At 73.5% G+C, this 98,447-nt stretch carries 84 protein-coding genes and 3 pseudogenes (1 of these 87 running past the window's edge); 37 read left to right on the forward strand and 50 right to left on the reverse strand.

Translation table 11 applies throughout. From position 1 onward, the window contains the following. Positions 1-345: the 5' end (the start) of a glutathione S-transferase family protein gene (locus IE244_RS30365; protein ID WP_191876759.1), read on the reverse strand. The gene continues 675 nt to the left of window position 1, outside the view; 345 of the gene's 1,020 nt are visible here — the first part of the coding sequence; its start codon is at positions 343-345; its stop codon lies beyond the left edge, outside the window. A 253-nt stretch (positions 346-598) separates the two neighbouring features. Between IE244_RS30365 and IE244_RS30370 the strand changes: the two genes are divergently transcribed. Continuing rightward, positions 599-1,513 carry a cation diffusion facilitator family transporter gene (locus IE244_RS30370; RefSeq protein ID WP_229854434.1) on the forward strand — a complete coding sequence of 305 codons (915 nt, stop codon included), beginning with the start codon at positions 599-601 and terminating at the stop codon, positions 1,511-1,513. Between the two features lie 103 nt (positions 1,514-1,616). On the opposite strand, the gene IE244_RS30375 is transcribed toward IE244_RS30370, so the two are convergent. Further along, complete coding sequence (locus tag IE244_RS30375; RefSeq protein ID WP_191876761.1) at positions 1,617-2,066, reverse strand: nitroreductase family deazaflavin-dependent oxidoreductase; 450 nt, start codon at positions 2,064-2,066, stop codon at positions 1,617-1,619. A gap of 270 nt (positions 2,067-2,336) precedes the next feature. On the opposite strand from IE244_RS30375, the gene IE244_RS30380 reads away from it, so the two are divergent. After that, a complete protein-coding gene (locus tag IE244_RS30380; RefSeq protein ID WP_191876762.1) occupies positions 2,337-3,566 on the forward strand; it encodes a cytochrome P450 in 1,230 nt (409 codons plus the stop codon). A 12-nt stretch (positions 3,567-3,578) separates the two neighbouring features. Further along, positions 3,579-3,779, forward strand: a complete 201-nt coding sequence (locus IE244_RS30385) for a ferredoxin (RefSeq protein WP_191876763.1) — start codon at positions 3,579-3,581, stop codon at positions 3,777-3,779. Here IE244_RS30385 and IE244_RS30390 read toward each other — a convergent pair. Next, positions 3,754-4,341, reverse strand: a complete 588-nt coding sequence (locus IE244_RS30390) for a TetR/AcrR family transcriptional regulator (RefSeq protein ID WP_191876764.1) — start codon at positions 4,339-4,341, stop codon at positions 3,754-3,756. The two genes, IE244_RS30385 and IE244_RS30390, sit on opposite strands and share 26 nt — an antisense overlap. Before the next feature lie 142 nt (positions 4,342-4,483). Between IE244_RS30390 and IE244_RS30395 the strand changes: the two genes are divergently transcribed. Next, the gene (locus IE244_RS30395) at positions 4,484-4,942 is read left to right on the forward strand and encodes a nuclear transport factor 2 family protein (protein ID WP_191876765.1); all 459 of its coding nucleotides are present in this window, start codon (positions 4,484-4,486) and stop codon (positions 4,940-4,942) included. Between the two features lie 9 nt (positions 4,943-4,951). Then, positions 4,952-5,485 carry a flavoprotein gene (locus IE244_RS30400; protein ID WP_191876766.1) on the forward strand — a complete coding sequence of 178 codons (534 nt, stop codon included), beginning with the start codon at positions 4,952-4,954 and terminating at the stop codon, positions 5,483-5,485. On the opposite strand, the gene IE244_RS30405 is transcribed toward IE244_RS30400, so the two are convergent. Both IE244_RS30405 and IE244_RS30410 read right to left on the reverse strand, forming a co-directional pair. Then, positions 5,482-6,339 (reverse strand): hypothetical protein, encoded by an 858-nt coding sequence (locus tag IE244_RS30405; protein WP_051927127.1) that lies wholly within the window; start codon positions 6,337-6,339, stop codon positions 5,482-5,484. The genes IE244_RS30400 and IE244_RS30405 overlap by 4 nt on opposite strands. Before the next feature lie 143 nt (positions 6,340-6,482). Next, a complete protein-coding gene (locus IE244_RS30410) occupies positions 6,483-7,316 on the reverse strand; it encodes an endo alpha-1,4 polygalactosaminidase (RefSeq protein ID WP_191876833.1) in 834 nt (277 codons plus the stop codon). A gap of 235 nt (positions 7,317-7,551) precedes the next feature. Here IE244_RS30410 and IE244_RS30415 point away from each other — a divergent pair, with 235 nt between their 5' ends. Next, complete coding sequence (locus IE244_RS30415) at positions 7,552-8,520, forward strand: aldo/keto reductase (RefSeq protein ID WP_191876767.1); 969 nt, start codon at positions 7,552-7,554, stop codon at positions 8,518-8,520. 17 nt (positions 8,521-8,537) lie between these two features. Here the strand turns inward: IE244_RS30415 and IE244_RS42365 are convergent. Next, positions 8,538-8,661: pseudogene (locus tag IE244_RS42365) on the reverse strand (phytanoyl-CoA dioxygenase family protein); the annotation flags it as partial. 432 nt (positions 8,662-9,093) lie between these two features. Here IE244_RS42365 and IE244_RS30420 point away from each other — a divergent pair. Beyond that, entirely contained in the window at positions 9,094-11,340 is a 2,247-nt protein-coding gene (locus tag IE244_RS30420) for an RICIN domain-containing protein (protein ID WP_229854421.1), read from the forward strand. Positions 11,341-11,537: 197 nt separating this feature from the next. On the opposite strand, the gene IE244_RS30425 is transcribed toward IE244_RS30420, so the two are convergent. From IE244_RS30425 to IE244_RS30435, 3 genes are all read right to left on the reverse strand, one after another. Beyond that, entirely contained in the window at positions 11,538-12,782 is a 1,245-nt protein-coding gene (locus tag IE244_RS30425) for a polysaccharide deacetylase family protein (protein ID WP_191876768.1), read from the reverse strand. Between the two features lie 195 nt (positions 12,783-12,977). Beyond that, positions 12,978-13,673, reverse strand: a complete 696-nt coding sequence (locus IE244_RS30430; protein WP_191876769.1) for a DUF4232 domain-containing protein — start codon at positions 13,671-13,673, stop codon at positions 12,978-12,980. 152 nt (positions 13,674-13,825) lie between these two features. Then, a complete protein-coding gene (locus tag IE244_RS30435; RefSeq protein WP_191876770.1) occupies positions 13,826-15,217 on the reverse strand; it encodes a serine/threonine-protein kinase in 1,392 nt (463 codons plus the stop codon). Between the two features lie 47 nt (positions 15,218-15,264). On the opposite strand from IE244_RS30435, the gene IE244_RS30440 reads away from it, so the two are divergent. Beyond that, positions 15,265-15,813, forward strand: coding sequence for an RNA polymerase sigma factor (locus IE244_RS30440; RefSeq protein WP_191876771.1), 549 nt, complete (start codon positions 15,265-15,267; stop codon positions 15,811-15,813). Positions 15,814-15,846: 33 nt separating this feature from the next. Here IE244_RS30440 and IE244_RS30445 read toward each other — a convergent pair whose 3' ends face one another. Next, the gene (locus tag IE244_RS30445) at positions 15,847-18,228 is read right to left on the reverse strand and encodes a SpoIIE family protein phosphatase (protein ID WP_191876772.1); all 2,382 of its coding nucleotides are present in this window, start codon (positions 18,226-18,228) and stop codon (positions 15,847-15,849) included. A 266-nt stretch (positions 18,229-18,494) separates the two neighbouring features. Here IE244_RS30445 and IE244_RS30450 point away from each other — a divergent pair, with 266 nt between their 5' ends. Beyond that, the gene (locus IE244_RS30450; RefSeq protein ID WP_191876773.1) at positions 18,495-21,602 is read left to right on the forward strand and encodes a glycoside hydrolase family 2 TIM barrel-domain containing protein; all 3,108 of its coding nucleotides are present in this window, start codon (positions 18,495-18,497) and stop codon (positions 21,600-21,602) included. 27 nt (positions 21,603-21,629) lie between these two features. Here the strand turns inward: IE244_RS30450 and IE244_RS30455 are convergent, their stop codons facing one another. Then, a complete protein-coding gene (locus tag IE244_RS30455) occupies positions 21,630-22,139 on the reverse strand; it encodes a methylated-DNA--[protein]-cysteine S-methyltransferase (RefSeq protein ID WP_191876774.1) in 510 nt (169 codons plus the stop codon). A 176-nt stretch (positions 22,140-22,315) separates the two neighbouring features. On the opposite strand from IE244_RS30455, the gene IE244_RS30460 reads away from it, so the two are divergent. The 3 genes from IE244_RS30460 (at position 22,316) to IE244_RS30470 (ending at position 25,116) form a co-directional block, all read left to right on the forward strand. After that, a complete protein-coding gene (locus IE244_RS30460; RefSeq protein WP_191876775.1) occupies positions 22,316-22,555 on the forward strand; it encodes a hypothetical protein in 240 nt (79 codons plus the stop codon). A gap of 3 nt (positions 22,556-22,558) precedes the next feature. Next, a complete protein-coding gene (locus IE244_RS30465; RefSeq protein WP_191876776.1) occupies positions 22,559-22,936 on the forward strand; it encodes a toxin Doc in 378 nt (125 codons plus the stop codon). Positions 22,937-23,391: 455 nt separating this feature from the next. Continuing rightward, complete coding sequence (locus IE244_RS30470; RefSeq protein ID WP_191876777.1) at positions 23,392-25,116, forward strand: RICIN domain-containing protein; 1,725 nt, start codon at positions 23,392-23,394, stop codon at positions 25,114-25,116. 42 nt (positions 25,117-25,158) lie between these two features. On the opposite strand, the gene IE244_RS30475 is transcribed toward IE244_RS30470, so the two are convergent. From IE244_RS30475 to abmR, 4 genes are all read right to left on the reverse strand, one after another. Further along, positions 25,159-25,854 (reverse strand): alpha/beta fold hydrolase, encoded by a 696-nt coding sequence (locus IE244_RS30475; RefSeq protein WP_191876778.1) that lies wholly within the window; start codon positions 25,852-25,854, stop codon positions 25,159-25,161. A gap of 120 nt (positions 25,855-25,974) precedes the next feature. Further along, positions 25,975-26,646: a cyclase family protein gene (locus IE244_RS30480; protein WP_191876779.1), complete on the reverse strand. Its 672-nt coding sequence runs from the start codon at positions 26,644-26,646 to the stop codon at positions 25,975-25,977. Then, the gene (locus IE244_RS30485; protein ID WP_191876780.1) at positions 26,643-28,238 is read right to left on the reverse strand and encodes a purine-cytosine permease family protein; all 1,596 of its coding nucleotides are present in this window, start codon (positions 28,236-28,238) and stop codon (positions 26,643-26,645) included. The genes IE244_RS30480 and IE244_RS30485 overlap by 4 nt, the downstream gene beginning before the upstream one ends. Before the next feature lie 153 nt (positions 28,239-28,391). After that, positions 28,392-28,955 (reverse strand): ATP-binding transcription factor AbmR, encoded by a 564-nt coding sequence (abmR, locus tag IE244_RS30490; RefSeq protein WP_191876781.1) that lies wholly within the window; start codon positions 28,953-28,955, stop codon positions 28,392-28,394. Between the two features lie 326 nt (positions 28,956-29,281). Here abmR and IE244_RS30495 point away from each other — a divergent pair, with 326 nt between their 5' ends. Continuing rightward, on the forward strand, positions 29,282-29,713 hold the full coding sequence (locus tag IE244_RS30495; RefSeq protein WP_191876782.1) for a subtilase-type protease inhibitor: 432 nt from the start codon (positions 29,282-29,284) through the stop codon (positions 29,711-29,713). A 200-nt stretch (positions 29,714-29,913) separates the two neighbouring features. Here the strand turns inward: IE244_RS30495 and IE244_RS30500 are convergent, their stop codons facing one another. From IE244_RS30500 to IE244_RS30520, 5 genes are all read right to left on the reverse strand, one after another. Continuing rightward, complete coding sequence (locus tag IE244_RS30500; protein ID WP_191876783.1) at positions 29,914-30,123, reverse strand: CDGSH iron-sulfur domain-containing protein; 210 nt, start codon at positions 30,121-30,123, stop codon at positions 29,914-29,916. Further along, a complete protein-coding gene (locus tag IE244_RS30505) occupies positions 30,104-30,733 on the reverse strand; it encodes a HemK2/MTQ2 family protein methyltransferase (protein ID WP_191876835.1) in 630 nt (209 codons plus the stop codon). The genes IE244_RS30500 and IE244_RS30505 overlap by 20 nt, the downstream gene beginning before the upstream one ends. A 45-nt stretch (positions 30,734-30,778) precedes the next feature. Beyond that, on the reverse strand, positions 30,779-31,792 hold the full coding sequence (locus IE244_RS30510) for an iron-containing redox enzyme family protein (RefSeq protein WP_191876784.1): 1,014 nt from the start codon (positions 31,790-31,792) through the stop codon (positions 30,779-30,781). Positions 31,793-31,882: 90 nt separating this feature from the next. Then, entirely contained in the window at positions 31,883-32,047 is a 165-nt protein-coding gene (locus tag IE244_RS30515; RefSeq protein WP_191876785.1) for a hypothetical protein, read from the reverse strand. 368 nt (positions 32,048-32,415) lie between these two features. Next, positions 32,416-33,921 (reverse strand): MFS transporter, encoded by a 1,506-nt coding sequence (locus tag IE244_RS30520; protein WP_191876786.1) that lies wholly within the window; start codon positions 33,919-33,921, stop codon positions 32,416-32,418. Between the two features lie 169 nt (positions 33,922-34,090). Between IE244_RS30520 and IE244_RS30525 the strand changes: the two genes are divergently transcribed. The 5 genes from IE244_RS30525 (at position 34,091) to IE244_RS30545 (ending at position 38,519) form a co-directional block, all read left to right on the forward strand. Further along, complete coding sequence (locus IE244_RS30525; protein ID WP_191876787.1) at positions 34,091-34,435, forward strand: ArsR/SmtB family transcription factor; 345 nt, start codon at positions 34,091-34,093, stop codon at positions 34,433-34,435. A 6-nt stretch (positions 34,436-34,441) separates the two neighbouring features. After that, positions 34,442-34,969 (forward strand): SRPBCC family protein, encoded by a 528-nt coding sequence (locus IE244_RS30530; protein ID WP_191876788.1) that lies wholly within the window; start codon positions 34,442-34,444, stop codon positions 34,967-34,969. 966 nt (positions 34,970-35,935) lie between these two features. Continuing rightward, positions 35,936-36,787, forward strand: a complete 852-nt coding sequence (locus IE244_RS30535; RefSeq protein WP_191876789.1) for an SDR family NAD(P)-dependent oxidoreductase — start codon at positions 35,936-35,938, stop codon at positions 36,785-36,787. A gap of 6 nt (positions 36,788-36,793) precedes the next feature. Continuing rightward, positions 36,794-37,741, forward strand: a complete 948-nt coding sequence (locus IE244_RS30540) for a DMT family transporter (RefSeq protein WP_191876790.1) — start codon at positions 36,794-36,796, stop codon at positions 37,739-37,741. 34 nt (positions 37,742-37,775) lie between these two features. After that, positions 37,776-38,519 (forward strand): polysaccharide deacetylase family protein, encoded by a 744-nt coding sequence (locus IE244_RS30545; RefSeq protein ID WP_191876791.1) that lies wholly within the window; start codon positions 37,776-37,778, stop codon positions 38,517-38,519. A 208-nt stretch (positions 38,520-38,727) separates the two neighbouring features. On the opposite strand, the gene IE244_RS30550 is transcribed toward IE244_RS30545, so the two are convergent. Beyond that, positions 38,728-39,837, reverse strand: coding sequence for an MGDG synthase family glycosyltransferase (locus IE244_RS30550; protein ID WP_444545079.1), 1,110 nt, complete (start codon positions 39,835-39,837; stop codon positions 38,728-38,730). Between the two features lie 182 nt (positions 39,838-40,019). Here IE244_RS30550 and IE244_RS30555 point away from each other — a divergent pair, with 182 nt between their 5' ends. Beyond that, positions 40,020-40,835: a YhjD/YihY/BrkB family envelope integrity protein gene (locus IE244_RS30555; protein ID WP_191876837.1), complete on the forward strand. Its 816-nt coding sequence runs from the start codon at positions 40,020-40,022 to the stop codon at positions 40,833-40,835. On the opposite strand, the gene IE244_RS30560 is transcribed toward IE244_RS30555, so the two are convergent. The 5 genes from IE244_RS30560 to IE244_RS30580 all read right to left on the reverse strand — a co-directional run bounded on the left by IE244_RS30560 (position 40,832) and on the right by IE244_RS30580 (position 47,865). Next, on the reverse strand, positions 40,832-43,657 hold the full coding sequence (locus IE244_RS30560) for an NHLP bacteriocin export ABC transporter permease/ATPase subunit (RefSeq protein WP_191876792.1): 2,826 nt from the start codon (positions 43,655-43,657) through the stop codon (positions 40,832-40,834). The two genes, IE244_RS30555 and IE244_RS30560, sit on opposite strands and share 4 nt — an antisense overlap. Position 43,658: 1 nt before the next feature. Next, the gene (locus tag IE244_RS30565) at positions 43,659-45,878 is read right to left on the reverse strand and encodes an NHLP family bacteriocin export ABC transporter peptidase/permease/ATPase subunit (protein WP_191876793.1); all 2,220 of its coding nucleotides are present in this window, start codon (positions 45,876-45,878) and stop codon (positions 43,659-43,661) included. Next, a complete protein-coding gene (locus IE244_RS30570; protein ID WP_191876794.1) occupies positions 45,875-46,681 on the reverse strand; it encodes an HlyD family efflux transporter periplasmic adaptor subunit in 807 nt (268 codons plus the stop codon). The genes IE244_RS30565 and IE244_RS30570 overlap by 4 nt, the downstream gene beginning before the upstream one ends. A 99-nt stretch (positions 46,682-46,780) precedes the next feature. Further along, positions 46,781-46,996, reverse strand: a complete 216-nt coding sequence (locus IE244_RS30575; RefSeq protein WP_191876795.1) for a type A2 lantipeptide — start codon at positions 46,994-46,996, stop codon at positions 46,781-46,783. Positions 46,997-47,451: 455 nt separating this feature from the next. Next, positions 47,452-47,865 carry a PaaI family thioesterase gene (locus IE244_RS30580; RefSeq protein ID WP_191876796.1) on the reverse strand — a complete coding sequence of 138 codons (414 nt, stop codon included), beginning with the start codon at positions 47,863-47,865 and terminating at the stop codon, positions 47,452-47,454. A gap of 184 nt (positions 47,866-48,049) precedes the next feature. Here IE244_RS30580 and IE244_RS30585 point away from each other — a divergent pair, with 184 nt between their 5' ends. Continuing rightward, on the forward strand, positions 48,050-49,525 hold the full coding sequence (locus tag IE244_RS30585) for a S1 family peptidase (protein WP_229854424.1): 1,476 nt from the start codon (positions 48,050-48,052) through the stop codon (positions 49,523-49,525). 258 nt (positions 49,526-49,783) lie between these two features. On the opposite strand, the gene IE244_RS30590 is transcribed toward IE244_RS30585, so the two are convergent. Next, the gene (locus IE244_RS30590) at positions 49,784-51,934 is read right to left on the reverse strand and encodes a SpoIIE family protein phosphatase (protein WP_373305795.1); all 2,151 of its coding nucleotides are present in this window, start codon (positions 51,932-51,934) and stop codon (positions 49,784-49,786) included. Positions 51,935-52,257: 323 nt separating this feature from the next. On the opposite strand from IE244_RS30590, the gene IE244_RS30595 reads away from it, so the two are divergent. Next, on the forward strand, positions 52,258-52,866 hold the full coding sequence (locus tag IE244_RS30595) for a response regulator transcription factor (protein ID WP_229854425.1): 609 nt from the start codon (positions 52,258-52,260) through the stop codon (positions 52,864-52,866). Here the strand turns inward: IE244_RS30595 and IE244_RS30600 are convergent, their stop codons facing one another. From IE244_RS30600 to lanKC, 4 genes are all read right to left on the reverse strand, one after another. After that, positions 52,867-54,558: an ATP-binding cassette domain-containing protein gene (locus tag IE244_RS30600; protein ID WP_229854426.1), complete on the reverse strand. Its 1,692-nt coding sequence runs from the start codon at positions 54,556-54,558 to the stop codon at positions 52,867-52,869. It lies immediately after the preceding gene. Between the two features lie 601 nt (positions 54,559-55,159). Then, positions 55,160-56,953: an ABC transporter transmembrane domain-containing protein gene (locus IE244_RS30605; RefSeq protein WP_191876799.1), complete on the reverse strand. Its 1,794-nt coding sequence runs from the start codon at positions 56,951-56,953 to the stop codon at positions 55,160-55,162. 100 nt (positions 56,954-57,053) lie between these two features. After that, positions 57,054-57,167, reverse strand: coding sequence for a SapB/AmfS family lanthipeptide (locus IE244_RS30610; protein ID WP_031172271.1), 114 nt, complete (start codon positions 57,165-57,167; stop codon positions 57,054-57,056). Positions 57,168-57,205: 38 nt separating this feature from the next. After that, on the reverse strand, positions 57,206-59,818 hold the full coding sequence (gene lanKC / locus IE244_RS30615) for a class III lanthionine synthetase LanKC (protein WP_191876800.1): 2,613 nt from the start codon (positions 59,816-59,818) through the stop codon (positions 57,206-57,208). Positions 59,819-60,016: 198 nt separating this feature from the next. On the opposite strand from lanKC, the gene IE244_RS30620 reads away from it, so the two are divergent. The 3 genes from IE244_RS30620 (at position 60,017) to qcrB (ending at position 65,048) form a co-directional block, all read left to right on the forward strand. Next, entirely contained in the window at positions 60,017-62,479 is a 2,463-nt protein-coding gene (locus tag IE244_RS30620; RefSeq protein ID WP_191876801.1) for a SpoIIE family protein phosphatase, read from the forward strand. Positions 62,480-63,282: 803 nt separating this feature from the next. Next, positions 63,283-63,558 (forward strand): hypothetical protein, encoded by a 276-nt coding sequence (locus tag IE244_RS30625; RefSeq protein WP_031172265.1) that lies wholly within the window; start codon positions 63,283-63,285, stop codon positions 63,556-63,558. Further along, complete coding sequence (gene qcrB, locus IE244_RS30630) at positions 63,555-65,048, forward strand: cytochrome bc1 complex cytochrome b subunit (protein ID WP_191876802.1); 1,494 nt, start codon at positions 63,555-63,557, stop codon at positions 65,046-65,048. Before IE244_RS30625 ends, qcrB begins: the two co-directional genes overlap by 4 nt. On the opposite strand, the gene ctaF is transcribed toward qcrB, so the two are convergent. Both ctaF and ctaD read right to left on the reverse strand, forming a co-directional pair. After that, positions 64,984-65,367 carry an aa3-type cytochrome oxidase subunit IV gene (ctaF, locus tag IE244_RS30635; protein WP_191876803.1) on the reverse strand — a complete coding sequence of 128 codons (384 nt, stop codon included), beginning with the start codon at positions 65,365-65,367 and terminating at the stop codon, positions 64,984-64,986. The genes qcrB and ctaF overlap by 65 nt on opposite strands. Next, positions 65,364-67,028, reverse strand: a complete 1,665-nt coding sequence (ctaD, locus tag IE244_RS30640) for an aa3-type cytochrome oxidase subunit I (protein WP_191876804.1) — start codon at positions 67,026-67,028, stop codon at positions 65,364-65,366. Before ctaD ends, ctaF begins: the two co-directional genes overlap by 4 nt. Positions 67,029-67,154: 126 nt before the next feature. On the opposite strand from ctaD, the gene IE244_RS30645 reads away from it, so the two are divergent. Further along, positions 67,155-67,511: a DUF6479 family protein gene (locus IE244_RS30645; protein WP_191876805.1), complete on the forward strand. Its 357-nt coding sequence runs from the start codon at positions 67,155-67,157 to the stop codon at positions 67,509-67,511. 128 nt (positions 67,512-67,639) lie between these two features. After that, complete coding sequence (locus IE244_RS30650; RefSeq protein WP_191876806.1) at positions 67,640-67,825, forward strand: hypothetical protein; 186 nt, start codon at positions 67,640-67,642, stop codon at positions 67,823-67,825. A 179-nt stretch (positions 67,826-68,004) separates the two neighbouring features. Here the strand turns inward: IE244_RS30650 and rfbC are convergent, their stop codons facing one another. From rfbC to IE244_RS30670, 5 genes and pseudogenes are all read right to left on the reverse strand, one after another. Continuing rightward, on the reverse strand, positions 68,005-68,613 hold the full coding sequence (gene rfbC / locus IE244_RS30655) for a dTDP-4-dehydrorhamnose 3,5-epimerase (protein WP_191876807.1): 609 nt from the start codon (positions 68,611-68,613) through the stop codon (positions 68,005-68,007). After that, positions 68,595-69,125 carry a hypothetical protein gene (locus IE244_RS43250; protein WP_373305793.1) on the reverse strand — a complete coding sequence of 177 codons (531 nt, stop codon included), beginning with the start codon at positions 69,123-69,125 and terminating at the stop codon, positions 68,595-68,597. Before IE244_RS43250 ends, rfbC begins: the two co-directional genes overlap by 19 nt. An 85-nt stretch (positions 69,126-69,210) precedes the next feature. Next, a pseudogene (locus IE244_RS43255) lies at positions 69,211-69,501 on the reverse strand (glycosyltransferase family 2 protein); the annotation flags it as partial. Between the two features lie 60 nt (positions 69,502-69,561). Further along, positions 69,562-70,146 (reverse strand): hydrolase, encoded by a 585-nt coding sequence (locus IE244_RS30665; protein WP_191876808.1) that lies wholly within the window; start codon positions 70,144-70,146, stop codon positions 69,562-69,564. 250 nt (positions 70,147-70,396) lie between these two features. Then, positions 70,397-70,834: a MarR family winged helix-turn-helix transcriptional regulator gene (locus IE244_RS30670; protein WP_191876809.1), complete on the reverse strand. Its 438-nt coding sequence runs from the start codon at positions 70,832-70,834 to the stop codon at positions 70,397-70,399. 126 nt (positions 70,835-70,960) lie between these two features. Here IE244_RS30670 and IE244_RS30675 point away from each other — a divergent pair, with 126 nt between their 5' ends. From IE244_RS30675 to IE244_RS30705, 7 genes are all read left to right on the forward strand, one after another. Then, positions 70,961-74,002 (forward strand): FAD-binding and (Fe-S)-binding domain-containing protein, encoded by a 3,042-nt coding sequence (locus tag IE244_RS30675; RefSeq protein WP_191876810.1) that lies wholly within the window; start codon positions 70,961-70,963, stop codon positions 74,000-74,002. 9 nt (positions 74,003-74,011) lie between these two features. Then, positions 74,012-75,121 carry an enolase C-terminal domain-like protein gene (locus tag IE244_RS30680; protein WP_191876811.1) on the forward strand — a complete coding sequence of 370 codons (1,110 nt, stop codon included), beginning with the start codon at positions 74,012-74,014 and terminating at the stop codon, positions 75,119-75,121. Positions 75,122-75,135: 14 nt separating this feature from the next. Beyond that, the gene (locus tag IE244_RS30685; RefSeq protein ID WP_191876812.1) at positions 75,136-76,146 is read left to right on the forward strand and encodes an SDR family oxidoreductase; all 1,011 of its coding nucleotides are present in this window, start codon (positions 75,136-75,138) and stop codon (positions 76,144-76,146) included. Between the two features lie 9 nt (positions 76,147-76,155). Continuing rightward, entirely contained in the window at positions 76,156-76,656 is a 501-nt protein-coding gene (locus IE244_RS30690) for a metallophosphoesterase family protein (RefSeq protein ID WP_191876813.1), read from the forward strand. Positions 76,657-76,678: 22 nt separating this feature from the next. Beyond that, on the forward strand, positions 76,679-77,275 hold the full coding sequence (locus IE244_RS30695) for a GNAT family N-acetyltransferase (RefSeq protein ID WP_191876814.1): 597 nt from the start codon (positions 76,679-76,681) through the stop codon (positions 77,273-77,275). A 373-nt stretch (positions 77,276-77,648) separates the two neighbouring features. Continuing rightward, complete coding sequence (locus IE244_RS30700; protein WP_229854427.1) at positions 77,649-77,906, forward strand: MFS transporter; 258 nt, start codon at positions 77,649-77,651, stop codon at positions 77,904-77,906. A 511-nt stretch (positions 77,907-78,417) separates the two neighbouring features. Then, positions 78,418-78,906, forward strand: a complete 489-nt coding sequence (locus IE244_RS30705) for an SRPBCC family protein (RefSeq protein ID WP_191876815.1) — start codon at positions 78,418-78,420, stop codon at positions 78,904-78,906. 15 nt (positions 78,907-78,921) lie between these two features. On the opposite strand, the pseudogene IE244_RS42370 reads toward IE244_RS30705, so the two are convergent. The 8 genes and pseudogenes from IE244_RS42370 to IE244_RS30745 form a co-directional block, all read right to left on the reverse strand. Continuing rightward, positions 78,922-79,310: pseudogene (locus IE244_RS42370) on the reverse strand (transposase); the annotation flags it as partial. Between the two features lie 161 nt (positions 79,311-79,471). Continuing rightward, positions 79,472-80,116 carry an SRPBCC family protein gene (locus IE244_RS30715; protein ID WP_191876817.1) on the reverse strand — a complete coding sequence of 215 codons (645 nt, stop codon included), beginning with the start codon at positions 80,114-80,116 and terminating at the stop codon, positions 79,472-79,474. A 35-nt stretch (positions 80,117-80,151) separates the two neighbouring features. Next, positions 80,152-81,255 carry an XdhC family protein gene (locus IE244_RS30720; protein ID WP_191876840.1) on the reverse strand — a complete coding sequence of 368 codons (1,104 nt, stop codon included), beginning with the start codon at positions 81,253-81,255 and terminating at the stop codon, positions 80,152-80,154. Beyond that, complete coding sequence (locus IE244_RS30725; RefSeq protein WP_229854428.1) at positions 81,248-82,375, reverse strand: vWA domain-containing protein; 1,128 nt, start codon at positions 82,373-82,375, stop codon at positions 81,248-81,250. Before IE244_RS30725 ends, IE244_RS30720 begins: the two co-directional genes overlap by 8 nt. A 764-nt stretch (positions 82,376-83,139) precedes the next feature. Beyond that, the gene (locus tag IE244_RS30730; RefSeq protein WP_051927123.1) at positions 83,140-84,015 is read right to left on the reverse strand and encodes an AAA family ATPase; all 876 of its coding nucleotides are present in this window, start codon (positions 84,013-84,015) and stop codon (positions 83,140-83,142) included. A 15-nt stretch (positions 84,016-84,030) separates the two neighbouring features. Continuing rightward, entirely contained in the window at positions 84,031-84,885 is an 855-nt protein-coding gene (locus IE244_RS30735; RefSeq protein ID WP_191876818.1) for an FAD binding domain-containing protein, read from the reverse strand. Beyond that, positions 84,882-87,368: a xanthine dehydrogenase family protein molybdopterin-binding subunit gene (locus IE244_RS30740; protein WP_191876819.1), complete on the reverse strand. Its 2,487-nt coding sequence runs from the start codon at positions 87,366-87,368 to the stop codon at positions 84,882-84,884. Before IE244_RS30740 ends, IE244_RS30735 begins: the two co-directional genes overlap by 4 nt. After that, complete coding sequence (locus IE244_RS30745) at positions 87,365-87,865, reverse strand: (2Fe-2S)-binding protein (RefSeq protein WP_191876820.1); 501 nt, start codon at positions 87,863-87,865, stop codon at positions 87,365-87,367. Before IE244_RS30745 ends, IE244_RS30740 begins: the two co-directional genes overlap by 4 nt. A gap of 248 nt (positions 87,866-88,113) precedes the next feature. Between IE244_RS30745 and IE244_RS42375 the strand changes: the two genes are divergently transcribed. Next, positions 88,114-90,336 carry an elongation factor G gene (locus IE244_RS42375; protein WP_229854430.1) on the forward strand — a complete coding sequence of 741 codons (2,223 nt, stop codon included), beginning with the start codon at positions 88,114-88,116 and terminating at the stop codon, positions 90,334-90,336. 83 nt (positions 90,337-90,419) lie between these two features. Continuing rightward, a complete protein-coding gene (locus tag IE244_RS30760; RefSeq protein WP_191876821.1) occupies positions 90,420-92,285 on the forward strand; it encodes a cellulase family glycosylhydrolase in 1,866 nt (621 codons plus the stop codon). Between the two features lie 56 nt (positions 92,286-92,341). Here IE244_RS30760 and IE244_RS30765 read toward each other — a convergent pair whose 3' ends face one another. Next, on the reverse strand, positions 92,342-93,595 hold the full coding sequence (locus tag IE244_RS30765) for a YncE family protein (RefSeq protein WP_191876822.1): 1,254 nt from the start codon (positions 93,593-93,595) through the stop codon (positions 92,342-92,344). Between the two features lie 148 nt (positions 93,596-93,743). Between IE244_RS30765 and IE244_RS30770 the strand changes: the two genes are divergently transcribed. Both IE244_RS30770 and IE244_RS30775 read left to right on the forward strand, forming a co-directional pair. Further along, positions 93,744-94,406, forward strand: a complete 663-nt coding sequence (locus IE244_RS30770; protein ID WP_191876823.1) for a TetR/AcrR family transcriptional regulator — start codon at positions 93,744-93,746, stop codon at positions 94,404-94,406. Between the two features lie 144 nt (positions 94,407-94,550). Then, the gene (locus IE244_RS30775; RefSeq protein WP_191876824.1) at positions 94,551-95,573 is read left to right on the forward strand and encodes an alcohol dehydrogenase; all 1,023 of its coding nucleotides are present in this window, start codon (positions 94,551-94,553) and stop codon (positions 95,571-95,573) included. A 116-nt stretch (positions 95,574-95,689) separates the two neighbouring features. Here the strand turns inward: IE244_RS30775 and IE244_RS30780 are convergent, their stop codons facing one another. From IE244_RS30780 to IE244_RS30790, 3 genes are all read right to left on the reverse strand, one after another. Then, positions 95,690-96,919, reverse strand: coding sequence for a glycosyltransferase (locus IE244_RS30780; RefSeq protein WP_191876842.1), 1,230 nt, complete (start codon positions 96,917-96,919; stop codon positions 95,690-95,692). Positions 96,920-97,159: 240 nt separating this feature from the next. Then, positions 97,160-97,495 (reverse strand): hypothetical protein, encoded by a 336-nt coding sequence (locus tag IE244_RS30785; protein WP_191876825.1) that lies wholly within the window; start codon positions 97,493-97,495, stop codon positions 97,160-97,162. After that, positions 97,492-98,447: cytochrome c oxidase subunit I (locus IE244_RS30790; protein ID WP_191876826.1), on the reverse strand; the 956-nt coding region annotated here is incomplete at its 5' end. The genes IE244_RS30790 and IE244_RS30785, both read right to left, overlap by 4 nt.

Consider the following 98,447-nt stretch of genomic DNA (forward strand, 5'->3'; position numbering starts at 1 on the left):
GACCCCGCCGGGGTACCCGGTTTCACGCCGGTCGTAGGCCTCGCTCAGGAACCTGATGCCGAGCACCGGGTCCCGGCCGCCCGGGTCCAGGGTGAACCGCCAGCTGCGGTCGTCCTGGATCGGGTCCGCGACGGCCATCGGCAGCGCGTCCTCCAGTCCGAGCAGCCGCCGCGAGATCACCGCCCGGCTGGCCCACGGACAGGCACGGGAGACCACCAGCCGGTAGCGGCCCGCCCGCACCGGCCAGCCGTCCCGGCCGTCGGCGGTGATCCGGTCCGTGAAGTAGCTCCTGGACCGGCTGAACGTCTTGTGGCCGTAGCCACGGTTGCCGTCGCCGTCCTCCATGTCTCCTCCTCGCCGCCGGGTGCTTCTCGCATCCGCATTCCCCGTTTTCCGCCGCCCGCACGGTGTGATCCGCCCGCTCGGGGGCAGTCGTCGTCAGGTGAGCGGGACATCCTCGGAACGGGAGCGGGCCGTGCGGACGGCGCAGGACGACGCCAGGGCCGCCGCGCCCGCCGCCGTCCGGAACGACGAGCCGGGCCGCGGGGCCCGGGATGCGAAGGCCACGTCCGACCGGCACACCAGGGTCACCGTCCTCGTGGCGCTCGCCGCCAACCTGGTGATCGCCGTCGCCAAGGCCGTGGGCGGTGTCCTCGCGGGCTCGCCCGCGCTGCTGTCCGAGGCCGCGCACTCCGTCGCCGACAGCCTCAACGAGGTGTTCCTGCTGGCCGCGCTGCGCCGCAGTCGCCGCCCCGCGGACACCCGCCACCCCTTCGGCTACGGCAAGGAACGCTTCTTCTGGTCCCTCCTCGCCGCCGTCGGCATCTTCGTCATGGGCGGCTGCTTCTCCTTCTTCCAGGGCGCCGAGGCGCTGAGCCAGGGCACCGACGAGACGTTCAGCGGCTACGTGGCGGGCCTGATCGTGCTCGGTGTGGCCCTCGTCGCCGAGGGTGTCTCGCTGCTCCGGGCCCTGCACCAGGTGCGCCGGCAGGGCGGCGGGCTCCGCGCACTCAGCGATCCGGCGCTGCGCACCGTGGTCGCCGAGGACGGCACGGCGGTGCTGGGCGTGACGCTCGCCATCGCCGGGATGGCCCTGCACATGGTCACCGGACAGGTCGCCTGGGAGGCGTCCGCCTCGCTGGCGATCGGTGTCCTGCTGGTGTACGTCGCCTACCGGCTGGGCCGCGACGCCCGCGACCAGCTCATCGGCGAGGCCGCCGACCCGGAGCTGAGCGGCCGTATCTGCGCGCTGCTGCGGGCGCAGCCGGAGATCGACAGCGTGGAGGCGCTGTTCACGATGAAGATGGGCCTGGACTCCACTCTGGTGGCCGCGCGCATCGACCTGGTGCCGGGCCTGGACAGCGAGCGGGTCGAGGAGGTCGCCGTACGCATCAAGCGGTCCCTGGCCACGACGTTCCCGGAGGCGGACCAGATCTTCCTGGACGTGACCGACCGGCCGTCGGACGAGGCAGCGGAGAGCCCCGCCGCGACGGGGGAGCGCGGCGGGGCCTGACGCACGAGTGCCCGCCCCGGGGCGTGTTCACACCTGCGCGGCACAGATTTTTCCGAAACCGGCCGGTGCCCGGCGCGAATCCGCATCCGCCGGCGCGCCGCGGTCAGCTCTCCTCGGCGGCCTCCAGCACGAAGACGGGGATCTCACGCGAGGTCTTCTGCTGGTAGTCGGCGTACGGCGGGTACGCGGCGACGGCCCGCTCCCACCACCGGGCCTTCTCCTCGCCGGTGACCTCACGGGCCCTCATGTCCCGCTTGACCGGCCCGTCCTGCAGCTCCACATGCGGATCGGACATGATGTTGAAGTACCAGACCGGGTGCTTGGGCGCGCCGCCCTGCGAGGCGACCACCGCGTACGTCCCCGCGTGCTCCACCCGCATCAGCGGCGTCTTGCGGATCTTTCCGCTCTTCGCACCCCGGGAGGTCAGCACGACGACGGGAAGCCCGGTGTCCATCAGCGTCGTGCCCTTCGTCCCGCCCGAGCTCTCGTACAGCTCGACCTGCTCACGCACCCACCGCGTCGGGCTGGGCTCGTACTCGCCCTCAAGAGGCATGGGATCCGTCCCCTTCGTCGGTCCAACAGCTGTCTGCCACGGGCATTCAACACCGGCGACCCCACGATTCATCCGCGCCGCGGACCAGTTGGGCCGGCGGGGTGACGACCTCACTCCACCCGGCCCGGCCGGATTCCGCCCCTGCCGTCGCTGTTCTTCGGCCAGATCACGGACATCACCGAAGTGGCCGAACTTGCCGTCGACCTATAGGTGCCTGAGGCATCTAATGAAGATCGGCACGACGCACTTCTTCGTCTGCGAGGTCTTTCCATGACGGAACTGACGGACATCACCGGCCCGGCGACCCCGGCCGACCCCGTCGCCTTCCCGCAGGACCGCACCTGCCCCTACCACCCGCCCACCGGATACGCCCCGCTGCGCGACGGGCACGACCTGTCCCGCGTCACCCTGTTCGACGGCCGCGAGGTGTGGGCCGTCACCGCACACGCCACCGCCCGCGCCCTGCTCGCCGACCCCCGCCTGTCCAGCGACCGCCGCCATCCCGACTTCCCCGTCCCCACCGAGCGTTTCGCGGGCGTCCGCGACCGCCGGGTGGCCCTGCTCGGGGTGGACGATCCCGAACACCAGCGGCAGCGCCGGATGATGATCCCGTCGTTCACCCTCAAACGCGCGGCCGAGCTGCGGCCCTGGATCCAGCGGACCGTGGACGGGCTGCTGGACGCGATGATCGCCCAGGGGCCGCCCGCCGAGCTGGTCTCCGCCTTCGCGCTGCCCGTGCCCTCGATGGTGATCTGCCGCCTGCTCGGAGTGCCGTACGCCGACCACGAGTTCTTCGAGGAGCAGTCCCGCCGGCTGCTGCGCGGCCCCGCGGCGGCCGACACCCTGGACGCCCGCGCCCGCCTGGAGAACTACCTGGGACGACTGATCGACGACAAGGCGAAGCAGTCCGAACCCGGCGAGGGCGTCCTCGACGACATCGTCCACGGCCGGCTGCGCGAGGGCGCCCTCAGCCGCGACGAACTCGTCTCGCTGGCCCTCATCCTGCTGGTCGCGGGCCACGAGACGACCGCCAACATGATCTCCCTCGGCACCTACACCCTGCTCCGGCACCCCGCGCGGCTGGCCGAGCTGCGCGCCGACCCGGCGCTGCTGCCCGCCGCGGTGGAGGAGCTGATGCGGATGCTGTCCATCGCGGACGGGCTGTTCCGAGTGGCGCTGGAGGACGTCGAGGTCGCCGGTGCCACCATCCGGGCCGGCGAGGGTGTGCTTTTCTCGACCTCGGTGATCAACCGTGACCCGTCCCAGTACGAGGACCCCGACACCCTGGACTTCCATCGCCCCGCCCGCCACCACGTGGCGTTCGGCTTCGGGATCCACCAGTGCCTGGGCCAGAACCTGGCGCGGGCGGAACTGGAGATCGCCCTGGGCGGCCTGCTGACCCGGCTGCCCGGGCTGCGGCTGGCCGTCCCGGCCGAGGACGTCCGCTTCAAACCCGGCGACACGATCCAGGGGATGCTGGAACTCCCCGTGACCTGGTAAGAGGCTCTGCTCATGCGCATCGACATCGACAAGGACGTCTGTATCGGAGCCGGCCAGTGCGCGCTGACCGCGCCGGGCGTCTTCAGCCAGGACGACGACGGCTACAGCACCCTGCTGCCCGGACGCGAGGACGGCGCGGGTGACCCGATGGTCCGGGAGGCGGCCCGCGCCTGCCCGGTGGGTGCCATCACGGTGCCGGAGACGGCCGGCTGAGTCCGTCCCGGCCGGCGGCCGTCACCAGCGCCCGCGCCGCCTCGCGGGCCTCGGCCGCCGGTTCGGTGCTCCCGGTGATGCCCGCCGTCACCATGGCTCCCTCGGCCAGCAGGAACAGCGGCCCGGCCAGCGCGGCGGGCAGCCCGGCGTCGTCCACGAGAGAGGTGAGGTAGCTCCGGAACGCCTCCTTGTGGGCGCGCACCTGGTCGGCCACCAGGGCCGATGCGGCGCCCAGTTCGCCGTGGACGTTGATCCAGGCGCACCCCCGGAAGCCCGCCTCGCCGAACCACCCCTCCAGCCAGTCGAACACGGCCGGGATCCGCTCCCGCGGCTCCCGCTGCCGTGCCACGTGCGCGGCGAGCCGCCCGCGCCAGCGCTCGTCCCGCCGTGCCAGGTAGGCCGCGACGAGCTGCTCCTTGGCCGGGAAGAGCTGGTAGAGGCGCTTGAGGGAGACGCCAGACGCGCCGCGCAGCTCGTCCATGCCCACGGCCTGGACCCCGCGGGCGTAGAACAGCTCCTCGGCGGCGTCCAGCGCCCTCTCCCGGGCGACCGCGCTGTCCATCGGCGACACCATCACTCCTCGGCGACATGGGGTTCCTCGACGGGCCGCTGCGTTCCTTGACGTGAGAACGAGCGTTCTCCTACGGTAGCAGCCATCCGGAGAACGCTCGTTCTCCGATGTTGTCCGAACCCAGGAGGAGACCATGGCCGACCGCCCGCCCCTGCCGCCGTTCACCCGCGAGACCGCCGCGCAGAAGGTCCAGGCCGCCGAGGACGCCTGGAACACCCGCGATCCGCGCAAGGTGGCGCTCGCCTACTCCGAGGACTCCGTCTGGCGCAACCGCGACACCTTCGTCACCGGCCGCGCCGAGATCGTCGCGTTCCTCACCGCCAAGTGGCAGCGCGAGCTCGACTACGCGCTGCGCAAGGACCTGTGGGCCTTCGACGGCAACCGCATCGCCGTCCGCTTCCAGTACGAGTCCCACGACGCCGACGGCCAGTGGTGGCGCTCCTACGGCAACGAACTGTGGGAGTTCGACGAGCACGGCCTGATGACCAGGCGGGAGGCGAGCATCAACGACGTACGCATCGAGGAGGGCCGGCGCCGCATCCACGGACCCCGCCCCGACGCCGAGCGAGGCGTGTCCTTCCCGCTTCAGTAGGGTGCCCGGATGACCGAACAGGCCGACAAGCCCTTCCTCTACGTCGTCGTGTGCGCGGCCGGCATCGCCGCCGGCGTCAGCGAGCTGATCACCTCCGCCCAGGAACGGGGCTGGGAGGTCGGGGTCATCGCCACCCCGGTCGCGATGGGCGGCTTCTTCGACAGCGGGGCCGTGCAGGCACAGACGGGCCGCCCGGTCAGATCCGCCTGGCGTTCACCGGCCGACCCCCGCCCCTTCCCGCCGCCGGACGCCGTCGTGGTGGCACCCGCCACCTTCAACACCGTCAACAAGTGGGCGGCCGGCATCGCCGACACGCTCGCGCTCGGCACCCTGAACGAGGCCGCCGGCCTGGGCATACCGATCGCCGTCCTGCCCTGCGTCGCCGACGCGCTGGCCGCCCACCCCGCCTACCAGGACAGCCTGCGGCGGCTGCGCGGGATGGGCGTCCGCTTCGGCGACGCGTACGACGGCGCGCCCCGGCCGGACGGCGGCCGGGCGGACTTCGCCTGGGAGCGGGCCCTGGACCTGCTCCCGCCCCGCTAACGGCAGGTCAGCAGCGGTCCCGCCAGCATGCCCCCGGTCTCCAGGGCCTGGCCCTGCGGCAGCCAGTAGCCGAGCTTCGACACCACCGTGGAGCACTTCGCCCCGACGGTGACGCGGACCGTCACCTTCTCCGGGTGGCCGGGCTGCAGTTCGGTCAGCGAGCAGTCCAGGGAGTGCGCCAGCCGGGTCTGCGCCGGGTACCGGCCGACCAGCGGGTTGACACAGCGCCGGTCGGCCGTGGCGATCCGCACGCCGGTGCCCTCCTCGCCGATCAGCCCCAGCCGGGCGTTGCCGTCGCCCTGGTCGCTGTCCCGGCGGACGGTGAAGGTCAGCGTCGTCGTGGCGTTGCGGCGCAGCGTGGCCCGGTCGGCGGTGACGGAGTGCGTGGCCTTCGCCTTGGGCGTGGTCAGCGAGAGCGTGGTCTGCACCGTGCCCTTGAGGTCGACACCGGAGGGCGTCGACCGCACCCGTACGGTGGCGGTGATGTCGTAGGTGCCCGGACCCGGGTAGAGGCGCGAGCCGGGCAGCGTGCCGGTGTCGAGCGTCTTGCCGGCGTGGCGGACCGTCCAGGTGCCCTCGCTGCGGCAGGCGTAGCGCACCCGGACCCCGGCGCGCCGGCAGCTGGCCGGGGCCGAGATGGTCAGGCGCGGGGAGCCGGTGTCCGCGCACAGGCTGATCTGCGCCTGCTCACCGTGCGCGCCGCGCAGGGTGCCGGCGGCGGCGCACAGCGTGGCCGGACTCTCGGGCGCCGGCGCCGGTGCGGGGGCGGGCCGCCCCCAGGCCGGGGTGACGAGAGCCAGGGGCAGCAGGGCCGCTCCGGCCAGGGTTCTCAGGGTGGTGGGACGAGTCGGCACCGTGTTTCCTCCCGGCAGCCGAGACCGGCCGGATGCCGGTCGTCTGGGCCGAGGATGAGCCGACGGTACGACGATCCCCGGCTCCCACGCCGCACGGTCACCTGGGGGTACCAACGCGGCGCCCCGCGGGAAGCACCGGGCACTCACGGCCGGCGCACGCCGCCCCCGGCCGAGCGCCGGACGTACCCCTTGCTCCCCGGCGTGGACACGTCCCGGTCCCGGCGCACGATGCTCAGCCGGCCACCCCAGCGGGCGAGTGCCGCGCGCAGACCGGAGTCGGTGTACTCGACGTCCACGACCCGGTCGTCGAACGCCTTCGCGTACACCCCGCACTCGTCGTACTGCCCGCACTCCTCCGCCACCGCGAAGTCCAGCCCGGCGCGCCCGCGTACCCCGGCCAGCTCGGCGGTGTTCTTCTGCGCGACGGCCAGGCGCCGGGAGTGCGCGTGCCGGGACAGCAGGGTCATGAAGGCGGTCGCGTCGGCCGCGGTGAGCAGGTGGCGGGAGCGGGTGTAGCTGTCGTAGTTGTCCGGCTCGACGGCGTCGTAGCCCTTCTTCGCGCAGCCGTCGATCCACCGGTCCACGCGCCGCGCCACCCGCTCCCGCTTGGCCGCGGTGCGGAGGTCGAGCAGCACCTCGTTCCAGTCCTCGTCGATGACGGCCCTGCCGTGCCGGTCGCGCAGCAGCAGGTCGGCCGGCCAGGAGGAGCGCTCGTCGGGCTGGGCCTGGAAGGCGTTGACGTAGCAGATGTTGTACAGGCCGGGCGCGGGGGAGTCGGAGCGGTCCCGGCTGACGATCCGCACGCCCTTCGGCGGGGGATAGGCGCCGCCGATCTGGTAGTCGAACTCCGCACCCCGCGGGGGCAGCCGCACCACGGCACGCTGGGAAGGCGCGCCCCTGTCACCGGAACCGCCGGCCCCGTCAGAAGCGCCGGAACCGCAGCCGGCCAGCACCGCCAGGGTGACGGTCAGGACCACGGCCGAGGCGCCCGCGGCCCGCCGGGAGCCCGCGGCCCGCCGGGAATCCGCAATGCGCCGGGAGCCAGCGGTGCGCACCACACCCGTGGGGGCCACGTCCGCTCCGTCCTGCCCACGCCGGGCGGCGCGGTACCGGCCATGATCCAATCGTCCGCGCGCTTCGGTCGTCAAGCCGGGGCCGGGCCGCGCCGTACGCTCGTCGGTGACCATCGTCCCGAAGGCAGGAGCAGCAACGATGCAGTACGTGAAGCTCGGTTCGACGGGCCTGGACGTGTCGCGGATCTGTCTGGGCTGCATGACCTACGGCCTGCCCGACCGCGGCGTCCACGAGTGGACCCTCGACGAGGAGGCCTCCCGCCCGCTCATCCGGCAGGCGCTGGAGGCGGGCGTCAACTTCTTCGACACCGCCAACATCTACTCGGACGGCACCAGCGAGGAGATCGTCGGCAAGGCCCTGCGCGACTTCGCCCACCGCGACGAGATCGTGCTGGCCACCAAGGTGAACGGCCGGATGCGGCCGGGCCCCAACGGGGCCGGACTGTCCCGCAAGGCCATCATGGCCGAGATCGACCACAGCCTGCGCCGCCTCGGCACCGACTACGTCGATCTCTACCAGATCCACCGCTACGACCACGCCACCCCCGTCGAGGAGACGATGGAGGCGCTGCACGACCTGGTCAGGGCGGGCAAGGTCCGCTACATCGGGGCGAGTTCGATGTACGCCTGGGAGTTCGCCAAGCTGCAGTACACCGCCGAACGGCACGGCTGGACGAAGTTCGTGTCCATGCAGAACCACTACAACCTGCTCTACCGCGAGGAGGAGCGGGAGATGCTGCCGCTCTGCGCGGACCAGGGCGTCGGCGTGCTGCCGTGGAGCCCGCTCGCCCGCGGCCGGCTCACCCGCGACTGGGGCACGGTCACCGAGCGCAGCGCGAACGACAACTTCGGCAGCCGGCTGTACCTGGAGAGCGACCGCTCGATCGTGGAGGCGGTCACCCGCATAGCGGACGACCGGGGCGTGCCGCGCGCCCGGGTGGCTCTCGCCTGGCTGCTGCACCAGGACACGGTGGCCGCCCCGATCGTCGGCGCCGCCAGGCCCCAGCACATCGAGGACGCGGTGGGGGCCGTGGAGCTGGAGCTGACCGAGAAGGAGACCGAGGAACTGGAACGGCCCTACACCCCCAGGGCGATCAGCGGCCACTGAGAGGCGCCGCGAGGTACTCAGTGCGGTCCGTGCGGCGTGAACTCCGTGCCGCACGGACCAGCCCGTTCACCTGACATCGTGAGTGTCCGGTAGTACGAACAGGACGTCCCCGGGACCCAGGTCCACCGGGACCGGCGTCAACCGTCCCCAGGGCTCCGACAGTTGGCTGTTCACCTTCACCCTGGGCGGAGCCGGGCTGCCGAGGCAGGGCGCCGTCTCGCCCCGTACGCCGTGTCCGACGGGCTGTACGCCGTGCCGGCCGTACCGGCGCTGCGGCACGAACGGCGGTAAGGACGGGAAAAGGGATTCATTTGACCGCGCGTCAATAAGGAACGGCTCTCGAATTATTGTCGATAGTCGTAAGATCCCTTGTTCGTGCCTGTGCGACTGTGTAAAAGTGTGCACCGTCGGCGCGCAGGTACATCGCAATTCCGCGGTAAGCGCCAGGTCGCTCCCCGTACACCCCCCACGCTTCAAAAGAGCCGCCTCAGGTGCACGTTCGAGCAGCCCACCGCCTTCCCATACCGATTGGTATGGACTAATTTCCGTATCACGTCTGGGAGGAATGCAGTCGTGAATGAGGCCGGCCTGTCGGACGAGCAACTGAGTGCCGAGCTGAAGAAGTGGACGGGAGGGACGCCCGCGCTCCATCCCGTCGGTGAACTCCTCGACCGGCACTGGGAAGCGGCGTTCGCCTACGCCCGGTTGTGCACGGACGGGACGCGTGCCGCCGGCATGCTCACCACCGCCGCCTTCACCCGGCTGTTCGGGGAGTCGCTCCGGCAGGTGGGCCCGACCGCCGCCTGGCGGCCCCACGTGCTGGTCGCCGTCCGCAGGATCGCCGCCGAGTGGGACGCCGACGGCCGTCAGGAACTCCTCCACCCGGCACTGCGGTCCGGTGCCGCGGGTGAGCGTGCCGCCGCCCGGCTGCTGCCGCCGCCCGGCCGGCGGCAGCTGTCCCGCGCGTTCCAGCGGGTACCCCAGATCTCCCGGGCGGTGCTGTGGCACACGGAGGTCGAGTCCGAACCGCTCGCCGTCCCCGCGGCCCTGCTCGGCCTGGACGAGGAGGACGCCCGCGTCGAACTGCGCCGGGCCCGGGAACGACTGCGCGAGGAGTGTCTCCAGGTCCACCGTGAACTCGCTGCCGAGGACGACTGCCAGCGGTATCTGCGCATGCTCGACGTGACGTTCCGGCGCGGCGGCGTCGACATCGACCCGGATCTTCGCGAGCACCTGGGGCGGTGCGGCCACTGCCGCCGGACCGCCGACCAACTCGCCGCGTTCAACTCCGGACTCGGGCTCGCCCTCGCCGAGGCGGTCCTCGGCTGGGGCGCCGACGCCTACCTGGAGTCCCGGGCCGACCGCCCCGAGACCCCGACCGAACCGGCCCCACCGCCGTCGACGGTCGCACCCCCACCGGGAGAGGCCTTCTGGCCCCCCACCCCGCCCGAGGGGACCGGCTCCGCCGAGTCGCCGGGCGGGGCCGGTCCCGCCGGGGCCGGGGTCTGGGACGGCTTTGCGGAGCCCTCGCGCGGAGGTGGTCCAGGGGAGTCCCCGCGTCGGGACGCTTCTCCCGGCTCCTCCGTTTCCGCCGAGGCAGCGGGCTGGGAGGCCGTCGCCGGGTTCATGCGCCGTGGCGGTACGTCGGAGTCGGCGGGCCCGGGTGGTTCAGCCGAGGGGACTGGCGGAGCGGGTTCCGCCGCGTCGCAGGACGGGGACTGGGACGGCTTTGCGGAGCCGCCGCGCCGGGGTGGTCCGGGAGAGCCCCCGCGGCGGGACGTCTCTGCCGGGTCCCGTCGGCGTGGGTCCGCTGAGGCGGCGGGTGGGGCGGGTGAGCGGGTGCGCCTCGGCGTCGAGGGCCTGCGGCGTCGCGGGTCCGGTGACCGTGCAGAAGCGTCGGCCGGGGCCGGGAAGGGCGTCGTCTCCGGGCGTTCGGCGCAGCGAGCGGCCCGGGTGCGCCGTGCCCGGCGCCGCAATCTGGCCGTGGCCGTCGGCACCGTGAGCGGTCTGGTCGTGCTTCCCCTGGTGCTGTGGTCGGTGCTCGGTTCCGGCGACGGCCCGGCACCGGCTGGCGAGGGCGCCGCCTCCAAGACGCCGGGCAGGCACACCGCCAGTCCCGGCGTGTCCTGGACCGGGGCCCACGCGGCCGGTCAGGGCGCCCTGCACGGCCGGCTGCGCAACCTCGCCTCCGGCCTGTGCGTCGGCGTCGTGGGGAAGAAGGCCGTCAAGGGCGCCGAGGCCGAGCTCGCCACCTGCTCCGGGACAGCGAGCCAGCAGTGGACGTACGAGACCGACGGACGGCTGCGCAGCTCCGCGGCTCCCGATCTGTGCCTGGACTCCCACCTCGGCTACTCGGTCCGCCTCGCCCCCTGCGCGGCCACCGGCGCCGCCGGCCGGAACATCCGCTACGACTTCACCCTCCAGGGCGCCCTGATCCCCCGCTGGAACCAGGACCTGGCCCTCACCCCCGCCGCCACCGACGGCTCCGGCGCCCTGGTCCTCAAGACCCGTGCCGCCGGCACCGCCCAGCGCTGGGTCGTCGACACCGCCAAGCCGGATCTGCAGATGCAGAACGTCAACTGGGACAGTGAGAGCAGCCCGTCGCCCGCCGCCACCTCGCACCGGTCCGTTCCCCGGGCGACACCCACGCCCAAGACCTCCGGGGCCACCTCAGCGCCTCCGAGCCCGAGCGCCACGGCGACCGGTTCCCCCTCGTCGCCCACGCCGTCCGCCACGGTGGATCCCTGCTCCGCGTACCCGTACCCCTACTACTGCGGTGGGGGCCACGGGGGTTACGGCGGCGGGCACCACCACCGCTGACTCAGGGTGGTGCGGCGGTGGCGGCGGGAGCCGGCGGGTACGGCCATGACCGCCTCCGGCCACCCGAAGGGCCGTACGACGGCCCAGGCGAGGACGGCCAGGAGCAGCACGCCGGACAGCGCTTCGGCGAGCAGGGCGGGTCCTTCCGGAGGCGATCACGAGGTGCCCGCCCAGGAGAACAGACGATGCCGAACGAGCTACGAGGACGTGCTGCCCACCGGCCCCAGGAACTCCGCCCAGCCGCCCGCCGGAGCCTGCCCGGGCACCAGTGTGCGCAGCTTGCGCAGCACCGCCGGGTCCTGCGCCTCCAGCCATGCCACGAGCTGCTTGAAGGACACGAAGCGCACGTCGTCGCCGTGCGCGGCCATCTTCCCGATCGCCTCCTCGACGGCGTCCATGTAGATGCCGCCGTTCCAGCGCTCGAAGTGGTTGCCGATGAAGAAGGGGGCGCGGTTCGTCGTGCAGGCCCGCTGGAAACCGGCGACATAGGCGTCGCGGGCCTGGGCGCGCCAGGCGTCGTACTGGGCGCGGTCGCCGTTCGGGTTGCCGCCGGACTGGTTGAACATCATGTTGTAGTCCATCGAGAGCACCTGGAAGTTGTGCCCGGGGAAGGGTATGGACTGCAGCGGGAAGTCCCAGATCTTCCCGCCCTGCACCTTGCCCGGCCAGATCTGGAGTCCGCCGGGGGAGCTGGCGTCGTACTTCCAGCCGAGGGCCGCGGCCGTGGGCAGCAGGCTGGACTGTCCCTCCAGGCACGGGGTGCGGCCGCCGACCAGTTCCTTGCGGTAGTCGAAGGGCAGCGGTTCCAGGTCGGTGAAGCCGGTGTTGGTCCTCCACTTGGTCACGAAGTCGACCGCTTGGTCTATCTCGCTGCGCCATTCGGCCGGCGACCAGTTGCGCACGCCGCTCGTGCCGCAGAAGTGCCCGTTGAAGTGGGTGCCGATCTCGTGGCCGTCCAGCCAGGCCGCGCGGACCTGCTGGAGGGTGGCGTGGATGTGCCGGTCGGCGAGGTAGCCGATGGCGGAGGCGCCGACCGGGTGCTGCGGAGGGCGGTACAGGTGCTTCTTGGACTCGGGCAGCGTGTAGATGCCGCTGAGGAAGAACGTCATCTTGGCGCCGTGGTCGGTGGCCACCTTGCGGAACCGGGAGAACAGGTTGTTGCTCAGCTCGCCCGCGCCGTCCCAGGAGAACACCACGAACTGCGGCGGCTTCTGGCCCGGCTTCAGCCGCTCGGGCTTCGGCTGGTGCGGCTGGGCGCCGGTGTCGGCGGTGGAGCCGTCCCCGATCGGCTTAGCCGGCCGGGCCTGGGCGGTGCCCCTGCCGTCCGCCGGGTCGGAGCCGTCGACCGAGAGGCCGGTGCCGGAGGAGCACGCGGCCAGCGTGCCCAGGGCGCCCGCCGCCGCGCCCGCCGTCAGCACCTGCCTGCGTGAGATCCCGCTCATCTTCTCCCCGATTTCCTCGTCATGGCCCATGGGGCCTGCTCGCCGTTGTGGGTCGAGGGGTTCGATGACGGGGCTCTGCGGAAAGATCGCGGCCCGCGGCGCCTGTTGCCGTCCTGTGACAGTTGTGGCGCGCTCATGACGAACCCCGCTGCCGGGGGTGGGCAGCGGGGTTCGTCCCGGGGGTGTCGGTGCGGGTCAGGGAGCGGTGCCGGGGCTGAGCACCGACAGGAAGACCGACGAGGAGGAGCCGGAGACGGGCACCGCCCCGTCCGTCCACGCGGCCTTCAGCGCGTCACGCTCGTCCGGCGGCGTGATCAGCAGCGCGGCCGGGGTGGCCGTCCTGGCGCCGCTGATACCGGGGTTGGAGAAGGTCAGCCCGGCCCAGGCGCTCTGCCCGGGCCTGAGGGTGATCGTGGTCGGGGAGCCCGGCTCGCGCCTGGGGTCCGGGCCGATCTGCGTGCCGGAGGCGTTCACGAACGCGGCGCCCGGATAGCCGTGCAGGGTGCAGGTGCGGCCGGACCTGTTGGTGAGGACGACCGGGAAGTTCTCCTGGCCGGCGCCCGGGTCGTTGCGGCCGACGGCGGCGCGCAGCTCGGAGGTGTGGCAGCGGGTGCTCGCCGCGGCCGTGGCCGTCGTACCGCCGCCGCCCGCCGAGCCGGTCGTCCTCGGGGCGGAGGCCGAGGCGGAGTCGGAGGGCGTGGCGGCCGGGGCGGACGGCGGGGACGCCGGGCTCTTGGAGTCGCCGGTCGCCGGGGCGGCCGTACCGGAGGCCGTGATCGGTGGGTTGCCATGGACGTCCTGGCCGTTGCCGCAGGCGGTCAGGAGGCCCAGCACGGCGACCGTGCCCACGAGCAGGGCCCCGTGCCGGGCGGACCGGGAGGTGTACACCATGTCGCTCAACACTCCTGGATGGTCACGGCACGCGACGGATCGCGTGCCTGACGGCGCCGAGTGCGCCGTCCCGCACACTCCGATGCGCCGAACGCCGGAAAAGTTCGGCACGCAGGGATCTCTTCCCCGCAGCGACCGCCGCCAGCCGCGCGTCAGGTCACGCTCAGCGAACGGAGTACCGCGTCGGTCGCGTCCTTGTCGCCCCGCTCACGCACCTGCACGTACACCTGGGGCTGGGCGGCGCCGCCCGCCGGGCGCAGCGCGGACTCCGTGACCGAGCCGCCGTCCGGGCAGCCGCTCCAGGCCCGCACCAGGCCGCGCCAGTCCCCGTCGGCGAAGGTGCGGCTGCCGGAGTACCGGCAGCCGGCGTGGGCGAGGGCCTTCACCTTCGCGGTCACGTCGCCGTGCTCGCTCATCCCGACGAACACGCCGTTCACCGGCTCCCCCAGATCGGGCCACCGGTTCAGGTCGTCGGCGACCACCAGCCCGGGTTCATGCCCCGTGCCGAGCCCCAGCGCGCCCGGGTTCCAGCCGGAATCGCGCAGCTCGCGGCTCCAGCCCGCCGGGACCTCGGCGACCACCCGTCCGGTCGCGTCCGTGACCCGCACCGCGTCCGAGGAGCCGCCGCGGTGGATCAGCACGGTCACCGCGGCCGCGGCCGCCGCCGCGGTGAGCACCGCGGCGATGGACAGCGTCACCGTGTTCAGCCGGCCGCGGACGCCGTCCAGCCGCCGGGCCGCCCGGAGGGCCGGCGCGGCCGCCGCCAGCCGGTCCAGCTCGTGCGCGAACGCCTGCGCGCTCGGCCAGCGCCGCGCCCGGTCCGGCTCCAGGGCACGCAGCAGCGCCCGCGCCACGTCCTCTCCGAGGTCCGGCCGCAGCCGCCGGGGCGGGACGACCCGCCCCGGCGGCCCCGGAACGCTCCCGGTGACCAGCTCGTAGCCGACCGCGCCCAGGCTGTAGACGTCGGCACGCTCGTCTATGCCCTCGCCGGGCTCGGCCTGCTCCGGCGGCTGGTAGCCCGCCGAGCCCGCGGCCAGCGTGAGCACGGAGGCCTGTGCGAGGCTCTTGGCGAGTCCCAGGTCGGCCAGCAGCACCCGCCGGGTGCCGTCCGGGGCGGTGTGCAGCAGCACGTTCGTCGGCTTGATGTCGCGGTGCACGATGCCCGCCTCGTGCAGCGCGGCGGCGGCCCGGGCGGCCTCCGCCGTCAGCGCGAGCCCGTGGCCCACCGGGAGCGGGCCGCCCGTCAGCAGGTCGGCGAGCGTGCCGCCGGCGGCGTACTCCATCACGAAGTACGGCCGGCCGTCTGGGAGTTCACCGATGTCGTAGACCTGGACCACGCGGCTGGAGCCGGCCCGGCGCAGCAGCCGCGCCTCGGACAGGAAGCGGTCCCTGATGTCGAGCCGGTGGGCCCAGTTCTCGGCGAGGACCTTCACCGCGACCGGCGCCTGAAGCTCGTCGTCGTGGGCGAGCCACACCGTGGCGAAGGCGCCGGTGCCCAGCGGCCGTTCGAGGCGGTAGCGGCCGATCCGCTCCAGGGAGTGCATACGACTATCATGCCTGGCCTGAGATCGACTTGGAGGAGGGCCCGTCCGTGCCGGACCAGGTGCCTGTGGAAGACCTCGCCCGGCGGGCCGCCGCCGGCGACAGTGCGGCCCTGGACCGGCTGCTCACCGAGATCCGGCCGGAGGTCCTGCGCCGCTGCGGGCGCTTCCTGCCGTGCCGGGAGGACGCCGAGGAGGCCGCGCAGGACGTGCTGCTCCAGGTGGCCCGGTACCTCTCCCGCTTCGAGGGCCGCAGCCGCTTCAGCACCTGGCTGTACACCGTGGTCGCCAACTGCTGCCGCCAGAAGTACCGCGAGCTGAAGCGGCGCGCCGCCGAGCAGCCGGCCGCGATCGAGCCCTCGTACGCCGTCGACCCGCGGACCACCAGCGTCATCGCCGGCTCCCGGGTGGACCTGCTGGAGGCGCTGGACCGGCTGGAGCGGACGCATCCGCACCTGGTCGCGCCGCTGGTGTACCGGGACATCTGCCAGCTGGACTACGCCGAGGTCGCCGAGCGCGTCGGCATCCCGCTCGGCACCCTCAAGTCCCGCCTGCACGAGGCCCGCAAACAGGTACGGCCCTGGCTGGCGGGCGGCTGAGGCCGTCCGCGGACCTACTGGTCCTCCTCGAAACTACTGGTCCTCCTCGAAAAGGGACAGCTCCGCCCAGATGGTCTTGCCCTCCGGGGTGTGCCGGCTGCCCCAGCGCTGGGTGAGCTGGGCGACCAGCAGCAGGCCCCGGCCGCCCTCGTCGAAGGTCTTGGCCCGGCGCAGGTGCGGGGCGGTGTGGCTGGTGTCGGACACCTCGACGATCAGCGTGGTCGCGTCGTGGATCAGGCGCAGCCGGATGGGATGGGAGCCGTACCGGATGGCGTTGGTGACCAGCTCGCTGACCACCAGTTCCGCCGTGAACGCCGCCTCGCTCAGCGCCCAGGCGTCCAGCTGCTCCACGACCTGCTTGCGGATCGGCGCGACCAGCGCCGGGTCGGCCGGGGTGTCCCAGGTCGCCACCTGTGCGGCGGGCAGGCCCTGGGTGCGGGCGAGCAGCAGCGCCACGTCGTCGGGGGCGCCGCCCGGCGGCAGCAGGGCGTGCAGCACGCGGTCGCAGGTCGTGTCGAGGGAGTCCGTGTGCCCCGCGAGTGCCTCGTACAGCAGCTCACGGCCGGCGTCCCCGTCCCGTTCCCGGGACGTCACGAGCCCGTCGGTGTACAGCGCGAGGACGGTGCCCTCGGGCAGGGCCACCTCGGCGGACTCGAACGGCAGCCCGCCCAGGCCCAGCGGGGGACCGGCGGGCAGGTCCAGCAGGCGCGGCCGGCCGCCCGGCCGCAGCAGGACGGGCGGCGGGTGCCCGGCGCGCGCCAGGGTGCAGCGCCGGGACACCGGGTCGTAGACGGCGTACAGGCAGGTCGCGCCGACCTCGCCGGGGCTGCCGTCGCCGCCGGATTCCTCCGACAGCCGGACCACCAGGTCGTCCAGATGGGTGAGCAGCTCGTCCGGGGCCAGGTCGATGTCGGCGAGGGTGCGCACGGCGGTCCGCAGCCGGCCCATGGTGGCCGAGGCCTCGACGCCGTGGCCGACCACGTCCCCGACGACCATCGCGACCCGCATCCCGGACAGCGGGATCACATCGAACCAGTCCCCGCCCACGCCGGCCCGCGCGGCCGGCAGGTAGCGGGAGGATGCCTCCAGCGCGGCCGTGCGCGGCAGGGTGCGGGGCAGCAGGCTGCGCTGGAGCGCGAGCGCGGTCTCGCGTTCCCGGGAGTAGCGACGGGCGTTGTCGATGCAGACGGCGGCCCGGGTGGTGATCTCCTCGGCGAGCAGCCGGTCGTCCGCGGTGAACGGGTCCGGACGCCGGTGACGTGCGAGGACCGCGACGCCGAGGGTGAGCCCGCGGGCCTGGATGGGCACCGACATCGACGAGTGCATGCCGAATCTGCGCACCCGCTCGCCCCGCGCGCTGTTCCACGTCAGCCAGGGCAGCAGGTCTTCGACGGTGCCCGAGACGGTGATCGTGTGGCCCGCGGTCAGCGAGTCCGCCTGGGGGGAGCCGGCCGGGTACTCCTCGGTCTGCCCGGCCTCCCTCACCGCCTCCGGCACGCCGTCGAGGACCGACCGGTGGGCGGCCCGGCGCAGGGTGACCGGCGCGGAGAGCCGGGCCGGGGGCTCACCGCCGTAGTCCTGCGGGTCCAGCAGGTCGATGGTGACGAAGTCGGCGAGCGCGGGCACGCACACCTCCGCCAGCTCCTGGGCAGTGCGGGTGACGTCCAGCGTGCTGCCGACGCGCACGCTCGCCTCGTTCACCAGCTGCAGGCGCTGCCGGGCGCGGTGGCTGTCGGTGATGTCGTGCGCGGCCAGGCACACCCCGCGCACCCGGCCCTGGGAGTCCCTGACCGGTGCCATCCGGGCGAGCCAGGCGTGGGCGCGGTCCTCTCCGCCGGCGCGCGTGAAGGTCTGCACGTCCAGCGGCCGGCCCGTGGTCAGCACCTGGAGCATCCCCTGCTCCAGGTCGTCGCTCTGCGGCCGGCCGCCGATCTCGGTGAGCCGCAGCCCGCGCAGGCGTTCCCGCGGCAGGCCGACGACCTCGGCCATCGACTCGTTCATCCGGCGCAGCCGCAGCTGCGCGTCGTACACGGCGACCGCGCACGGTGACTGGATCAGGCCCGCAGCGGCGAGCGGGTCGTCCTCGGCGGGAGGTTCCGCGCCGGCCAGCGGGGTGACGACGAGCCAGTCGCCGCCGTGGCCGCCGTGCGGCGGCCGGCGGTGGACGAGCAACCAGACCGCCACGGTACGGCCGTCCCGGTGGCGCAATTCGACCGTCCCCTGCCAGCGGGTGCCTCGGGGCAGGGCCAGGCGGTCCTGCCGCGCGAGCAGGCGGGCCGCGGGGCGGCCCAGGACGGTTTCCGCCGGGTGGCCGAGCAGGCGTCGCGCGCCCTCGTTCCACTCGACCAGCGTTCCGTCGTCGTCGATGACAGCCCGGGCCGTCGCCGCGTCGTCGAACGGATAGACCCGGCTCATCGTCGCCGCTCCCAAGCGCACACTCACAGTGAACAGGTGGCACCTCTCGTGTTCCAGCGTAGTGCTTCGGGGGCTCCCGTGGACCACAACGGGTGGCCGCCCGGCCGGTCGGTCGAGCACGGTCGAAGGGAAGATCCGGCCGATCTGCGTCCGAGGGCGATCACGGGCTCCCGGACCCTTGACGATCGTGTGTGCCAGACCGTCAGAATCTGTTTGTTCGCGATCAGTTGTGAGTACTTCTGGGTCCCAATGAGGGGGAAGCCGCCATGACGGTCACGCGCCGATCGGTTCTGGTCGCCGCCACCGCGACACCCGCGGCCGGAGCGCTGCCGAGCATCCCGGCGGCGCTGTCCGCCGACGCCGTCGGGGCATCCGCCGGCGCGGGCGGGCGCCACACCGTGCCGCTGCGGGACGGCTGGCGCTTCGCCCTGGTCGACCCGGGCGGCGTCACCGACACCACCGGCGCCTACGCGCGCGCCGCCGCTCCGGAGTACGACGACTCCGCCTGGCGCGAGGTGGCCGTCCCGCACGACTGGTCCATCGAACAGACCCCCACGACCGACCACGGCACCACCAGCGGGACCGGCTTCTTCCCGGGCGGCCTCGGCTGGTACCGGCTCGCCTTCACCCTGCCGCCGGCCTGCGCCGGCAAGCGCATCTCGGTCGAGTTCGACGGCGTCTACATGGACGCGTACGTCTACTGCAACGGCACCCGGGCCGGCCGTCACCCGTACGGCTACACCGGCTTCGCCCTCGACCTCACCGACCTCGTGCACACCGACGGCAGCACCTCCAACGTGCTCGCCGTCGAGGTGCGCAACCAACTGCCGAGCAGCCGCTGGTACTCCGGCAGCGGCATCTACCGCGAGGCCCGGCTGGTGATCACCGACCCGGTGCACGTGGCCCGCTGGGGCACCCGTGTCACCACGCCCGAGGCCGGCGCGGAACGGGCCGCGGTCCGGGTGGCGACGACGGTGCTGAACGAGTCCGGCACCGGCACGGACGTCCAGGTCCTGTCCAGGATCACCGGGCCCGACGGCCGCACGGTCGCCCGTGCGTCCAGCACGGTCGCGGTCTCCGACCAGGCCACCGAGACCCATGAACTCACCGTCGACAAGCCCCTGCTGTGGGACTTCACGACCCCGCAGCACCGCTACACCCTGCACACCGAGCTGCGCGTCGCGGGCCGCACCACCGACACCCACCGGACCGGCTTCGGTATCCGCGACTACCGCTTCGACCCCGACGAGGGGTTCTCCCTCAACGGCACCCCCACCAAGATCAAGGGCGTCGACCTCCACCACGACCAGGGCGCGCTCGGCGCCGCGATCAACATCGACGCGGTCCGCAGACAGATGCGGATCATGAAGTCGATGGGCGTCAACGCCTTCCGCACCTCCCACAACCCGCCCTCGCCGCAGATGATCCAGGTGTGCGAGGAACTCGGCATCGTGATGATGGTCGAGGCCTTCGACTGCTGGCGGACCGGCAAGACGACGTACGACTACGGCCGGTTCTTCGACGAGTGGTGCGAGAAGGACGCCACCGAGATGGTGCTGGCCGCGCGGAACTCACCGGCCGTCGTCCTGTGGTCCATAGGCAACGAGATACCCGACTCCACCTCCACCGCCGGGCTCGCCATGGCCGACCGGATCATCGGTGCCGTCAAGGCCGCCGACGACACCCGCCCCGTGGTCATCGGCTCGAACAAGTACCACGGTGTGCCCGCCACCGGCTCCCCGGCCGACCGCATGCTCGCCAAGCTCGACGGCCTCGGCCTGAACTACAACACGGCCGGGTCCGTCGACGCCCTGCACGCGAAGTACCCGCACCTGTTCCTCTTCGAGTCCGAGTCCTCCTCGGAGACCTCCACCCGGGGCACGTACCAGGAACCGGAACACCTCAACACGGGCGAGAACCACACGCCGGGCAGGCGGGAGGTCTCCTCCTACGACAACAACCTCGCCTCCTGGACCATGAGCGGCGAGTACGGGCACAAGAAGGACCGGGACCGGAAGTGGTTCGCGGGACAGTTCCTGTGGTCCGGCATCGACTACATCGGCGAACCGACCCCGTACGACGTCTTCCCGGTCAAGGCGTCCTTCTTCGGCGCCGTCGACACGGCCGGGTTCCCGAAGGACATGTACCACCTGTTCAAGAGCCAGTGGACGGCCGAGCCGATGGTCCATCTGCTGCCGATGAGCTGGAACCACGAGGATCTCGGGGAGGGGGGCACGGTCGAGGTCTGGGCGTACGCCAACGTGCCGACCGTCGAGCTGTTCCTCAACGGGAAGTCCCTCGGCGTCCGCGAGTTCGACGCCAAGAAGACCACCGACGGGCGCGCCTACCTGGAGACCACCGAGGCCACCGGCGACGACAGGACCGTCACCGGCGGCCCCTACCCGGGCAGTTACACCAGTCCCAACGGAAGCGCGGGCAAGCTGCACCTGACCTGGAAGGTGCCGTTCCAGCCGGGGGAGCTGAAGGCCGTGGCCCGGCGGGACGGCGAGGTGGTCGCCACCGACGTGCTGCGCACGGCCGGCCCGGCGCACGCGCTGCGGCTCACCGCCGACCGCACCTCCCTCGCCGCCGACGGCCGTTCGCTGCTCTTCGTCACCGCCGAGGTCGTCGACGCGCACGGGGTGGTGGTGCCCGGCGCCGAGCACCTCATCACCTTCGACGTCGATGGAGGCTCCCTGGCCGGGGTCGACAACGGCCGAGAGGAGAGCGCCGAGCGCTACCAGGCGAGCACCCGCACCGCATTCCACGGCAAGGCCCTCGCCATCGTCCGGTCCGGTACGAAGCCGGGCCCGCTGAAGGTCACCGCGCGGGCCGACGGCCTGCGCACGGGCACGGTCGGCGTGCGCACCACCCCGGCGCGCGAGGCCGCCGCCACCCCCGCGCCCGTCTTCGGGCCCGATCATCCCGCGCCCGCCGACCACCCCTGTGCGGACGCCAGTTACTCGGGGCGCGGGGACACGCTGCCCGCCGCGATGCTGGACGGCGACCCGGCCACCGGCTGGTCCAACGCCTTCGTGAAGCCGGCCACCGCGCTGCTGCCCGCGTTCGACGGGGCCCGCGCCGGGGACTGGGTGTCGGTCGACTTCGGACGCGGCCGGATCTTCGACCGGGTGGAGGCCTCGTTCACGGTGGACGCCACCCACACGCTGCCCGCCACGGCAGAGGTCGCGGTCTGGGACGGCCGTACCCATGTGCCGGTGACGGGCGCCCGGGTGGACTGGGCCACCGCCTCCGACACCCCCACCGTGATCACCTTCGACCCGGTGCGGGGCTCCCGCCTGCGGCTGACACTCACCAGCGCCCACCCGGGTGAGGCCAAGGGGGCGATCCGCATCAGCCGGCTCGACGTCTAGGCGCGGTCGCGGGTGGATCCGGCTCCCTCACACCAGGACCGGCTGCAGCGCGCCCTCGTGCGTGAGCAGCCACCGCTTGCGCTCGACCCCGCCCGCGTACCCGCGCAGCGCACCGTCCGCACCGATCACCCGGTGGCACGGGCGGACGAGCAGCAGGGGGTTGGCGCCCAGGGCCCGGCCCACCGCGCGGAGTTCGGCGCGCGGCACGCCCAGCCGGGCGCCCAGCTCGCCGTACGAGGCCGTCGTGCCGTAGGGGATGTCGTCCAGGGACTTCCACACCGCCCGCTGGAACGGGGTGCCGCCGGTGGTGAGTGGCAGCTCGAACCGGGTGCGACGGCCCGCGAAGTAGGCGTCCAGCTGCCGGTGCGCCTCGGCGAACGGCCCGTCCTCGCGGACCTGCGCGTGGACGCCGGGCGCGCCGCGCTGCCCGGGCATGCCGAGCGAGGTGAGCGTCAGGCCGGACGACGACACCGAGCCGGTCAGCAGCAGGTCGCCCAGCGGGCTCGGATGGACGGTGCTGATGGTGCGTGCAGTCATCGGAGTGCTCCTCGTGTCCCGCTGGGGTCTCTTTCGGTACTGCCGAGTCTGCTGCGCCGGGCGCCCGGTGACCGGCGGGAATCGGACATGGCTCTCGCGCCCCTCGGGTACCGCAGGAAAGTGCGCTTGACCTGCTGATATTTACGCGCAAGTACCCGCGCGGTACGGTGAGGGGCATGCCTGCTCTCAACGTGGAGTTCAGCGAACGGGAACTCGAGGACCTGCGGCAGATCGCCAAGGAGCGCGGTACGTCGATGAAGGCCCTCGTGCGCGAGGCCGCGGCCGCCGACATAGCCCGCCACCGGGCCCTGCAGGAGGGCGCCGAGGCATTCCGGCAGTTCTTCGCCGCCCATGCCGAGGAGTTCGCGGCGGCCTTCCCCGACGATGAACCCGCCGTGAAGGACGAGGCCGCCTGACGCATGCCTTCCGTCATCCATATCGACGTCCCCTGGCTGCTCCAGCGCCACGAGGAGGTCCTGCCCGACCAGCCCGCGGTCGACGACTTCTCCGCGCTCGTCGCCGCCGTCGCCCGGCACCGCGTGGATCCACCGCGGCTCGGCGTGGACTCCGACCCCGCCTGGCGGGCCGCCGCCCTGCTGCACACCCTCGCCATGCTCAAACCCCTGCCCGCGGCCAACGCCCGCTTCGCCTGCGCGACCGCCGTGTCCTACATGTTCGTCAGCGGCGTCGGCATCGACCCGCCCTACGGCGCCCTCGTCGATCTCGCCCGCGATCTGATGTCCGGCAAGGCCGATGTCTACGGTGCGGCGGACCGGCTGCGGTCCTGGCAGATCTGAGCGCCCAGCCCGCCCCGGCCGGCGGGGGAAGCCGCCGGGGCCGCCGGCCGGAGCAGGATGAGCGGGGCCGCCGGCCGAGGGCGGGAGGAACGGGGCCGGCGGCCGGTCTCGCGGGGCCGACCCCAGTGCACTACCGGGTCGCACACCCCGGAAGCGTGCGCGGACCGCCCGGTGCGTGTGCGCGCTTCACACGGGGCGCGTGACCTGACGAAAGGCGATGCGCGCGAGCGGCGAGTCGGCGGCATTCTGACTTTCTTTCAAAACTGCCGATGTTGTGCGGGCGCCCTGTTGTTCGTGTGGAAGTTGTGCAAGGGTTGAAACGCCCGTGCGGGGGGTAAAATCCGGGGTTCTTCCGGCACTTGCGGAACATCACCGGTCGAAAACCGGTCAATTGCCTCTTCCCGCACGCCGCAGAGGTAAGCACCAACGCAGCACGTACCAAAGGAACCCGCTCAGTGCCCACCCCCCACCCGCCTCGTCCTCCTTTTCCGCCGCCCGGCGGCGACCCCGGGGAGTCCGACGAATTGCTCGCCGGTCCGCTGCGGGCCGGCTCCGACGCGGAGGGCTCACGGTCCGCCGCCCTGCTGATGGCCCGGCACTGGCAGCCGGCCCACGACTACGCCGTGGTCTGCCTGGCGCTGTCCGGGCCGCTCGCCCACATGGTCACCGCCACCGCCTTCCACCAGGTCCTCGGCCGGCTCGCGCTCGGCGAACCCGGCGAGGCGCTGCGGCCCCGGCTGCTGGTGGCGGTCCGGGACACGGTCGTCAACTGGTCCGGCACCGACCGGATCACCGTCGCACTGCCCGGACTCGGGAAACCCGCCGGGGGTCGCGGGATGCGCGCCGCGCAGACCCTGATACCGGAAAACCGTGCCCTCTCCGACCGCTCCTTTCACGCTCTTCCCCGGCTTGAGCAGACGCTGTTGTGGCACACCGAGGTCGAGGCCGAGCCGATATCCGTCCCCGCCGGACTGCTGGGCGTGGACATCGAGAGCGCGGCGGCCGCACTGGAGCAGGCGCGGGAGAAATTCCGCGAGGGCCTGGTGCGCGCCCACCGGGAACTCGCGCCCGGCAAGGATTGCCGCTACTACAACCGCCTGCTCGACGCGCCGATCCGCCGGGGCGGGGCCGGCGCCCTGCTGCCCGACGTCCAGGAGCACCTGTCCGCCTGCTCCTACTGCCGGCACGCCGCCGAGCAACTGGGCCACGCGGACGCCGCCCCGGGTGTGCTGCTCGCCGAGGCCGTGCTCGGCTGGGGTGCCCGCCGCTACCTCGACTCCCGTCCCGGCCGCCGGCCCGGTCCCGCCCGCGGCCGCGGTGGTTCCCGGCGCTCCGGCGGACGCCGGCGCGGTGGCGGCGGACCCGGCCTGCTCGCCCGCGCCGCCCTGCCCGGCGCCCGGCGGCGCGGCGACGGCGCGGCCCCGGACAAGGCCCCGGTCTCGCGCGGCCGGCGCCGCGGCGGCGAGCCCGGGCCGCTCGCCCGGGTGGCCGGCCCCGCCTGGTCCTCCAAGGCGCTGCTCACCGGAGTCGGTGTCGCCTCGGCCGGGCTGCTGGCGACCGTCCTCGCGATCAGCGTGTGGCCGGACGGCGCCGACGGCACCGACCCGGTCGCCTCCACCAGCGCCGTCCCCGGCAGCGCCGCCGGCCGCACACCGCCCTCCTCCGGCGCCGCACCGGGCACCGCGGAACTGCCCGCGGCCGGCCGCCCCACCCGGCTGCGCAACGCCGCCGCCGGCCTGTGCCTGGACATCGACGGCACGCCGAAGGCCGGGGCGAGCGCGGTCCTCGCCGTCTGCTCGTCGGCACCCGGCCAGCAGTGGGTCCACGACGCCGACGGACTGCTGCGCAGCGCGGCCGACGCGGGGCTGTGCCTGGACTCGCACGCCGACGCCGGTGTGGTGATCCTCGGCAGCTGCGCCGACGCCGGCTCGAAACGCGGCGACGACGTGCGCTACGACCTCACCGCGCAGGGCGAGTTGCTGCCCCACTGGGACCGGACCCTCGCCCTCGCGACGTCCACCCAGAACGCGGGCGCCGACCTCGTCGTCAAGGTCCGGGACCGCTCCGCCGGCCAGCGCTGGCTGACCGACTCGCCCTCGGCGACCCCCGGCTCCCTCTCCGTCGCCGGCACGGGCGGTCCGTCGGCCCGGCCCGCGCGCCAGCCGGTGAGGAACACCTGAGGCACAGCCGGTGGCGGCCCGCCCGCCACCGGCGACGGCGGCTCAGCGGCGGGCGGCCGCCGCGTCCAGGATGCGGGCGAGCTCCCGGGGCGTGGAGAACATCGGCCAGTGACCGGTCTTCAGCTCGACCAGCTCCCAGCGTCCGCCCCGCAGCGCCTCCGTCACCGCCGGCAGCGGGTCACGGCCGTCCAGGCCGCACTTGACGTAGGTCGCCGGCAGCTCGGCCAGCGGACGCCCCAGCACGGCGGGTTCCGTCAGCGTGGCGGCGGGGTGCGCGGTGCCCTCGGCGATGAGACGGGCGATCTGCTCGTCCGTGAGGTCCTGGTGCGCGTAGGCCGCCGCCGGAAGGAGCGGCCACACTCCCTCCCGTTCGTCGAGAGCGGCACGGATGTGATCGCTGGGGAAGCCGTCGAGGAACGACACCCCGTCCTCCGGCAGGTTGGAGTCGACGAACACCACTCGGCGCAGCCGGTCGCCGATCCGCTCGGCCGCCTGCCCGACCGGCACGCCCGAGTAGCTGTGCCCGACCAGGACGACGTCCCGCAGCTCTCGCCGCTCGACCTCCTCGACGATGTCCTGGACGTGGATCTGCTGCCCCGCGGGCGAGTGCTTCTTCTCGGCCAGCCCGGACAGGGTGAGGGCGTGCACCGTGTGGCCGGCGGCGCGCAGGTCGGCGGCCACCTCGTCCCACGCCCACGCCCCCAGCCAGGCACCCGGCACCAGTATGAAATCGGTCATGGGCGTCAACGTACCGGATGCCTGCCCCAACTCCCGGCAAAGCGTGCGGAGTTGACCATTCCGGCCCGGGCCCGGCGCATGGGCGCCGGGCCGTTCGGCCGGGGGCGGCCCGCGAGGCGCTCAGCCGACCCGGGCCACCGCCCGGACCGGAGCGCCGTCCGCCCCGGGGAGCCTCAGCGGGAAGAGGAACACCTCGACCGTCTCCGCGCCCACCAGGCGCTCGAGGCCGGTGAGGTTCTCGGCGATCACCCCGCCCGCGCCGCACAGCACCCGATGGGCCGGCAGGCCGTGGTCCGCGGGGGGATCGCCGGGCCGGGGCGTGGGGTCCACGCTGAGCGCGTCCACGGCCACGGTGCGGGCGCCGGCCGCCACCACGGCCCCCGCGGCCCCGGGAGTCAGCCACGGGTGGTCGAGGTACGCGTCGGTGCCCCAGTGCGCCGACCAGCCCGTGGCGAGCAGCAGCAGTGCGCCGGGTGCCGCCGCGAGGGCGGCGAGCGCGGGGGACAGCAGGCCTTCGGTGAGGGGCGAGCGGGCGGGCAGCCCCCGCACGTCGGCCACGACCGCGGGTCCCGCGAACCGGCTCAGCGGCAGCTCGTCCAGGCGGGGCCAGGCGTCGTCCACGTGGTAGGGCGCGTCGACGTGCGTGCCGGACTGCGAACCCAGGTGCAGGGCCAGGACGTTGACGCCGTCGGCCGGGGCCCGCAGCGCGGGCGAGACCCTCACCTCCGGGTCACCGGGATACACGGGCATCCCGGTGACCACGGGTACCGACAGGTCGAGCCAGTCGCTCATCGGCCGCCCTCGGCCGCGAGCGCGGGGGAGGCGTCCTCCGCCGGGGCGCCGGGACCGGTGATCGGCGGCACCGCCGTCTCGACCGTACGGGCCAGCCGGGCGCCCTCGGGTCCGTACACCGCCCGGGGCTCGGGGAACAGCCGCAGCAGCGTCAGGAACAGTACGGCGGCCACCGCGAGCGACAGGGGCAGACTGATGTCGACGCCGTTCGCCACGTTCCCCAGCGGGCCGACGAACTGGCCCGGGATGTTCGTGAACAGCACACCGACCACCGCGGCCACCCACCAGGCCGTCATGCCGCGCCAGTTCCAGCCGTGCGTGAACCAGTAACGGCCCCCGCGCTGGCGGCGGTTGAAGACCTGCAGCGCCTCGGGGTCGTACCAGCCGCGCCGGGTGTGGAAGCCGAGCATCATCACGACCATCCACGGCGTGGTGCAGGTGATGATCATCGTGGCGAACGTCGAGATCGACTGCACGAGGTCCAGGCCGAACCGGCCGACGAAGATGAACGCGACGGACAGCACGCCGACCAGCAGCGTCGCCTGGACGCGGGAGAGTCTCGGGAACACCGACGAGAAGTCCAGGCCGGTGCCGTACAGCGAGGTGGTGCCCGTCGACATGCCGCCGATCAGGGCGAGCAGACAGACCGGCAGGAAGAACCAGCTCGGCGAGATCGCCAGCAGCCCGCCCACGAAGTCGGGCGCGGCCGGGTCGACGTACTTCGGCGCCTTCGTCGCGATGATGCTGGCGGTCGCCAGGCCGAAGACGAACGGCAGCAGCGTCGCGATCTGGGAGAGGAACGCGGCGCCGACCACCTTGCGGCGGGGTGTGTCCGCCGGGATGTAGCGCGACCAGTCGCCGAGAAACGCGCCGAACGACACCGGGTTGGACAGTACGATCAGGGCCGCACCTGTGAACGACGGCCAGAAGAGGGACCGGGTCGAGGCGCTGGCCGAGGCGGTGAACACACCGGCGTACGACGGGTCGAAGTCACCGGCGAAGGCGATCGCGCCGAGCAGGAAGAGCACGGTCGCCGAGGTGACGGCGATCTTGTTGACGAACAGCATGAACCGGAAGCCGTAGACGCACACGGCGAGGACCAGCCCGGCGAACAGGGCGTACGCGACGACGTACGACGGTGTGCCGCGCTCCAGGCCGAACAGCCGGTGCGCGCCGCCGACCAGGGCGTCGCCCGAGCTCCACACCGAGATGGAGAAGAACGCGACGGCCGTCAGCAGGGACAGGAACGAGCCGACCACCCGGCCGTGCACACCCAGGTGCGCGGAGGACGCGACCGCGTTGTTGGTGCCGTTGACCGGACCGAACACGGCCATCGGGCACAGGATCAGCGCGCCCGCGACGACACCGAGGACAGTGGCCGCGAGCCCCTGCCAGAAGGAGAGTCCGAACAGGATCGGGAACGCGCCGAGGACGCAGGTGGAGAAGGTGTTGGCGCCGCCGAAGGCGACCCGGAACAGGTCGAGCGGGGTCGCGGTGCGGTCGGCGTCGGGGATGCGCTCGACGCCGTAGGGCTCCACCTCGGTGAGGGACGGCGGCGGCGCGGTGGGCGAGTCGGGGGACTGACGGGTCACGGGGGCTCCAGCGGGGACACGGCGATGGAGCGCTTGGTGGCGCGGCGGTGACGGACGGCCGCCGGTGCCGCGGGGTGTGCGGCGCGGGCGCGGGCCGCCCGGAGGGGTCTGCCGACGGTACGGCGCCGGCGAAGACCCCTGCCAGAGGATGAATCATCCTTCTTCGCCGTCCTCGGTGGAGGAATTGGCCACCTCCTCGACGTCCGGTCCCTGGGCGCGGACCCGTTGGACGTGTTCCAGTGACGCGCGCAGCTCGGTCAGCCAGTCGTCGGTGTGGTGCTGGACCAGGCGCACGCACCAGGCGAGCGCCTCGCTGCGGCTGCGTGCGACACCTCCCGCGATGAGCGTGTCCAGGACCTGCCGTTCCGGCTGGCGCAGCCGGGTCATCACCGGCGCGGCCACATGCGTGAACAGGGCGCGCTCCGCGCCGCACACCACCCCCCAGGAGACCTTCCGGCGGAACAGCTGCTCGGCCTCCCGGGCCACCTCCACCCGGTCCTCGCGGGTGCGTTCCCGGAACTCCTGGATCCGGGCCCGCAGGGCGGCCTCCCGCTCCGTGTCCGAGGCGTCCTTGGCGAGCCGGGGTTCGGGGACGCGCCCGATCACGGTGATCTCCTCGCGGTCGGCGGTCACCTCGACCAGTTCCTCGAACAGATCGTCGGGCAACCGGCCGGCGAACCAGCCCCGCAGCTTCTCTCTCTGCTCTGTCGTAATCATGTAATCAGCATTACGGCGGTCATTTCATGAACACAAGGGGTCACGAAGGGGTTCGCCGAGGGCAGAGCCGGAATGTTTCAGGACGATTAACGACGCGCTGATTTTCAGCCATTCGGAAGGGCGTGCGGCGCGGAACCCGCTCCGTTCCTGGGTCACGGTGTGCGGATTCCGTGACTTCACGCCACTGCTTCAACACGAAAGGTTACCGAAACCCATGCGTTCGATGTGAGTTTCGTGGCCGGACTCGGCAGAGTGGCGCTCGCCGCCCCGGTGCCCGACCGGGTCCGGGCCGGCACCTCGTCTGTTCGAGCGGAAGGATGCACACAATGCGGAACACCGCGCGCTGGGCAGCGGCCATCGGCCTGACGGCCGCCGCCGTTTGCGGACCCCTGACCGGGGCCGCCGTCGCTGCACCGGGCGCCGCCCCGTCGTCGCTCTACGCCCCCTCGGCGCTGGTCCTCACCACGGGCCACGGCAGCGACGCGGCCACGGCCACTCCGGAGCGCGCCGTCACCCTGACATGCGCCCCCACGGCGTCCGGCACCCACCCGGCCGCGTCCCAGGCCTGCGCGGAGCTGCGCGGCGCCGGCGGCGACTTCGGTGCCCTGAAGACCGGCGACGTGTGGTGCACCAAGCTGTACGACCCGGTCGTCGTCACCGTCCAGGGCGTCTGGCAGGGCAAGCGCGTCTCGTACGAGCACACCTTCGGCAACACCTGTATGCGGGACTCCGTCGGCAGCGGCGTCTTCGCCTTCTAGGAGCCGGGATCGCACGTGTCCCCGCACACGCCGGATCAGGTCCGCAACTGGGGAGTGCGGCCCCTGGAGCGGGGAACCTGCGATCTCGTACCGGAACCGACGGGCGGAGTGGGGCCGCCCGCCGGATTCCGGGCACACAGCCGCTCCCCGGGCGGGCCCGTGGGGGGCCTTTCCCGGGGAGCGGCGAAAAACAGGCGGTTTCAGTCGGTGTCCTTGCCCTTGTGCCGGTGACTCGTGTCGCACCAGGGGTAACGGCGACTGCGCCGGCACGTACACAGAGCGACACGGAAACGGTCCGAGGAGACCGTGGTGCCGTCCTCCAGCTCGATCTCCACCGGCCCCTCGACCAGCAGCGGCTCCCCCCGCCGCATGGTGATCCGGCGGCCCCGGTCAGCGGATTCGTTCGGCACGGACGACCACCAGCTCCTCCCTCTCCTCGCCCGGCGCGAGCAGACCGCGCCTGCGCAGCCAGTCCTCCCGGGAGCGCAGTACCGGCCCTAGGGCGATCCACCGGCGCCGGACCACCGCGGCCTTCAGGCCCGCGGCGCGCAGCAGTTCCAGTGTCCGGCAGGGATCGCTGAGCGCGGAGTGCACGGTCAGCAGCACCCCTCCGGGGCGCAGCAGCGCGGGCGCGTCCCGGCAGATGCGGTCCAGCAGCAGCCGCCCGTCCCAGCCCGCGTCCCAGGCCCGGGACCTGCCACGCGGGACGTGACCGGCATCGGGTGCCGGAACGTAGGGCGGGTTCGCGAGGATCAGGTCGTACCTGCGGCCCCGGACGGGCCCGAAGAGGTTGCCCCGCCGGATCCGTACCGGCAGCCGGGCCAGCCACGCGTTCACCCGTACCGTCCACACCGCCAGCCGGGACACGTCCACCGCGGTCACCTCGGCGCCCTGCCGGGCCGCCTCCAGAGCGAGCGCCCCGCTGCCGGTGCCGAGGTCGAGCACATGCGCACCGGCCGGCGGAGCCTCCTCGCGGAGGGCCTCGGCCAGCAGCTCCGTGTCGTCCTGCGGGGCGTACACGCCCGGGAGCACCACAGCGATCACCTCGCACGAGTACCCCGATATTCACGGCGTACGGGTCATGTGTGGCTCAAGGGGCGTGCGCAGTGAGGAGCGCCCGGCGCGCCAGTCGGTGAGCAGCCGACGGGCCAGACGGTCCTCCAGGTACTCGGTGGCGTCGATCCCGAAGGCCACGTCCGCCGCGAGTTCCGGCTCCTCGGCGAGCAGTCCGCCGATCACGTCATGGCGTACGACCTGTTCGTGGACCGCGTCCGCCTCGACATGCTCGTCGTAGAAGAACTCCGCGGCGGCTCCGGCGCCGGTGCGGCGCATCGCCTCGGCGAGCCGGCGGGAACCCGGTGACGAGGTGATCTCCACCTCGGCGAAGTGACCCACCAGCGCGGCGCGCAGCTCGCGGTGCAGGCCGAACAGGGACATCAGGTTGACGACGGCCAGCATCTCCGCGCGGGCCGCGTCCAGATAGTGGCCGTAGGTGGTCTCCAGGCCCAGGTCCGCCATCAGCGCGGCGAACAGACGCGCGTGCACCCGGTCGGCCCGGCCGCCGCCGAACTCGTCGAACTCGACCGCCGCCATCGCCGCCTTGGCCCGGCCCCACAGCCGGGGCAGCACCCAGGCGTGCGGGTCGGCCTCCTTCAGGTGGTACAGGGAGCGCTGGGCGGCGTACTCGCGCAGGTGCCACCACTCGCCCTCCGCGCACAGGAAATGGGTGACGCCCGTGCCCTCGGCCGGTTCGACCAGGAGCGCGGCGAGCGCGTCGTCGAGGCTGTCGTGGCCCGGCGTGTCCGCACGCAGCGCGGACAGGAAACGCCGCTCCAGCGCGGCGCGGACCCGCAGCAACCCGGGGTCCCACTCATACCGCGGGCCGACGCCGGCGAAGCCCCGGTAGTGCAGCTCGTAGCAGAGGTACAGGGCGAGTTGTGCGTCGTCGCCGTAGGGATCCGCCGCCTCTGCCTCGGCGGGGCGGGGGAGGGGGCCCGTGCCGCGCAGGTACGCGGCGACCGCGGCGGACAGCGGGCCTCGGGGCGGGGGCAGCCGGGGTCCTCGTGGCTGGCTGTTCATGGGGCTCGGGTACCCCCACCTCCGGAAGACACCGGGGCGCGCGCCCGTGGGCGCGGAGGCACCTGGGCGAGGCCCGCCGAGCCGGTCGGCTCAGTCCCCGTCCGCCTGCTCCTGCGCTCCGGTGTTCGGTGTGATGGCATCCCCGGCCTCGCCCGGGGTCTTGGCCTCGTCGCGCTTCTCGGCCTCCTCGACCTCCCGGAGCACCTCCTCCAGGGCCGACTCGGGCCGGTCCTCGTGCTCGTTGCCACCGGGCATGACGTCTCCTCCCGTCGTCGCCGACGTCTTGATCCATCACGGGTTACCCGCCCGTGCCGTCTCAAGCGTCCCGCCGGGGGTGCGCCCGGGCCACCTGTCCGGTACCGCCCGCCGGTGGCGCCCGTGGCCGGAGCCACCGGCGCGGCCTTCCCGCCTCCTCGTACCGGGAGGCGGAGGTCCGGGTCGGCACGCAGGCACCGGCGGTAGGGCCGAAGAGCACCGGCCGTGCGGCGGCAGGCCCCGGCCGGTGAGTGCGGCGACGGCCGCGACGGGGACCGCATGACCGCCCGCACGCCCCCCCGTGGCAGGGCGAGGGGCCGCCGTCTCCCTGCTGGCGGCGGCCCCCCGGGTCCGGGCGGGTCCGGCGGTCACATGTGGACGACCGGCGCGGCGCTCGCGTCCTGCTGCGGCACCCCCCGCCGGTAGAACAGGAAGGTCAGCAGCGCGCCGGCGGCGAAGAAGCCCGCGGACCACCAGAAGGCGGTCGTGTAGCTCTCGATCGTCGCCTGCGCCCGCACCAGCTTGCTGGTGGCGTCCCGGCCGGACAGGTAGTCGGTGGCGGCGCTCGCGGCGAGGGTGTTCAGCAGGGCCGTGCCGATCGAACCGCCCACCTGCTGCATGGCGTTGACGGTCGCCGAGGCCACGCCCGCGTCCTCGGCGGCGACCCCGCCGGTGGCCAGCTGCATGGCCGGCGGCATGACCAGGCCGAGGCCCACGCCGATCACGATCAGCTGGGGCAGCACCGCGCTGAGGTAGTGCGAGCCGAGGCCGATGCCGGTCAGCCAGGCCATGCCCGCCGTGGCGACCGCGAAGCCCAGCGGGATGACGGTCTTCGGGCCGAGTCGGGGTAGCAGGAGCGTGGTGCCCACCTGCGCGGTCACCATCAGGGCGCCGACCATCGGCAGGAACGCGACGCCGGTCTTCGTCGGGCTGAAGCCGAGGTTGAGCTGGAGGTAGTAGGTCAGGAAGAGGAACACGCCGAACATGCCCGCGCCGGTGATCAGCACCGCGAGGAAGGAGGCCGCCCGGTCCCGGTCGAGCAGGATGCGCAGCGGCAGCAGCGGGTGCGCGGCCCGGGTCTGCCACCAGGCGAAGGCCGTCAGGAGCGCTCCGCCGGCGATCAGGAAGCCCCAGGTCAGCGGCGAGCCCCAGTCGTGGGTCTCGGCGTTGGAGAAGCCGTAGACCAGGGAGAACAGGCCGGCGGCCACGAGCACCGTGCCCGGCACGTCCAGCTTGGCGTTCGCCGCGTCGCGGTGGTTGCCCAGCAGGATCCAGCCGCCGGCGAAGGCGACGACCGCGATGGCCACGTTCACGTACAGGGTCCAGCGCCAGTCGAGGGCGTCGGTCAGCACGCCGCCGAGCAGCAGGCCCACGGCACCGCCGGCGCCGGCGATCGCGCCGTACACGCTGAAGGCGCGGGCCCGTTCCCGGGCGTCGGTGAAGGTGGTGTTGAGCAGCGACAGCGCGGCGGGCGCGAGCAGTGCGCCGAAGGCACCCTGCAGGGCACGGGCGGCGACCAGCATGGTGAAGCCGTTCGCGGCACCGCCGAGCGCGGAGGCCGCGGCGAAGCCGACGACGCCGACGAGGAAGGCGGGCTTGCGGCCGAAGAGGTCGGCTATGCGCCCGCCGAGCAGCAGCAGGGAGGCGAAGGCGAGGGCGTACGCCGTCACGATCCACTGCCGGTTGCCGTCGGAGAAGCCGAGGTCGGTCTGGGCGGACGGCAGCGCGATGTTCACGATCGTGGCGTCGAGGACGACCATCAGCTGGGCGACGGCGATGACCGCGAGGATCCACCACCGCCTCGGCGAGGCCGCGCCGTGCTCGATCGCCGCGGCCTCGGCTCGGGAGCCCTCGGCCAGGGTCTTCTGGGACATGGAGAACCACTCCAGGGGAAGTCGTTCGCAAACAGCCCGTAAACGAAACTGTTTCGTACACGTCGAGCCTAGAACACCTCCAGCGAAACGGCAACGTTTCGCTTGTTTTGAGTTCGGTGCGACGTGTATTCCTTGACGGGCATATAACTGTCACGGCATATTCGCTGGTATGTCCGACGCAGTGCTCTGGTCCGCCCTCGCCGACCCGCACCGGCGGGCCATCGTCGCGCTCCTGCGGGACCGCCCCCGGTCCGTCGGAGAGATCGTCGAATCCTGCGGACTGAGCCAGCCCAGCACGTCCAAGCACCTGAAGGTGCTCCGCGAGGCGGGTCTGGTCCGGGTCAGCCAGGACGCGCAGCGCCGCGTCTACGCCCTCGACCCGGCGCCGATCGCCGCGCTCGACGCCTGGCTGGAGCCCTACCGCAGGCTGTGGAACCGCAGCCTGGACGCCCTGGGCAGGCGCCTCGACGAAGCGCCGGACGACCCCCCGCACCCCCCGCCCCAGAAGGACTGAACCACCATGCCCGTCGACCTCACCGGCACCTACCTGACCCTGGACGACGGCCGCCCCGCCGTCCGGTTCAGCCGCACCTACGACCACCCCGTGGACCGCGTCTGGCGGTTCGTCACCGACCCCGACGAACTCGCCCAGTGGTTCCCCTCCCGCGCCGAGATGGAGCTGCGTCCCGGCGGCACCATCCGCTTCACCGGCGACCCGGACATGCCCGAGTCCACCGGCCGGGTACTCGCCGTCGACCCGCCCCGGCACCTGTCCTTCGCGTGGGGCGGCGACGAACTCCACTTCGACCTGGAGGCCGTCGGCGCCCGAGGCACCCGGTTCACGCTGACCGACGTCCTCGGCGCCGCCGACACCGCCGCCCGCAACGGCGCCGGCTGGGAGGTGTGCCTCGCCGCGCTGGACGCCAAGGTCCGCGGCGAGCGTTTCGAGGGCCCGCACGCCGGGCCGAGCGCGTCCTGGAAGGCGTTCTACGACGGTTACCTCGGTGCCGGTGTGCCCTCCGGCGCGCCCGTGCCCGGCCTGGACTGACCGGCGCCGGAGCGCACCGCCGGGCATCCGCGCCGAGCGACGGCGGCCGCACCGGTCGGCTCGCGGACCGCCGGGCCAGGGCCGCGGACAGCGCGCCGGACCCGCCGGAGCCACCCGCACGCCCGGATGGCCGCCCGGGCACACGAGGAACGCGGTGCTTCCCACGCACGCGTGCCGGCGCGGAACTCGCCCGCCGTGTTCCTGAGCACCGGACCCGGCGCGGGAAACCGGGGTCGTCCCCGTCCGCTCAGCACCCAGGAGGAGACCAGCCGCCCACAGGCCCGCCGTGCCGCATCCTCGGCGAGTTCCGCAGCCCCGTGTCCCGTCCGCCGCGTCGGCGTGCAGCGGCAGGACGCGGTCGTGGCCGCGCGGCACGTCGTACCGGCGGACGCGGGAGGCCGCGATCGGATCGTGCGGCCCACCGCGGTCCGGTGCGCGCTCGCCCGCGGCCGGTCCCGGCCGTGGGGCGGGCCGGGTCCCACCACCGGCGGTCCGGACGGGCGCCCGACCCGTGACTGCTCCACGTCTCACCTGGATCGACCGGTCGCGCAGGGGCAGGCCCGCGTCGAGCGCCGCGCGCGCCACGCCCCTCCGCTCCCAGAGGCCGAAGGTCCTCGGGCGGCTGGATGCCGAGGGTCCCGGCATACGGCCGCCGGCCCCGGAGCCGGTCCGCCGACCGGCGTTCCACTCGTCGGCGCAGGCCGAGGGGTGGCCGTCGGACCGACCGGATCCGCATCGCCCATCGGCACCTCGGTGTACGGACCCTGCTCCCGCACGGGCCCCGCGTGGCGCCACCAGTCCGGGCCCGCACGCCGGCACTCCCCGGATCCGTCCTCGCCCGCCGCGGGCGTGCGGCGCGGTCCCGCCGTGCGCGGAGTTTCAGTGTGTGGCGCCCTGGATACACCGCGAGGGTTCGGCCCCGGAGTGCGCGAGCCCGTGCACACACGTCGCAGTGAGGTCGTCACCATGTCCCACCCCCCGCCCCCCGCAGGACCGCCGAACCGCACCGGGCCGGTCGCGACCTCCGCCGTTCAGGAGGGTTCCGTCCTCGGATCCGGGACTCCGGCCGACCGGACCCGCACCGCCCTGGTGACCGGCGCCTCCTCGGGCATCGGCGCCGTCGTCGCCCGTCGGCTGGCCGCCGAGGGAGGCTGGCGGCTGGTGCTGAACGGACGCGACGCCACCCGTCTGGAGCAGGTGGCCGCGCAGGCCGGCGCGCTGGCCCTGCCCGCGGACCTCACCCGGCCGGGCGCCGACCGCCTGCTCACCGACCTCGTCCTGGACCACGCGGGCCGCCTCGACCTGCTGGTGGCCAGCGCGGGTGTGGGCTGGGCCGGCGACTTCACCGGGATGCCGCACGCCCGCATCGACGAGATCGTCGGCGTCGACCTGCTGGCCACGCTGCACCTCGTACGCGCCCTGCTGCCCCACATGGTCGCGGCCGGTTCCGGGCGCATCGTGCTCATCGGGTCCGTCGCCGGCAGCTTCGGCGTGCGCGGCGAGGCCGTGTACTCCGCCGCGAAGGCCGCCCTGGCCGCCTTCGCCGACGCCCTGCGCTACGAGCTGCGCCGCACCGGGGTGGGGGTCACCCATGTGGTCCCCGGCGCCGTCGACACGCCGTTCTTCGAGCGGCGGGGCGCCCCCTACACCCGGGCGTGGCCGCGGCCGGTGTCACCCGAACGGGTGGCCGACGCCGTCTGGAACGCCGTCCTGCACGGTACGGACGAGGTGTACGTCCCCGGCTGGCTGCGCTTCCCCGCCCGGGTCCGCGGCGTGGCGCCCGGGCTCTACCGGCGGCTCGCCGCCCGCTTCGGATGAACCGCCATGACCGCCGTCACCGTGCTGCTCGCCCTGCTCGCGGCGCTCTCCAACGCGTCCGCCTCGGTGCTGCAGCGCCGGGCCGCCGTGCAGGAGCCCGACCAGGGCGGCGGAGCGGGCGCCGCGCTGCGCCGGCTGACCCATCTGCTGCGACGCCCGAACTGGCTGGCGGGCACCGGGCTGCTGGCCCTGTCCAGCGTGCTGCAGGGCGGGGCGCTGGCCACGGGCAGCCTGTCCCTCGTCCAGCCCCTGCTCGCGGCCGAGCTGCTGTTCACGCTGGTCGTGGGCAGCGTCGTCTTCCGGCGTGCGCCCGACCGCCGGACCTGGCTGGCCTTCGCCGCCCTCGCCGTGGGGCTGGCCCTCTTCCTCGTGGCGGCCTCGCCGTCCGCCGGCCGGCCCACGGCATCGCCCCGGTCCTGGCTGGTGGGCGGCAGCGGCGCGCTCGGTGCCGTGGTGCTGCTGACGGTGGCCGCCCGTCCGACGAGGGGTGCCTCCCGGGCCGCGCTGTTCGGGCTCGCCTCGGCCGTGTCCTTCGCGACCACCGCGGCCCTGCTGAAGGAGGCCGTGGGGCAGCTCGGCCAAGGGCCGGGCGCGATGTTCGGCCACTGGGCGCTGTACGCCACCGGCGCCGCCGGACTGGTCGCCTTCCTGCTGCTGCAGAGCGCGCTGGGCGCCGGGTCCCTGACGGCCTCCCAGCCCGCCCTCACCCTCGGCGACGCGGTGACCAGCGTCATCCTGGGCTGGGTGCTGTTCGACGAGGTGATCCAGCTCGGGCTGCGCGTGATCCCCGAAGTGATCGGCATCGGACTGATCGGGGCGGGCAGCATCGGACTCGCCCGCGCCTCGGACGACGGACAGGAATGGGACACGCACGTGCGGGACCGCGGGGACCGCGGGGACCGCAAGAGACGTCACCCGAACCGTGCGCACCGACAGGACGCCACACCCCCGTGAGCGGGCGCCCACCCACCAGGAAGGCGGTGCAGCGATGCCCCCGACCTCCGGCCGTAACTGGCGCAAGGCGGCCCTGCTGCTGCCCGTCGGGGTCGCGGCCGCCCACATCGGACCGGCGGCCACCTGGCTCCCCGGCGTACGGCTGCTGCTGTTCCCCGGGCTGTCCGGCACCGGCCGCGGCCGGCACGTCGCGCTGACCTTCGACGACGGCCCCGACCCGGAGGCCACGCCGTACTTCCTCGACGCGCTGGACGACGTCGGTGTGCGGGCGACGTTCTTCGTGCTCGGCGAGAACGTGGTGCGTCATCCCGCGCTGGCCCGGGAGACCGCCCGGCGCGGACACGAACTCGCGGTCCACGGCTGGACGCACGACCGCCCCTGGCGCCCCGCCCCCGTCCGGGACGCCGAGCAGGTGGCCCGCACCGTCCGCGCGGTGCACGACATCTGTGGGCACCGGCCCCAGTGGTACCGGCCGCCGTACGGGATCCTCACGTCCGGACGCTGGCTGGCGGCCCGGCGGGCCGGGCTGCGAACGGTGCTGTGGTCGGCCTGGGGCAGGGACTGGACGGCCGACGCCACCCCCGCGTCCGTGCGGACCCTGGTCGCGGCGGACCTGCGGGGCGGCGGCACCGTCCTGCTGCACGACTCCGACCGGCTCGCGGCCCCCGGCTGCTGGCGCTCGGCGCTCGGCGCCCTGCCGGCCCTCGTGGAGGGCTGCCGGGAGGCGGGACTGGCGGTCGGCCCGCTCCGCGACCACCGACCCTTTCCGGCTGAGTGACCGGCCTCGCGTGGTCCCCGACGGCCCGTCCGCCTCACCGCGGCGACCGACCCGCCCTCGGTGGCGGTCCGGGCACGCCCGACACCACCGCGCGATATCTGGTCAGGTTCGCCGCGGGCCGGGCCGGAGGCAGTCGCGTCCTCGTGTCACCCCGCACCATCGGCCCGGTGCGTCGGCGGACAGTGCCGGGAGGCCGCGTGTCCCCGCGTCACCACCCGGCCGCCCACGCCATCGGGTCGTCCCGGAACAGCGCGTGCCCCCGGGTCACCCGTTCCCTGCGTTCCCGGCCGTCCTCCGCGAGCCGGTCCAGAGCCGCCAGCAGGGTGCGCCCGTCGGGGGCCAGTTCCGCGAGGCCGAGCTCGGCCATGCGGCGGACCCCGTCGACCCCGTGGCCGGGCAGCGGCCGGTAGCCGATCACGGGCAGCCCGGCGGCCAGGGCCTGGACGGCGGTCTGGCCGGCCGCGTTGTCCAGCAGGGCGTACGCGGCACACAGCAGCCCGGGCATGTCGTCCACCCAGTCCAGGGCGAGCACCCCCGGCACCCGGGCCACCCGCGCCCGCAGCCGCGCGTTGCGCCCGCACAGCGCCACCGGCAGATAGCCGGCCCCCGTCAGCAGCCGGGCGGTGCCCCGTGCCCGGGACGCCGCGCCCCAGGCGCCGGCGGACAGCAGCACCGGCGGGCGGCCCGGTGCCCGCCCGGCGAACCGCTCACGCCACCCGGCCGCACCGGGCGCCGACACGTGGAACTGCGGCGCGACCGCCGGACCGGTCGCCACGGCGGGCCTGCCCAGTGCCCGGCGCACCTCGGCCGCCGCCCCGTCGGTGAGGCACAGGTACTGGTCGTTGCCCGGATGCAGCCACTGCCGGTGCACGGCGAAGTCGACGAGGAAGACGGCGCTCGGCACCCGCAGCGCGCCCCGGGCCCGGAGATGACCGGTGAGCTGCGCCGCCAGGTGGAAGACGGACACCACCACGTCGGCGTCCAGCCGCCGCACCAGGTCCGTCAGACGTTCGGCGGCGAGCCGGGCCAGCGGCACCCCGCTCGGGCGCGGCACCCGGCCGCCGCGCAGGAACGCGCCGTACACACCGGCGTACACCCAGGGAAAGTGCCGCACCGACGCCTGGTACGAGCGGCGCAGCCCTCCGCCCAGGCCGTACGGCAGCAGCCGCAGCACGTCCGCCACATGCGGCTCGTGGCCGTGCGCCGCGGCCCGGCGCGCCAGTTCGGCGGCCACGGTGTCATGACCGGCCCCCATGCCCGCGCTCAGGATCAGCGGGCGCCGCCGATCGCTCGGCACGGCCTCTTCCGGGGAGGGCAGCCCGGCAGGAGTACGCACGGGTTCCGATTCTCCGGTGGGCACCGCCCGCAAACCGCTCACCCCGCCACCGTGTCACCGCCGGGGCGGGCCCGCGACACGGCACCGGCGTGAGTTGCCCGGAGCGCGCCGGGGTGGATGAATCGGCACTGGAGAGCGAGTGGGCGGCGAGCACGGGAGGAGCCGTGAGGCGGTGGCGGCGCGGCCTGCACCGCGCTTGGGAGTGGCTCAGGGCCGGGGCCCTGTTCGAACACGGCCGTGAGCTGGAACTGATGCACCGGGCCATGGGGTTCGCCACCCTGGCCCTGGTGACGCTGGCACCGCTGCTGATCGTGGTCGCCGCCGCCGACCCCCTGGTGCGGGGCGGATTCGCCTCGTGGCTCACCGACGGCATGGGCCTGTCCGGCCGGTCCGCCCATGTGATCACCGACGTCATCAGCCCGCCGCGCAACGTCATCGGCACCACCAGCGTCTGGGGCGGTGTCCTGCTGGCCGTCTTCGGTGTGTCCTTCGGCGGCAGCGTGCAGAACGCCTACGAGCGGATCTGGAGTCTGTCCTCCGGCCCCTGGCACCGGGTCTGGCGACAGGCGACGTGGCTCGTGGTGCTCACCGCCTACCTCTACCAGGAGGTGGCGACCAAGAACGCCCTGCACGGCGGCCAGCGGATCGCCCTGTCCACGATGAGCGGCGTGCTGTTCTTCTGGTGGGGACAGTGGTTCCTGCTCGGCGGCCAGATCCGCTGGCGCTCGCTGTTCCCGGGAGCCGTGGCCACGGTCGTCGGCCTGGCGGGCCTGCGGGCCTTCTCCTACCTGGTCTTCACCCCGCTCAGCGTCACCAACGCGCTCAGTTACGGTGCCGTCGGAACCGTGCTCGTGGTGGAGTCCTGGCTCATCGGGGTCGGGTTCGTCATCTACGGCGGCGCGCTGTTCGGCCGCTGGTTCTGCGAACACCACTGGATTCCGCACCACGACGACCGTCCGCGGGACGACGACACCCCCTAGGCCATCTGCCGGCGCACCAGCTCGTGCAGCCGGCCCGTGGTGTCGGCGAGCAGCTCGGCCGGGGTGCCCTGCTGGACGACCTTGCCGTCCTCCATCACGATCACCCGGTCGGCGTCCAGGACCGTCGACAGACGGTGCGCGATGACCACGCGGGTGGCGTTCAGCTTGCGGGTGCTGTCGATGACGATGCGCTGGGTGTCGTTGTCCAGGGCGCTGGTGGCCTCGTCGAAGAACAGGATCCGCGGACGCCGGATCAGGGCCTGGGCGATCATCAGGCGCTGCCGCTGGCCGCCGGAGATCGCCCCGTTGCCGGCCACGATGGTGTGCAGGCCCATCGGCATGCGCTTGATGTCCTCCGCGAGACCCGCCAGCTCCGCCGCCGCCATCGCCTCCTCCGGCGTGTACGGCTCGGTGCCGCAGATGACGTCCAGGATGGAGCCGGTGAACGGCTGCGCGTGCTGCAGCACGACCCCGCACTGGCGGCGCACCGCCGACTGGTCGAGTGCCGAGAGGTCCTGGCCGTCGTACAGGACACTGCCGGAGACCGGCTTGTCGAAGCCGATGAGGAGCCGCAGCAGCGTGGACTTGCCGCAGCCGCTGGGGCCGACGACCGCCACGAACTCGCCCGGCCGGATGGCGAAGGACACGTCGTCCAGGACGAGCGGGCCGTCGTCGGCGTACCGGAAGGACAGCCGGCGGGTCTCGATCGCGCCGGACAGCGGGCCCGGCCGGGTGCTCGACGTGCGCACCTCGGGGGTCGCCTCGAAGACCGGCTTGATCTCCTCGAACAGCGGCAGCGCGGCCACCGCCGACACGAAGGAGCCGGTCAGCTGGGTGACCGAGGTCAGCACCATCGTCACCGAGGTGTTGAAGGTGAGGAAGTCGGCCGCCGACATCGCGCCCTTGGCCGGGCCCGCGAGCAGCATGAACATCAGCAGGGTGCACACCGGCAGGTAGATCCCGCCGAGCACCGTGGTGAGGTTCTTGATCCGGCCGACCTTCTGCTGCAGCTCCCGGCTGTGCGCGAACTCCCGGGCCCAGGCCGCGTAGGCGTAGTTCTCGGCCGCCGCCACCCGCAGCTTGGGCAGGCCCCGCAGGGTCTGGAAGGCCTGGTTGTTCAGTTTGTTGCCGAGCACCACAAGACGACGCTGCCAGCGCACCTGCCACAGCCCGAGCCCCAGGAACACGGCCGCGATGACGACGAGCATGCCGATCGCCGCCATGGCCATCGACGGGCTGTACCAGAACAGCAGGCCCAGGTTCATCGCGCCGACGGTCACCGACTGCGCGACCACCGGGCCGACGCCCGCCAGCAGCCGGCGGATCGCGCTGATGCCCATCGCGGCACTGGCGAGTTCACCGGTGGAGCGCTGGGTGAAGAACCGGGTGGGCAGCCGCAGCAACCGGTCCCATACGGCCGGCTGCAGCGCCGCCTCGATCCGGCCCTCCAGGCGCAGGATGGACAGGTTCTCCAGCAGCGTGAACGCCGCCGCGACCACGCCGCTCACCATCACCGCCAGGCACACCTGGACGATCAGGCCCGTCTGCGCCGTCGGCACGTACTCGCCGAGCACCTTGCCGGTCGCGACCGGCACCAGTGCGCCGATCGCCACCGTCACCAGGCCCGCGAGCAGCAGCGCGGACAGGTCGCCGCGGGTGCCGCGCAGGCTGAACCGCAGCAGGCCGAGCGGTGAGAGGCCCCGGTCGGGCAGCGGCCGGTAGAACATCACCGCGCGCGGCTCGAACTCCTCCGCGTTCGCCTTCTCGATCGGCGTCTCGCGCCCCGTTCCGGGGTGGACGGCGACATAACCGCCGCGCCGCCACAGCAGGGCGACCGGCGCCCCGGACAACGCCCGGTGCCCGACCAGCGGGCCCACGTTCTCCCGCCACCAGCGCCCCTGCAGCCGTACGGCCCGGGTGCGCACCCGGGAGGCGAGCGCCACCCGCTCCACAGGATCGAGGCGTTCGCTCTCGGTGCCGCTCTGCGCCGGCTCGGCGAGCGTGATCCCGGCCGCCTCGGCGACCAGCTTGCAGGCCGCGTACCCGGCATCCGCGTCGGCCGCCGTGGTCCGGCGGGCCGAGCGCTTGCCGATGGACGCCAGCAGCGTCTGGTTGGCCTGGGCGCGCACCGCCTCACCGGCCTTGATCCCGGCGGCCGTGCGGGTCTCGTGGGTGCGCTCCAGCTGCTCGATCCACCGGTCCAGCGCGGTCAGCAACCGGTACTGCTGGTCCACCATCGACTGCCACAGCGCCGGGTCCATCAGCAGGTCGGCGGCGGCTTCCGCGCCGTACAGCGAGCCGTACTGGACACTGCCCGGCGGTACCTGCATCCAGAACACGTCGTCGTCGGTGGGCGTGGCCGCCCGCTCCTCCGCCATCGGCGCCTGGAACAGGACGGACAGGCCGCGGCCGACACCGAGCGCGACCGCGTACTCCAGCGGGCTGGTGGCCGGCGGCACGTACTGCGGGTTGCCGTACTCGTCGTACGACCAGGTCTGGGTGTTCGCGGGCTGGTACAGCTCGCGCAGACTGATCCGGTGCACCACGCAGTCCCGCACCGGGCGGGCCACCAGGGTGTGCTGGGGCCCGGCGACCGGGCCGAGCAGCAGCGCGCCCGCCTCCAGCCGGCCCAGGTGGTGCCAGTGGCCCTGCTGGCCGGCGTCCACCGCGAACAGGTCCAGCGCGCCGGCCGCGACCAGCCACAGCACCTGCGGGCCTTCGAGGTCGAGGCGGTTGAAGCCCGCGCAGTCGACCCGCGTGCCCAGGGAGCCCAGGGCACCGAGCACGAGGTCGCCGTCGTATCCCTCCTGAACAGTCGTCATCTCATCGCTCCCTGACCAGTGCGGCGTACGCGCCACCGCGCGCCACCAGCTCCTCGTGGCGCCCGCGCTCGACGACCGTGCCGTGCTGCAGCACGACGATCTCGTCGCTGTCGCGGACGGTGCTCAGCCGGTGCGCGATCACCACGCAGGCACAGCCGCGCCGGCGCAGGTTGTCCATCACGACCAGTTCGGTCTCCGCGTCCAGCGCGCTGGTCACCTCGTCCAGCACCAGGATGCTGGGCCGGCGCACCAGCGCCCGCGCGATCTCCAGCCGCTGGCGCTGCCCGCCGGAGAAGTTGTGGCCGTCCTGCTCGACCCTGCTGTGGATACCGCCGGGCCGGCGCGTCACCACGTCGTACAGCGCCGCGTCCTTCAGCGCCTCGACCACGGCCTCGTCCGGGATCGACGGGTCCCACAGGGCGATGTTGTCGCGGACCGAGCCCTCGAAGAGGAACACGTCCTGGTCGACGAAGGAGACGGAGGCGGCGAGCGCGCCACGCGGGATGTCCTCGAGGCGGCGGCCGTCGATACGGATCACCCCGTCCCACGGGGTGTACAGGCCGGAGATCAGCCGGGACACCGTGGACTTGCCGCTGCCCGAGCCGCCGACCAGCGCCACCTGCTGCCCGGGGCCCACGGTCAGGTCGAAGCCGGTCAGCAACGGCTGGTCCAGCGGGCTGTAGCCGAAGGTGACGTTCTCCAGCTCGACGTGCCCGTGCAGTCGGCGCGTGGAGTCGGCACCCCCGGGGCGGGCGTAGAGCGGGTCGGCCTGGAAGTTCTCCACGTCCTTCAGCCGGGCCACGTCGGCCGCGAAGTCCTGGATGCGGCCCGCCACGCCGTTGAGGCGGGTCAGCGGCGCGGTGAAGCGGGTGACCAGCGCCTGGAAGGCGACCAGCAGACCCACCGAGATATGCCCCTCGACCGCGCGCAGGCCGCCGATCCACAGGATCAGCGCGCTGTTGAAGGTGGCGAGGGTGGGGGCGACCACGCCCAGCCAGGCGCTCGGCACACCGAGCCGCTGCTGTTCCTCCAGCGTGGTGGCGTGCTGCCCGGCCCACTTGCGGAAGTAGCCGTCCTCGCCGCCGGTGGCCTTCATCGTCTCGATCAGCTGAAGACCGGTGTACGAGGTGTTGGTCAGCCGTGCCGTGTCGGCCCGGAGCTTCGCGGTACGGGTCGCGCGCAGCCGTACCACCAGCCGCATGGCGACCACGTTCAGCAGGGCCACGCCGATGCCGACGCCCGTCAGCTGCGGGTCGTAGGTGTAGAGCAGCACCGCGTACAGCACGACGACGATGGCGTCCACGCCCGCCGCCGCGAGGTCGCGGGCCAGGGTCTCCGCCACCTGGTCGTTGGACTGCAGGCGCTGCACCAGGTCGGCGGGGGAGCGCTGGGCGAAGAACGTCACCGGCAGCCGCAGCAGATGGCGCAGGAACCGGGCGCTGGAGAGGGTGGAGGAGATGATCCGGCCGTGCAGCAGGTTGGCCTGCTGCAGCCAGGTCAGCACCAGCGTGAGCAGCACGCAGGTGGCCATCGAGGCGAACAGCACGCCCAGCAGGGAGGTCTGGCCGCCGATGAGGAACGTGTCGATGTAGGTGCGGCTGAGCGCGGGCACCGCGGCGCCGACCGCGACCAGCAGGAGACTGGCCAGGACGGCGGCGGGCAGGGTGCCCGCGGTGCCGCGCAGCCGGGCCGGCATCGCGCCGAGCACGCCAGGCTTGCGCCCGCCGTTGGTGAATCCGTCGCCCGGCTCCAGTACCAGCACCACACCGGTGAAGCTGCCGTCGAACTCCTCCATGGGCACGAACCGGCGGCCCTTGGCGGGGTCGTTGATGTGGACGCCCCGGCGGCCGAAGCGGCGGCCCATGCCGTCGAAGACGACGTAGTGGTTGAACTCCCAGAACAGGATGGCCGGTGCCCGCACCTCGGCGAGTGCGGCCAGGTCCATCTGCATGCCCTTGGCGGTGAGGCCGTAACCGCGGGCCGCCTTCAGCAGGTTGGAGGCGCGTGAGCCGTCGCGGGAGACACCGCAGGCGATACGCAGTTCCTCCAGCGGGACGTGCCGGCCGTAGTGCGCGAGAACCATCGCCAGCGAGGCGGCGCCGCACTCGACGGCCTCCATCTGGAGCACGGTGGGCGTACGGACCGTGCCGCCACGGGGCTTGGGGACCGGCCGTTTGGCCGGGGCGGCGCGTCTGCGGCCGCGTTCCTGTGTGGTGGTCACGGGAGCAGCCAATCGACGGGACGCTGGTCGGCCAGCTTGATGGAACCGGAGGCGAGTGTCATGGAGTCGAGCCGGAACGGCGGTCCGTCGGTGGTGGACCAGCGATAGCCGCTCTTCGTGTCCGGTGCGGCGTCGAGTGCCACCAGGACGGCCACCGGGCGGCCCCTGCGGGTGAACTGCTCACCGAGCTGGCTGTCGCCGAGGAACGCGGAGATCGACTGGGCGGACTGGGCGGTGCGGTCCACGGACTTCACCCGGCCGCGCAGCACGCCGTACGTCTGGGTCGGCACCGAGGAGACGGTGAGGTCGACGGAGGCGTGCGCCGGGATGGCGGCGGCGTTCTCGGCGGGGACGTACACGGTCGCGTACAGCGGGTCGGAGGCGTGGGCGGCCTTCTCCACGGCGGCGACGTTCGTGCCGGTCTGGATGATCTGCCCGATGGTGGCGGCGAGCGTGGTGACGCGGCCGGCGGCGACGGTGCGGACCACGGAATCGCCCTGACTCGTACGGACCTTGAGGACGGGCGCGTTCGCGGGCAGCCGCTCGCCCTGTCTGGCGAGGACGGCCGTCACCTGGCCGGACACCGGGCTCTGCAGCAGATAGCTGCCCTGCCCGTGGGTGAGGACGGCCGGTGCGCTGACCGTGGAGGCGACCGAACCGGTCACGGCCCAGACGGAGGCCGCCGCCATGACGACGACGGTGACGCCCAGGGCGAGCCAGCCCTGCGGCCGGGCCAGCCGCACGGGCAGGTCCAGCTCTTCGGGCGACTGGAGCTTGGCGAGGGCCTGTTGGCGGAACTGCACGGGACTTCCCTCACCTGTGGGGGAGACGCTGCTGTTTCAGGGCACCGGCAAGTCCCGGAGCCGAGGGACGGCTCCGGGACTCGACGACGCAAGGCGCGATCAGAGACCGGCGACCAGGTCGGTGACCGGCTGGACGTTCAGGCCGGTGACGCCCTGGACGGTGCCGATGGCGGTGTTGGCCACGCCGGAGACCGGGGCGATGCCGTTGACGGCGCCGGTCACGGTGTTGAGGGCGTTCACGGACAGACCGCCGGAGACGTTGTCCAGCTCGGCGTCCGAGATCTCGACGGTCTCAACCTGGGGGGTGGAGTTCATGGTGGAACTTCCCTTCCTGATGGGTATTTCACAAGGGGGGAGCGGCCCCCTCTGGGGACAGACGGACGGCCGCGACCGCGGGAGGCCGGGCCCCTGTCTCCAGGAGCCCGCCGCAACCCCCGCGATGCGATGGATCAAAGCACGCAGGCGGGGCGCGCTTCCAATCAACCAGGGCTCTCACCTGCGCACTTGATGGGCGCGAGAGTTCATCCGTGCAGGCGTGCGCACGCCGTGTCGGCGACTCCTTCACATGCGGCACGGCTTCGGTGCGTCCGGCCCCTTGCCTGCCGGTCGGCGAATCCGGCACTCCTCGCCAATGGAGTGCCGGGGGGCGCGCGGATGTGCAGATCCCCGGTCGGCAGTGACTTGGTTGAGTATTCAATGTGTAGATTCCCTGAAGCAGGGATTCCACATCGTGCCCGGAGCGGACCGTTACTGATCGGTAGCGGAACGTGTCAGCCCAGAATCGCGTACACCGTGCTCGCCCGGGCCGCGAGCGCCCCCGAACCGGCGTCGCTCATCGTGATGTCGGCGAACGCCATCCGGCGGCCCAGCTTCGTCAGCACCGCTTCGATCCGGACATCGGAACCGGTCACCGCCCGCTGGAACGACGTCGACTGCTGAACCGTCGTCATCGGCACGAAGCCGCCCCGCGCGGCGGACACCGCGATCACCGTCGCCGTGTCGGCGGCCGCCATCAGCGCCTGTCCCGACATCCCGCCGCCCTCCCGGGCCAGCCGCTCGGACCAGGGCAGTCGCAGCACGGCCCGGCCCTCGCCCACCGCCTCGACGGTCAGGGCGAGATCGAGCACCCACGGGGCGAAGTTCACGGAGAGGATCTTGTCGGCTTCGGCGGGGGTCATCGTCATATGGCGGATTGTTCCCGGCCGCCCGCCATGACACGCGGAGCATGGCCGATTCGCCCGCCCGGTACGGCCGTTGGGAAACGGAATTGAACACACCGCGCGGCCGGCGCGTACGTACGGCCATCCAGGCGCCCCGAAACGAACTGCCCGTCAGTGGCAGACCCCCGTCCCCAGGAGGTCGAGAAGTTTGAGTCACAAGCGAATGCCCAAGCGCAAGGTCGCGATAGCGGTGGGCGGTGTCGCGGCGCTCGGAGCAGCGGCCATCCTGCTGCCCAACGCCAACGCGTCGCAGGACAACGGCAACCAGGCCGCGGGCGTCACCGGCAGCACGAAGACACTGAAGGCCACCCAGGCCTCGAACCTGGCCGCCCAGCTTGAGAAGGCCCTCGGTGACGCCGCCGCCGGCGCGTACTACGACGGCGCCAAGCAGCAGCTGGTCGTCAACGTCGTCAGCGGCGACAACAACGTGATCGCCCAGGCGAAGAAGGCCGGCGCGGTCGTCCGTCAGGTGAAGAACAGCACCCGTGCCCTCAAGAGCGCCGCCGGCACGCTGAAGACCAAGGCGACGATTCCCGGTACCTCCTGGGCCGTGGACCCGCGCACCAACAAGATCCTGGTCACCGCCGACTCCACCGTCACCGGCGCCAAGTGGAACAGACTGCAGTCGACGGTGCAGAGCCTCGGCTCCGGCATGGCGACTCTGAAGAAGTCGGCCGGCAGCTTCAAGACCTTCGTCTCGGGCGGCGACGCCATCTTCTCCCAGACCCAGCAGGGCGGCGTGCGCTGCTCCCTCGGCTTCAACGTCACCGCGTCCGACGGCAGCCCCGCCTTCCTGACGGCCGGTCACTGCGGAGTCGCCGCGAAGGACTGGTCCGACTCCCAGAACGGCCAGCCGATCGCATCCGTCGACCAGGCCAAGTTCCCCGGCAACGACTTCTCGCTCGTCAAGTACACGGACGCGAACACCCAGGCGCCCAGCGAGGTCAACACCGGCAACGGGCAGACCGTGCAGATCACCCAGGCCGCCGACGCCACCGTCGGTGAGACCGTGTTCCGCATGGGTTCCACCACCGGTCTGCACGACGGCCAGGTCACCGGGCTCGACGCCACCGTCAACTTCGCGAGCGAGACGAACCCCGGCGGCACCGACACCGTCAACGGCCTCATCCAGACCAACGTCTGCGCCGAGCCCGGCGACAGCGGCGGCTCCCTGTTCACCCAGGACGGCGGCGCTGTCGGCCTCACCTCCGGCGGCAGCGGCGACTGCACCAGCGGCGGCGAGACCTTCTTCCAGCCGGTCACCGCGGCCCTGCAGGCCACCGGCGCGACACTCGGCAACGGCGGCAACGGCGGCAACGGCGGCAACGGCGGCAACGGCGGCAACGCGGGCAACGGTGCGGGTGACCAGTCCGGCGCGGCCGACCCGTCCGCCTCGGCGGGCGACCAGTCCGGTGCGGCCGACCCGTCCGCCTCGGCGGGCGACCAGTCCGGTGCGGGTGACCAGTCCGCCTCGGCCGACCCGTCCGCCTCGGCCGGTGACCAGTCCGGCGCCGGTGACCAGTCCGGGAACGGCGTCGGCACCGGCGACCAGTCCGGCGGCGGGAGCGACCAGTCCGGCGCCGGCTCGGCGACCGACGGGTCGTCCCTGACCAGCACGCGCTGAGAGCTCCGTCGGCAGAGCAGCGACGGGGTGGGTGCCGCGCCGGGCCGTGTTTCGGCAGCGGCACCCTCGTGGCCGGTCGCGTCCACGCGGCCGAGCCGCCTGTCCGGAGCCCCGCGCCCCGCAGGGGCGCTGCCCCACCCCCGTCTCCCCGCCGGCCTCACCCGCGGTTCCGGCCGACGGGGAACGGCCCGGCCCTCCGGCGGGAGGGCCGGGCCCCACCTCGGTCCGGACCGGCTGTGGCCGTCCCGGTCGGTCGCGTCACGGCTCGGCGTGGGCCCGCAGCAACAGCACTGCCACGTCGTCCACCCGCTCACCGGTCGCCGCGCTGTGCCGGACCACGTCGTCCGCCAGTCGCTCCAGCGGCCGGTCGCCTGTCTCCGCCAGCAGTTCGCCGAGTCCGGCCAGCGCGTCCTCGATGTCGATGCCGGGGGCCTCCACCAGACCGTCGGTGTACAGCACGAGCACCGAACCGGGAGCGAGATCCACCTCGGTGGTCGGATACACCGCGGCCGCGCGAATCCCGAGCAGCGGGCCGCCGGCCAGATCCAGCACCCGCACCCGCCCGTCCGGCCGTCTCAGCAGCGGCGGCGGATGTCCCGCCCGCGCCATCACCGCCCGCCCGCGCACCGGGTCCAGCCGCAGATACAGACAACTGGCGAACAGCTCGGCCCCCAGGTCGATCAGGAGCCGGTTGGTGCTGCTCATCACCTCGTGCGGCGCCTGCCCGACCGTGGTGTACGCCCGGACACCGGTACGGATCTGCCCCATCAGGCCCGCCGCGGCCACGTTGTGCCCCTGCACGTCCCCGATCACCGCCGCCGCCAGCGGCAGCGTCGGCACCAGGTCGTAGAAGTCGCCGCCGATGTCCATGCCTTGCGTGGCCGGTACATAGCGGGCGGCCGCCTCGATGCCGGGCGGCGGCGCCAGCGAGTGCGGCAGCAGAGCCTGCTGGAGCCCGTGCGCGAGCCGGTTCTTCGCGTCGTACAGCAGGGCCCTTTCCAGCGCCTGCGCGATCAGCCCGCCGAGAGATGTCAGTACGGCCCGCTCGTCGGCCGGGAAGGCATGCGGCTCCGCGTACGCCAGCACACACGTGCCCACCGGCCGCCCGGACGCGATCAGCGGCAGGTACGCCCAGGCCGCGAAGCCGTCCGGGGACTCGTACCTTCCCGGATACAGCCGCTCCAGCTGCTCCCGGGAGTCGAAGAACGCGGGCACCCCGCTGTGCAGCGCCTGGGTGCCGGGGGTCCGCTCGGTCAGCGGCAGGCCGTGGAACCGCTCCGCGGTGTGCGGATCGGGATACCCGCGATGCCCCAGCACGTGCAGCCGACCGCCCTGCGAGCCGAGGATCATCATCGCCTGGCTGCCCACCGCCGCAGCCACCTCGCTCCAGACCAGCTGCACCACGTCCTGCACCCCGACCGCCTCGGTCAGCGCGCCCGCGAGGCCCAGCAGCTGGGAGATCGTCACCAGCCGGGACGGGGACGCGCCCGCCCGCGGGGTCCCGCGCGCCATCTCCGCCACCGCCCGGGCCCGGCTGATCCGCACGCTCAGCCCGGTCGTGCTCGGATACATGCGGAACGACAGCCACTCGCCCGGTGGGCGCAACGCCACGAAGGACGTCACCTGCTGGCTGAGCAACGCCCCGCGGTACCGGTCCTCGTACATCGGGTCGTTCAGCCACGGCACCGACACCCACGGCAGCGTGCCGAGCAGTTCCCCGACCGGTCTGCCGAGCAGCTCGGCGGCGGCCGTGTTGAGGAACCCGATCCGGCCGTGCAGATCCAGCGACACCAGCCCGTACGGCAGCCGGGACACCATCCGTGCCGCCTCCACCGAGCCCAGGGTGTCCGCCACGCCCGCCACCGGCTCCGTGATCACGTCGGTCTCGTGTCCGAGCGGCCGGTTGTCCCGGGCGGCCCCCTCCAGACGCAGCGCCAGCCGGTCACAGGCGGCCCACAACTGGTCCCGCTCCGCGTCGGACAACTCCGGCGCATGCGCGCCCGGCCAGGTGACGAACACCGCGCCGTACAGCCGGTGCTCCGTCGCCACCGGCAACGCGGCCAGTGAGAACGGGTACGCCAGCACCACCGCGATCCGCGGATAGCGGCGGGCCATCTCCTCCTCGCCGCCCACCCACACCAGCCGCCGCTCGCGTGCCGCGTCGGCGACGGGGATCGGCGCCCTCAGCCCGACCCGCTGCCAGGGCGCCGCGAAAGCGCGGGGCATCCCCGCCATCACCGCCATCTCCAGGACCGGCTCGTCGGGCCTGAGCAGGTACACCGCGCCGGAGTGCGCGCGCACCGCCTGCATCATCGACACCAGGGCAAGCGACAGCACCGGCTGGACGGCAGGCATCCCGTCGGCCGCCGGTACCGGCCCCGGGCCCGGCCCGTCGGACACGCCGACCACCTCCTCGTACGGCCGTGTCGCGCATCCCGGGGACAAGATTCCCTCGCGGGGGCGCGCCGCGCACGGCGAGCGCCCCGGCCACGGGCCGCGGTCCCCTCGTGGCGGATGCCTCCGGATACCCGCTTCGCCCGTACCCATGCCCGAGTGCCGGATGCACGCACGGCGTACGGGCGCCTCATGTGCGCCCCCACGCACCCTGATGGCCGAATCTCCGCGCCCGCGAACGGTACGGGCGCCCAAGAATGGGCACGCGCTGTCCCATGCCGCGGTCATGGCACGGGCGACGACGATCATCGGGCGTGGGACGACCAAGGGGGCGGGCAGTGATCCGGGTGCTTCTGGTGCACGACGCGTGTCTGGTGCGATCGGTCCTGGCGGAGTGGCTGCGCCGGGAGCCGGGGCTGGACGTGGACGACACGCCGTGGCGGAGTGCCGCCGCCCGGATCCGGTCCTTATGCCCGGACGTGTGCGCGGCGGACCTCGACTGTACGGACGGGCAGGGGGTGCCGCCGCTCGGCGACCTCTGCCCGCCCGGAACCGGCGGCAGGCCCCCGGCCCTCGTGGTGCTGGCCCAGGCGAACCGCCCGGGGCTGCTGAAGCGGGCCGCCGAGGCGGGCGCGCTCGGCTTCGTCGACAAGGAGGGTTCACCGGACCAGCTGCTGCGTGCCATCCGGTCCGTCGCCCAGCGGGAACGTTTCGTCGACGCCTCACTGGGCTTCGGCTTCCTCAAGGCGGCCCAGATGCCGCTGACCAGACGCGAGCTGAGCGTGCTCTCGCTCGCGGCCGCGGGCGCCTCGATCGCGGAGATCGCCGGCAGCCTGCACCTGTCCCATGGCACGGTCCGCAACTACATGGCGGCGATCACCCGCAAGACCGGCGCGCGCAACCGGATCGACGCGATTCGCATATCGCAGGGTGAGGGGTGGGTGTGACTAGCCCGGCAGCGGCGCCGGGCGCGCCGTCCAGCCGCCGACCAGGTCCTGGTACAGATCAGAGCCGCGCAGGAGTTCGCCGTGGGTGCCGCAGGCGGTGCGCGCGCCGTCCATGACGAGGATCCGCTCGGCGCGGCGGGCGGAGCTGATCCGGTGCGCGACGACGACCAGTGTGCCGCCCGGACGCGTCGCGAAGGCCCGTTCGGCGCGCGCTTCCGCCTCCGGGTCCAGATGGCAGGTCGCCTCGTCCAGCAGGGCCAGCGGGGCGGGGGAGAGGTAGGCGCGGGTCAGCGCGATCAGCTGCCGCTCCCCTGCGGACAGCTCCGCCGGGGCGACCGGGGCACCGGGCCCGCCCAGCGTTTCCAGCAGCGGGGTGAGCCCGACCGCGTCGGCGGCGGTGAGGAGTTCGGCCTCCGGCACGGGATCGTCGCGGAAGAGGGCCAGGTTCTCGGCCAGGGTGCCGGTGGTGACGTAGGCCTCCTGCGGGATGAGCACGGTGGCCCGGGGCGCGGGCACGGGACGGCCGTACACACGGATGGTGCCGTGCTGCGGGGTGAGCAGCCCGGCGACGAGACCGGTGAGCGTCGACTTGCCGATGCCGCTGGGGCCTACGACGGCCAGGTGAGCGCCTTCCGGGAGGGTGAGGTCGAGGCCGTTCAGGACGGGGGTGCTGGCGGGGCCGTAGGAGAAGGTGACGGACGTGAGGGACAGGGCGGGTGGGGCGTGCGGTCGTCGGGCGGGCTTCCGCTCGTGGTCCCGTGCGTCGTCCCGTGCGTCGTCCCGTGCGTCGGGGGAGGGGGGAATCGGGGCTTCGCGGTGTCGGGGCGTTCGGGTCAGCCTGCGCAGTACGACCGTCAGGCGGGCGCCGCTGGTGCCGAGGCCGTGGACGAGGGAGTTCAGGGCGGGGAGCAGGGACTGGGTGACGTAGGCGAGCGCGCCGAGCAGGGCGCCCGGGGTGACGCCGTGGCCGAGCAGCCAGGGCGCGGTGACCAGCAGCAGTACCGCCGGCAGTTCGCCGCCGACCGCCAGCGCGGCCACACGGGCGACACTCCAGCGGGCCAGGGCGCGGGCGGCCCGCAGCTCGGCGTCGGTGCGCGCGTCGACGGTGTCGGCGACCCGGTCCTCGGCACCGGCCGCGGTGACGTCGCGCAGCGCCGGGACCAGCGCGCCCAGTTCCTCGGCCAGTGCCTCGTCGGCGGTGAGGAAGGCCTCCTGGCGGTGGGCCAGCGGCCTGAGTGTCGCGGCGAACAGGGCCACGCCGGCGAGCAGCGGAGGCAGGACGACCGCGAGGAGCAGGGGGGCCAGCGAGAACAGGCCGATCAGGGCGCCGGCGGCGGTGAACAGGAAGGAGCGGGTCACCATCACGACACCGGCGAGTGTGTCCCGGGCGATCTCCACCTGCTGGGTGAGCCCGGACAGCGCACCCGCGTCCGCCTCCCGCACGCCGCGCGCGACGACCGCCGTCACCAGCCGGTCCCGGGCCGGCTCGACCAGCGCGGCGACCACGCGGTACACCCGCCCGGTCCCGTACGCCCCGGCACACACGGCGAGCCCCGCGGCCCCCAGCCACAGCAGGCCGGTCCGGGCGTTCCCGGCGAGGAACCCGGCGTCCAGGGCCCGCGCGAGGGCGTATCCGACGACGAAGGTCTGTCCCGCCTCCAGCACCGACCAGGCGCCGAGCCGTACCAGCACCCGCCACCGCTCCCGCAGAAACCGGCGGACACGCGTGTGCGCGGGCGACCGCTGCCCCCCGTCCGCCCCGGGGTCCGCCGGGTTCCGGTCCGGGGCGGGCGCGTCGGTCGGGTCGCGGTCTCGGCCGGGCGTGGCGGTCAGGTTTCGGTCCGGGCTGGGCGTGGGTGTCGACGTCCCGGCTGGGGTGGATGTGCTCGCCGACCGGGGTCCCCGGTGGGGAGTGTTCGTCGGGTGCTGGTCTTGGCCGGGCGTGTTGGTCGGCTTTCGGTCCTGGTCCCGTATGTCCGTCGCGTCCCGGTCGGTGTGAGACATGTCCGCGCGGTCCCGGCCGCGGTCCCGGTCCGGGGTGGGCGTGTGCGGTGGCTTCCTCTCCGGGACCGGTCCGCCAGTCGGCTTCCCTGCCGGTTCCCGCTCCTGGTCGGGCCTGCCCGTCAGCTTTCGTTCCCGCTCCCTGCCCGGCATGCCCGTCAACTCCCGTTGCTCGTTCGGACCGCATCGGGGCGCCTGCCGTCCAGGGCGTGCCGGCGATCGGTGTTCGTCCGTGCCGGCCTGCGCCACCTCGTCCGCGGCCGGTCCGTCCGGGCCCGCGTTTGCGCCGTCATCAGCAGGCCTCCGTCCCGGCCTCGGCCTCGGCACCGCCGTCGGTGCCCCGCGCCATGCCCGCCCCGCACGCGCTCTCCCCGTTCTCCGGACCCGCCCCGAACACCGCCCGGTACTCCGCCTCCCGCCACAGCTCCTGGTGTGTTGCGACCGCCCTGACCCGGCCGGCGTCCAGCCAGGCGACGCGGTCCGCGCGGGCCGCGGTGGTCGCGCGGTGGGCGATCAGCAGGCGGGTGCGGGACGGGTCGGGGGTCAGCAGGGTCTGGGCGATACGGTGTTCCGTGACCGTGTCCAGGCTGGACAGGGCGTCGTCGAGGATCAGCAGCCGGCCGCCGTGGGCGAAGGCGCGGGCGAGGCCGAGGCGTTGGGACTCGCCGCCGGAGCGGGGCGCGTCGGCGGTGCGGGTGGCGTAGCCGTCGGGGAGGCGCCGTACGAAGTCGTCGGCGTGGGCTCGCCGGGCGGCCGAGCGGACGGCGGCCGGCGTCGCGGGCGTCGGCCCGAAGGCGATGGTGTCCTCGATGGTCGTACCCGGCAGGGCGGGGCGCTCGAAGGCGTAGGCGACGGCGCGGCGCAGCTCGGCGTGGGCGAGGTCGCCCAGCAGGACGCCGTCGAGCAGGATGTCGCCCGCGTCGGGGTCGGTGAGCCGGCCGGCGAGCTGTGCGAGCAGGGACTTGCCGGCGCCGGAACGGCCGACGACCGCGAGGGTGGTGCCGCCCGGGACGGTCAGGTCGACCCGGTCCAGGACGGTTCGTCCGCCCCGGAGCGCGGTCACCGCCCGCAGTTCCAGCCGGCCGTTGCCGGGCGGCAGCCGGCCGGCGCCGTACCCGGGCGCGGGCTCGGCCCGCACCTCGGCGAGCCGGCCGGTCGCCGCCCGGGCCCGGGCGAGTGTCGCCAGCTGCCCGACCAGCGCGCCGACGCCCGTGGCGAGCGCCGCGTAGCGGGAGGCGGCCAGCACCTCGCCCACCGACAGGCGATGCCGGGCCAGCAGCAGTCCCGCCACGGCCAGTACGGCCAGATTCAGCAGCGGCGCCACGGTGACCGCCCGTGCGGCGGCGCGTCCCTGCACGCGCCACATCTGGTGCCCGGCACGCGACAGTTCGGGCAGCGGCGCCAGGATCCGGGCGGTCTCGCGGTCCTCGACGCCCGCGGCCCGGATCGTACGGAATCCGCCGACCGCCTCCGCCAGCGCACCGGCGATCCGGCCCTGCACCCGCTGGTAGTCGGCCACGCACGCCGATGTGTCCCGGGCGAAGGAGCGCAGCAGGAGGGCCAGGACCGGTGCCCCGGCGAGGAACACCGCCGCCAGGTACGGGTCGAGGAGGGCGAGCGCCACCACACCACCGACGGGAGCGGCGAGCGCGGCGAGCAGGGCGGCCAGCGCGCCCGGCGCCGTCCCGGCCTGCGCCGCGTTGCCGACCAGCCGTGCCACCAGATCCCCGGCGCCGAACCTGGCCGCCGCCCGCGGGCCCAGCGCCAGCACGTGCCCGGTGAGGTGCCGGCGCAGCCATGCGGTGGCCTGCGCGTCGGCCGTGCCGGAGAGCACGCTCGCGCAGCCGTCCAGCAGGGCGAGCAGCGCTACGACCCCGGCGCAGCCACCGATCCAGCGGGCGGCCGGGGCGCGGGCCAGCAGCAGGTCCAGGGTGTGGCCCAGCAGGGCGGGCAGCAGCAGGCCGGCCGCCGTGGCCGCCGTACCCACCGCGCACAGGGCGGCACAGCGGGCGCCGCCCTGGCGCAGCACCGCGCGCGACAGGGACCGGCCGGCCGCCGGACCGGCGCTGTCGGGGCTGGAGTTCATCGGCTGCGGCCTCGCTCGGGTCGGACGGGAACGGGAAGGCTCCGGACGGCCCCGCCCACACGGGGCGGGGCCGTCCGGAGCCGTGGACTCACAGGCCCGGTCAGAGACAGAGCAGAACGCTCGCCGCGGAGACACAGGAGAGCAGGCTCGCCGTGCTCGCGCCGGTGTGGGTGTACTCGTCGGACTCGAGGGTCTGCAGGTCGAGCAGTGCCATGGTGGTGTCCTTTCCTGGTTGGGGACGGGGGTGGTGCGTCACGGCTTCGTCGGTGCGGAGCCGCGTGTGAGGGCCGCCGGTGGCGGCGCGAGGAAGGGCAGGTGCGCGGTGCGGGCGTCGTCGCGGGCCGCGGCCAGCGCGAGCAGGCAGCCTGCCGTGCCGGTGGCGAGGTCCATGGACAGCCGCATCATCTGGTGCCCGGGGAAGGCCAGTTGGCCCTGGTAGTCCATCGCGAACCAGCCGAGCCCGGCGATCTGCTGCCGCAGCCGTTCTCGGGTGGCGCCCGGCGCGGTGCTGCGGGCGAGGTGCAGGATCATTCCGGCGCGGCCCTGGAAGAGACCCGGCTGGGCGTAGAAGCGGGAGGTGGCGGCGGTCAGGATGCCGGCCCGGGCGCGTTCGAACTCCTCGTCGTCCGCGTGCGCCAGGTAGTCGTCGAGGACCAGCCCGATTCCCGCGCTCCCGTCGCCGAGGTAGGGCAGCGTCCGCCAGCCCTCGTCCACCTCCAGGCCGCCGCCCGCCTCCTGGGTCACACAGCAGTCCAGGTCCCGGCGGAGCGCCTCGGCCGCCGCGGTCAGGAAGCGGTCCTCGCCGGTCCGCTCGTACCAGCGCAGGAGGAACAGCGCGGGCCCGGTCGCGCCGCGCAGCAGCCCGGCGCGCCGGCGCGGGGTGTCCGGGAGCGGTTCGGCGAGTCGTCGTACGAGGATGTCGGCGGCCTCGGCGGCGTGTTGCCGCAGGGCCGACTCGCCGGTGGTGTCCGCGAGCCGCCCGAGGACCAGGCCGAGCCCGGCGAGTCCGCCCTGCAGGTCGGAGGCGAGACTGCGCCAGTTCTCCCGCAGGACGCCGTCGGTCAGGTCCAACGCCCGCTGCCGGTGGCCGAGTTGGTCGAGCACCAGCGCGACGCCTGCCAGGCCGTCGTACAGGCCGAGCGGGGTGCCGGGCGGCGGTGGGGCGGTGTGGGTCAGCAGCCAGTGCTCGCCCTCGTCGTAACGGCCGGCCCCGGCCGCCTGGAGCGCGTGGAGCACACCGGCCGCGCCGTGGGCGAGGCCGAGGCCGCCGCCGTCCGAGAACTGGGCGATGTCACCGGGGAAGAGACGGTCGTCGCGTTCCGGCGTGGCCGAGGCGAGGATCGCCTTCACCATCGAGTCCCGGCTGTAGGGCCAGTCGCCGGGCACCACCGGTGGGGCGGGTCTGCTGCGCCGCCCGCCCGCGGTGTCCCGGGTGATCTCCGCCACCGCCTCGTCCAGGAAGGCACGCGGCACGTCCGGGAACTGCTCCGCGATCACCTCGGCGAGGTGCGCGGCCTTGCCCCGGTCCACCACGAACAGCGTGGTGACCGGCAGGAACAGGGCGAGCCGCAGACAGGCCAGCGCATAGCGGTCGACGTCGGGGCCGCGGCGGTCCGGCGGGGCGAAGAAACCGGGGTGGGCGACGGTCTGCCGGGCGTTCGCCTCCGCGGGGGCGGCGGCCTCGAAGTCGATGAGACGCACCGACTGTTCGTCCTCGGTCACCATGATGTTGAAGACGTGCAGGTCGTTGAAGACCAGCCCGCGCGCATGCACCGCGGCCACCGCCTGCTCCACCGCCGCGTTGATCCGCAGCGCCCACGCCGTGTACGCGGCCACGTCCGCCGGGTCGGGGTCGGCGGTGAGCAGCGGATGCCGCTCGGCGAAGAAGGAGTTCAGCGGACGGCCGGCCAGGTGGTCCATGACCAGGAACCGGTGCTCGCCCAGCGTGAACCAGTCCCGTACCTCGGGCACCACACCGGTCCCGGCGACCCGTTCCAGCGCCGCCTTCTCCCGCTCCAGCCGGGCCACCGCGTCCGCGCCGTCGGCGGCCAGCCCCGCGTGCGGCCGGGCTTCCTTCAGCACCACCCGGCGCCCGTCCCGGGTGTCGGTGCCGGTGTACACCCCGCCGCCGTTGGAGAAGTGCAGCGCCTTCTCGATGCGGTACGGCAGCTCGCCGACCGTCGTGGTGTTGCGCGCGTCGAGGTGCGGCCGCAGGAACTCCGGCAGCGTCACCCACTCGGGCACCTGGAAGGACGGGGCCCGCCGGTCCGGTACCAGCCGGCCCGTGCCGTCGGCCACCGCCGGGACCAGCGAGCCGCGCTCGTCGACGACGTACCGGCGGGCGAAGGCGCCGTAGCGGACGTAGAGCGGGCCGTCGTGCCAGCGCAGGTCGGTGAGGATGTACGGCCCCTCGAAACCCTCCAGCAGCGCGCCCAGTTCCCGCAGCACCTGCTGCAACTGCTCCTCGTCCGCCGGGTAGACGGTGACGAACTTGCCGCTGGTGTCGCGGCCCGCGTACTTGGCGTTGCGCAGGTGCAGCAGATGCGGGCCGGGCACGAACTTGAACGGGATGCGGCGCGGCACGCAGTAGTCCCAGACGATGCCCGCGATCCGTTCCGCGTTCGCGGCGGTCGCCGAGGAGTGGATCTTCCAGCCCTGGGCCGGCGACGGAAGCGGCGCGCCGTCGGCGTCGACCGGGGTCAGCGTCAGCCAGTCGCCGGAGCGGGCCGCGTGCCAGCCCTCCGGCACCGTGCGACGCGCCGTCGCGTACAGCGCTGCCGGCGCCCCGTCCGCTCCCGGGAGCCGGTCGGGCGTGTCGTAGAAGTGCCCGTCGGCGAGCGCGTACACCTCGTACCGCTTGTCCATGCGCCCCAAGCCCTCCCTCGTGTGACCGGGAACGACACTCGCAGGAGTCAGGCGGTCGCGGACAGTCACGTCTGTCACGAGGACACCGTGCGGAACTCATGCGTCAAGATGCGTTCGGTGGCTTTCGAACGGAACGGGCGTACCGGAGAGCACCCGGAGCCCCCTCAGGGGCTGCGCCGACGGCCCGTACGCGCTGTAATGGCGAACGTGGTGAGTGAGGGCGCTGCGATCAGCGGAACGCGAACGGCGCCGGAGCGTGCCGAAGCCGCCCTGGAGACGCTCACCACGGCCCCTGACACGCCGGACCGGCTCCGCCGGGTCCTGGAACAGGCGCTGGTGTTCGCCGGAGCGTCCTTCGCCGGCGTGTACGTCCCCGGCGACGACCCGTCGGAGCTGTTCCTCGCGGAGTCGGCGGGCCTGCCCCGCACCCTGTACGGACTGCGCGACGCCTACCCCGCCGCCGGCGGCACCCCGGTCGCCGAGGCCCACCGCACCGGACGCCCCCGCTGGCTCGGCCCCGAGCAGCTGGCCGGCTCCCCCGAGGCGCGGCGCACCCCGTCGCCGGACTTCTCGGTGGCCGCCCTGCCGCTCGGCCCGGTGGGCAGCGGCTGCCTGCTGGTCGTCAGCGAACACCCCGGCGGCTTCGGCACCGACGACCGCGCCTGCCTGGAGCTGATCGCCCGCGCCGTCGCCGTGCCCGTTCCCGCCGCCTCCGCCGCCCCCGCCGGCGAGCTGCCGCCGGACGCCTTCAGCCTGGCCGTGGACAGCGGCCGGGTCGAGGTCGGCGACGGGATCCTGCGGCTGTTCGGACTCGCCCGGGACGCCTTCGACGGCCGGGTCGAGACCCTGCTCGGGCTCACCGTGCCCGAGGATCTGCCGGCGCTGATGTCCGTGGTCGAGGCGGACCACATGTCCATCGGCGAGCGCGAGCTGGAGTTCCGTATCCTCCAGCCCTCCGGCGCGCCGAGGTGGCTGCGGCTGCGCGGCCGACTGCTGCCCGCCGGCGAGGGCCGCTCCGCCCGGCTCGTGGGCACCGTCGCCGACGCCTCCACCCTGCGCGCCGGCGTCACCGACGTGACCCGGGTCCAGCGTCTGGCCGCCGCGCTCGCCACCGCCGGCACGGTCAAGGACGTCGGCAACGCCGTCGTCGCCGCCCTGCGCGGGCCGTTGCGGGCCGACCGGATCGCGCTCGCCGAGCTGGAGAACGAACGGCTCGTCGTCACCGTCCTCGACCCGCCCGAACCCGAGGCCTGGCCCGAGGTGTGGCGCAGCGAGTGGCGCACCGAGTGGCCCGAGGCGCCGGTACGCGCCATGCCCACCCTCGCCGCCGCGCTCCGTGAGGGCCGCGCCCGGATCTGGCCGGCCGGCACCTCGCTGGAACCCGCCCTCGCCGAGGTCGGCCCCGGCGGTCTGGCGGTGCTGCCGCTGCCCGCCGGCGGCCGCATGGCCGGCGCCTGCCTGATCGGCTGGGACCGCCCGCACGACTTCGGCCCCGACGAACGCGCGCTGCTCACCGCGTGCGCCGGCCTCACCGGACAGGCCCTGCTGCGCGCCCACGCCTTCGACGCCGAACACGAACTCGTCGGCATGCTCCAGCGCACCCTGCTGCCGCGCCGCCTGCCCCGGCTGCCCGGCGCGGTCGCCGTCGCCCGGTACCTGCCCACCACGGCCGGCCTGGAGGTCGGTGGCGACTGGTACGACGTCATCCCGCTCGCCGACAACCATGTGGCCCTCGTCATCGGCGACGTCCAGGGGCACAACGCCGGCGCCGCCACCCTGATGGGCCAGATGCGCACCGCGCTGCGCGCCTACGCCGCCGAGGGCCACGCCCCGGACGTGGTCGTGGCGCACGCCAACCGGCTGCTGCTGGACATGGAGACGGACCTGTTCGCGACCTGTGCCTACGTCGAAGTCGACATGGAGGAGGGCACCGCCTGGTGCGTGCGTGCCGGTCATCTCCACCCCGTGCTGCGCCATCCGGACGGCACCGCCGAGGTCGTACGGGCCGAGGGTGGTCCGCCGCTCGGCGTGCTCGCCCAGGCCGAGTTCCCGATGACCCCGCTGCGCCTGCAGCCCGGCACGGTGATCGCGCTGACCACCGACGGCCTGGTGGAGTCACCGGACGCCGACATCGACGTGGGCCTGGAGCGGCTCGCCGCCGAGCTGGCCGCCGGTGACCCGGCGCACCTCGGGCTGGTCGCCGACGCGCTGCTCGCCGGCGCGCACCGCGGCGACGACGTCGCCCTGCTGCTGATGCGCTACGACGGCATGGCCGTACGCCCGCTGCGCGAGAGCTGGACGGTGTGGCGGGTGCCGGAGGCGGTGCGGCACGCCCGCCGCTTCACCCGGCGCACGCTGCGAACCTGGGGCGTCGCGCAGGACACGATGGACGCGGCCCTGCTGGTGGTCTCCGAACTCGTCACCAACGCCCTGGTGCACACCGGCGGGCAGGTCCGCCTCGACCTCACCCTGGTCAACCACCGCCTCCGCCTCGCCGTCGCCGACTCCTCCCCGCGCAGCCCCGTCAAGCCGGCCAGCATCGGCTGGGAGGCCACCGGCGGCCGGGGCATCATCCTGGTCGAGGCGGTGTCGGCGGCCTGGGGCACACTCCCGCTCAGCGGCGGCAAACAGGTCTGGGCGGAGCTGGTCCCGGACACCTGACGCCCCCGGGCCCCCACACGAGGGCCCCCGGAACGGGTACCTCGGCCGGGCTGCTCACGGGGGCGGGGGCTCCCCACCGGCTCCGGAGCTGCCGCCGCGGTGTGGGGCCGCCGTCGGGTCCGGGTCTGCCGCCAGGGGTCCGAGGCCGCTCACGGGGCGGGTGGCGCTCCCGGCGTCCGGGCCGCCCAGCGGCCGACGGCCGCCGCCAGGCGAGGCCGCGATGGCCGACGCGGTGAGTGCCGGTCGCGCCCTTCACCCCCCGGCGTCCGCCGGTCGGGCTCGCGCCGCGCGGTGGCCTTGCGCGGGCCGTCCGGGTGCCTGGGGCGCGCCCCGTCCTGCTCGGGCTCGCACCGTCGGTCCGGCCTCACCGCGGTCGCTCTCATGCCTGCCGTGGTGTCCTCGCGGGCCGGTCGCGCAGCCCTGCTGGCTGCCTGCCGCAGCGGTCGGCCTGCCCCGGCGACCGGCTGCCACGGTCCGCTGTGGCTGCCCCGGGCGGCCGGCCGCCGCGGTCGGTCTCGTGCACCTGGCTGCGCCGGTGGGTGGCCGCCTTGGCGGGCCTTGTGTACCTGTGGCTGGCCCGCGGTCGGCCGTCTTGGCCGGCCCTGTGCGGCTGTGGGTGCCCCGGCGGCCGACCGTCACGGTCGGTCTCGTGCACCTGCGGCGCACCCCCGGGTCACCGCCCGGGTGGGCCGCGTACAGCTGTGGCCCCGCCGGTGTGGTCGTGTCGCGGGTGACCGCCACACGGGTGCGTTTCGGCAGGTTGGAGAGGCGTATCCGGAACGCTGTGCCTAGGGTCGATTGGTGTGGCACACACCTTCGAGGAACTCGTGCAGAAGCAGCGCGCGGCCGACGCGGCACACGCCACGGTCGAGGAACTGCGCGACACCTACGGCCCGCCGGCCGAGCGGCGGATGACCGGTGCCCAGTCGGGCACGTACGAGACCGCGCTGCGCGCCTGGCGGGACCTGGCCCGGGACGTGCAGACCGCGGTGAGCGAGTACGCCAAGGAGACGGGCCGGCCGCGCCCCGAGGTGGAGACCGAGGTGGCCCGGGCGGCGGCGGAGCCGGAGACCGCATGAGCCGTGTGGGGCGCCGCGCCGAGCGGTTCGTGGACGCGGCGGACGCCCGGCTGCCCGTGTACGAGGGCGGCCCGCTGCTGCGCAAGGCGTTCCCGGACCACTGGTCCTTCCTGCTCGGCGAACTCGCGCTGTACAGCCTGCTGGTGCTGATCCTGACCGGGGTCTGGCTGACCCTGTTCTTCCAGCCGGAGACGCGGGAGGTCGTCTACGCCGGCCGCTATGTGCCGCTGCGCGGTGTGCGCATGTCGGCCGCCTTCGACTCCACCCTGTACATCAGCTTCGACGTGCGCGGCGGACTGCTGATGCGGCAGGCGCATCACTGGGCGGCGCTGGTCTTCGTCGCCGCCATCGGGGTGCACCTGCTGCGCATCTTCTTCACCGGCGCCTTCCGCCGGCCCCGCGAGCTGAACTGGGTGATCGGGGTGACCCTGTTCGCCCTCTCGCTCGCCGAGGGCTTCGCCGGCTACTCGCTCCCCGACGACCTGCTCTCCGGGACCGGACTGCGCATCGCCCAGGGCATCATGCTCTCGCTCCCGGTCGTCGGCACGTACGTGGCCTTCTTCGCCTTCGGCGGCCAGTACCCGGGCCACGACATCATCACCCGCCTGTATCCGCTGCACGTCCTGCTGCTCCCGGGTGCCCTCATCGCCCTGGTCGCCGTGCACCTGATCCTGGTGGTCCATCTCAAGCACACCCAGTGGCGCGGCCCGGGACACACGCCGCGCAACGCCGTCGGCAAGCCGTTCTTCCCCCAGTTCACCGGCTCCTCCGGCGGCCTGGCCGTCATCGTCGCCGGCGTGCTGGTGCTGCTGGCGGGCATCGCCCAGATCAACCCGGTGTGGAACTACGGCCCCTACCGCCCCGACCTGGTCTCCACCGCCTCCCAGCCCGACTGGTACGTCGGTTTCCTGGAGGGCGCGCTGCGGCTGGTCCCGGCCTGGGAGACGAACTTCGCGGGCCACACCCTGATGTGGAACGTCCTGCTCCCGGCCGTCGTCCTGCCGGCCCTGCTGTTCGCCGTGCTCTACGCCTATCCGTTCGTGGAACAGCGTCTGACCGGGGAGGGGTGGGCCGAGCGGCACCTGTGCGACCGGCCCCGCGAGCGGCCCGTCCGCACCGGGCTCGGCGTGGCGGGCACCGTGTTCTACGGCGTGCTGCTGCTGGCCGGCGGGAACGACGTCATCGCCCAGACCTTCCGCGTCTCCGTCAACGTGATCACCTGGGTGCTGCGCACCGCCCTGATCGTTGCGCCGGTCCTCGCCTTCCTGGTGACCCGGTGGCTGTGCCGGGCCCTGACGGCGGCCGAGAACGAGCGGCTCGCCGAGGGCGTGCCCACGGGTGAGATCCGGCAGAGCATCACCGGCGGCTACGAGGCCGACCACGAGCCGGTGGAGACGTTCCGGCCCGGGGCCCCGCGCAGGCCGCTCACCGCTGCGCGTACTGGAACACCATCCCGAACACCCCGCGTGCCAGAACGCCCAGACCGATGAGGAACAGCCACAGCCCGAAGACCACACCGCTCGCCGTCACCGCGAAACCGAGCGCGGTGACGATCGGCCACAGGCTCTCGTCGGGGAAGAACGCGACCGGCCCGGCGGCGTCCACGACCTCCGCCGCGGTACGGTCCTGCGCCCGCGCCCCGCGGCGCCGGTACTGGATGAGGCAGAAGAACGCGACCAGTCCGGCCATCCCGCACGCGACGACCAGCGCGACCGTGCCCGCCTCCTCGCCCGCCCACACGCCGTACAGCGCGGCCAAGCCGCCGAAGAACAGCGCGACCCCGCCGAACAGCATCGCCTCCGCCTTCATCGCGCCAGCTCCTCTCCGGCCGGGCTCTCGACCTGCGGATGGTGCAGGTCGAAGGCGGGCGATTCCGAGCGGATCCGGGGCAGCGCCACGAAGTTGTGCCGAGGCGGCGGGCAGGACGTCGCCCACTCCAGGCCCCGCCCCCATCCCCACGGGTCGTCCACGGTGACCTTCCGCCCCTTCGCGGCGGTACGCCACACGTTGTAGAGGAACGGCACAGCGGAGACGCCGAGCAGGAAGGCGCCCGCGGACGACAGGGTGTTGAGCAGCGTGAAGCCGTCCTCGGGCAGATAGTCCGCGTACCGGCGGGGCATGCCGGCCTCGCCGAGCCAGTGCTGCACCAGGAAGGTCAGCTGGAACCCCGGGAACAGCAGCCAGAAGTGCAGTTTGCCGAGCCGCTCGTCGAGCATCTTCCCGGTGAACTTGGGCCACCAGAAGTAGAACCCGGCGAACATCGCGAACACCACGGTGCCGAACAGCACGTAGTGCAGGTGCGCCACGATGAAGTAGGTGTCGGTCAGATGGAAGTCGAGCGGCGGTGAGGCGATCAGCACCCCGCTCAGCCCGCCGAGCAGGAACGACACCAGGAAGCCCAGTGACCACAGCATCGGTGTCTCGAACGAGACCGAGCCGTGCCACATCGTGCCGATCCACGCGAAGAACTTGATACCCGTGGGCACCGCGATGAGGAACGACATGATGGAGAAGAACGGCAGCAGCACCGCGCCGGTGGCGAACATGTGGTGCGCCCACACCACCGCCGACAGCATGGTGATGGCGATCGTCGCCCCGATCATCGGCAGATAGCCGAACAGCGGCTTGCGGGAGAACACCGGAACGATCTCCGAGACGATCCCGAAGAACGGCAGCGCCACGATGTAGACCTCCGGATGCCCGAAGAACCAGAACAGGTGCTGCCACAGCAGCGCGCCGCCGTTCGCCGCGTCGAAGACGTGCGCCCCGAACTTCCGGTCCGCCTCCAGCGCCAGCAGCGCCGCCGTGAGCACCGGGAAGGCGGGCAGGATCAGGATCGAGGTGAACAGCACGTTCCAGGTGAAGATCGGCATCCGGAACATCGTCAGGCCCGGCGCGCGCAGCGACAGGATCGTGGCGATGAAGTTCACCGCGGTCAGGGTCGTCGACACACCGGAGACCACCAGCCCCATCGCCCAGAGGTCCCCTCCCGCGCCGGGGGAGAAGTAGGCACTGTTGAGCGGTGCGTAGGCGAACCAGCCGAACGCCGCGGCTCCGCCGGGCACCAGGAAGCCGGAGACCACCATCAGGCCGCCGAACAGGTACATCCAGTACGACAGCGCGTTCAGCCGGGGGAAGGCCAGGTCGGGCGAACCGATCTGCAGCGGCATCACGGCGTTGGCGAACCCGGCGAACATGGGGGTCGCGAACAGCAGCATCATGATGGTGCCGTGGATCGTGAAGAACTGGTCGTAGCCCTGCTCGCTCAGGAACTGCAGACCCGGCCGGGCGAGTTCCGCGCGCATCCCGAGGGCGAGCAGCCCGGCGAGCAGGAAGAAGCAGAACGCCGTGACCATGTAGAGCCGGCCGATCACCTTGTGGTCGGCGGTGGAGATCCAGCGCAGCAACGCCCGGCCCGGCCGCGGCGCGGGCGCCGTGTAGCGGGCGACGATCTCGTATGTGTCCGGCATTTCGGGTAGTTCCGTCATCGCTGGTGACGCTACTCCCCGCGACCTGCGGCCTCCCGCGCGCCACGCCTCGCGCCCGGAGTCGTATCCGCCGCTCGGCTGGGTACCCGGTGGCCCATGAACGTCGCCATGTACGTAGCAGCATCGGGTGCCCAGGTGTTCGGGTACGTCCTCATCCTGCTCGCGGGCGTCGCCTGCGCCGCCGGACTGATGTGGGCCTTCCGACTCGGCTTCAAGGTGCGCGAAAACGAATCCGACCCGCCGCGACCCGACGAGCAGCCCACGATGCCCGCGTCCGGCCCGGTCCACGAGACCCGCGAGATGCGTGAACCCGACGATGTGCCCCGGGCCGCCGACGGGAGCGAGCGGCTGACCCCCTACCAGATCGGCAACGTCCGCTCCCGGCGCGCCGCCGACCAGCGTCGCCCGCGCTGGTCGCCCGGATCAAGCGGTTCCTTCGGCGGCGGAGGCGGCGGCCGGACCTGAGGCGGCCGCCCACTGCCGTGACCGCCGCGTTTGCGGGCGCGGGGCCGTGGGACCCGGTGAGCCACAGATCGCACACGGGCCCGCGCGGGGCCGATGGGCCCGCGCCGGCACACCGACGCAGAGGGAAGATGGACGACGTGACCGCGCATCCCAGCGAGAAACCCACCCTGCCCTACGCCGAGACCGGCTGGGCGAAGGCCCACCGCCGGCGCGGCTGGGGAGTGCGGACCTGTCTTCCCGCGACCCTGGAGCGCGGCTCCGCGCCGCGGCAGGACACCGCCTGCGAGGACACCATCGTGCGGGGCGAGGACTGAGGGTACCGGCACGCGGACGGCGGGCGCCCCGGCCAACTCCCGTCGGGAGCAGGCCACACCGTCGAGTTCTTCGCCCGAGCCAACCGCCTCGCATCGGAGAGACGACCGCCAACCCTCGCGGAGGCAGGAAACGCTCCCGGGCTGGGAGCCGCTGCGCCGCGCGCCGGCCCCGTACGCCCTCAGCCGCTGAACTCGCCCGAGCGCAACCGCTCGTAGTGGGCGGAGCAGTCCGCGTAGGAGGGCAGCAGCCCGGACCGCTCCGCCTCGGCCAGCGAGGGCGCCTCGGCGTCCTTGTCCGACAGCACCGGCGTGATCCCCTGCGGCCAGGTGATCCCCAGCGCCGGGTCCAGCGGATGTACCCCGTGCTCGCGTCCCGGCGCGTACCCGGTCGAGCACAGGTACACCACCGTGGCGTCGTCGGTGAGTGCCATGAAGGCGTGCCCGAGGCCCTCGGCGAGGAACAGCGCCCGCCGGCTGTCGTCGTCCAGCCGTACGGCCTCCCACCGGCCGTAGGCCGGGGAGCCGACGCGGATGTCCACCACCACGTCGAGGACGGCTCCGCGCACACAGGTGACGTACTTGGCCTGGCCGGGCGGTACGTCGGCGAAGTGGATGCCGCGCAGCACCCCCCGCCGGGACACCGAGCAGTTGGCCTGGGCGAGATCGAGGCGGTAGCCGGTGGCCTCGCGGAACTCCGTGCCCCGGTACCACTCGTGGAAGCTGCCCCGGTCGTCCGGGAACACCCGGGGCTCCAGCACCCAGGCACCGCCTATCCCCAACTGTCGCACGCCTCACGCCTCCCCTGTCGTCGTGGTCGAACGCGTTCTTCGTGTTCTCCGTACCCGCCGGCGACGATCCCGCCCGGCGGCAGCGCGAGACCCCGGTCCGGCGTGGGGCCCAGCCGGCGCTCCCTGGTCCAGCCGCGGAGACCGACCTGCACGTACAGGCCCCACAGCCCGCCGTGCATCGGGTCGCCGCACGAGGCCGTGGCCAGGCCGACCGTGGCGGTCGCGCGCAGCACCTGCCGGGGGCCGGCGTCCTCGGCGGGGACCCGTTCGCGGGTGGCCCCCACCGGACGCAGTCCAGGGGCGTTCCCGGGGTCGAAGCGCTCGAGGACGACCGCGTGCGTCTCGCGCGGCAGTGCGAGCCGGTGGCCGTCGGGCATCGCCGGCAGCCGGCGCCCGCTCATCCGCTCCGCCCTCTCCACGCGCAGCCGGCGGCGCGGCAGCCTGTCGGGTAAGGGGCCCGGTCCGGTGTACCGCTCGACCACGTCGAGGGCCTCGCGCAGGTTCGGCGCCACCGGCCCTCCGGGTAGCGTGGTCGCCGGGCCGGTCGTCGCTGTCGACGGACATCACGAAGTCGCCGCGGGAGGCCTCGATGCCCACGGTGCGCGGCCTGCCGGACCAGCCGGAGCTCTGCTGGCGGATGACGTGCGGGTGCCCGGCGGCGAGGGCGTCCAGCCGGGCCGGGGTGGAGTCGGTGGAGCCGTCCTCCACGAAGATCACTTCGTACGCGTCGTCGGGCAGCCTCCGGCGCAGCAGCGAGGCCACGCAGTCCTCGACGTACGGACCGGGGCCGTGCACGGGGACGACGACGCTGACCCTGACCGGCATCCGGCTCCAAGCCCCCTTTGTCCGCTGGCCGTTGCCTCCGTGGCACGGTGCGCGTGGCCGCATGCTAACCCGGCCCCTTGCCGCGGCGGGCCGGTATCACGCGGCAACGGGCCGGGCCGCCGGTCAGTCGTGGGTCTTGGCGAGCAGCTCCAGGATCTCGGCGGCGGTGCCGCTCTCGCCGAGCCGGGGGAAGATCCGCTGCACGCTGTTGGCGTGCGCCTCGGGGACGGCGTCGGCCATCGCGTCGGTGGCCAGCGTGACGTGGTAGCCGTGGGCGTAGGCGTCCCGGGCGGTGGACTCCACGCCGATGCTGGTGGCGATGCCGGTCAGCACGATCTGGGTGACGCCGCGGCGGCGCAGCTGGACGTCCAGGTCGGTGCCGTGGAAGGCGCTCCAGTTGTGCTTGGTGACACGGATGTCGCCGGCGTGGCCGGACAGCTCCTCGACGAGGACGTCCCAGCCCTGCGGGAAGGCGAGGCCGCGCGCCTGGTGCTCGGTGCGGCCGGGGACGGCGTCGGCCCAGTCGGGGGCGAAGGAGACCCGGACCAGGACCACGGGCAGGCTCCGGGCCCGGAAGGCCTCGGCCAGTGCGGCGGTGCGGGAGACGACGTCCGCCGCCGCGTGCGGCTGCACGGGCATGCCCACGATGCCGTTCTGCAGGTCGATCGCGACGAGGGCGGTCCGGGGGTCGAGCGTGGTGAGCGACATGGGTCGGTCAGGCCTTTCGAGGGGTGGTCGTCCGTGCGGTGGTGAGCCGGCCGGCCAGCGGTCCGGCGGAGTGGCCGCCGGCAGCGGGGCGGAGCCGGCCGGCGGCGACAGGGCCGGGCGTTCCGCCCGGCGGTGTCGGCGAGGTGGGGGAAGAGAGAGCCGGCGCGGGCCGTGCGGGTCCACCGGACGGCCGGTGGAATCCGGCGGGGAGGGGCGGGGGCCTGCCCGGTGTGTCCGGTGGGCCCCGGTGTCACGGCTGCGACAGCCGTTCCATCAGCTCCAGTGCCCTCAGGACCGTCTGCCGTTCCTCCTCGGTGTAGCGGTCCTGGAAGGCGCGGGCCAGCCACTCCTCGCGGACCTGCCGGTTGCCCTCGACGCGGGCCCGGCCCGCGTCGGTCAGGGTGACCAGCTGGCGGCGGCCGTCGTCGGGGTCGGGGGTGCGCCGGACCAGGCCGTGCCGCTCCAGGGCCGCCAGTGTGGTCGCCATCGACTGCGGGCGGACGCCCTCGGCGGCGGCGAGCGCGCTGGCCGTGGCCGCTCCGTGCTTTGCGGCCAGGGTGAGCGCCGACTCCTGCGACGGGCTCAGGTCGGTGTCCTGCGCGACCTCGCGGATACGGCGCCGCAGCCGGCTGAACACCACACGCAGATCGCGTGCGGTGCGGGCGGCGGAGTCGGAGATGTCGGCCATGGCGCCCACCCTACGATCGACAGTCGAAACTGTCCACCTCAAACTGTTCAGTTTTGGCTGTCGAATTGCCGGGTACTCGCCCGTCCTCGGACAGGGCTGCACGTCGGTGAACTCAAGGGAGCGCAGATGACCCCTCCGGACATGTCCGGCCTGGAGTCGGCGCTGTGCGCCGAGGTGGACGGCGAGGTCCGCTTCGACGCCGGCAGCCGCGGTGCCTACGCCACGGACGGTTCGAACTACCGGCAGGTCCCCCTGGGTGTCGTCGTCCCCCGCACGGTCGAGGCGGGCGCCCGGGCGCTGTCGGTGTGCGCACGTTTCGACGCCCCCGTCCTCTCCCGGGGCGGCGGCACCAGCCTGGCGGGACAGTCGACCAACACCGCCGTGGTGATCGACTGGAGCAAGTACTGCACCCGGCTGATCTCACTCGACCCCGAGCGGCGCACCTGCGTGGTGGAGCCCGGGATCGTCCTCGACGAACTCAACCGGCAACTCGCCGGACACAAGCTGCAGTTCGGGCCGAAACCCTCCACCCACAGCCACTGCGCGCTCGGCGGCATGATCGGCAACAACTCCTGCGGCGCCTCCGCGCAGGCCTACGGCAAGACCGTCGACAACGTCCGGCGCCTGGAGATCCTCACCTACGACGGACAGCGCGCCTGGGTCGGCCCCACACCGCCCGACGAGCGCGCCCGGATCATCTCCGGCGGCGGCCGGCTCGCCGAGATCTACGGCGGCCTCGACCGCATCGCGGCCGAGTACCTGGCCGACATCCGCCGCGGCTACCCCAAGATCCCGCGCCGCGTCTCCGGCTACAACCTCGACTCCCTGCTGCCCGAGAACGGCTTCGACGTGGCCAAGGCGCTCGTCGGCAGCGAGGGCACCCTGGTCACCGTCCTGCGCGCCGAACTCGACCTCGTGCCCGTGCCGCCGTACCAGTCGCTGCTCGTCCTCGGCTACGACGACATCTGCGCCGCCGCCGACGACGTGTCCCGCGTGCTGGAGCACTGCTCACCCAGCCAGCTGGAGGCGCTGGACGGCCGCATGGCCGAGCTGATGCGCGAGGAGGGCGCCTACCTCGACTCCCTCAACGTCCTTCCCGAGGGCGACAGCTGGCTGATGGTGCAGTACAGCGGCGACAGCCAGGAGGACGTCGACGAGCAGGCCCACGCCCTGCTCCGGGCCATCGGCCGCGGCGCGAAGGACGCGGACGTCGCCTTCTCCGACGACCCCGAACGCGAACAGAAGATGCTCAGGGCCCGCGAGGCCGGACTCGGCGTCACCGCCCGCCCGCCGGACGACCGGGAGACCTGGGAGGGCTGGGAGGACTCCGCCGTACCGCCCGAACGGCTCGGCGACTACCTGCGGGACCTGAAGGACCTGTTCGACGAGTTCGGCTACGACCACCCCTCCCTGTACGGCCACTTCGGGCAGGGCTGTGTGCACACCCGCATCCCGTTCGGGCTGAGGACCGCCGAGGGCGTGGCCGACTTCCGCCGCTTCGTGGAACGCGCCGCCGACCTGGTCGCCTCCTACGGCGGCTCCCTGTCCGGCGAGCACGGCGACGGCCAGTCCCGCGGCGAACTGCTCACCCGTATGTTCGGCGAGCGGCTCGTCACCGCCTTCGGCGAGCTGAAGGCGCTCTTCGACCCCACGAACCGGATGAACCCCGGCAAGGTCGTCCACCCCCACCCCGTCGACGGTCAGCTGCGGCTCGGGCCGTCCTGGCGGCCCGCGACCCCCGCCACCCACTTCGACTTCCCCGAGGACGCGCACTCCTTCGACCGCGCCGTGATGCGCTGCGTCGGTATCGGCAACTGCCGCAGCCACTCCGGCGGCGTCATGTGCCCCTCCTACCGGGCCACCAGGGAGGAGGAGCACTCCACCCGCGGCCGGGCCCGGCTGCTGTTCGAGATGCTCGGCGGACACGCCGACTCCGCGATCAAGGACGGCTGGCGCTCCACCGCCGTGCGCGACGCCCTCGACCTGTGCCTGGCCTGCAAGGGCTGCAAGTCCGACTGCCCGACCGGCGTCGACATGGCCACCCTCAAGGCGGAGTTCATGGCCCACCACTACGAGGGCCGGATCCGCCCCATGGCCCACTACTCCATGGGCTACCTGCCGGTGTGGGCCCGGCTCTCCCGGATCGCCCCCGCCCTGGCCAACTCCGCGCTCCACGCGCCCGGCCTGGCCCGCCTCGGCAAACGGCTCGCCGGCATCGACGAGGCCCGCTCGGCCCCCGTGTTCGCCGAGGAGTCCTTCGTCCAGTGGTGGCGGACCCGCGACCACGAGAAGCCGGACCCGGCCGACCCGCGCACCGTGGTGCTGTGGCCCGACACCTTCAGCACCTACTTCCACCCCTCCATCGCCAGGTCCGCCGTACGGGTCCTCGAAGACGCGGGCTTCCGGGTCGCCGTCCCCACCGAGCCGGTGTGCTGCGGCCTGACCTGGATCTCCACCGGCCAACTCCCCGTCGCCAAGAAGGTGCTGAGCCACACCCTCGGCGTGCTGCGCCCCTACCTGGAGGCGGGCACCCCCGTCATCGGCCTCGAACCGTCCTGCACGGCCGTCTTCCGCGCCGACGCCCCCGAGCTGATGCCCGCCGACCAGGACGTGCAGCGACTGGCCGGGCAGGTCCGCACCTTCGCCGAACAGCTCGTCCACCACGCCCCCGACGACTGGCGGCCACCGCAGCTCGCCCGGCAGGCGACCGTGCAGACCCACTGCCACCAGCACGCCATCATGAAGTTCGACGCCGACCGCGAACTGATGCGCCGCGCCCACCTGGACGCCGAGGTCCTCGACGAGGGCTGCTGCGGGCTCGCCGGCAACTTCGGCTTCGAACGCGGCCACCACGAGGTCTCCCTGGCCGTCGCCGAACAGGGCGTCCTGCCCGCCGTACGCGCCGCGGCACCCGACAGCCTGGTCCTCGCCGACGGCTTCAGCTGCCGCACCCAGATCGAGGAGGGCGGCACCGGCCGCCGCGCCCTGCACCTCGCCGAGGTGCTCGCGCTCGGCCTGGACGGCAACCTGCCCAGCGACCACCCGGAACGCCTGGCCGACCGCCCGCCCGAACCCTCGCGCACGGCCCGCTGGGCGACGACCGCGGCCGCGGCGGCCCTCCCCGCGGGCGTCGCGCTGGGGCTGCGACTGGTCCGGCGCCGGAGCTGAGGAGCCGCCATGAGCGACCAGCCGACCGTCGACGCGCTCGCGACCGCCGTCTACACCGTCCCCACCGACGCCCCCGAGGCGGACGGCACCCTGGCCTGGGACAAGACCACCCTCGTCCTGGTCACCGTCCGCTCCGGCACCACCACCGGCCTCGGCTACACCTACGCCCCGGCCGCCACCGCCCACGTCGTCCGCGAACTCCTCACCGGCACCGTCACCGGCCTGACCGCGCTCGACGTGCCCGGCGCCAACGAGCGGATGTGCCGGGCCGTACGCAACGCCGGACTGCCCGGCGTCGCCGCCCAGGCGATCGCCGCCGTCGACATCGCCCTGTGGGACCTCAAGGCCCGTCTGCTCGGCCTGCCCCTGGCGGCCCTGCTCGGCGCCGTCCGCGACGACGTGCCGGTGTACGGCAGCGGCGGCTTCACCACCTACGACGCCGCACGCCAGGACCGCCAGCTGCGCGGCTGGACCGAGGACGAGGGCATCCCCCGCGTCAAGATCAAGATCGGTGAGTCGTGGGGCAGCCGCGAGTCCCGCGACCTCGAACGGGTCACCCGCGCCCGGGCCAGCGTCGGCGACACGACCGAGCTGTACGTGGACGCCAACGGCGGCTACACCGGCGGACAGGCCCTGCGCATCGGCGCCGCGCTCACCGACCACGGCGTGACCTGGTACGAGGAACCGGTCTCCTCCGACCACCTCACCCTGCTCGCGGACCTCCGCGGCCGCCTCCCCATGGACGTCACCGCCGGCGAGTACGGGTACACGCTGCCGTACTTCGAGCACATGCTGGCCGCCCACGCGGTCGACTGCCTCCAGGCGGACGTCACCCGCTGCGCCGGCATCACCGTCTGGCTGCGCGCCGCCGCCCTCGCCCACGCCCGCGGGCTCGACATCTCCGGGCACTGCGCGCCCCACGCCCACGCGCACGTGGCCGCCGCCGTGCCCAACCTGCGTCACCTGGAATGGTTCCACGACCACGTCCGCATCGAACGGCTCCTGTTCGACGGCGTCCTCGACCCCGGCGGCGGCAGCGTCACCCCCGGCGCCGACGGAGCACCCGGGCTGGGCCTGACCCTGGTCGAGGAGTGGGCGGAAAGGTACCGAACGGAGTAGGAGGAGAGAGGAACATGCCCCCCACCGTCGTCATCACCGGCGCCAGCGCCGGAATCGGCCGTGCCACGGCCCGCCTGTACGCCCGGCGCGGCGCGAACGTCGTGCTGGTCGCCCGCGGTGAGGGCGGCCTGGCGGCGGCGGCCGACGAGGTCGCGGCGCTCGGCGGACGCCCGCTCGTGCGGCCGGCCGACGTGACCGACGCGGCCCGGGTGGAGGCCGTCGCCGAGGCCGCCGAGAAGGAGTTCGGCCCCATCGACATCTGGATCAACTGCGCCTTCTCGTCGGTGTTCGCGCCGTTCGACGAGATCACCCCCGAGGAGTTCCGGCGGATCACCGACGTCACCTACCTCGGCTTCGTCAACGGCACCCGCTCCGCCCTCAAGCGCATGCTGCCCCGCGACCGCGGCACGATCGTGCAGGTCGGCTCCGCGCTCGGGGAGCGGTCCATCCCGCTGCAGTCGGCGTACTGCGGCGCCAAGCACGCCATCAACGGCTTCACCTCCTCGCTGCGCACGGAGCTGCTGCACCGCGGCAGCAACGTCCACGTCACCGTCGTCCAGATGCCCGCCGTCAACACGCCCCAGTTCGAATGGGTGCGCTCCCGGCTGTCCGCACACCCGATGCCGGTCCCGCCGATCTACCAGCCGGAGGTCGCCGCACGGGGCGTGCTGTACGCGGCCGATCACCCGCGCCGCAAGCAGTACTACGTCGGCGCCAGCACCGTGGCCACCATCTGGGCCAACCGGCTCGTCCCCGCCCTGCTCGACCGCTACCTGGCCCGCACCGGCTTCGACTCCCAGCAGACCGACCGCATCCCGCCGGCCGGCCTGGACAACCTCTTCGAGCCGGTGGACAACGAGCCGTCCGAGGACCAGGGCGCCCACGGCTCCTTCGACGACAGCTCCCACGCCCGCTCCTGGCAGGCGACCCTGGCCCGGCACCCCGCCGCCACCGCCCTCGGCACCGGCGCCGCCGTACTCGGCGCGGTCGGCGGCCTGCGCCGGCTGACCTCCCGGACGGCCTAGGCTGGTCAGGTGCGTCTGCTGCTCATGTCCGACACGCATCTGCCCAAGCGCGCCAAGCGGCTCCCCGAGCCGCTGCTGGCCGAACTCCCGCGCGCGGACGTCGTGTTCCACGCGGGGGACTGGGTCGACGCCGCCACCCTCGACCTGCTGGAGAGCCGCAGCCGCCGGCTCGTCGCGGTCCACGGCAACAACGACGGCCCCGAGCTGCGCGCCCGGCTCCCCGAGGTGGCGTACGCCGAACTGGACGGGCTGCGCTTCGGCGTGGTGCACGAGACCGGCCCCGCCCAGGGCCGCGAGGCCCGCTGCGCCGCCCGCTTCCCCGACCTCGACGTCCTGGTCTTCGGCCACAGCCACATCCCCTGGGACACCACCGCCCCGACCGGCCTGCGCCTGCTCAACCCCGGCTCACCCACCGACCGGCGCCGCCAGCCCCACTGCACCTACCTGACCGCGCACCTCACCGGCGGCACGCTCACCGAGGTGACCCTGCACCGGCTCCCGCAGCGGTAGCGGTCCATGACATGATCACCGGGTGACCACCAGCCCCGGCATACCCGACGTCGTGGCCGCCGGCCGTCTCGCCGCCGGCGCGCAGCCCGTGCTGGCGCTGCCCGGCGGCCTGGAACTGCGGCCCTGGCGTCTCGACGACGCCGACGCCGACGCCCTGCACACCGCGGGGCAGGACCCGGCGATCAGCCACTGGAACCTCTTCTCCGTCGGCAGCCGTGCCGAGGCGCGCGCCCGGATCGAGCGGCTGCACGCGCGCCGTCGGGCCGAGACCGGGGTGATCTGGGCCGTCGCCCCGCTCGGCGGCGCGGCCGTCGGGCTCGCCGGTCTCAACGACGTCGACCTGGCGGGCGGCACCGCCGAGGTCGTCTACTGGGTGCTGCCCGGCGCCCGCGGCGGCGGCGTCGCGGTCGCGGCGACCCGGAGGCTCAGCCGCTGGGCCCTGGACGACCTGGGACTGCACCGGCTCGTCCTGTGCCACTCGACGGCCAACCGCGCCTCCTGCCGGGTGGCCGAGAAGGCCGGGTACACCACCGAGGGCACCCAGCGCAGCGCCCTGCTGCACACCGACGGCTGGCACGACCAGCACGTCCACGCGCGCCTGGCCGGGGACCCCGAATAGCGCACCCGGGGATCGTCCGTGCCGGGTGGTCCCCGTGGGCCATGGCTCCCACACCGGCAGCACTCCTGCGGCGCGCGGTGCGGCCCGCCTCCCGCGCCCGTTCCCCGGACACCGTGCTCGTCGTCATGTGCGCCGGATACTTCCTGGTGCTGCTCGACGTCACCATCGTCAACGTCGCCCTGCCCGCCATCGGCTCCGGGCTCGGCACGGACGTCGGCGGACTCCAGTGGGTGGTCGACGGCTACGCACCGGCCCCGGCGTCGCTGATGCTTCACCAGCGGCACGGCCGGGGACCGGTACGGCCACCGGCGCGTCGTGCTGGCCCGGCTCGCCGTGTCCGGCGCCGGATCGCTGGGCTGCGGACTCCCCCACGGTGCCCGTGCTGGTCGCCGCCCGCGTGGTGCGGGGCGCCGGCGGCGCGCTGCTGCCGCCCGGCACGCCCGCCGTCATCGGCCGCGCCTTCCCCGACTCCGCCGAGCCCGAGCGGGCCCGCGCGATCGGCGTCTGGGCGGGCATCGGCAGCCTCGCGCTGCCCGCCGGCCCGCTGCTCGGCGGCGTCCTCACCGACGGCCTCGGCCGGCGGGCGGTCTTCCTGCTCAACGTGCCGCTCGTGCTCCTCGCCCTGGTCTGATCCATGGCCGTCGTCCGCGAGAGCCGGGACGAGCACGCCGCGCCGCTGGACCTGCCGGGCCTCCTCCTCGGTGGCGTGGCCCTGCCGGCGACGACGTACGTGTTCGTCCTGCCGCTGTAGCTGCAGTCCGTGCAGCACCGCTCCGCCTTCAGACGGGTCTGACACTGCTCCCGCTGTTCACCCCGCTCGCGGTGTTCGCGCTGCTCGGCGGCGGCCGGAGACCTGGCAGAAGGTCTTCACCGCCCTGCTTGCCGAGGCTGACGCCACTACTCGACATCCTCGACGGGCTCTGGTTCCCCATGCCGGTGGACGCCTGCCATGCCGCTGGTCATGACCTGTCGCTGTCGGCTGCTGCGATCACCTCGGACGGCCCAGACGCCGCGAGCGCTGCGCGGCAGCAAGGTCAGCCCGGGAAGGCCTTGACGTCCCTCGCCAACATGGAGAGCATTGCTCTTATTGGAGAGCACCGCTCTCATAAAAGAGCGTCGCTCTTGCAGTCGGGGGGAAGGTCATGAAGCTCTTCTACTCAGGTCCGTCACTCATGAAGTTGCACGAGGAGTACGCCAAGAAAGGACTCCTGGACGAGGATGCGCCGGTCAAGGCGATCAGCTCGGTCACGATCAATGCCCCGGTCTCCACCGTGTGGCGGCTGATCAGCGACATGCGCAACTGGCCCGCCTGGCGCTCCGACGCTCGCGTTACCAAGCTCGGGATCATGGCGCCGGATGCCTGCTTCCGTTGGAAGGTCCGCGGCACATCCATCAAGTCCACCTTCGCCGTCGTCACACCTGAGCGGGAGCTCACCTGGACGGGCCTGGCAATGGGCTGCATGAAGGCGATCGATCGGATGCGGTTGGCGCCGACCGCGGACGGCGGCACCCTCGCTACCCTTGAAGAGTCGCTCTCCGGCCCGCTCCTCACGCTCTTCTACAGCGACGAGAAGCTCCGCAAGGGGCATCAAGACGTCTTGCGGATGTTGAAGGCTGCTGCCGAGAGCTAGGTCGTTTCTTTCGGATCACCTCGCTGACCGGATGAAGAGGGCGGCGAGGTGGAGTTTGGCGAGGTAGATGGTGGCGGTCTTGTCGTAGCGGGTGGCCAGGCCGCGCCACAGCTTGAGTTTGTTGATGCACCGCTCGACCGTGTTGCGTTGCTTGCAGGCGTCGCGGTCGAAGGCGGGTGGCCTGCCGCCGCGACGGCCGAGGCGTTTGCGGTTGGAGGCCTGGTCGGCGGGCTGCGGAACCACTGCCCGGATCCCGCGCCGGCGCAGGTGGATCTTGGTGGTCAGCCCGCCGCGGGGCCGTCCGATGGCATGGTCGTCCGGCTCGCCGGCCGGTGCCCTTTTTGTCGAGCCCCGGCGGCGCGGTGGTGGGCACGGACGATGGTCGAGTCGACCGCGACGACCCAGTGGTCAGTCAACGACACACCAGACCCACGATCCGATGATCTGAAAGAAACGGCCTAGTCGTCCGCCCCGAACCGGCCGTCGGCGGGACGGTCTTCGGCCGGTCGCGCCCACGCGGCGCAGCCGCACCCCGGCACCGTCCCGCGCCCCGGGGGCGCTGCCGTCACCGGCGCCGAGCGGCGTGCCGGTGCCGGCGCAGCCGCAGGAGCCGCGTCGCCGTCCATGCCAGCGCGGCCACCGCTGCCGCCAGGCCCGCCGCCCGCTTGGCCACCGGCAGCCCCGCCGTGCGCAGGAGGTCGAGCGGTTCCGGCTCGGTCTCCGCCCGCTCCCGCGGTTGCTCCGCGGCGGCGGCCGGTGCCGGTGCCTGCTCGGCCAGCCGGTCCGCCAGACAGGCGGCGAACTGGCTCACCAGGCGGTCGCCCACCTCGGCCAGCACGCCCCGCCCGAACTGCGCCGGGCGGCCGGTCACCGTCAGGTCGGTCCGCACCCACACGGCCGTCCCGCCGTCGCGTGCGGTCAGCGTGCCGGTGACCGTCGCGCGGGCCGTGCCCTGCCCCCGGGTCTCCCGGCCGCTCGCCACCAGCACCATCCGGTGCGCCGCCGCGTCCTGTTCCTCGAAGACCGCCGTGCCCCGGTAGGCGACGGTGACCGGGCCGACCCTGACCTTCACCGAGCCGGTCACGGTCTTGCCGTCGTAGTCCTCCACCACCGCGCCCGGCAGACAGGGCGCGACCCGTTCGATGTCGAGGAGCGCGTGCCAGGCGTCGTCGACCGGGACGGGGACGGTGAACTCGTGGTGCAGCTCCATGGCGTGCTCCTTCGGGACGCGTCTGACCGGACGCGTCAGACGGGAGTCGGGTGGATCGCCCCGGCGGTCGTCGTCAGGGGCGCGCCGCTGCCGCCCCAGCGCAGGGCGACGATCTCGGCGGCGACGGACACGGCGACCTCCTCGGGCGTACGGGCCCCGAGGTCGAGCCCGAGCGGCGAACGCAGCCGGGACAGCTCGGCCTCGGTGAGACCGGCCTGCGAGAGCCGTTCACGGCGCTCCTCGTGGGTATGGCGGCTGCCCATGGCCCCGATGTAGGCGGCCGGGCGGCGCAGCGCCTCCTCCAGCAGCGGCACGTCGAACTTCGGGTCGTGGGTGAGGACGCAGACCACCGTACGGTCGTCGGTCTTCGTGCCCGCGAGATAGCGGTGCGGCCAGTCGACCACGACCTCGACGCCCGCCGGGAAGCGCTTGGGTGTGGCGAAGACGGGGCGGGCGTCGCACACGGTGACCCGGTAGCCGAGGAAGTCGCCGATGCGCGCGACCGCGGCCGCGTAGTCGATCGCGCCGAACACCAGCATGCGCGGCGGCGGCGCGAACGACTGCAGGAACACGGTCACGGCGTCCTCGCGGCGCTCACCGCGCGGACCGTAGTGCCGCAGGAGCGAGGCGCCGAGCGCGAGTTCGCCGCGTGCGTCGGCGGTGACGGCGACGTCCAGGCCGCTCGCGCCGAGCGTGCCCGCCGCACGGTCCGGCCAGACCGCGAGGGTGGCGCCGCGCGGCGCGGGCCCGTCCACCACCGTGGCCACGGTCACCGGCCCGCCCGCGGCGACCGACGCGGCGACCGCGCCGAACGCCGGGTCCGACTCGGGCGTCACGGGCCGTACCAGCAGGGTGATCTCGCCGCCGCAGGTGAGCCCGACCGCGAACGCGTCCTCGTCGCTGTACCCGAACGTCTGCAGGCGGGGCTCACCGCTCGCCACCACCTCCTGGGCGAGTTCGAACACCGCGCCCTCCACACAGCCCCCGGACACGCTCCCCACGACCTCGTCGTCCGGGCCCACCGCCATGGCGGCACCTGGTCCGCGCGGCGCGCTGCGGCTGACCGCGACGACCGTGGCCAGCCCGAACGGAACACCGGCCGCATGCCAGCGCGCCAGTGCCGGCAGGATCTCACGCACCATCCGCTCCTCTCACCGGCCCGGCAACGGGCCGGGCGCCGCGCACCACCGCCGCGAGCCGCTCCAGCGCCGCCAGACTGTGCCCCTCCACGAAGGCGTCCACGCTCGGCAGCGCCGCCGCCATCCCCGCGGCCAGCGGGGCGTAACCCGGGCGGGCCTTGCGGGGGTTCGCCCACACCACCTGGTGCGCCAGGGCGTGCAGGCGGCGCATCTGCTGCCCCAGCAGCTCCGGATCGCCGCGCTCCCAGCCGTCCGAGAGCAGCACGACGATCGCCCCGCGGGCCATCCCGCGCTGCCCCCAGCGGTTCAGGAACTCGCGCACCAGCTCACCCAGCCGGGTACCGCCGCGCCAGTCGGGCACGGCGGCCGCGACGGCCGCCATCGCCAGGTCGGGGTCGCGGTGCGAGAGTTCGCGGGTCACCCGGGTCAGCCGGGTGCCGACGGTGAACACCTCCGTGCGGCCCACGCGCACCGCCGCGTGCGCGAACCGCAGCAACGCGTCGGCGTACGGCGCCATCGAGCCGCTCACGTCGACGAGCAGCACCACCCGGCGGGGCCGCTCCACCCGTCTGTGCCGCCGCAGCCGGGCCGGCTCCCCGCCCCGCCGCAGCAACTCCCGTACGGTACGGCGCGGATCGACCTCGCCGCGCCGGGCCGGCCTGCGCCGCGCCGAGCGCCGGGTCTGCCCGTGCAGCGAGAACGCGGCCAGCAGACGCCGCAGTTGGGCACGCTCGGCGGCGTCCAGCTCGCCGACGTCACGGTGCCGCAGGACTTCGGCCGGGCTCGCGAGCGCGGCGACCGGCGGTCCCGTGGGCTCCCCCTCGCCCGGCGCCGACGGGCCGTGGGGTGCCTGCCGGGCGACGAGCCGGAGCCGGGGCGGGGGAGCGGCGCGCACCGGGCGCGCGGCGCGCCCGCCAGAGGGCCCGAAGTACGCCGCGAACACCCGCTCGTACCGCTCCAGATCGTCGTGCCCGCCGCACAGGGTCGCCCGCCCCGCCCAGTACACGTCCGCGCGCATCCCGGGCCGCAGGGCGCTCACGGCGCGCAGGAACGCGTACAGACGCTCGCTGCTCGCGTCGACGCCCGCCGCCCGCAGCGCCCGCACGAACCCGAGCAACACGGCATCCGCCCCGAGCGGCCGCCCGCCCACCCCGATCCGCCCGGCACCTGTCCCGTGCGGTTCGGCGTCTGCCCGGGGCGGTTCGGCGTCTGCTCCGGGTGGGCCTGCGCCTGCCCCCGCCGGGCCGGCGTCCGGCTCGTGCTGTTCGGCGTGTGGCCCGGGTGGGTCGGCGTCTGGCTCGTGTCCTGCGTGCAGGTCGGCATCCGCCTCCTGCCGTTCGGTGTCCGCCGTGAGCGGGCGGGGGCCCGTCTCGTGTGGTCCGGCGTACGTCTTGCGCTGTTCGGTGTCGGCCCGGGGTGGCTCGGCGTCCGTCTGGTTCCGGTCGGTGTCGGCTTCGGGCCGTGTGGTGTCTGCCCGGGGTGGGCGAGGATCCGCCTCGGGTGGGCCAGGGTGTGCCTCGGGTCGTTCGGTGTCGGCCCGGGGTGGCCTGGCGTCCGTCTGGTTCCGGTCGGTGTCGGCTTCGGGCCGTGTGGTGTCTGCCCCGGGTGGGCGAGGATCCGCCTCGGGTGGGCCAGGTTTTGCCCCGGGCCGTCCGGTGTCCGCCCCCGGTGGGGCGGTGGTTGGCTTCCGGCGTGCTGATCGGCCCGGGTCCGGACCCGGGCCGTGGCCGGCCGGGTCGCGTCGTTCGGCGGCAGGCGTCTCCCGAGCGGTGTCCGACCCGAGCAGCCCCGCGGGGCCCGGCTCCCGTCGTGAGTGCGTGCCGAAAGTTCCGGCGTCCGGTGCGGGCGGCGGGTCCGTGCCGTTCCCTGTCGTGGTCACCGTCCTCACCCGCCCCGGGCCGCGAGGACCGCCGCGAGATCGAGCCCCCGCGCCCGGTCCGTGTCCTCCCGGTACTTCAGCACCGAGCCCAGCGTGGCCACCGCCAGCTCCGCGTCCACCTCGCTCGCCCCCAGCGCGTCCAGGGCCTCGGCCCAGTCGAGCGTCTCGGCGACACCCGGCGGTTTCAGCAGGTCCGCGCCCCGCAGCGCCTGCACCAGCGCCGTGACCTGCTCGGCCAGCCGCGCCGACACCCCGGGCAACCGGCGCCGCACGATGGCCAGCTCACGGGCGAAGGAGGGATGGTCGAACCAGTGGTAGAGGCACCGCCGCTTCAGCGCGTCGTGCACCTCGCGGGTGCGGTTGGAGGTCAGGACGGCGACCGGCGGATCCTCGGCGCGCAGCGTGCCCAGCTCCGGGATGGTGACCGAGTACTCGGACAGCAGCTCCAGCAGGAACGCCTCGAACTCGTCGTCGGCCCGGTCGATCTCGTCGACCAGCAGCACAGACGGCTGGGTCTGCAGGGCCCGCAGCAACGGCCGGGCGATCAGGAAGCGCCGGTCGTACAGCTCGCTCTCCAGCCGGTCCGCGTCCGTCACCCCGGCCGCCTCGGCCGCTCTCAGGTGCAGCAGCTGCCGCGGGAAGTCCCAGTCGTACAGGGCCTGCGAGGCGTCGATACCCTCGTGGCACTGGAGCCGGATGAGCGGCGCGCCGAGCGCCTCGGCGAGGGCGGCGGCGAGCGCGGTCTTGCCCACGCCCGCGTCGCCCTCGCAGAACAGCGGCCGGTGCAGTCTCAGGGCCAGGAAGCAGGTGACGGCCAGCCCCTCGTCGACGAGGTACCCCGTCTCCTCCAGGCGGGCCCGCACCTGCTCCGGGTCGTCCATCCGGGGAATCGGCGCTCACCCCATTCCGGCCGCGGTCAGCACCGCCCGCCTGGTCAGCACCCGTGCCAGGTGCTGCCGGTACTCGGGCGAGGCGGACAGGTCCTGCGACGGCCGGGTGCCCTCGGCCGCCGCCTCGGCGGCCCGGGCCACGGCCGCGGAGTCGTCGGCACCGGCCAGCTCCCGTTCGGCCGTGGTGGCTCGCAGCGGGGTCGCGCCCATGTTGGTCAGCCCGACGCGGGCCTCGGCGACGCCCCCGTCGGCGCGCCGGACCAGCGCGGCGACGCCGACGATGGCCCAGGACTGGGCGACCGGGTGGAACTTCTCGTAGTGGAAGCCCCAGCCGTCCCGCTTCGGGATCCGCACCTCCGTCAGCAGCTCGTCGGGTGCGAGCGCGGACTGGAGGTAGTCGACGAAGAACTCGCGGGCCGGGATCGTGCGTCGCCCGCCCGGACCGGCCACGACCAGCTCGGCGTCGAGGGCCAGCGCCACGGCGGGCAGGTCCCCGGCCGGGTCGGCGTGGGCCAGCGAGCCGCCGAGGGTGCCCCGGTGCCGTACGGCCGGGTCGGCGACCGTGGCCGTGGCCTGCGCCAGCAGTCCGGCGTGCGCGCGTACCAGCGGGTCGTGGACCACCTCGTGGTGCGTGGTCAGCGCGCCGATGACGAGCGCGTCACCGTCCTCACGGACCCCGCGCAGCTCGGGGATCCGGCCGACGTCCACGACCAGTTCCGGGAAGGCCAGCCGCAGCCGCAGCAGCGGCAGCAGGCTCTGCCCGCCGGCCAGCACCTTCGCCTCCTCACCCGCGCCGGCGAGCGCGCGGACCGCCTCGTCGACGCTCGTGGGGCGGGTGTACTCGAACGCGGGGGGAATCATGCCGGACCCTCCTCACCCGGCTGGCCGTACTGGCCCAGCTCGCCGGACTGCGCGGCCTGGCCGGACTGCCCGGACTGGGCGGGACCGGTGCCGCCGGTCCCGCCGGCCGCGGGGGCCCCGCCGGACCGTGCCTCCTGGATGGCCTGCCACACCCGGTGCGGCGAGCACGGCATCCGTACGTCCCGCACGCCCAGGGGCCTGAGCGCGTCCACGACGGCGTTGACCACGGCGGGTGTCGAGGCGATCGTGCCGGCCTCCCCGACTCCCTTGACACCGAGGGCGTTCGAGGCCGCAGGTGTCTCGGTCCGGTCGGTCGTGAACTCCGGCAGGTCGGCCGCCGACGGGACGAGGTAGTCGGCCATGGTGCCGGAGACGAGGTTGCCCTCGGCGTCGTACACGGCCTCCTCGTACAGTGCCTGCGCGATGCCCTGCGCGAGGCCGCCGTGCACCTGCCCCTCGACGATCATCGGGTTGACGACACGGCCCACGTCGTCGACGCTGACGTACGACCGGATCGTCGTCTTCCCGGTCTCCGTGTCGACCTCGACCGCGCACAGGTGGGTGCCGTGCGGGTAGGAGAAGTTCTCCGGGTCCACGACGTGCTCGGCGTTGATGGTGGGCTCGACGCCGTCGGGCAGGTCGTGGTTGGTGAACGTCTCGAAAGCGATCTCCTGGATGGTCTTGCGCGCCTCCGGCGAGCCCTTGACGGAGAACACCCCGTCCCGGAAGTCCAGGTCCTGCTCGCTCGCCTCCAGCAGGTGGGCGGCGACCCTCCGGGCCTTCTCGACGACCGTCGTCGCCGCCCGGTGCACGGCCTCGCCGCCCACGGCCAGTGACCGTGAGCCGTAGGTGTCCATGCCCTGCGGGGCGGCCTTGGTGTCGCCGTGCACCACCTCGATGTCGTCGAAGGGCACCCCGAGCACGTCGGCGGCGATCTGGCTCCAGCAGGTCTCGTGGCTCTGCCCGTGCGGGCTGGTGCCGGTCACCACCTCGACCTTGCCGGTGGGCAGCATGCGGATGCTCGCCGCCTCCCAGCCGCCGGCCCCGTACCGCAGGTCGCGCAGCACCCGGCTCGGTGCCAGCCCGCACATCTCCGTGAAGGTCGACACGCCGATGCCGAGGCGCACGGTGTCGCCGCGTTCGTTGCGCCGGCGCTGCTCGGCGCGCAGGTCGTCGTAGCCGAACAGCGCGAGCGCCTTCTCGGTGGCCGCCTCGTAGTTGCCGCTGTCGTAGGTCAGTCCGGCGACCGTGGTGTACGGGAACTCCTCGTGCCGGATCCAGTTCCGGCGCCGTACCTCCACCGGGTCCAGGCCCAGTTCGACGGCCAGCTCGTCCATGGTCCGCTCGATGGCGAACGTGGCCTCCGGGCGTCCGGCGCCGCGGTAGGCGTCGGTGGGGGTGCGGGTGGTGAACACGCCGGTGCAGGTGAACGCGTAGGCGTCCATCTTGTAGATCGCCGGGTACATGAAGGCGCCGAGGATCGGGATGCCGGGGGTGACCAGCATCAGGTAGGCGCCCATGTCGGCGAGGAGGTCCACCTTCAGGCCCAGCAGCCGTCCCTCGCGGGTGGCGGCGATCTCGATGTCCTGGATCATGCCGCGGCCGTGGTGGGTGGCGAGGTAGCCCTCGGAGCGGGACTCGGTCCACTTCACCGGCCGGCCGAGCCTGCGCGCCACGGCCAGCGCCAGCACCTCCTCGCCGTACACCTGGAGCTTGGAGCCGAAGCCGCCGCCCACGTCCGGGGCGATCACGCGGAGCTTGTGCTCGGGGATCCCGGTGACCGTCGCCAGCATGATCCGCAGGATGTGCGGGATCTGCGTCGCCGAGTACACCGTGTACTCGCCGGAGGCGGCGAGCGGGGTGACGACGACCGCGCGCGGCTCCATGGCGTTGGGGATCAGCCGCTGCTGGTGGTAGCGGCGCTTCAGTGTCACCTCGGCGCGTTCCCGTACCGCGTCGAAGCTCTCGCCGGTGGCCAGCGGCCAGGTGTAGCAGCGGTTGGTGCCCTTGTCGGCGTGGACCAGCGGGGCGTCCTGCGCGAGGGCGGCCTCCAGGTCGAGGACCGGGGGCAGCGGGTCGTAGTCGACCTCGATCGCCTCCAGCGCGTCGGCGGCGGCGTACCGGTCGCGGGCCACCACGACGGCCACGGGATCGCCCGCGTAGCGGACCTCCTCGACCGCGATCGGCGGATGGTCGGGCTGCACGATGTCCTCGGTCACCGGCCAGGCGCAGGGTAGCGATCCGAGCCCCTCGGCGAGGTCGGCGCCGCTGAAGGCCGCGACGACACCGGGGCGTTCGAGGGCGGGGGAGACGTCGACGCGGGTGATGCGGGCGTGGGCCATCGGGCTGCGCAGAACGGCCAGGTGCAGCAGCCCGGCCACCTGGATGTTGTCGGTCCAGTTGGTCTGGCCGGTGATCAGTCGGGCGTCCTCCTTGCGCAGCCGCGAGCGGCCGACCTCGCCTTCGACGGCCTGGTCGGTCATGCCGTCACCCCCTCGCTGACCTGGTGCCCGGAGGCGTCCTGCTGTCCGGACGCGGCGAGCACCGCGCGGACGATGTTCTGGTAGCCGGTGCAGCGGCAGAGGTTGCCCTCCAGGGCCTTGCGGACCTCGTCCGGGCTGGGGTGCGGGTTCTCGCGGAGCAGGTCGCGTGCCGCCATGATCATGCCCGGGGTGCAGTAGCCGCACTGCAGCCCGTGCTTCTCGTGGAACGCGCGCTGCAGCGCCGTCCACTCGCCGTCGCGGGCGAGCCCCTGGATCGTCGTCACCTCGCACCCGTCCGCCTGGACGGCGAGCACCGAGCAGCTCTTGACGGTCGCCCCGTCCAGGTCGACGGTGCACGCCCCGCAGTTGGAGGTGTCGCACCCGATCGGGGTGCCGGTCAGACCGAGGCGGTCGCGGAGGTAGTGGGCCAGCAGGAGGCGGGGTTCCACGTCGTCCTCGTACGTCGTGCCGTCCACCTTCACCGAGATGTGGGTCATGGGCCCTCCTGACCGTGCGGGAGAGGGAAATCAGCCACCGGGCGTGATGTAGGTCACCCTACGACCGCACTCTGGTCGCGGCGAGTGCTGCGCAGGGTGTCGGTTGAGCGTTAATCCATTGCCGCGAGGTCTCGCTGTCTGCTGCACTGCGCGGTACCCCGTCGTCACACAGAGAGGACCAGCGATGCGCGCTGCGTGCATGTCCACCCAGGAAGGAACCCACCCCGTGCCGAAGGACATCACGCTCAGTGCATCTGCTCAATCTCGGAATCCTCGCCCATGTCGACGCCGGTAAGACCAGCCTGACCGAACGGCTGCTGCACACCGCCGGAGTGATCGACGAGATCGGCAGCGTCGACGCCGGCAGCACCACCACCGACACGCTCGCGCTGGAGCGGCAGCGCGGTATCACCATCAAGTCCGCCGTCGTCTCCTTCCCGCTCGACCGCGTCACCGTCAACCTCATCGACACCCCCGGCCACCCGGACTTCATCGCCGAGGTCGAGCGGGTGCTCGGGGTGCTCGACGGCGCCGTCCTGGCCGTCTCGGCCGTCGAGGGCGTCCAGGCGCAGACCCGTGTGCTGATGCGCACCCTGCGCCGGCTGCGCATCCCCACCCTGATCTTCGTCAACAAGATCGACCGGCGCGGCGCCCGCGGGGACGCGGTACTGCGCCGGATGGCCCGGCGGCTGGCCGTACCGCTCGTCCCGATGGGGCGGGCCGCCGGTCTCGGCACCCGCGCCGCCCGCTTCGTGCCCGGCCTCGGCCCGGCCGCGCTGGAGGCGCTCGCCGACCACGACGACGATCTGCTCGCCGCCTACCTGGACGGCGGTGTGCCCGCGGACCGGCTGCGCGCCGCTCTGGCCGCCCAGACCCGGCGCGCACTGGTCCATCCGGTGTACTTCGGCTCCGCCATCACCGGAGCGGGCGTGCCCGAACTGACCGCCGGCATCGAACGCCTGCTGCCCACCGCCGACGGCGACCCGGACGGCTCCCTGTCGGCCACGGTCTTCAAGGTCGAACGCGGCCCGGCAGGGGAGAAGGTGGCCTACGCCCGGATCTTCTCGGGCACCCTGCGCATCCGCGACCGCATCCCGTTCGGGGACGGAAGCGAGGCGGACGCCCTGGCCGGCGCCGGAGGCCAGGGTCAGGCCGTCCGCGCCCGGGGCGCCGAAGGCCGGGGCCGGGGCGACCGCGGTCGCGGGGAGCACCGGGCCCGCGACGGTCAGGGCAGCGACGGTCCCACGGCGGGCCGCTCCACCGGTGATCGTGAGCGGCGGCCCGCCGCGGACGGCCGCCCGCAAGGTCCGGCCGCCGTCGCCGGGGTGCGCGGTCAGGCCGCCGAAAGCCACGCGGAGTGTCGGGCTGTGGGACGGGTCACCGGGCTCAGCGTGTTCGACGGTGGGAGTGACGTGCGCCGGGACAGCGCCGGTGCCGGGCGGATCGTCAAGGTGCGGGGGCTCGGCGGTATCCGGATCGGCGACGCGCTCGGCCGGCCGCGGCAGGCGTACGGGCACCACTTCGCGCCGCCCACCCTGGAGAGCGTCGTCGTCCCCGGCGCCGGCACGGACCGGCGCTCCCTGCACCTCGCGCTCACCCAGCTCGCCGAACAGGACCCGCTCATCGGGGTCCGGCACGACGACCTGCGCCGGGAGACCTCCGTGTCCCTGTACGGCGAGGTGCAGAAGGAGGTCATCCAGGCGACCCTCGCCGACGAGTACGGCCTGGACGTCACCTTCCGCGAGACGACGACCCTGTGCATCGAACGGCTTGTCGGCACCGGGCATGCCGTGGAGTTCAACAAGAAGGACGACAACCCGTTCCTGGCCACCGTCGGCCTGCGTGCCGAGCCCGCACCGCCCGGCTCCGGCGTGCGGTTCCGGCTGGAGGTGGAGCTGGGCTCGATGCCGTACGCCTTCTTCAAGGCCGTCGAGGACACCGTGCGCGAGGCACTCGGCCAGGGCCTGCACGGCTGGCCGGTCCCCGACTGCACGGTCACCATGACCCACTCCGGCTACTCGCCCCGCCAGAGCCACGCCCACCAGGGCTTCGACAAGAGCATGTCGAGCACCGGCTACGACTTCCGGGGCCTGACCCCGCTCGTCCTGACCGAGGCGCTGCGCCGGGCCGGCACCCTGGTGCACGAGCCCCTGCACCGCTTCCGGCTGGATGCCCCGGCCGACACGCTCGGCGCCCTGCTCCCGGTGCTCGCCCGGCTGGGCGCCGTACCGGAGACCACCGCCGCACGCGGCGCGGCCGTCGGGCTGGAGGGCACGGTGCCGGCGGCCCGGGTGCACGAGCTGGAGCAGCGGCTGCCCGGTCTGACCCGGGGCGAGGGGGAGCTGGAGACCGCCTTCGACCACCACGCGCCGGTCACCCGCGGCACGGTCCCCGAGCGGCCGCGCACCGACCACCACCCGCTGAACCGGAAGGAGTACCTGCTCAATGTGACACGCCGGGTGGGCGATTGACGCAGCGGAACTGACCAGCAGTCAACTTACCTGTGAGTCAGGTGGTATTGACGCCGCCCGGACCTCGTCGGAGTGTGGTGGACATGCCGAATATCCGGGTGCGCCTGCTGGTCGTTCTCGTCGCCCTCTGCGGATTCACGGCGGTGGCGGGCCTCCCGCCCGCCGCCGCCGCTCCCGCCGTCGCCCCCACCGACTCCCTCTGGTTCGACGGCGCCCCGCTCACCGTCCAGGGCGGCCGCTTCACCGACGGCCAGGGGCGCGAGATCGTCCTGCGCGGCTACAACGTCTCCGGCGAGACCAAACTGGAGGAGAACGGCGGCCTTCCCTTCGCCTCGGTCGCCGACGCCCGGAAGTCCGCGACCGCGCTGCGCGCCCTCGGCGGGGCGAACACGGTCCGCTTCCTGCTCTCCTGGGCCCACGCCGAACCCGTGCGCGGCCAGGCGGACACCGGCTACCTGGCCGCCGTCACCGAGCAGATGCGCGTTTTCCTGGACGCGGGCATCCGCGTCCTCCCGGACTTCCACCAGGACCTGTACTCCCGCCACCTGTTCCACAGCGGCAGCTGGTACACGGGCGACGGGGCCCCCGAGTGGGCCGTGGACGCCGGGGGTTATCCGGCCGAATCCTGCGGCATCTGTCTCTTCTGGGGCCAGAACATCACCCAGAACGCGGCCGTGCAGAAGGCGCAGCACGACTTCTGGCACAACGCCCACGGCCTCCAGGACGCCTTCCTCGCCACCGCCGGGACCACCCTGTCCTATCTCCGGGAGCACCTGAGCGCGGCCGAGTTCGCGGACGTCGCCGGCTTCGACCCGTACAACGAGCCCTACGCCGGCTCCTACGACTCCGGACAGACCTCCCGCACCTGGGAGAAGGACCTGCTGTGGCCGTTCTACGAGAAGTTCCGCGCCCGCATGGACGCCGCCGGCTGGCAGGACAAACCCGCCTTCGTGGAGCCCAACCTCTTCTGGAACGCCAACATCTCCACCCAGAAACAGGAGGGCGGCCTGCTGGACGCGGGCACGCTCGCCCCGCGTTACGTCTTCAACACCCACTTCTACGACCAGAAGGCCATCTCCGGAATCCTGATGTGGGGCAAGGCGGGCGACGGCCAGTACGCCTCCGACCTCGCCACCGTCCGGGCCCGGGCCTCGGCCGCCGGCACCGCCGCCGTGGTCAGCGAGTTCGGCCACCCGCTGTCCGGCACGGTGTCCGACAAGGCGCCGACCGTGCTGAAGGCCATGTACCAGGCCCTCGACTCCCGGCTGCCGGGCGCGAGCTGGTGGAGCGACCCCGCGGCCTCCGGGCCGGTGCTCTCCGGCACCCAGTGGCAGTGGGACCTCTACAACGGCCGGCACCACGAGCTGATGAACGGCAACCCCGCCAAGCTGCTCACCTCCGGCGACGCCTGGAACGACGAGGACCTCTCCGCCGTACGGCTGGACGACTCGGGGAACGCCGCCCTGCGCCAGGACGCCCGGCTGCTGGACCGCCTCTACCCGAGCGCCACGGCCGGCACCGCCCTCGCCTTCACCTACGAGGACCGCTCCCGCGACGGCTCGGCGACCCTCACCTGGAACCCGGTGCCCCCTTCCCTGCCGAACGTGGCGAAGCTGGTGGGCTCGGGCCGGTACGGGCTGCTGGTCTGGCGCTCCGGCGACGGCACCGCGCCCACCGAGCTGCACCTGCCGGCCTCCTTCCCCACCGCCTCGACCACCGTCGTCTCCGACCTGGGCACGGTCTACGGCCCGCCCGCCTACGGCGCCTCCGCCCCGGTCGCCGTCGCCCCCGAGCCGGGCGGCACGGGCAGCCGCCGCCTGCTGCTCACCGACCAGGACTCCGGGGTCCCGCACTTCGCGCTGGTGACGGACGGGGCCACCGCGCCCGCGGCGGACGCGCTGGCCGCGGCGCGGTCCGAACTGGCCGGGTGGGTGGCGGCGCACTGGTGAGCCCAAGCCGTACGGCCCCCGGGAAGAGTGGGGTCACCCCGGAGGCCGTACGGCGCTCAACCCCCTGCCGGCCCCGTCCAGTCGGCCGGGACGTGGCCCAGCCGGACGCGCTGCGGATGGTCGCCGACCGGCACGGACAGCACCTTCCGGCCGGTGGTGAAGTCGATGGCCGTGATCTGGTCGGCGCCGGCCTCGGAGATGACGCAGTCCCTGCCGTCGCCGCTCACGGTCGCCCAGTACGGCGTCGACGCGGTGACGAGCGGGCCGACGTCGAAGGACGCCCGGTCGACCACGGTCGCGTAGTTGTCCATCGTCCCGGCGACACAGAGCTTGGTGCCCTCGGGGTTCATCGAGATGCCGTGGTGGCGCGAGTCCAGCAGCCAGGTGGTGCGGTCCGGGTTGGTCGCCGGGTTCGCCGGCAGCGTCTTCACCCGGGTGATCCGGTCCGTGGCCACGTCGTACTCCAGGAAGCCGTTGAAGAACGACACCTGGAAGTAGAGCTTGGACCAGTCGGGCGTGAAGGCGGCGGGCCGGACCGCGTCGGAGAAGTCCTTCAGCCCGACCGCGTCGAGCCGCTGCCGCATGTCGATGGTCCTGACCTGCTTGAACGTGGTCGCGTCGACGACGGTGATGTGGCGGTCGCCCTTGGTCCAGTCCCAGCCCGGGGCGTCCAGGGAGGTGGTGACCTCGCCGATGGACATGTTCCAGATGTACTTGCCGCCGTCGGTGAAGAAGTTCTCGTGCGGCTTGTCCCCGGTGCCGAACTCGCCCAGTTCCCTGCCGGTGCCGATGTCCAGAACCTGCACCTTGTCCGCGGTCGAGGCCGAGACCGCGACCCGGGTGCCGTCGGGTGAGACCGCCATGTGGTCGGCGCGGTGACCCGCCACCGGGAAACGCCAGTTGACCTTGTCGGTGGCCAGGTCGATGGAGACGACGTCGGCGAAGCTGGGCCGGGAGACGACCAGGGACCTGCCGTCGGGCGTGGAGTACATGTCGTCCGCGTACTGGTCGTGTCCCTCGCCGACCTCGTTGCGGATGGACGTGTAGTAGATCCACTTGACCGGGTCGGCGTTGATCTCCGCCAGCCGCTGGGCCTTGTCGGGGACGACGTCGATCCGGCCGACCTTCGCGAAGTCGCCGGAGGAGCGGATGACGTCGGCGGTGCCGTCCCAGTTGTTGCCGACGAACAGCACCTCGCGCAGGCCGTCGGCGGTGCCGCCCGCGGCGGAGGCGGCGGTCGCCGGCCCGGCGACGGTCAGGGCGAGGGCGGCGGCCACGGAGCACAGGTGCCTGGTTCTGGAGGCAGGCATGACTGCTCTCTTTCCTCGGGGGAGTGTCGGGGAATCTGAACACGGTCGCGTTCACAGTGAACTTACTGAAAAGTAAGGAAGGGGCGGCCTACTCGACAAGATGTGTGCACGACAAGATTGGGCTACCGGTGGGCGACAAGGGGGAAGCATGACGGGCAGGCTCAGGGCGCCGACGGGACGCTACGGCGGCCGGTCCGCCGAGGAACGACAGGCCGAGCGGCGCCGCCGTTTCCTGGACGCGGCCCTGGAACTGTTCGGTGGCAGCCCGGGCTACCGGGGGACGACGATCGCCGCACTGAGCCAGGCCGCCGGACTGTCCACCCGCCAGTTCTACGAGGAGTTCCACACCCTGGAGGACGTCCTCGGCGCGCTGCACCTGGAGGTCAACGACTGGGCGGAACAGGCGGTGCTGGACGCCCTCGCCACGGCGGACGGGCTGCCGCTGGCCGAGCGCGCCTCCGTGCTCTTCCACGCCTACGCCCACGACGTCACCTCCGACCCGCGCCGCGTCCGCATCACCTTCATGGAGATCGTCGGGGTCAGCCCGCGCCTGGAGGAACAGCGCCTGGCCCGCCGGGCCCGCTGGATCGACCTGATCCGGGCGGAGGCGGACGCGGCCGTGCTGCGCGGGGAGGCGGCACCCCGTGACTACCGGCTCGCGGCGACGGCCTTCATCGGCAGCGTCAACGGACTCCTGCACGACTGGAGCGCCGGCTGGGTGGACGCCACGCTCGACGAGGTGGTGGACGAGCTGGTGCGGCTGCTGCTGGGCATGCTCCGGCCGGCGGGCTGGCGCCCCGCGACCGGCTGACCCGGAGGCCTGCCGAGCCCGTCGGTGCAGGTCAGGGGCGGTTCCGGACGGCTCGGCGCGCGCGATGGGCCGGGAACTGGTCTGCTGGTGCGGGGGCGTCATACCCGTGTCCCGGAATCCGGCCGACACCCACGGGAGAACCAGATGAGTACCTATCGAGTCGCGCAGGTCACGGCCGCGGGCGGCCCGTTCGGGCTGGTCGAGCGGGAGGTGCCCGAGCCGGGACCCCGTCAGGTGCGGATCGCCGTGGAGGCCTGCGGCATCTGCCACAGCGACGCGGCCTTCGTGAACGCCGCGCTGCCGGGCGTGACCTTCCCGGTGGTCCCCGGGCATGAGATCGCCGGGCGGGTGGAGGCGCTCGGCGCGGGAGCGCAGGAGTGGGGCTGGCAGGTCGGCGACCGGGTCGCGGTCGGCTGGTTCGGCGGCAGCTGCGGCCACTGCACGCCGTGCCGGCGCGGCGACTTCATCGTGTGCCCCCGGCTGAAGGTCCCCGGCTGGGCCTACGACGGCGGCTTCGGCGAGCGGGTGATCGCGCCCGTCGACGCCCTGGCCCGGATTCCCGACGCGCTGGCGGCGAGCGACGCCGGGCCGCTGGCCTGCGCGGGCGTGACCGTCTTCAACGGGCTGCGGCGCAGCTCGGCCCGGTCCGGCGATCGGGTCGCCGTGCTCGGCCTCGGCGGCCTGGGTCACCTCGGGGTGCAGTACGCGGTGGCGCTGGGCTTCGAGACCGTGGGAATCGCCCGGGGCCCGGAGAAGGCCGACTTCGCCAAGCGTCTGGGCGCCCACCACTACGTCGACAGCACCTCCGGCACCCCGGTCGCCGAGGCCCTGCAGTCGCTCGGCGGTGTGGACGTGGTGCTGGCCACGGCCGGGAACTCCGAGGCGATCACGGCCACCGTGGACGGTCTGGCGCCCCGCGGCGAGCTGGTGGTCATCGGCGCGGACACCGAACCGATGGGCATCAACCCGGCCCAGCTGCTGATGGCCGCCCGGGTCGTGCGCGGCCACCCGTCCGGTACCTCGCAGGACGTGGAGGACACCATGGCCTTCAGCGCCCTGCACGGCATCCGCCCGATGACGGAGACACGCCCGCTGGACGACGCGAACGAGGCCTACCAGAAGATGCTCGCCGGCAAGGCCCGCTTCCGGATGGTACTGACCACCTGACCTCACGGCCCGGCCCGGCCGCCGCCGATCGGCGGTGCTCGTCGCCGGTGGGCCCGGAGGCCGGCTCCGCCGCTGCTCGTCCGCTGCCGGACCCGGGGTCCGGCCCGGGCGGTGGGTCAGCTGTCGAGCCGGTTCAGTGCCGCCAGTACCGGTGCTGCGCCGTCCTCCTCACGGATGCGGGCGCCCAGTGAGCCCGCCCGCTCCCGGTGTGCCGGCTCGCGGATCGCGCGGACCAGTGCGGAGGCCAGGGCGTCCACGGTCAGGCGGCGCAGCGGTACGGCCTCCGGGGCGACCCCCAGCGCGACCAGCCGGGCGGACCAGAACCCGGCGTCGAACTGCACCGGCACCGGCACCGCCGGCACCCCGGCGCGCAGCCCCGCCGCCGTCGTTCCGGCACCCGCGTGATGGACCACGCCGGCCATCCGGGGGAAGAGCAGGGCGTGCGGCACGTCGTCGATCGTCAGCATGTCGTCGCCGTCCGCCGCGAGGCCGCCCCAGCCGCGCTGGATCACCCCGCGCAGCCCGGCCCGCCGCAGCGCCGCGACCACCTGGGCGCTGAGCCGGCCGGCGTCCGGCACGGTGGCGCTGCCCAGGCCGACGAAGACCGGGGCCGGTCCCGTGTCGAGGAACTCCTGGACACGTACGGGCAGTTGTGCCTCCGTGTCGTACGGCCACCAGTAGCCGCCCACCGTGAGCCCTGGCCGCCAGTCCCGGGGCCGGGGCACCACCAGGGGGCTGAAGCCGTGGTGCACCGGCCAGTGCCGCCGCTCCCGGGCCCGCCGCGCCGCAGCGCTGCGCAGCGGGGGCAGTCCGAGCCGCTCACGCACCCGGGGGACGGTGGCCGCGAACACATGCTCCACGGCGAGGCTCACCCCGTGTCCGGCGAGCCGGTTGGCCGTCCCTCCCCACCGGCCACCGCCGAGCACGGCGGGTGCGAACTCGCGTGTGCCGGCGAGGGGTTGCAGATAGACGCCCATGCTCGGCATCCGCAGCCCCTCGGCGATCGTGTGCCCGAGCGGGGCCAGTGAGGCGGACAGCAGCAGCACCTCGGCGTCCCGGGCCGCCGAGAGCAGGTCCTCGGTCATCCGCCCGACCAGCCGCCGCGCCAGGTCCACCACCCGCACCAGCTTCCCGGCGCCGCTGGCACTGCGGTGCAGACCCCGCCCGCGCGGGGACTCCAGCTCCGCGCGCGGATCGAGCGGCAGCGCGTGGAACCGTACGCCGGAGCCCGCCACCAGCGGTTCGAAGCGGGCATGGGTGACCAGGGTGACCTCGTGACCGGCCTGGGCGAGCCGGTGCCCCAGCCCGGTGTAGGGGGCCACGTCGCCCCGGGACCCCGCCGTCATGATCGCAACGCGCACGAGGGTCAGTATGGCGGCATTCCGTCCCGCGCGGGCCCAACGGCCCGGTCACCACGGCGGGTTCACACCCGTCGCAGCCGTTGGCTTCGCCCAGGGCACGGTCTCGGTCCAGGCCCACCCCGCCATAGGGGCCCGGCAACTCCCCCACCCTCACCGACGGGACCCCGCCCGTACCGGGGGACCGCACCGTCGGCGCCCACCAGAAGTGGTCCCGGCCCTGACCTCCTAGGCGGCGGCGAGCATCAGGAGGCCCGTCGTCGCCAGCAGGGCGCAGCCCAGCACGCACCAGGCGACCAGCCGCCGGCGCAGCACCCGGTATCTCAGCTCGTACGTCCGCCGCAGTTCGACGGCGCGTTCGGCGGTGCGGTGCCAGGACGTGCGGGCCAGTGCCAGGTACTCCGCCTCGAACTGCCGCTCAAGGTCCTCGCGTTGGGTGTCGGTGAGCCAGCCGAGCCGACAGGCGGCCCGGGCCGCCGCCGTACGGCCCTCCTCCCGGGCGGCGGCCAGCAGCAGATGGCCCTCGACCTCCCGGACCAGGGCCGCCTCCTCCTGCGCGGTCATCGCGCGCTCAACTCCTTCTCGGGCAGTGGCGTTTTTGGGTGGTGCAGGTCGAACGCCGGGGACTCGCTGCGGATCCGCGGCAGGGTGAGGAAGTTGTGCCGCGGCGGCGGGCAGGACGTCGCCCACTCCAGGGAACGGCCGTAGCCCCACGGATCGTCGCTCTCGACCCGCTCGCCGTACTTGGCCGTCTTCCAGACGTTGTAGAAGAACGGGAGCAGCGAGGAGCCGAGCAGGAACGAGAAGATCGTGGAGACCGTGTTGAGCGTGGTGAGCCCCTCGGCCGCGAGATAGTCGGGAATCCGGCGCTGCATTCCGTTCGTGCCCAGCCAGTGCTGGACCAGGAAGGTGCCGTGGAAGCCGACGAACAGCGTCCAGAAGGTGATCTTGCCGAGGCGTTCGTCGAGCATCCTGCCGGTCCACTTGGGCCACCAGAAATGGAATCCGGCGAACATCGCGAACACCACCGTGCCGAAGATGACGTAGTGGAAGTGGGCCACCACGAAGTAGCTGTCGGAGGTCGCGAAGTCGATCGGCGGGGAGGCGAGCATGACGCCGGTCAGCCCGCCGAAGACGAACGTGACGAGGAAACCCATCACCCACAGCATGGGCGTCTCGAAGGACAGGCTGCCGCGCCACATGGTGCCGATCCAGTTGAAGAACTTCACCCCGGTCGGGACGGCGATCAGGAAGGTCATGAAGGAGAAGAACGGCAGCAGCACACCACCGGTGACGTACATGTGGTGCGCCCACACCGTCGCGGACAGGCCGGCGATCGCGATGGTCGCGGCGACGAGCCCCATGTAGCCGAAGATCGGCTTGCGGGAGAAGACCGGGATGACTTCGCTGATGATGCCGAAGAACGGCAGGGCGATGATGTACACCTCGGGATGGCCGAAGAACCAGAAGAGGTGTTGCCACAGCAGGACTCCGCCGTTCGCGGCGTCGAAGACGT

Source organism: Streptomyces filipinensis (assembly GCF_014649495.1).
GTDB lineage: Bacteria > Actinomycetota > Actinomycetes > Streptomycetales > Streptomycetaceae > Streptomyces > Streptomyces filipinensis.

Excerpts from the sequence above, each read along its gene's own strand:
- IE244_RS30375 (WP_191876761.1), bottom strand. The coding sequence starts at position 2,066 with ATGCCTCTTGAGGGCGAGTACGAGCCCAGCCCGACGCGGTGGGTGCGT.
- IE244_RS30380 (WP_191876762.1), top strand. The coding sequence starts at position 2,337 with ATGACGGAACTGACGGACATCACCGGCCCGGCGACCCCGGCCGACCCC.
- IE244_RS30385 (WP_191876763.1), top strand. The coding sequence starts at position 3,579 with ATGCGCATCGACATCGACAAGGACGTCTGTATCGGAGCCGGCCAGTGC.
- IE244_RS30390 (WP_191876764.1), bottom strand. The coding sequence starts at position 4,341 with ATGGACAGCGCGGTCGCCCGGGAGAGGGCGCTGGACGCCGCCGAGGAG.
- IE244_RS30395 (WP_191876765.1), top strand. The coding sequence starts at position 4,484 with ATGGCCGACCGCCCGCCCCTGCCGCCGTTCACCCGCGAGACCGCCGCG.
- IE244_RS30400 (WP_191876766.1), top strand. The coding sequence starts at position 4,952 with ATGACCGAACAGGCCGACAAGCCCTTCCTCTACGTCGTCGTGTGCGCG.
- IE244_RS30415 (WP_191876767.1), top strand. The coding sequence starts at position 7,552 with ATGCAGTACGTGAAGCTCGGTTCGACGGGCCTGGACGTGTCGCGGATC.
- IE244_RS30425 (WP_191876768.1), bottom strand. The coding sequence starts at position 12,782 with ATGAGCGGGATCTCACGCAGGCAGGTGCTGACGGCGGGCGCGGCGGCG.
- IE244_RS30430 (WP_191876769.1), bottom strand. The coding sequence starts at position 13,673 with ATGGTGTACACCTCCCGGTCCGCCCGGCACGGGGCCCTGCTCGTGGGC.
- IE244_RS30435 (WP_191876770.1), bottom strand. The coding sequence starts at position 15,217 with ATGCACTCCCTGGAGCGGATCGGCCGCTACCGCCTCGAACGGCCGCTG.
- IE244_RS30445 (WP_191876772.1), bottom strand. The coding sequence starts at position 18,228 with ATGAGCCGGGTCTATCCGTTCGACGACGCGGCGACGGCCCGGGCTGTC.
- IE244_RS30450 (WP_191876773.1), top strand. The coding sequence starts at position 18,495 with ATGACGGTCACGCGCCGATCGGTTCTGGTCGCCGCCACCGCGACACCC.
- IE244_RS30455 (WP_191876774.1), bottom strand. The coding sequence starts at position 22,139 with ATGACTGCACGCACCATCAGCACCGTCCATCCGAGCCCGCTGGGCGAC.
- IE244_RS30460 (WP_191876775.1), top strand. The coding sequence starts at position 22,316 with ATGCCTGCTCTCAACGTGGAGTTCAGCGAACGGGAACTCGAGGACCTG.
- IE244_RS30465 (WP_191876776.1), top strand. The coding sequence starts at position 22,559 with ATGCCTTCCGTCATCCATATCGACGTCCCCTGGCTGCTCCAGCGCCAC.
- IE244_RS30475 (WP_191876778.1), bottom strand. The coding sequence starts at position 25,854 with ATGACCGATTTCATACTGGTGCCGGGTGCCTGGCTGGGGGCGTGGGCG.
- IE244_RS30480 (WP_191876779.1), bottom strand. The coding sequence starts at position 26,646 with ATGAGCGACTGGCTCGACCTGTCGGTACCCGTGGTCACCGGGATGCCC.
- abmR (WP_191876781.1), bottom strand. The coding sequence starts at position 28,955 with ATGATTACGACAGAGCAGAGAGAGAAGCTGCGGGGCTGGTTCGCCGGC.
- IE244_RS30495 (WP_191876782.1), top strand. The coding sequence starts at position 29,282 with ATGCGGAACACCGCGCGCTGGGCAGCGGCCATCGGCCTGACGGCCGCC.
- IE244_RS30510 (WP_191876784.1), bottom strand. The coding sequence starts at position 31,792 with ATGAACAGCCAGCCACGAGGACCCCGGCTGCCCCCGCCCCGAGGCCCG.
- IE244_RS30515 (WP_191876785.1), bottom strand. The coding sequence starts at position 32,047 with ATGCCCGGTGGCAACGAGCACGAGGACCGGCCCGAGTCGGCCCTGGAG.
- IE244_RS30520 (WP_191876786.1), bottom strand. The coding sequence starts at position 33,921 with ATGTCCCAGAAGACCCTGGCCGAGGGCTCCCGAGCCGAGGCCGCGGCG.
- IE244_RS30525 (WP_191876787.1), top strand. The coding sequence starts at position 34,091 with ATGTCCGACGCAGTGCTCTGGTCCGCCCTCGCCGACCCGCACCGGCGG.
- IE244_RS30530 (WP_191876788.1), top strand. The coding sequence starts at position 34,442 with ATGCCCGTCGACCTCACCGGCACCTACCTGACCCTGGACGACGGCCGC.
- IE244_RS30535 (WP_191876789.1), top strand. The coding sequence starts at position 35,936 with ATGTCCCACCCCCCGCCCCCCGCAGGACCGCCGAACCGCACCGGGCCG.
- IE244_RS30540 (WP_191876790.1), top strand. The coding sequence starts at position 36,794 with ATGACCGCCGTCACCGTGCTGCTCGCCCTGCTCGCGGCGCTCTCCAAC.
- IE244_RS30545 (WP_191876791.1), top strand. The coding sequence starts at position 37,776 with ATGCCCCCGACCTCCGGCCGTAACTGGCGCAAGGCGGCCCTGCTGCTG.
- IE244_RS30560 (WP_191876792.1), bottom strand. The coding sequence starts at position 43,657 with ATGACGACTGTTCAGGAGGGATACGACGGCGACCTCGTGCTCGGTGCC.
- IE244_RS30575 (WP_191876795.1), bottom strand. The coding sequence starts at position 46,996 with ATGAACTCCACCCCCCAGGTTGAGACCGTCGAGATCTCGGACGCCGAG.
- IE244_RS30580 (WP_191876796.1), bottom strand. The coding sequence starts at position 47,865 with ATGACGATGACCCCCGCCGAAGCCGACAAGATCCTCTCCGTGAACTTC.
- IE244_RS30605 (WP_191876799.1), bottom strand. The coding sequence starts at position 56,953 with ATGAACTCCAGCCCCGACAGCGCCGGTCCGGCGGCCGGCCGGTCCCTG.
- IE244_RS30610 (WP_031172271.1), bottom strand. The coding sequence starts at position 57,167 with ATGGCACTGCTCGACCTGCAGACCCTCGAGTCCGACGAGTACACCCAC.
- lanKC (WP_191876800.1), bottom strand. The coding sequence starts at position 59,818 with ATGGACAAGCGGTACGAGGTGTACGCGCTCGCCGACGGGCACTTCTAC.
- IE244_RS30620 (WP_191876801.1), top strand. The coding sequence starts at position 60,017 with ATGGCGAACGTGGTGAGTGAGGGCGCTGCGATCAGCGGAACGCGAACG.
- qcrB (WP_191876802.1), top strand. The coding sequence starts at position 63,555 with ATGAGCCGTGTGGGGCGCCGCGCCGAGCGGTTCGTGGACGCGGCGGAC.
- ctaF (WP_191876803.1), bottom strand. The coding sequence starts at position 65,367 with ATGAAGGCGGAGGCGATGCTGTTCGGCGGGGTCGCGCTGTTCTTCGGC.
- ctaD (WP_191876804.1), bottom strand. The coding sequence starts at position 67,028 with ATGCCGGACACATACGAGATCGTCGCCCGCTACACGGCGCCCGCGCCG.
- IE244_RS30645 (WP_191876805.1), top strand. The coding sequence starts at position 67,155 with ATGTACGTAGCAGCATCGGGTGCCCAGGTGTTCGGGTACGTCCTCATC.
- IE244_RS30650 (WP_191876806.1), top strand. The coding sequence starts at position 67,640 with ATGGACGACGTGACCGCGCATCCCAGCGAGAAACCCACCCTGCCCTAC.
- IE244_RS30665 (WP_191876808.1), bottom strand. The coding sequence starts at position 70,146 with ATGTCGCTCACCACGCTCGACCCCCGGACCGCCCTCGTCGCGATCGAC.
- IE244_RS30670 (WP_191876809.1), bottom strand. The coding sequence starts at position 70,834 with ATGGCCGACATCTCCGACTCCGCCGCCCGCACCGCACGCGATCTGCGT.
- IE244_RS30675 (WP_191876810.1), top strand. The coding sequence starts at position 70,961 with ATGACCCCTCCGGACATGTCCGGCCTGGAGTCGGCGCTGTGCGCCGAG.
- IE244_RS30680 (WP_191876811.1), top strand. The coding sequence starts at position 74,012 with ATGAGCGACCAGCCGACCGTCGACGCGCTCGCGACCGCCGTCTACACC.
- IE244_RS30685 (WP_191876812.1), top strand. The coding sequence starts at position 75,136 with ATGCCCCCCACCGTCGTCATCACCGGCGCCAGCGCCGGAATCGGCCGT.
- IE244_RS30705 (WP_191876815.1), top strand. The coding sequence starts at position 78,418 with ATGAAGCTCTTCTACTCAGGTCCGTCACTCATGAAGTTGCACGAGGAG.
- IE244_RS30715 (WP_191876817.1), bottom strand. The coding sequence starts at position 80,116 with ATGGAGCTGCACCACGAGTTCACCGTCCCCGTCCCGGTCGACGACGCC.
- IE244_RS30730 (WP_051927123.1), bottom strand. The coding sequence starts at position 84,015 with ATGGACGACCCGGAGCAGGTGCGGGCCCGCCTGGAGGAGACGGGGTAC.
- IE244_RS30735 (WP_191876818.1), bottom strand. The coding sequence starts at position 84,885 with ATGATTCCCCCCGCGTTCGAGTACACCCGCCCCACGAGCGTCGACGAG.
- IE244_RS30740 (WP_191876819.1), bottom strand. The coding sequence starts at position 87,368 with ATGACCGACCAGGCCGTCGAAGGCGAGGTCGGCCGCTCGCGGCTGCGC.
- IE244_RS30745 (WP_191876820.1), bottom strand. The coding sequence starts at position 87,865 with ATGACCCACATCTCGGTGAAGGTGGACGGCACGACGTACGAGGACGAC.
- IE244_RS30760 (WP_191876821.1), top strand. The coding sequence starts at position 90,420 with ATGCCGAATATCCGGGTGCGCCTGCTGGTCGTTCTCGTCGCCCTCTGC.
- IE244_RS30765 (WP_191876822.1), bottom strand. The coding sequence starts at position 93,595 with ATGCCTGCCTCCAGAACCAGGCACCTGTGCTCCGTGGCCGCCGCCCTC.
- IE244_RS30770 (WP_191876823.1), top strand. The coding sequence starts at position 93,744 with ATGACGGGCAGGCTCAGGGCGCCGACGGGACGCTACGGCGGCCGGTCC.
- IE244_RS30775 (WP_191876824.1), top strand. The coding sequence starts at position 94,551 with ATGAGTACCTATCGAGTCGCGCAGGTCACGGCCGCGGGCGGCCCGTTC.
- IE244_RS30780 (WP_191876842.1), bottom strand. The coding sequence starts at position 96,919 with ATGACGGCGGGGTCCCGGGGCGACGTGGCCCCCTACACCGGGCTGGGG.
- IE244_RS30785 (WP_191876825.1), bottom strand. The coding sequence starts at position 97,495 with ATGACCGCGCAGGAGGAGGCGGCCCTGGTCCGGGAGGTCGAGGGCCAT.